This window comes from Desulfonauticus sp. (assembly GCF_055126295.1).
In genome coordinates this window covers 115,344-212,840 of sequence record NZ_JBSRHE010000001.1, presented here as the reverse complement: position 1 = coordinate 212,840, position 97,497 = coordinate 115,344, and the positions used below count along the sequence as shown (strand labels likewise).

At 37.7% G+C, this 97,497-nt stretch carries 103 protein-coding genes, 2 tRNA genes, 1 other RNA gene and 2 pseudogenes (1 of these 108 cut by a window edge); 63 read left to right on the top strand and 45 right to left on the bottom strand.

Annotated features, from left to right (window positions below; translation table 11 throughout):
* The 10 genes from ACTCIM_RS01095 to ACTCIM_RS01050 all read left to right on the top strand — a co-directional run.
* Nucleotides 1–556: SpoIID/LytB domain-containing protein (locus ACTCIM_RS01095; RefSeq protein ID WP_472313372.1), on the top strand; the 556-nt coding region annotated here is incomplete at its 5' end.
* Between the two features lie 4 nt (nucleotides 557–560).
* Complete coding sequence (locus ACTCIM_RS01090) at nucleotides 561–1,691, top strand: N-acetylmuramoyl-L-alanine amidase (RefSeq protein WP_472313370.1); 1,131 nt, start codon at nucleotides 561–563, stop codon at nucleotides 1,689–1,691.
* Between the two features lie 4 nt (nucleotides 1,692–1,695).
* Nucleotides 1,696–2,541, top strand: coding sequence for a tetratricopeptide repeat protein (locus ACTCIM_RS01085; RefSeq protein ID WP_472313368.1), 846 nt, complete (start codon nucleotides 1,696–1,698; stop codon nucleotides 2,539–2,541).
* 9 nt (nucleotides 2,542–2,550) lie between these two features.
* Nucleotides 2,551–3,513, top strand: coding sequence for an LPP20 family lipoprotein (locus ACTCIM_RS01080; RefSeq protein WP_472313367.1), 963 nt, complete (start codon nucleotides 2,551–2,553; stop codon nucleotides 3,511–3,513).
* A 20-nt stretch (nucleotides 3,514–3,533) separates the two neighbouring features.
* Nucleotides 3,534–4,706, top strand: coding sequence for a tetratricopeptide repeat protein (locus ACTCIM_RS01075; protein WP_472313365.1), 1,173 nt, complete (start codon nucleotides 3,534–3,536; stop codon nucleotides 4,704–4,706).
* Between the two features lie 79 nt (nucleotides 4,707–4,785).
* Nucleotides 4,786–5,238 carry a pyridoxamine 5'-phosphate oxidase family protein gene (locus tag ACTCIM_RS01070; RefSeq protein ID WP_472313364.1) on the top strand — a complete coding sequence of 151 codons (453 nt, stop codon included), beginning with the start codon at nucleotides 4,786–4,788 and terminating at the stop codon, nucleotides 5,236–5,238.
* A gap of 86 nt (nucleotides 5,239–5,324) precedes the next feature.
* Complete coding sequence (locus ACTCIM_RS01065; RefSeq protein ID WP_464279608.1) at nucleotides 5,325–6,209, top strand: hypothetical protein; 885 nt, start codon at nucleotides 5,325–5,327, stop codon at nucleotides 6,207–6,209.
* Nucleotides 6,210–6,211: 2 nt separating this feature from the next.
* Nucleotides 6,212–6,940, top strand: a complete 729-nt coding sequence (locus ACTCIM_RS01060) for a FecR family protein (protein WP_464279609.1) — start codon at nucleotides 6,212–6,214, stop codon at nucleotides 6,938–6,940.
* Nucleotides 6,940–7,521 (top strand): CDP-alcohol phosphatidyltransferase family protein, encoded by a 582-nt coding sequence (locus tag ACTCIM_RS01055; protein WP_472313361.1) that lies wholly within the window; start codon nucleotides 6,940–6,942, stop codon nucleotides 7,519–7,521. The genes ACTCIM_RS01060 and ACTCIM_RS01055 overlap by 1 nt, the downstream gene beginning before the upstream one ends.
* Nucleotides 7,505–8,185, top strand: a complete 681-nt coding sequence (locus ACTCIM_RS01050) for a Crp/Fnr family transcriptional regulator (protein WP_472313360.1) — start codon at nucleotides 7,505–7,507, stop codon at nucleotides 8,183–8,185. The genes ACTCIM_RS01055 and ACTCIM_RS01050 overlap by 17 nt, the downstream gene beginning before the upstream one ends.
* On the opposite strand, the gene ACTCIM_RS01045 is transcribed toward ACTCIM_RS01050, so the two are convergent.
* The 4 genes from ACTCIM_RS01045 to ACTCIM_RS01030 are packed head-to-tail and all read right to left on the bottom strand — an operon-like array spanning nucleotide 8,186 to nucleotide 11,776.
* Nucleotides 8,186–8,608 (bottom strand): PPC domain-containing DNA-binding protein, encoded by a 423-nt coding sequence (locus ACTCIM_RS01045; RefSeq protein WP_472313359.1) that lies wholly within the window; start codon nucleotides 8,606–8,608, stop codon nucleotides 8,186–8,188.
* The gene (locus ACTCIM_RS01040) at nucleotides 8,601–10,226 is read right to left on the bottom strand and encodes a B12-binding domain-containing radical SAM protein (RefSeq protein ID WP_472313358.1); all 1,626 of its coding nucleotides are present in this window, start codon (nucleotides 10,224–10,226) and stop codon (nucleotides 8,601–8,603) included. The genes ACTCIM_RS01045 and ACTCIM_RS01040 overlap by 8 nt, the downstream gene beginning before the upstream one ends.
* A complete protein-coding gene (locus ACTCIM_RS01035) occupies nucleotides 10,223–11,044 on the bottom strand; it encodes an SDH family Clp fold serine proteinase (RefSeq protein WP_472313356.1) in 822 nt (273 codons plus the stop codon). Before ACTCIM_RS01035 ends, ACTCIM_RS01040 begins: the two co-directional genes overlap by 4 nt.
* A gap of 3 nt (nucleotides 11,045–11,047) precedes the next feature.
* On the bottom strand, nucleotides 11,048–11,776 hold the full coding sequence (locus ACTCIM_RS01030) for a rhomboid family intramembrane serine protease (protein ID WP_472313354.1): 729 nt from the start codon (nucleotides 11,774–11,776) through the stop codon (nucleotides 11,048–11,050).
* Between the two features lie 161 nt (nucleotides 11,777–11,937).
* Between ACTCIM_RS01030 and ACTCIM_RS01025 the strand changes: the two genes are divergently transcribed.
* The 17 genes from ACTCIM_RS01025 (at nucleotide 11,938) to ACTCIM_RS00945 (ending at nucleotide 26,552) form a co-directional block, all read left to right on the top strand.
* On the top strand, nucleotides 11,938–12,804 hold the full coding sequence (locus ACTCIM_RS01025; protein WP_464279616.1) for a TIGR01777 family oxidoreductase: 867 nt from the start codon (nucleotides 11,938–11,940) through the stop codon (nucleotides 12,802–12,804).
* The gene (locus tag ACTCIM_RS01020) at nucleotides 12,801–13,163 is read left to right on the top strand and encodes a hypothetical protein (RefSeq protein ID WP_464279617.1); all 363 of its coding nucleotides are present in this window, start codon (nucleotides 12,801–12,803) and stop codon (nucleotides 13,161–13,163) included. The genes ACTCIM_RS01025 and ACTCIM_RS01020 overlap by 4 nt, the downstream gene beginning before the upstream one ends.
* An 84-nt stretch (nucleotides 13,164–13,247) precedes the next feature.
* Nucleotides 13,248–14,861, top strand: coding sequence for a methyl-accepting chemotaxis protein (locus ACTCIM_RS01015; RefSeq protein ID WP_472313353.1), 1,614 nt, complete (start codon nucleotides 13,248–13,250; stop codon nucleotides 14,859–14,861).
* 129 nt (nucleotides 14,862–14,990) lie between these two features.
* Nucleotides 14,991–15,323: an ArsR/SmtB family transcription factor gene (locus ACTCIM_RS01010; protein WP_029970072.1), complete on the top strand. Its 333-nt coding sequence runs from the start codon at nucleotides 14,991–14,993 to the stop codon at nucleotides 15,321–15,323.
* 13 nt (nucleotides 15,324–15,336) lie between these two features.
* The gene (locus tag ACTCIM_RS01005) at nucleotides 15,337–16,413 is read left to right on the top strand and encodes a permease (RefSeq protein ID WP_029970071.1); all 1,077 of its coding nucleotides are present in this window, start codon (nucleotides 15,337–15,339) and stop codon (nucleotides 16,411–16,413) included.
* Nucleotides 16,414–16,429: 16 nt separating this feature from the next.
* The gene (locus ACTCIM_RS01000; protein ID WP_029970070.1) at nucleotides 16,430–16,666 is read left to right on the top strand and encodes a thioredoxin family protein; all 237 of its coding nucleotides are present in this window, start codon (nucleotides 16,430–16,432) and stop codon (nucleotides 16,664–16,666) included.
* 1 nt (nucleotide 16,667) lies between these two features.
* Complete coding sequence (arsB, locus tag ACTCIM_RS00995; RefSeq protein WP_472313352.1) at nucleotides 16,668–17,756, top strand: ACR3 family arsenite efflux transporter; 1,089 nt, start codon at nucleotides 16,668–16,670, stop codon at nucleotides 17,754–17,756.
* Between the two features lie 9 nt (nucleotides 17,757–17,765).
* On the top strand, nucleotides 17,766–18,140 hold the full coding sequence (locus ACTCIM_RS00990; protein ID WP_464279619.1) for a rhodanese-like domain-containing protein: 375 nt from the start codon (nucleotides 17,766–17,768) through the stop codon (nucleotides 18,138–18,140).
* A 44-nt stretch (nucleotides 18,141–18,184) separates the two neighbouring features.
* Nucleotides 18,185–18,934 carry a sulfite exporter TauE/SafE family protein gene (locus ACTCIM_RS00985; RefSeq protein WP_472313351.1) on the top strand — a complete coding sequence of 250 codons (750 nt, stop codon included), beginning with the start codon at nucleotides 18,185–18,187 and terminating at the stop codon, nucleotides 18,932–18,934.
* A gap of 23 nt (nucleotides 18,935–18,957) precedes the next feature.
* On the top strand, nucleotides 18,958–19,383 hold the full coding sequence (locus ACTCIM_RS00980; RefSeq protein WP_029970065.1) for an arsenate reductase ArsC: 426 nt from the start codon (nucleotides 18,958–18,960) through the stop codon (nucleotides 19,381–19,383).
* Nucleotides 19,384–19,875: 492 nt separating this feature from the next.
* On the top strand, nucleotides 19,876–20,259 hold the full coding sequence (locus tag ACTCIM_RS00975; protein WP_464279621.1) for a hypothetical protein: 384 nt from the start codon (nucleotides 19,876–19,878) through the stop codon (nucleotides 20,257–20,259).
* A complete protein-coding gene (locus ACTCIM_RS00970) occupies nucleotides 20,249–23,929 on the top strand; it encodes a pilus assembly protein (protein ID WP_472313349.1) in 3,681 nt (1,226 codons plus the stop codon). The genes ACTCIM_RS00975 and ACTCIM_RS00970 overlap by 11 nt, the downstream gene beginning before the upstream one ends.
* Entirely contained in the window at nucleotides 23,914–24,405 is a 492-nt protein-coding gene (locus ACTCIM_RS00965; RefSeq protein ID WP_472313348.1) for a pilus assembly FimT family protein, read from the top strand. The genes ACTCIM_RS00970 and ACTCIM_RS00965 overlap by 16 nt, the downstream gene beginning before the upstream one ends.
* Nucleotides 24,386–24,766 (top strand): type IV pilus modification PilV family protein, encoded by a 381-nt coding sequence (locus ACTCIM_RS00960; RefSeq protein WP_472313346.1) that lies wholly within the window; start codon nucleotides 24,386–24,388, stop codon nucleotides 24,764–24,766. The genes ACTCIM_RS00965 and ACTCIM_RS00960 overlap by 20 nt, the downstream gene beginning before the upstream one ends.
* The gene (locus ACTCIM_RS00955; RefSeq protein ID WP_472313343.1) at nucleotides 24,763–25,689 is read left to right on the top strand and encodes a PilW family protein; all 927 of its coding nucleotides are present in this window, start codon (nucleotides 24,763–24,765) and stop codon (nucleotides 25,687–25,689) included. The genes ACTCIM_RS00960 and ACTCIM_RS00955 overlap by 4 nt, the downstream gene beginning before the upstream one ends.
* Nucleotides 25,686–26,204 carry a pilus assembly PilX N-terminal domain-containing protein gene (locus tag ACTCIM_RS00950; RefSeq protein ID WP_464279626.1) on the top strand — a complete coding sequence of 173 codons (519 nt, stop codon included), beginning with the start codon at nucleotides 25,686–25,688 and terminating at the stop codon, nucleotides 26,202–26,204. The genes ACTCIM_RS00955 and ACTCIM_RS00950 overlap by 4 nt, the downstream gene beginning before the upstream one ends.
* Before the next feature lie 135 nt (nucleotides 26,205–26,339).
* Nucleotides 26,340–26,552, top strand: a complete 213-nt coding sequence (locus tag ACTCIM_RS00945; protein WP_472313341.1) for a heavy-metal-associated domain-containing protein — start codon at nucleotides 26,340–26,342, stop codon at nucleotides 26,550–26,552.
* A 47-nt stretch (nucleotides 26,553–26,599) separates the two neighbouring features.
* On the opposite strand, the gene ACTCIM_RS00940 is transcribed toward ACTCIM_RS00945, so the two are convergent.
* From ACTCIM_RS00940 to ACTCIM_RS00900, 9 genes are all read right to left on the bottom strand, one after another.
* A complete protein-coding gene (locus ACTCIM_RS00940; RefSeq protein ID WP_472313340.1) occupies nucleotides 26,600–27,835 on the bottom strand; it encodes a uracil-xanthine permease family protein in 1,236 nt (411 codons plus the stop codon).
* A gap of 71 nt (nucleotides 27,836–27,906) precedes the next feature.
* Nucleotides 27,907–28,533 (bottom strand): uracil phosphoribosyltransferase, encoded by a 627-nt coding sequence (gene upp / locus ACTCIM_RS00935; RefSeq protein WP_472313337.1) that lies wholly within the window; start codon nucleotides 28,531–28,533, stop codon nucleotides 27,907–27,909.
* A gap of 198 nt (nucleotides 28,534–28,731) precedes the next feature.
* A complete protein-coding gene (locus tag ACTCIM_RS00930) occupies nucleotides 28,732–29,439 on the bottom strand; it encodes a DUF1722 domain-containing protein (protein ID WP_029965373.1) in 708 nt (235 codons plus the stop codon).
* A gap of 195 nt (nucleotides 29,440–29,634) precedes the next feature.
* A complete protein-coding gene (rpiB, locus tag ACTCIM_RS00925; RefSeq protein WP_029965374.1) occupies nucleotides 29,635–30,075 on the bottom strand; it encodes a ribose 5-phosphate isomerase B in 441 nt (146 codons plus the stop codon).
* Nucleotides 30,076–30,390 (bottom strand): hypothetical protein, encoded by a 315-nt coding sequence (locus tag ACTCIM_RS00920; RefSeq protein ID WP_029965375.1) that lies wholly within the window; start codon nucleotides 30,388–30,390, stop codon nucleotides 30,076–30,078.
* Between the two features lies 1 nt (nucleotide 30,391).
* On the bottom strand, nucleotides 30,392–31,105 hold the full coding sequence (locus ACTCIM_RS00915) for a lipoprotein insertase outer membrane protein LolB (RefSeq protein WP_464279631.1): 714 nt from the start codon (nucleotides 31,103–31,105) through the stop codon (nucleotides 30,392–30,394).
* Nucleotides 31,095–32,753: a tetratricopeptide repeat protein gene (locus tag ACTCIM_RS00910; RefSeq protein ID WP_472313335.1), complete on the bottom strand. Its 1,659-nt coding sequence runs from the start codon at nucleotides 32,751–32,753 to the stop codon at nucleotides 31,095–31,097. Before ACTCIM_RS00910 ends, ACTCIM_RS00915 begins: the two co-directional genes overlap by 11 nt.
* On the bottom strand, nucleotides 32,746–33,492 hold the full coding sequence (locus tag ACTCIM_RS00905; protein ID WP_029965379.1) for an HD domain-containing protein: 747 nt from the start codon (nucleotides 33,490–33,492) through the stop codon (nucleotides 32,746–32,748). Before ACTCIM_RS00905 ends, ACTCIM_RS00910 begins: the two co-directional genes overlap by 8 nt.
* A complete protein-coding gene (locus ACTCIM_RS00900; protein ID WP_472313333.1) occupies nucleotides 33,485–34,411 on the bottom strand; it encodes a sigma-70 family RNA polymerase sigma factor in 927 nt (308 codons plus the stop codon). Before ACTCIM_RS00900 ends, ACTCIM_RS00905 begins: the two co-directional genes overlap by 8 nt.
* Before the next feature lie 113 nt (nucleotides 34,412–34,524).
* Between ACTCIM_RS00900 and ACTCIM_RS00895 the strand changes: the two genes are divergently transcribed.
* From ACTCIM_RS00895 to radA, 6 genes are read left to right on the top strand one after another with little or no spacing between them, the layout of a single operon-like run.
* On the top strand, nucleotides 34,525–36,939 hold the full coding sequence (locus tag ACTCIM_RS00895) for a homocysteine S-methyltransferase family protein (RefSeq protein ID WP_472313331.1): 2,415 nt from the start codon (nucleotides 34,525–34,527) through the stop codon (nucleotides 36,937–36,939).
* A complete protein-coding gene (locus ACTCIM_RS00890; RefSeq protein ID WP_472313328.1) occupies nucleotides 36,927–37,391 on the top strand; it encodes a TlpA family protein disulfide reductase in 465 nt (154 codons plus the stop codon). Before ACTCIM_RS00895 ends, ACTCIM_RS00890 begins: the two co-directional genes overlap by 13 nt.
* Nucleotides 37,384–37,851: an N-acetyltransferase gene (locus ACTCIM_RS00885; protein ID WP_464279638.1), complete on the top strand. Its 468-nt coding sequence runs from the start codon at nucleotides 37,384–37,386 to the stop codon at nucleotides 37,849–37,851. Before ACTCIM_RS00890 ends, ACTCIM_RS00885 begins: the two co-directional genes overlap by 8 nt.
* A 38-nt stretch (nucleotides 37,852–37,889) precedes the next feature.
* Nucleotides 37,890–38,405, top strand: a complete 516-nt coding sequence (gene hpt, locus ACTCIM_RS00880; RefSeq protein WP_029965385.1) for a hypoxanthine phosphoribosyltransferase — start codon at nucleotides 37,890–37,892, stop codon at nucleotides 38,403–38,405.
* Between the two features lie 21 nt (nucleotides 38,406–38,426).
* Nucleotides 38,427–39,230, top strand: coding sequence for a DUF3426 domain-containing protein (locus ACTCIM_RS00875; protein ID WP_472313326.1), 804 nt, complete (start codon nucleotides 38,427–38,429; stop codon nucleotides 39,228–39,230).
* 2 nt (nucleotides 39,231–39,232) lie between these two features.
* On the top strand, nucleotides 39,233–40,543 hold the full coding sequence (radA, locus tag ACTCIM_RS00870) for a DNA repair protein RadA (RefSeq protein WP_472313323.1): 1,311 nt from the start codon (nucleotides 39,233–39,235) through the stop codon (nucleotides 40,541–40,543).
* Nucleotides 40,544–40,648: 105 nt separating this feature from the next.
* Here the strand turns inward: radA and ACTCIM_RS00865 are convergent, their stop codons facing one another.
* Genes ACTCIM_RS00865 through ACTCIM_RS00830 form a run of 8 tightly spaced genes read right to left on the bottom strand, consistent with a single transcriptional unit; the run spans nucleotide 40,649 to nucleotide 48,344 of the window.
* Nucleotides 40,649–41,875 (bottom strand): replication-associated recombination protein A, encoded by a 1,227-nt coding sequence (locus ACTCIM_RS00865; RefSeq protein ID WP_464279642.1) that lies wholly within the window; start codon nucleotides 41,873–41,875, stop codon nucleotides 40,649–40,651.
* Nucleotides 41,876–43,498 carry a citramalate synthase gene (gene cimA, locus ACTCIM_RS00860; RefSeq protein ID WP_472313321.1) on the bottom strand — a complete coding sequence of 541 codons (1,623 nt, stop codon included), beginning with the start codon at nucleotides 43,496–43,498 and terminating at the stop codon, nucleotides 41,876–41,878.
* A gap of 5 nt (nucleotides 43,499–43,503) precedes the next feature.
* Nucleotides 43,504–44,736, bottom strand: a complete 1,233-nt coding sequence (locus ACTCIM_RS00855) for an aspartate kinase (RefSeq protein WP_464279644.1) — start codon at nucleotides 44,734–44,736, stop codon at nucleotides 43,504–43,506.
* 3 nt (nucleotides 44,737–44,739) lie between these two features.
* Nucleotides 44,740–45,225, bottom strand: a complete 486-nt coding sequence (gene tsaE, locus ACTCIM_RS00850) for a tRNA (adenosine(37)-N6)-threonylcarbamoyltransferase complex ATPase subunit type 1 TsaE (protein ID WP_029965392.1) — start codon at nucleotides 45,223–45,225, stop codon at nucleotides 44,740–44,742.
* Nucleotides 45,209–45,673: a CBS domain-containing protein gene (locus ACTCIM_RS00845; protein WP_464279645.1), complete on the bottom strand. Its 465-nt coding sequence runs from the start codon at nucleotides 45,671–45,673 to the stop codon at nucleotides 45,209–45,211. The genes tsaE and ACTCIM_RS00845 overlap by 17 nt, the downstream gene beginning before the upstream one ends.
* Nucleotides 45,660–47,219, bottom strand: a complete 1,560-nt coding sequence (locus tag ACTCIM_RS00840) for an NAD(P)H-hydrate dehydratase (protein ID WP_472313318.1) — start codon at nucleotides 47,217–47,219, stop codon at nucleotides 45,660–45,662. Before ACTCIM_RS00840 ends, ACTCIM_RS00845 begins: the two co-directional genes overlap by 14 nt.
* A gap of 18 nt (nucleotides 47,220–47,237) precedes the next feature.
* A complete protein-coding gene (acpS, locus tag ACTCIM_RS00835; protein WP_029965397.1) occupies nucleotides 47,238–47,615 on the bottom strand; it encodes a holo-ACP synthase in 378 nt (125 codons plus the stop codon).
* Nucleotides 47,616–47,618: 3 nt separating this feature from the next.
* A complete protein-coding gene (locus tag ACTCIM_RS00830) occupies nucleotides 47,619–48,344 on the bottom strand; it encodes a pyridoxine 5'-phosphate synthase (protein ID WP_472313316.1) in 726 nt (241 codons plus the stop codon).
* Nucleotides 48,345–48,456: 112 nt separating this feature from the next.
* Here ACTCIM_RS00830 and ACTCIM_RS00825 point away from each other — a divergent pair, with 112 nt between their 5' ends.
* From ACTCIM_RS00825 to cysS, 11 genes are all read left to right on the top strand, one after another.
* A complete protein-coding gene (locus ACTCIM_RS00825) occupies nucleotides 48,457–49,107 on the top strand; it encodes a rhodanese-like domain-containing protein (protein WP_472313314.1) in 651 nt (216 codons plus the stop codon).
* Nucleotides 49,100–49,279 carry a ferritin family protein gene (locus tag ACTCIM_RS00820; RefSeq protein ID WP_472313312.1) on the top strand — a complete coding sequence of 60 codons (180 nt, stop codon included), beginning with the start codon at nucleotides 49,100–49,102 and terminating at the stop codon, nucleotides 49,277–49,279. Before ACTCIM_RS00825 ends, ACTCIM_RS00820 begins: the two co-directional genes overlap by 8 nt.
* Nucleotides 49,280–49,281: 2 nt before the next feature.
* Nucleotides 49,282–50,514, top strand: coding sequence for an ABC transporter substrate-binding protein (locus tag ACTCIM_RS00815; protein WP_472313310.1), 1,233 nt, complete (start codon nucleotides 49,282–49,284; stop codon nucleotides 50,512–50,514).
* Between the two features lie 2 nt (nucleotides 50,515–50,516).
* Nucleotides 50,517–50,936 (top strand): hypothetical protein, encoded by a 420-nt coding sequence (locus tag ACTCIM_RS00810; protein WP_472313308.1) that lies wholly within the window; start codon nucleotides 50,517–50,519, stop codon nucleotides 50,934–50,936.
* A complete protein-coding gene (locus ACTCIM_RS00805; protein ID WP_472313307.1) occupies nucleotides 50,866–53,253 on the top strand; it encodes a PAS domain-containing hybrid sensor histidine kinase/response regulator in 2,388 nt (795 codons plus the stop codon). The genes ACTCIM_RS00810 and ACTCIM_RS00805 overlap by 71 nt, the downstream gene beginning before the upstream one ends.
* 74 nt (nucleotides 53,254–53,327) lie before the next feature.
* Nucleotides 53,328–53,403, top strand: a tRNA-Ile gene (locus tag ACTCIM_RS00800).
* 117 nt (nucleotides 53,404–53,520) lie between these two features.
* On the top strand, nucleotides 53,521–54,507 hold the full coding sequence (locus tag ACTCIM_RS00795) for a Nif3-like dinuclear metal center hexameric protein (RefSeq protein ID WP_464279653.1): 987 nt from the start codon (nucleotides 53,521–53,523) through the stop codon (nucleotides 54,505–54,507).
* A gap of 17 nt (nucleotides 54,508–54,524) precedes the next feature.
* Nucleotides 54,525–55,244 carry a zinc ribbon domain-containing protein gene (locus ACTCIM_RS00790; protein WP_472313304.1) on the top strand — a complete coding sequence of 240 codons (720 nt, stop codon included), beginning with the start codon at nucleotides 54,525–54,527 and terminating at the stop codon, nucleotides 55,242–55,244.
* Between the two features lie 42 nt (nucleotides 55,245–55,286).
* Nucleotides 55,287–55,706: RNase P RNA component class A (gene rnpB / locus ACTCIM_RS00785), an RNA gene on the top strand.
* Nucleotides 55,707–55,713: 7 nt separating this feature from the next.
* Nucleotides 55,714–56,922, top strand: a complete 1,209-nt coding sequence (gene ispD / locus ACTCIM_RS00780) for a 2-C-methyl-D-erythritol 4-phosphate cytidylyltransferase (RefSeq protein WP_472313302.1) — start codon at nucleotides 55,714–55,716, stop codon at nucleotides 56,920–56,922.
* A complete protein-coding gene (gene cysS, locus ACTCIM_RS00775; protein WP_029965409.1) occupies nucleotides 56,909–58,369 on the top strand; it encodes a cysteine--tRNA ligase in 1,461 nt (486 codons plus the stop codon). The genes ispD and cysS overlap by 14 nt, the downstream gene beginning before the upstream one ends.
* A 47-nt stretch (nucleotides 58,370–58,416) precedes the next feature.
* Here cysS and ACTCIM_RS00770 read toward each other — a convergent pair whose 3' ends face one another.
* Genes ACTCIM_RS00770 through ACTCIM_RS00760 form a run of 3 tightly spaced genes read right to left on the bottom strand, consistent with a single transcriptional unit; the run spans nucleotide 58,417 to nucleotide 62,184 of the window.
* A complete protein-coding gene (locus tag ACTCIM_RS00770) occupies nucleotides 58,417–59,676 on the bottom strand; it encodes a phenylacetate--CoA ligase family protein (RefSeq protein WP_464279658.1) in 1,260 nt (419 codons plus the stop codon).
* Between the two features lie 18 nt (nucleotides 59,677–59,694).
* The gene (locus ACTCIM_RS00765) at nucleotides 59,695–61,398 is read right to left on the bottom strand and encodes an FAD-dependent oxidoreductase (protein ID WP_472313301.1); all 1,704 of its coding nucleotides are present in this window, start codon (nucleotides 61,396–61,398) and stop codon (nucleotides 59,695–59,697) included.
* An 18-nt stretch (nucleotides 61,399–61,416) separates the two neighbouring features.
* Nucleotides 61,417–62,184: an ABC transporter ATP-binding protein gene (locus ACTCIM_RS00760; protein ID WP_029965414.1), complete on the bottom strand. Its 768-nt coding sequence runs from the start codon at nucleotides 62,182–62,184 to the stop codon at nucleotides 61,417–61,419.
* Between the two features lie 157 nt (nucleotides 62,185–62,341).
* On the opposite strand from ACTCIM_RS00760, the gene ACTCIM_RS00755 reads away from it, so the two are divergent.
* The 6 genes from ACTCIM_RS00755 (at nucleotide 62,342) to ACTCIM_RS00730 (ending at nucleotide 68,543) form a co-directional block, all read left to right on the top strand.
* Complete coding sequence (locus ACTCIM_RS00755) at nucleotides 62,342–63,601, top strand: class II fructose-bisphosphate aldolase (RefSeq protein WP_464279661.1); 1,260 nt, start codon at nucleotides 62,342–62,344, stop codon at nucleotides 63,599–63,601.
* A 139-nt stretch (nucleotides 63,602–63,740) separates the two neighbouring features.
* Entirely contained in the window at nucleotides 63,741–64,424 is a 684-nt protein-coding gene (locus ACTCIM_RS00750) for an ATP-binding protein (protein WP_472313299.1), read from the top strand.
* Nucleotides 64,425–64,510: 86 nt separating this feature from the next.
* Entirely contained in the window at nucleotides 64,511–64,873 is a 363-nt protein-coding gene (yajC, locus tag ACTCIM_RS00745; protein ID WP_029965418.1) for a preprotein translocase subunit YajC, read from the top strand.
* Nucleotides 64,874–64,957: 84 nt separating this feature from the next.
* Nucleotides 64,958–66,556, top strand: coding sequence for a protein translocase subunit SecD (secD, locus tag ACTCIM_RS00740; protein ID WP_464279663.1), 1,599 nt, complete (start codon nucleotides 64,958–64,960; stop codon nucleotides 66,554–66,556).
* Nucleotides 66,557–66,566: 10 nt separating this feature from the next.
* The gene (gene secF, locus ACTCIM_RS00735; RefSeq protein WP_472313297.1) at nucleotides 66,567–67,604 is read left to right on the top strand and encodes a protein translocase subunit SecF; all 1,038 of its coding nucleotides are present in this window, start codon (nucleotides 66,567–66,569) and stop codon (nucleotides 67,602–67,604) included.
* A 72-nt stretch (nucleotides 67,605–67,676) separates the two neighbouring features.
* A complete protein-coding gene (locus tag ACTCIM_RS00730; protein WP_464279665.1) occupies nucleotides 67,677–68,543 on the top strand; it encodes a DMT family transporter in 867 nt (288 codons plus the stop codon).
* A 547-nt stretch (nucleotides 68,544–69,090) separates the two neighbouring features.
* Here the strand turns inward: ACTCIM_RS00730 and ACTCIM_RS00725 are convergent.
* The 3 genes from ACTCIM_RS00725 to ACTCIM_RS00715 form a co-directional block, all read right to left on the bottom strand.
* Complete coding sequence (locus ACTCIM_RS00725) at nucleotides 69,091–69,297, bottom strand: hypothetical protein (RefSeq protein ID WP_464279669.1); 207 nt, start codon at nucleotides 69,295–69,297, stop codon at nucleotides 69,091–69,093.
* Nucleotides 69,287–69,829 carry a zeta toxin family protein gene (locus ACTCIM_RS00720; RefSeq protein ID WP_464279670.1) on the bottom strand — a complete coding sequence of 181 codons (543 nt, stop codon included), beginning with the start codon at nucleotides 69,827–69,829 and terminating at the stop codon, nucleotides 69,287–69,289. The genes ACTCIM_RS00725 and ACTCIM_RS00720 overlap by 11 nt, the downstream gene beginning before the upstream one ends.
* Before the next feature lie 86 nt (nucleotides 69,830–69,915).
* Complete coding sequence (locus ACTCIM_RS00715; RefSeq protein ID WP_472313295.1) at nucleotides 69,916–70,119, bottom strand: GmrSD restriction endonuclease domain-containing protein; 204 nt, start codon at nucleotides 70,117–70,119, stop codon at nucleotides 69,916–69,918.
* A 136-nt stretch (nucleotides 70,120–70,255) separates the two neighbouring features.
* Here ACTCIM_RS00715 and ACTCIM_RS00710 point away from each other — a divergent pair, with 136 nt between their 5' ends.
* From ACTCIM_RS00710 to ACTCIM_RS00700, 3 genes and pseudogenes are all read left to right on the top strand, one after another.
* Complete coding sequence (locus tag ACTCIM_RS00710) at nucleotides 70,256–70,429, top strand: hypothetical protein (RefSeq protein ID WP_472313293.1); 174 nt, start codon at nucleotides 70,256–70,258, stop codon at nucleotides 70,427–70,429.
* 456 nt (nucleotides 70,430–70,885) lie between these two features.
* The gene (locus ACTCIM_RS00705) at nucleotides 70,886–71,134 is read left to right on the top strand and encodes a nucleotidyltransferase family protein (protein WP_472313381.1); all 249 of its coding nucleotides are present in this window, start codon (nucleotides 70,886–70,888) and stop codon (nucleotides 71,132–71,134) included.
* A 13-nt stretch (nucleotides 71,135–71,147) separates the two neighbouring features.
* Nucleotides 71,148–71,489 (top strand): annotated as a pseudogene (locus ACTCIM_RS00700) (HepT-like ribonuclease domain-containing protein).
* Between the two features lie 127 nt (nucleotides 71,490–71,616).
* Here ACTCIM_RS00700 and mutL read toward each other — a convergent pair.
* From mutL to ACTCIM_RS00610, 18 genes are all read right to left on the bottom strand, one after another.
* Nucleotides 71,617–73,317: a DNA mismatch repair endonuclease MutL gene (gene mutL, locus ACTCIM_RS00695; protein ID WP_472313291.1), complete on the bottom strand. Its 1,701-nt coding sequence runs from the start codon at nucleotides 73,315–73,317 to the stop codon at nucleotides 71,617–71,619.
* On the bottom strand, nucleotides 73,317–75,563 hold the full coding sequence (locus tag ACTCIM_RS00690; protein ID WP_472313290.1) for an LPS-assembly protein LptD: 2,247 nt from the start codon (nucleotides 75,561–75,563) through the stop codon (nucleotides 73,317–73,319). Before ACTCIM_RS00690 ends, mutL begins: the two co-directional genes overlap by 1 nt.
* Nucleotides 75,563–76,243 carry a DUF47 domain-containing protein gene (locus ACTCIM_RS00685; protein ID WP_029966216.1) on the bottom strand — a complete coding sequence of 227 codons (681 nt, stop codon included), beginning with the start codon at nucleotides 76,241–76,243 and terminating at the stop codon, nucleotides 75,563–75,565. The genes ACTCIM_RS00690 and ACTCIM_RS00685 overlap by 1 nt, the downstream gene beginning before the upstream one ends.
* A gap of 16 nt (nucleotides 76,244–76,259) precedes the next feature.
* A complete protein-coding gene (locus ACTCIM_RS00680) occupies nucleotides 76,260–77,495 on the bottom strand; it encodes an inorganic phosphate transporter (protein ID WP_472313288.1) in 1,236 nt (411 codons plus the stop codon).
* Nucleotides 77,496–77,515: 20 nt separating this feature from the next.
* Entirely contained in the window at nucleotides 77,516–77,788 is a 273-nt protein-coding gene (locus ACTCIM_RS00675) for a TMEM165/GDT1 family protein (protein ID WP_029966219.1), read from the bottom strand.
* A 102-nt stretch (nucleotides 77,789–77,890) separates the two neighbouring features.
* Entirely contained in the window at nucleotides 77,891–79,498 is a 1,608-nt protein-coding gene (locus tag ACTCIM_RS00670; RefSeq protein ID WP_472313286.1) for a glycosyltransferase family 4 protein, read from the bottom strand.
* A 92-nt stretch (nucleotides 79,499–79,590) separates the two neighbouring features.
* Nucleotides 79,591–80,475: an MBL fold metallo-hydrolase gene (locus ACTCIM_RS00665; RefSeq protein ID WP_464279676.1), complete on the bottom strand. Its 885-nt coding sequence runs from the start codon at nucleotides 80,473–80,475 to the stop codon at nucleotides 79,591–79,593.
* Nucleotides 80,463–80,801 (bottom strand): NifB/NifX family molybdenum-iron cluster-binding protein, encoded by a 339-nt coding sequence (locus ACTCIM_RS00660; RefSeq protein ID WP_472313284.1) that lies wholly within the window; start codon nucleotides 80,799–80,801, stop codon nucleotides 80,463–80,465. The genes ACTCIM_RS00665 and ACTCIM_RS00660 overlap by 13 nt, the downstream gene beginning before the upstream one ends.
* Nucleotides 80,802–80,816: 15 nt before the next feature.
* On the bottom strand, nucleotides 80,817–81,722 hold the full coding sequence (locus tag ACTCIM_RS00655) for an ATP-binding protein (RefSeq protein ID WP_464279678.1): 906 nt from the start codon (nucleotides 81,720–81,722) through the stop codon (nucleotides 80,817–80,819).
* Nucleotides 81,723–81,743: 21 nt separating this feature from the next.
* Nucleotides 81,744–82,601 (bottom strand): P-loop NTPase, encoded by an 858-nt coding sequence (locus ACTCIM_RS00650; RefSeq protein WP_472313281.1) that lies wholly within the window; start codon nucleotides 82,599–82,601, stop codon nucleotides 81,744–81,746.
* Entirely contained in the window at nucleotides 82,601–83,443 is an 843-nt protein-coding gene (locus ACTCIM_RS00645; RefSeq protein WP_472313278.1) for a nucleotide-binding protein, read from the bottom strand. The genes ACTCIM_RS00650 and ACTCIM_RS00645 overlap by 1 nt, the downstream gene beginning before the upstream one ends.
* The gene (locus ACTCIM_RS00640; RefSeq protein ID WP_472313276.1) at nucleotides 83,440–83,802 is read right to left on the bottom strand and encodes a NifB/NifX family molybdenum-iron cluster-binding protein; all 363 of its coding nucleotides are present in this window, start codon (nucleotides 83,800–83,802) and stop codon (nucleotides 83,440–83,442) included. Before ACTCIM_RS00640 ends, ACTCIM_RS00645 begins: the two co-directional genes overlap by 4 nt.
* 89 nt (nucleotides 83,803–83,891) lie before the next feature.
* On the bottom strand, nucleotides 83,892–84,221 hold the full coding sequence (locus tag ACTCIM_RS00635) for a DUF5320 domain-containing protein (protein ID WP_464279683.1): 330 nt from the start codon (nucleotides 84,219–84,221) through the stop codon (nucleotides 83,892–83,894).
* A gap of 18 nt (nucleotides 84,222–84,239) precedes the next feature.
* Nucleotides 84,240–84,809 carry a NifB/NifX family molybdenum-iron cluster-binding protein gene (locus ACTCIM_RS00630; protein ID WP_472313274.1) on the bottom strand — a complete coding sequence of 190 codons (570 nt, stop codon included), beginning with the start codon at nucleotides 84,807–84,809 and terminating at the stop codon, nucleotides 84,240–84,242.
* 138 nt (nucleotides 84,810–84,947) lie between these two features.
* Nucleotides 84,948–86,270: a sigma-54 interaction domain-containing protein gene (locus tag ACTCIM_RS00625; RefSeq protein WP_472313271.1), complete on the bottom strand. Its 1,323-nt coding sequence runs from the start codon at nucleotides 86,268–86,270 to the stop codon at nucleotides 84,948–84,950.
* A gap of 103 nt (nucleotides 86,271–86,373) precedes the next feature.
* A tRNA-Ser gene (locus ACTCIM_RS00620) sits at nucleotides 86,374–86,469 on the bottom strand.
* The gene (gene tadA, locus ACTCIM_RS00615; protein ID WP_472313269.1) at nucleotides 86,446–86,937 is read right to left on the bottom strand and encodes a tRNA adenosine(34) deaminase TadA; all 492 of its coding nucleotides are present in this window, start codon (nucleotides 86,935–86,937) and stop codon (nucleotides 86,446–86,448) included. The genes ACTCIM_RS00620 and tadA overlap by 24 nt, the downstream gene beginning before the upstream one ends.
* Complete coding sequence (locus ACTCIM_RS00610) at nucleotides 86,937–87,743, bottom strand: phosphoribosylformylglycinamidine synthase subunit PurQ (RefSeq protein WP_464279687.1); 807 nt, start codon at nucleotides 87,741–87,743, stop codon at nucleotides 86,937–86,939. The genes tadA and ACTCIM_RS00610 overlap by 1 nt, the downstream gene beginning before the upstream one ends.
* 228 nt (nucleotides 87,744–87,971) lie before the next feature.
* Here ACTCIM_RS00610 and ACTCIM_RS00605 point away from each other — a divergent pair.
* The 10 genes and pseudogenes from ACTCIM_RS00605 to ACTCIM_RS00560 all read left to right on the top strand — a co-directional run.
* A pseudogene (locus ACTCIM_RS00605) lies at nucleotides 87,972–88,259 on the top strand (STAS domain-containing protein); the annotation flags it as partial.
* Nucleotides 88,260–88,298: 39 nt separating this feature from the next.
* Complete coding sequence (locus tag ACTCIM_RS00600) at nucleotides 88,299–91,442, top strand: hybrid sensor histidine kinase/response regulator (protein WP_472313267.1); 3,144 nt, start codon at nucleotides 88,299–88,301, stop codon at nucleotides 91,440–91,442.
* Between the two features lie 19 nt (nucleotides 91,443–91,461).
* Nucleotides 91,462–93,330: a methyl-accepting chemotaxis protein gene (locus ACTCIM_RS00595; protein WP_472313264.1), complete on the top strand. Its 1,869-nt coding sequence runs from the start codon at nucleotides 91,462–91,464 to the stop codon at nucleotides 93,328–93,330.
* A 26-nt stretch (nucleotides 93,331–93,356) separates the two neighbouring features.
* Nucleotides 93,357–93,812 (top strand): chemotaxis protein CheW, encoded by a 456-nt coding sequence (locus ACTCIM_RS00590; protein ID WP_029966246.1) that lies wholly within the window; start codon nucleotides 93,357–93,359, stop codon nucleotides 93,810–93,812.
* The gene (locus tag ACTCIM_RS00585; protein ID WP_464279691.1) at nucleotides 93,812–94,921 is read left to right on the top strand and encodes a response regulator; all 1,110 of its coding nucleotides are present in this window, start codon (nucleotides 93,812–93,814) and stop codon (nucleotides 94,919–94,921) included. The genes ACTCIM_RS00590 and ACTCIM_RS00585 overlap by 1 nt, the downstream gene beginning before the upstream one ends.
* 4 nt (nucleotides 94,922–94,925) lie before the next feature.
* Nucleotides 94,926–95,342: an ATP-binding protein gene (locus ACTCIM_RS00580; protein ID WP_472313262.1), complete on the top strand. Its 417-nt coding sequence runs from the start codon at nucleotides 94,926–94,928 to the stop codon at nucleotides 95,340–95,342.
* 24 nt (nucleotides 95,343–95,366) lie between these two features.
* A complete protein-coding gene (locus ACTCIM_RS00575) occupies nucleotides 95,367–96,464 on the top strand; it encodes a protein-glutamate methylesterase/protein-glutamine glutaminase (RefSeq protein ID WP_029966252.1) in 1,098 nt (365 codons plus the stop codon).
* On the top strand, nucleotides 96,461–96,703 hold the full coding sequence (locus tag ACTCIM_RS00570; protein ID WP_472313260.1) for a hypothetical protein: 243 nt from the start codon (nucleotides 96,461–96,463) through the stop codon (nucleotides 96,701–96,703). The genes ACTCIM_RS00575 and ACTCIM_RS00570 overlap by 4 nt, the downstream gene beginning before the upstream one ends.
* Nucleotides 96,704–96,716: 13 nt before the next feature.
* A complete protein-coding gene (locus ACTCIM_RS00565; protein ID WP_472313378.1) occupies nucleotides 96,717–97,313 on the top strand; it encodes a CheR family methyltransferase in 597 nt (198 codons plus the stop codon).
* A gap of 105 nt (nucleotides 97,314–97,418) precedes the next feature.
* Nucleotides 97,419–97,497 carry the 5' portion of a pyruvate carboxylase gene (locus ACTCIM_RS00560; protein ID WP_464279694.1) on the top strand. 3,599 nt of this gene lie beyond the right edge of the window, so only the first 79 of its 3,678 coding nucleotides appear in the window; it begins with the start codon at nucleotides 97,419–97,421; its stop codon lies off the right edge, out of view.

Genomic DNA, 97,497 nt, shown 5'->3' with positions numbered 1-97,497 from the left:
AAAAGCCGTAAAAAGTACCAGGGGAGAAATTTTAACCTATGAGAATAAGCCTATTTTAGCCTATTTTCATGCTCATAGTGGGGGCATGCTGGAAAAATCCAGTAATGTCTGGAAAGTGGATTTTCCCTATTTTTTGATTAAAAAGGACCCTTTTTCTCCTGAAATTAAAAGGGAAGAATGGCAGCTAAAGATACAAAAAGAGAATATTGAAAAGGTGTTGCGGTCCAAAGGGTTTGCTTTGGGCTCTATTCAAGAAATTCAAGTGGGTGATATTTCACCTTCTGGCAGGATTATAAATTTAAAAATAGTTGCCTCAAAGGCTAAAGTAGTGTTAGCTAGTAATAGTTTTCGTCTCTGGTTAGGCCCTAGGGATATTAAATCCACTCTGGCTGAGATAAAGTGGCAGGGCGATGGACTCTGGATAAGAGGTAGAGGATATGGCCATGGAGTGGGCTTAAGCCAGTGGGGAGCCTATGCTTTGGCCAAAGAAGGTAAAAGTTATAGGGATATTCTGGCGTTTTATTATCCGCAAACCAGGTTAAAGGTTGTGTATTAGCATTATGGCAAAAATTAATAGAAGAAAGGCATTGGTAGCTTTGGCTACAGGTCTAGTTTCTTTAAATTCCAGGTTTTTATGGGCTGAAAGTGGTTTTGACCTGGGTTTAAAGGGACAGGAGCTTTTAGCGCAAGGAAAATATGACCAGGCCATAGAAGTTTTGCAAGCAGGAGTGAAGCTAGAGCCTGATAATGAGTGGCTTTGGGGGCTTCTGGGAAGGGCCTATTTTCAAAAAAAAGAACTAAGAAAGTCTTTGGATAGTTTCAGGCAGGTTTTGCGTTTAAATCCTGAGGATACCTATTCCAGAATGATGGTAGATATTATTTCCCAAAAGCCTTTGCCTCCAAAGATTGAACCTATTAAGCCTTTAACTCCTTTGGAAAAAAAGGCCCTGGAAGAAGAAAAGCAGATTTTAGATCGCCTGCAGGTGGAAAACACTCTTGGCTATCGTATCCAGAGGGTAGTTTTGGATCCTGGACATGGGGGCTTTGATTCTGGAGCAGTGGGGCTTAAGGGCTTGCAGGAAAAAGAGGTCAATCTGGACCTGGTCAAAAGGACTTCGCAAATACTGGCCCAGATGGATAAGGACTTAAAGGTATTTTTTACTCGTACAGAAGACTATTTTGTGCCTTTAAGTGCCAGAACTACTACAGCCAACCAGTATAGTGCAGATTTATTTGTTTCCTTTCATGTCAATGCCAATGAGAACAGAAAGCCCAGAGGAATGGAAACTTATTTTTGCTCAGAGCGAGCTTCCAGTAAGGAAGCAGCCAGGGTGGCAGAGTTTGAAAATTCTGTGCTTAAGTTGGAAAAAAACGAACTTATTCAAAAGGGGTATGTAAATATTGAAGAGATTTTGTTTTTATTTGAAAGAAAGCGCTACTGGGAGGCAGGGGGAGAGGTTGCTTCCCTTATTCAGAATAATTTAAAAAATCGTCTACCTCTAAAAAACAGGGGAGTGCATTCAGCCAATTTTTATGTTTTGCGTAGAGCCAAGATGCCTTCTATTTTGCTGGAGATGGGTTTTATTTCCAATCCAGAGGAAGAGAAGTTGTTGGCTCAAAGTGATTTTAGACACAAGCTGGCCTTATCCATTGCCTCTTCTATTGTCAGTTTAAAAAAGAGCAGGATATGAAAAAATGTTAAAAAAGATAGGGTTAGTTACAATCTTTTTTTTATTATTCAGTGTAGTTGCTTATGCAGAAGATATTAATGACCTTATTTTTCAGGCTTCAGACCTTCACTACCAGGGAAAGTTAAAAGAAGCTAAGGCCTTGTTTGAAAAGGTAATTAGGCTAGACCCCAACAATGAATTTGCCCTAAATCAGCTAGGGCTTTTAAGTGCCAAGCAAGAAGATTTTGCCAGGGCTTATAATTACTTTAGTAAAGTGGTAGCTATTTCTAAAGACAATACCTTTGCCAGAATCTGGCTGGGAGTGCTTTTGCTAAAAGATAACAAAATCAAAGAAGCTACCTCTCAATTTGAAGAAGTTTTAAAGTTAGACCCCTATAATGCCAATGCCTATTATTTTTTGGGAGTGGTTTATGCAGTGGAGCACAATTTAAAACAGAGTATTTTATATTTGCGTAAAGCCCAGGAGGTAGGTTCTGACGACCCAGAGACTCATTATCGCCTGGCCCTGGCTTTTTTGGGTTTGGACATGGTCTATAACGCTGAGTTGGAGCTAAAAAAAGCCCTGGAGTTAAATCCCAAATATGTAAAGGCCTTAAATGAACTGGGCTGGGTTTATTATAACCGAGGTGAAGTAGATAGAGCCATTGAGACCTGGGATAAATCTTTAAAGATAAATGCTAAAAACAACGAAGCCAGATATAATTTGGCTAAAGTTTATAATGAATTAGCTTTAAAGTTTTATCAAGAGAAAAATTTTAAAAAAGCTGGATTTTATTGGCAAAAAACTTTAACTTATGAGCCAAGAAATAAGTCAGCTTTATATTATTTGGGAAAAATAGAAAAAAAATAGGAGGAGCATATGCGAAGATTTTTATTTTTAGTTTGTTTTTTGGCTTTTGGCCTTGGGTTTTATGGAATGGCTTTAGCGCAACAACCAATAATGGACTATGCTTATGTCCAGACTTTTGAAAACGGAAAGGTGAATTGGCAGACAGGTTTGGTTACTGCGACAGGCATAGGTGCTCCACCGGCTACAGCAGTGAATATGGCTCAAGCCAGAGCAATGGCTGTAAGGGCTGCTACTGTAGTGGCTAGAAGAAATTTATTGGAAGTTTTAAAAGGGGTACAGATTGATTCTACTACCACGGTTCAAAATTATATGGTCACCAACGACATAATTATCTCTAGAGTACAGGGTTTTTTACAAAATTCCCAGGTCCTGGACATTGCTTACATGTCTGATGGTTCAGTAGAAGTGACCGTGGGAGTTAGTTTGAGAGGAGGCCTGGCTGATGTACTTTTACCTCCTACTATCCCCTTTGGGACAAAAATTCAAAAGCCAGAGCGCTTAACTCCTCCTACACCTCCGGTAGAACCCAGCCAACCTCAAGTAAATGTACCTCAGCCTCCAGTTGTTGCTCCTCAGCCTCCTCAAGTTCAGCCAGAACCTACACCTGCCATGCCTACTCCTCAGCCTGAAATGGTTTATACCGGTCTTATTGTAGATGCCAGAGGCCTTGGAGCCAGACCAGCTATGAGTCCCAAAATTTATGACGAAAATGGCCAGGAAGTTTATGGCTCTGCTTTTGTCAGCCGTGAATACGCCATTCAGCAGGGAATGGCTGGCTATGCCAAGGATTTGGAGAAAGCCAAATCCAATCCCAGAGTGGCGAATATGCCTTTTGTAGCTAAAGCTGTTCAGGTGAAGGGTAAAGGCAAGGCTGATTTGGTTATAGACAATGCCAGTGCCAACCAGTTAAGAGCTTTAAGTCAAAAACAGAGTTTCTTGGAAAAATGTAAAGTTATGATTATCCTGGATTAGCTTAAAAAGGAGATAGAAGGATGAAAGTATATAAAAGATTGAGTTTTGTCCTGGTGGTACTCTTTTTACTGGTGGTCAGTTGTACACCCAAAGGAAGGGCTCCCCAGGGAATGATGGATAATCCACTGCATCACTATAAGCAGGGAGTGGCCTATTTAGATGAAGATAAGCTGGACCTGGCTGAAGAGGAGTTTGAACAGGCCTTGAGTCTGGATCCAGACTATGGGCCTGCTCTGGCTGGAAAGGGACTTATTCAGGTTATAAAAGGGGATAGGGATGGTTTAAAACTTATAACCAAAGGCCAACAAAAGGCTAAAGGTAAGGAAGAAAAAATCTGGACCCTTGTCTCTGAGATAAGGGCTTATATTGCTTTGAAAAAACAGAAAAAACTTTCTGACTATCAGCTTATAACCAAAGCCAAGGAAGCCTTTAGCAGGGGCAATGTAATTAAACCCAATTCTCCTGAGCTTTATTTTTACTTAGGAGAAGCTTATCTTTATGGTTTAGATTTTTATAAGGCAGAAGAAATGTATGCCAGGGTAAAGTCCCTGGGAGATAAGGATTGGGAAGAAAGGGCTGATTTGTGCTGGCAGTTAGCTCAAAAGGCCAATAGAGCAGCCCCTGAGAGTCAGCTGGGCAAGGAAATTGTGCTGGTGGATAAACTAACCAGAGGTGATCTGGCTGGCCTTTTGATTGAAGAGTTAAATGTAAAGCGTTTTTATACTAAAACTCAAGAAGCAGAGAAAAAGACCTTTGAAGCCCCTCAAGGCGTGCAGATGAAGTTTGAAGATATTTACACTGAGAACAAGGTCAAGGACATTGCCGATCATCCTTTGAAAAACGACATTCTTATGGTTGTGGGTTTAGGAGTTAGAGGCTTGCAACCCTATCCAGATCACACCTTTAGACCCAATGAACCAGTATCTAAGGTGGAAATGGCTTTACTTTTTGAAGATATTTTAATTAGAGCCACTGGAAATAACAAACTGGCCACAGAATTTATTGGTCAGGAGAGCAATATTCCTGATATTCCAACCACTCATTATGCCTTTAATGCAGTTATGCTTTGTACCACTAGAGGGCTTTTGAGTACAGATATTCGAAGTGGAGAGTTTTATCCAGACCAAACTATTTCTGGTGTAGATGCGGTTTTAGCTATAAAAAAATTAAAAGATATGCTTAGATTATTCTAGTAAATGGTTTTGAGTAGAGTTTTAAATGCACTGGATGAAATTCATCCAGTGCATTTTTTTAATTTTAAAGGAAAGTACTATGCGTAGAAAAGATAAGCAGATTAGTCAAAGCGAAGCTCTTACTCTTTTGGAAAAGGGTGAATTTGGAGTTCTTTCCACTGTAGATGGAGAAAATAGGCCTTATGGAGTTCCAATAAATTATTGTCTTTTAGATGATAGTATTTATTTTCACTGTGCTTTAGAAGGGAAAAAAATAGATAATATTCAGTTTCAACCTGTTGTTTCTTTTTGTGTAGTTGGGCATACCTGTCTTATCCCAGAAAAATTTAGTACCAAATACGAAAGTGTTATTGTTTGTGGAGAAGTTGAAGAGGTTTTTGCAGAAGAAAAAATAAGGGCGTTAAAGGGATTAATAAAGAAATACGCTTCAGAATACGAGGATAAGAGCCAGAAATATATTGCTTCTTATCTGGATAAAACCAGAGTATTTAAGATAAAAATCAAAGAAATTAGTGGCAAAGCTAGAAGATAACTACTTAAACCTAAAAGAAGAGATTGACAGTTAAAGGCTTTTTTTTGCAGATTTGACCACAAAGGTTGAGGGAAGGAAATGAAAATATGCTGAAAATAATTAAATTGTTTGTGATATTGCTTTTTTTATGTGGGGTGCAAAGTGCTTACGCTGGAGTGGAAGTAGAAGTTATCTGGCCTAAAGATAGTGCAGAAACTTTGAAAGATATAAAACCCAAAATATACGAGCAGGCCTTTTTACAGGCTGTTTTAAAAGAAGCCAATAACTTGTTGGACCAAAAATTATCCAAGCAGAGACTGGAGATTTTAGGGGAGTTTTTATTACCCAGGATAGATAAGTTTATTTATGGTTATAGAGAGCTTTCCTGGGTGGAGCAGGAAGAGACTTTAGAGTTAAAGCTGGACTGTGAAGTAAATAAAAGCCTTTTACGGCAAGAGTTAAAAAAATATGGACTTCTATTTACTGCCAATAAAAAACTGGCCTATGACCTGACCTTAAAGGGAGTTAGTCCAGAAGAATTTTTGACCCTGAGTCGCTTGCAAACTTTAACCGGGGTAGAAGTAAAAGTGGACGCCCCTTTAAAAGTAACTATTTTAAAGGGACAGGAAAAGTGGTTTGGAGAGTTAGTGGTAAAAGAGCACAAATTGGAAATTCAGGCAGATGACTTGGAAAATTTATGGATAAAACTCTGGGCAGGTTATTTTGATTTACCAGAGGTAATGAATGAACTGGTAGAAAGTTTTACTTTAGTTAGTAGTGGCTGGGTCACCATAGATAGTTTAAAGGAATTTGATAAAGACCTGGGCACCTGGTCAAGATTTGTATTGAAGAAGAATTTGCTAACAGTGGAACTAAGTGGTCCTTCCATAAAAGCTAGCTGGAAAGTTTGGAGCTTAAACAAAGAAGAGCTTGCCTTAGAGCTTAAAAAAGTTTTACATCCCCAAAATATAGTTTTTAACCTGGAGGAGTAATTATGAAAAAATTTATTTTTTTATGGGGAATATTTTTTTTCTTTTCTTCTTTTGTCCTGGCTGCAGAAATAGAAGTAGAAGGTAAAGTAAAAGTAAACTATTTAGAAGGTAAGGCCTTTGTACAGGATAAGGAATTGCAAATAGGCCAGTTTCTCACTCCTCCTGTTGAAATAAAGGTAAAAGAGAAGAGCAAGTTGGAGCTTGTATTGCCAGATGGAAGTGTTTTACGCTTTAATGAAAATACCACTTTGACCCTGGTTAAGGCCCTGTATGATGAGAAAAATAGTAAACGGGAGATGAAAACTCAATTGATGTTAGGAGAATGCTGGGCTTCTGTAAAAAAGCTCATGGCCAAGGATAATAAATTTGAATTAGAAACCCCTACAGCTGTTGCTGGAGTTGCTGGCACCAAATATAGAGCAGTAGTTGCTGCTGAATATAATAGATTTTTGGTCTATGATGGTAAAATTCAGGTGGGTTATAGGCCAGTTTCAGAAGAATATAAACCTGGAAAATCCTTAATGGCTCAGAGGGTAAGTGGACCCAAGAAGGTAGAAGGACCTAAAAGAGTTAGTTTGCAGGAGTGGTTAGTTATTGTGGGGGCAGGATATGAATTTGTGCTTTATCCAGATGGACGCTTTGCTCCTCCTAAAAAATTTGCCTTAGAAGAAGATGAACAAAATCCCTGGGTGCGCTGGAATAAAGAAAGGGATAAATTGCTAGGCTTTTAATGAACAAAAACCTGACCATTCCCAATATCCTTACTGTCTTTAGAATCTTACTTACTCCTGTGTTTGTGATTTTCTTTTTGGATAAAGAATATGCCTGGTCTTTAGGAGTATTTTTCTTAGCAGGTTTTACTGATGGCTTAGATGGATTTATTGCTAGGTTTTTTAGACAAAAATCCAAACTGGGTGCCTTGCTGGACCCTCTGGCAGATAAGGTACTTTTAATAACCACTTATGTGTGTTTGGGTATTGCCAGGTGGGTACCAGGCTGGCTTGCTGTCCTGGTGGTAAGTAGGGATTTGCTTATTTTAGGAGGAGTTGGCTTACTTAGCTTTTTGGGTTTTGCCATTAAAGACAATATTCGCCCTTCTTTTGTGAGTAAAGTAAATACCTTACTTCAAATATTACTGGTAGTTTTAATTTTAGGTGCAAAAAGTAGTTTTTGGGTTTTAAAGATAGAACTTGGTTATTTTTACGCTTTGGTTGGACTGTTTACCCTTTTATCTGGGATAAACTATGTTTTCCAGGGAATAAATTACCTTTCTTTAGTAAACAACAATTCAAAAAATGAATACAATCGCTAAATTAAAGGAAATTTCTTTATTTTCTTTTTTGGATACAGAAGTTCTAGAAAAGTTAAAATCAATTTCTATTTTAAAAAATTATATTTCTGGTGAGCATGTTTTTCGGGAGGGAGAGCCTGGACAGGGGTTTTTTGGAATTATTTCAGGAAGAGTAAAAATATATAAGAACAATTTTGAAGGAAAGGAACAGATTTTACACCTATTGGGCCCGGGAGATATTTTTGCAGAAGTGGTTTTAGGGGGAGATTTTAATTATCCTGCCAATAGTTTGTGCCTGGAAGACAGTACTCTGGTCTTTATCCCCAAGGAAAAATTTAAAAAGCTTTTTCAAGCAGAGCCCGATTTGGCCCTGAAAATGATTTGGCTTTTTAGTTTGCGTCTGAAAGAACTGGTTCAGAAAGTGGAGGATTTGAGCTTAAAAGAGGTGCCTCAAAGGTTAGCCCTTTATCTTTACTCTCTGGCCCTGGATAAGCAGAAGAAAGTAGTGAGGCTGGAAACCACTAAAAGCGAGCTTGCTTATCTTTTGGGAACTATTCCAGAAACCTTATCTCGAGCCTTTAAAAGCTTAAAAGAACAGGGGTTGCTTTTAACTAGAGGTAAAGATATTGAAATCCTGGACCCAGAATCCCTAAAGGCCTTTGCTCAACTGGGAAAGCACTTTTAATTAGATATCCCAGAGAGGAAGTCCGGTTTGTTGGTCCAGTTTTCTTTCTAAACTTGGGCCAGTAAAAGGAATAATTAGAAATTCACAGGCAAAAACAATACTTTCAGAGGAAAGGTGTCCTCCCAAAAGATTGCCCTTGTTGTCTCCCAGAGTGATGTGGGCGTGCACAAAGGGAGTATTATCCTTTAAAGATACATTGCCTATAAGAGACACTATTTCTAAGTGTTGATTAAAGGTGATGAGTTCGTAATTTTGAGAGTCTTGATGGTAGTAGGCTATGGTGGCTTTTTGTAAGGCGCCTATGGCTTCCACTTTGCCCAAATTTATCTTTTCTTGTTTAACTATCTCATTTAATTCACTTAATAGGTCTTTTCCATAGCCTATTCTACCTATGATTACTCCCTCTTTAGTCTTTTTATACATTCTTTTCTCCTAAAAAAATTTTTTTGTTGTTTAAGGTAGTAAGATAACTAGACTCTTTTTTAAAAAAAGTCCACAGGTTAGAGGAAAAATGAGGAATAGGAAAGTAGTTTTTGCCGTCATAACCAGAAAGAAGGTTTTCTTTTTCCAATTTACTCAAAATAGTTAAGCCTAAATTCTGGCGTGGATTTTGACCTGGATAGTTTAAAAGCTCCTTAAGGTGTATATGCTGGACAAGTTTAAAGCCTTTTAAAAAGTTTATGATTCTGGCCAGGATAAACAAAGAATAGAGTTCATCTCTACTAATAAGAGCATCTTCTGTATCTAAAAAGGTAGACCTGGCCATAAAAAAATGGTCTTTATCTTTACGCCTGGGGTTAAAGAGGGCAGAGCCAGGTGCAGCATAGTAAAGAGAAGGACCTAGCAGTACTGGCTCTCTGGCAATAAAGGACATGGTTTTTACTATGGATTCCAGACTTTCCTTAGGTAAACCCAGAATTTGATAGACAATGAGCTTAAATCCCAGTTTAAATGCTGTGGTTATGACTTCTTGAAGCTTTTTTAAGTCCAGGGGCCTGGATAGGTCTTTGGCCAGATTTTTATTTAGGGTTACCAGGGAGAGATTTAGCTCTTTAAATTTAGCTTGTTGCATTAAAGAAAGCATTTTCAGGTCTAAATTAAAGTAGGCCAGGCCATTCATAGCTACGCATTCTATATCCTGCCCGGAAAAGGTTTTTGCTAGGGCTGAAAGTAAATGGGAAAAATATTTTGCGTTAAAGCTTAAATTATCGTCTTCAAAATCAAAGATTCTATATCCTTGCTGGTATCTTGTTTTTAGTTCAGCAATCACATCTTCAACTGGTCTTAGATTGTAATGGGGAAAGGTGTTTTTTACTGAACAGAATTTGCATTTATAAACACAGCCTCTACTGCAGGTAATAAAAGCAATAGGTTTTTTCCTTAAGGTGTAATTGGCAGGAGAAAAATCACTGAAATCTGGCCAGGGCAGGTCTTGAAGGGGAAAGTTGGGTTCAGGTGGGGTTAGAATGGGTTTGCCTTGTTCTTTAAAACCCAGGTTGGGGACCTGGGTAAAATTTTTATCTCCAAGATAAGCTTCTAAAAACCTGGTTAAAGGCCTTTCCCCTTCTCCATAAATGACAAAGTCAATATATTCTTCTTTTAAAACACTTAAAGGAGCACAAGAAACATGAGTGCCTCCAGCTAAAATGGGCACTTTTAAAATTTCTTTTATTTTTTGGGCACAGAGCAAAGCTTCTCTATAGTAAGGAGAAAATAAAATAGAAACTAAAACTAAATCTGGCCTTTCTTCCTTTACCTTGCTTACTATTTCTTCATAATCTGCTCCAAAGTGATAGTAGTGATGAAAAGTAGAAAAGGGACTTTTATCGGTGGGAAAGTAGTAGTTCTTTAAATAGGCCACTTCCTTTGGATAGGGTATGGTTTTGGCCGGGTAGCCCTGCTGAAAGTCCAAGATTTTGGTTTTTATTTGAGGAAAATATTTTTTTACTATGGCCTTAAGATAGGCCAGTCCCAGGGGTTGAAGCCTGATTTTGGTCTGGTAAAAGTCTTCAATAGGAGGCTTTAAAAAGACCAGCTTCATTTAGAAGTGTTTTTCCTGGGAATAGGCAAGTATTCCACTGAAGGGTTTTTTCTTACTGGTTGAGGGTATAGGCTTAGAAGTTGTAAAATTTCTGCTGGCATTTCTTTACTTACCTTTAGTCCCAGCTTACTGGCTTCAGAAAAGGTCAAAGGATAATCATGGGTCCACCTTCCTTCAGAAAGTATTTTAGCTAGTTCCCTGGCCTTTTCTTCCTCATAATTGCCCTGGAGCAGTTCATAAGCAGCTTCTTCTACCTGTTTGATGGCCATTTTGGCCATATCCCCCAGAATAAGAGTTTTATCTTCCAACTTGTCAATGGGTTTCTGGGCAATAGTCCTTAAAAGAGAAGCTGCCGGGTATTCTCCTAGCTGGGGGTCAATTGGTCCCAGGACAGAGGATTCGGTCATGACTATTTCATCTGCGGCCAGGGCAATGAGAGTACCTCCGCTCATGGCATAATGAGGCACAAACACAGTAACTTTGCCTTTGTGTTTTTTTAAAGCCCTGGCAATTTGCAGGGAAGCCAGCACCAATCCTCCTGGGGTATGTAAAACTATATCCAAGGGAATTTCTGGGTCAGTTAGGTGAATAGCCCTTAAGACTTCTTCTGAGTCATGAATGTCAATATAACGAAATACAGGAAATCCTAAAAAACTCATGGTTTCCTGGCGATGTATCAATAAAATAAGCCGAGAATTTCTCTTTTTTTCTATCCTGGCAATTAACTTTTGTCTGGCTGATTCTAACATTTTTTGCTTTAAAACAGGTTGCAAGGCAGAAAGGATAAAAAGTAGCCAGATTAAATCCAGGTATCCCATAGTTTACTCCTTAAAAAAATTGCTAAAATAATATTCATCTGCATACCAGGGACGATAGTTTTTATTCTTAAATAGTGGCAGAAGTAAGATTCCCACCACAAAACCTCCAATATGGGCAAAAAAGGCTATATTAGAACTAAATTGTTCAGAAGTAAGGGAAAACACTCCAGAAAATAGCTGGGAAATAAACCAGCCAGTTAGATAGAAAATAGCAGGTATTTCAATAAAATAAGGAATGAAAAAGAGAGGAATAAGAGTTATTATCCTGGAATGGGGAAAAAGAACTAAATAAGCTCCCATAATTCCTGCAATGGCTCCAGAGGCTCCTACTGTAGGTATGGTGGAATTGTAATTGAGATAAAAGTGACATAAATTGGCTCCCAGGCCGCACAGAAGATAAAAAATAAGGTATCTTAGATGTCCCATTCTATCTTCCACATTATCGCCAAAAATATAAAGGGCCCACATGTTGAAAATAAGGTGCAACCAGCTTCCATGGAGAAACATGTTGGTTAGAAAGGGTAGATAATTGTGCGGCGATAAACCCATATAAACCGCCCAAAAGGGATAGGTATATCTGGCAGGCACCAGGCCATACTCAAAGAAAAGGTGTTCCAGAACTAAGGGCGGAAGAGAGGCTTCATAGAAAAAGATAAGCACATTTAAGATAATGAGGAAATAATTCACAAAAGGAGTGGTTCTGTGGGGTATGGAATCTTTTAAGGGAAACATGTTATGTGTATTAAGAGAAGAAAACAGGTTAAGTCAAGATTTTTTAGACCTGGCTACAAGGTTAAAATGTTCTAAACAAGAACTCTTTAATATTTTTAACTTGCTTTTTTTCTTTTTTTCTTTTTAATAATGTTTAATAATAATTTTAGGAGTGGTAAAGTATGCAAGTAGCTATTTTGGGAGCCAGTGGTTTTGTAGGTAGTTTTTTAGCTGCTTATTTTCAGCAAAAAGGGCTGGAGATTGTTCCTTTAGGTAGAAAGGATTTGACTAATCTGGATGAGTTGGCTTTGAAACTAGATAAGGTGGATACCTTGATTAATTTAGCTGGTGCTCCCATTTCCAAAAGATGGACAGAAGAATATAAAAAGGTACTTTACTCCAGCAGGATAGAAAGTACTAAGATATTGGCCCAGGCCATTTTAAAGACCCAAAATAGGCCTTGTAATTATTTTTCTGCTTCAGCTGTAGGCATTTACGCTCCTTTAGAGGATAGGGTGCAGGATGAAGAAAATTTTGTTTATGGTGAAAATTTTTTAAGTAAAATTTGCCAGGACTGGGAAAAAGAAGCCTTACAGTTTACAAACTTTAATCTTCGAGTAGTTATATTTCGCTTTGGAGTGGTTTTGGGCAAAGGAGGAGCTCTGGCCAAACTGCTACCCTTTTTTAGATGGGGGATAGGTGGAAAAATTGCCTCTGGAAACCAGGGTTTTCCCTGGGTTCATTTAGAAGATTTAGCCAGGGCCTTTTATTGGGCTTTGAATAAAAAAGATGCCCGGGGGATTTACAACTTGTGTGCCCCTCAGCTTACCACCAATAAGGATTTTACCAGGACTTTAGCCAGGGTTTTAAAGCGTCCTGCTTTTTTCCCGGTACCCAGATTTATTTTAAAACTTGCTCTGGGTGAAGGAGAGATGGTTCTTACCCAGGGGGCAAAAGTCGTTCCTTCTAGGTTGCAAAAGGAAGGTTTTTCCTTTAAATATAATAAATTAGAAGAAGCTTTAAAAAATATTTGGGAGCATTGGTCATGAAAATAAGAATGCTACACAAAATGGTTTTGGCCTTTTTAGGTGCTACTTTGATTTTTAGTTTTGTAGCCATTTATGTTTTAAATAACATGAACAGGTTAAAATTGGGCATGGATAAGTTTATTTCCCTGCAAAAGGAAATAGATTATTTTAAAAATATAGATGGTTATTTAACAGAAGCGGAAAAGGTCATAAGTAATATTTACTTTAAAAAAGAAGATTTTAACCAGTTATTAGACCAATTTAAGAAGATAAAAGAGCAAGAGAAAAATATTTTAGTCTCTGATAATAAAGCCGTAAGTCAAAGTTTAGCTGATTTTTTTGCCTCCATGCAAGAAATTGCTTCTATAGAAAGAAGATGAGGAATAGATTTTATTCGGGCAAAAACTAGGTTTACCAATTCTAAAGAAAAGTTAGAGAACTTAATCACTAAAAATATTTTAGAATTGGAAAAGACAAAGACTAAAGAATATGTTTTTTTGCTGGAGCAAGAAGAAAAGGTTAAAACATTATCCTGGTATGGATTGAGTGGAGGGATTGTTTTTGCTTTAGGGATTGGAGTTTTGCTTTCCTGGTTTGAAACCAGAAGATTAAAAGCTGGTCTTAGTTTTGTCCAGGAAATAGAAAAGGGTAATTTTAAGGCAGAGATAGACTTAAAAGGCAGTGATGAGATAGTTGATCTGGTAGAAAAGATAAAAGACTTAAAGAGCAAGCTTATTTTTATCGAGGATTTAATACTCAAACAAAAAGATGAAGTGGCCAAGGGTAATATTTTGTTTAAAATGAATGATGAAGATCTGGAAGGGGATTTTAAAAATATTATTGTTGGAGTTAATAAGGTGGTAGAGGTTTTGGTGGGGCATTTAGACAATGCTCCTGTACCTGTGATGTGTGTAGATAAAAATTTTAATATTCTTTTCCTGAATAAAGTGGGGTTAGGTTTGCTGGGAAAAGACCTGGCAGAGGTAAAGATGCAAAAATGTTATAATTTTTTCCATACTGAAGATTGTCAAAGCGATAAATGCGCCTGTAAACAGGCAATGACCAAGGGGAAAAGTGCAGTGGAAGAAACCATTGCCAGGCCAACAGGAGAAGATATTTACATTCAGTACTATGGTAATCCTATTTTTGATGAAAAAGGAGATATTGTTGGAGCCTTTGAATATATTTTGGACATAAGTAATTTGAAGAGGGCTCAACTAAAACTAGCTAAGCTAGCCCAGGATGGCGAAGTGGTAAGCAGTCGTTTGTCTTCAGCTGCAGAAGAACTTTCTGCTCAGGTGGAGCAGGCCAGCCAGGGTAGTGAGGTTCAGAAAGATAGAGCCAGAGAAACTGCTACAGCCATGGAGCAAATGAATTCTACAGTTTTAGAAGTGGCTAAAAATGCTTCAGTAGCAGCAGAAAATGCCAATAGGGCCAGGGAAGTGGCTCAAGAAGGGGCAAAAGTAGTAGAAGAGACCATTACCAGTATTTTAGAAGTAAAAGAGCAAGCCCGATTTTTGGTAAAAAATATGCGTAATTTGGAAAGACAGGCTGAGGGAATTGGTAAAGTAGTGGGAGTAATTACAGATATTGCTGACCAGACCAACTTGCTGGCCTTAAATGCTGCCATAGAAGCTGCCAGGGCAGGTGAGGCCGGAAGAGGCTTTGCTGTGGTTGCTGATGAAGTGAGAAAGTTGGCAGAAAAGACCATGAATGCCACTAAAGAGGTGGAAGCTAGTGTCAGCTCTATTCAAAATGTATCCAAGGATAATGTATTGGCCATGGGTAAAATGGATGAAACTGTTTTAGCCTGTAGCCAGAAGGCAGAAGAGGCAGGCAAGGCTTTAAAGCGTATCGTAGAAATGTCTCAAAATACCCTGGCTCAAGTAGAGGCCATTGCCACAGCTTCAGAAGAACAGTCTTCTGCTTCTGAACAAATCACCAGAAGTACCGAAGAGATTAACCGCATTTCTGAAGAGACTTCTCAGGCCATGCGAGAAGCTTCCGCTGCTGTAAGTGAACTGGCCAAACTGGCTCAGGAACTGCGTAGAATCATAGAAGAAATGGTGGCGATTTAAAACCTGTACTAAGGAAAAGCTGCAGTACTAAAAAATCCCCTTTTAAAAGGGGATTTTTTAGTACTGGAAGTAAAAACTACTTGACTTCATATAGCTAAATAACTATATAGCTAAAAACGGGAGAGAGTAATGAAGAAAATTGTTAAAATATTTAAAGCCGTATCTGATGCCAACAGGTTAAAAATCCTGGGTTTATTGCTGAAAAAGAAAGAAGTGTGCGTGTGTGAATTTCAGCAGGTGCTGGAAGTGGCACAGCCCACTGTATCCAAGCATTTGAAGATACTGGAAGAAGCAGGATTTATAGAAAGCAGAAGGCAGGGTTCCTGGATGATTTATTTTTTGCCTTTAGAGATGGAAGCAAAGAACAAGCAACTTGTTGATTTGCTTGCCAGGTGGCTGGAAGAAGAAAAAGAAATTCAGGACCTGGCTAAACTTTTGCCCAATTTAAGAGAAAAGGAATAGGAGGAAAATAGAGATGGAAAATCTAGAGTGCGCTTGTGCGAGTGAGCAAAAGCTAAAAAGAGAAAATCCCAAAAGTAAGTTTTTTTATTGGTTTTGGGGGTTGGTGCTGCTGGGTATATGGACTTTACTTTATAAAAGTTTGCTTCCCTTTTCCCAGTGGTTTGCCTTTTCTTTGCTTGCTTTAAAACCAGGCTCTCATCTGGGAGAAGCAGTACAGTTTTTTGTTTATGATACTCCCAAGGTTATTTTATTGCTTACTCTGGTGGTTTTTTTAGTGGGTATTGTGCGTTCTTATTTTTCACCAGAAAGGACGAGAAAAATCTTAGCTGGTAAAAGGGAAAGCGTGGGTAATGTGCTGGCTGCTCTTTTAGGAATTGTAACTCCCTTTTGTTCTTGCTCAGCTGTTCCTCTTTTTATTGGTTTTGTTACTGCTGGCATTCCTTTAGGAGTTACCTTTTCTTTCTTAATATCTGCTCCTATGGTTAATGAAATAGCTTTAGTCTTATTGTATGGTTTACTGGGCTGGAAAATTGCAGCGCTATATCTTTTTACGGGCCTTTTTGTAGCTATAGTAGCTGGATTTGTTATAGGCAGGCTTAATCTGGAGCATTATATTGAAGATTGGGTCTTAAAAATTAGAACAGATGCCAATGTGGTAACAGAAGACAAGAAAAGTTTTGAGCAGAGGATAGAGTATGCCCTGCAGTCAGTAAAAGATATTGTGGGAAAAGTCTGGATTTATATTGTTATTGGTATTGCTGTAGGTGCTGGCATTCATGGTTATGTGCCAGAAGATTTTATGGCCTCTATTATGGGTAAGTCTTCCTGGTGGTCTGTGCCTTTAGCGGTAATTATTGGCGTACCTATGTATTCTAATGCTGCTGGGATTGTTCCTGTGGTAGAAGCTCTTTTGGGTAAAGGAGCTGCTCTGGGTACGGTTTTAGCTTTTATGATGAGTGTTATTGCCCTGTCCTTGCCTGAAATGCTTATTTTGCGCAAGGTCTTAAAAAAGAGACTTATAATTGTTTTTGCTTCTATTGTGGCTATGGGTATTTTGCTGGTTGGATATATTTTTAATCTGGTAATTTAAAAAAGGAGGTTTGGTTATGGAAGTAAAAGTTTTAGGCCCTGGTTGTCCCAATTGTGAAAAGACCATGAATGTGGTGATGGATGCCATTAGAGAGTCTGGCATTATGGCCAATGTCACTAAAGTAACTGACTATGCAGAAATTGCTAAGATGGGCGTGCTTTCCACTCCCGGGGTGGTGGTGGATGGTCAGGTAAAGTGTGCTGGTAAGGTGCCCACCAAAGAAGAGGTAATTTCCTGGCTAAAGGGAGAGTAGTATGTCTGAGGTAATTAAAAAACTTTCTTTTCTGGACCGTTTTCTCACTCTATGGATTTTTTTGGCCATGTTTGTGGGGGTGTTGGGGGGCTATTGGTTCCCCCAAATTAAAGATGTCCTAAATTATTTTCAGGTAGGTACCACCAATGTGCCCATTGCTATAGGACTTATTTTGATGATGTATCCCCCTCTGGCCAAAGTAAAATACGAACAATTAGGCGAGGTATTTAAAAACACGAAGGTCTTATTTTTGTCCCTGGTTCAAAACTGGATAGTTGGACCTATTTTGATGTTTTTATTGGCCATTGCTTTTCTTTCTGGCTATCAAGAGTATATGGTTGGCTTAATTATGATTGGGCTGGCCCGCTGTATTGCCATGGTGATTGTCTGGAATGATCTGGCAGAGGGAGATTGTGAATACTGTGCTGGTCTAGTTGCCTTTAATTCTATTTTTCAGGTGCTCTTTTATTCCCTGTATGCCTATATTTTTATTACCCTGCTTCCCCCTCTTCTGGGGTTAAAGGGTGTATTAGTAGATGTCTCTATGGCGGAAATAGCCAAGAGTGTTTTTATTTATCTAGGAATTCCTTTTATTGCTGGAGTACTGTCTAGAATAATTGGCCTTAAAACCAAAGGCAGGGAATGGTATGAAACAGTTTTTATTCCCAAAATCTCACCTATTACTTTGATAGCCTTACTCTTTACCATTGTGGTAATGTTTTCCTTAAAGGGTGAGTTTATTGTATCCTTGCCTCTGGATGTGGTAAGAATTGCCATTCCCCTGTGTGTTTATTTTGTAGTAATGTTTTTGGTTTCTTTTTATATGTCCTATAAGGCTGGAGCCAATTATGAACAAAGCGTAACTTTGAGCTTTACAGCTGCTTCTAACAACTTTGAATTGGCTATTGCAGTGGCAGTGGCTGTTTTTGGCCTTAATTCTGGACAGGCTTTTGCCGCAGTAATTGGTCCTCTGGTTGAAGTGCCTGTCTTGATTGGTTTGGTCAATGTGGCTTTGTGGATTAAAAAAAGGTTTTTCCCTGTAGCAGTAAAAACACCTACAGGAGTATGTCATTTTAGTTGTGAAAAATAAGGAGAAAAAATGAGATTAGACGAATTATTTTTAGAAATGGATCTGGAATTTTTTGGTAGTGGACAACATGGGATAGGAGTAGATTCAGCTGTAAAACTTATAGGAAAGGAAAACATCTTTTTTTTAGATGTAAGGACCAGGGAAGAAAATGAGCTTTTACAGTTTCCTTTTGCCGTGAATATTCCAGTAAATGAAATTCCTAAGCGTTTGGAAGAAATTCCTAAAAACAAACTGGTGATTATTTTTTGTTCTTCTCTGGTTAGGGCTGCAATGGTCTATGCCTATTTACTGGAAAAGGGATATGATGAATTAAAGATTTTATTGGCTTCTACAGAACAACTGGTTACTTTATTAAAGCCCAAACCCATTTATGCTAGAAAATAAAGTTTGTTAAATGCAAAATAGGGCTCTGATAGGAGAAAAATAAAGTGGAAATTTTTACTATTTCTTTAATTTCTTTTGGTCTTAGTTTTCTTTTTGCTTTAGGTGGAGTGGGTTCTGCCCTGGTCCTGGTTCCAGTTTTGGCCTGGCTGGGAATACCTTTGAGTGAGGCCAAGCCTACAGGACTTTTTGTTAACACCATCAGTATGGTGGGTGCTACCTATGACAATATCAAGAACAAGCGCCTGGATTTTGGCTTGGGTATTCCCATTATTCTCAGCTCTATTATTTTATCTCCTATTGGAGCCTATATTTCTAGCCTTATTTCCCAAAAAATAGTTTTGTTTATTTTTACCCTTTTTTTATTTTTTGCTGCCAGCATTTTGTTGTTTTTTAAAGGAAGTAAGTATAAAGGCAAGGATAAATACAAAGAAGATAAAAATTGGCTGTATATGAGCTTTGTGGGAGGAGTGGCTGGCTTTTTTTCTGGCCTTTTGGGTATTGGAGGCGGGCTTATTATTTCTCCTCTTTTAATCCTTTCTGGATATGATCCCAAAAAAGTTACTACTATTACTGCTTTTGTAGTACCTTTTTCCTCTTTAACAGGTTTTATTGCTTATGTTCTTTTGGGTAGCTTTAATTTGGGGCTTATGCTTCCTGTGGGTATTAGTGCTTATTTGGGAGGATATCTAGGGACCCAATTTATGCAAGCCAAGCTGAAAGCCAGTACAGTTAAAAAGTTTTTGGGTATTTTAGTTATTTTACTGGCCATTAAAATGCTCTTACGCTTTTTTTAAAGATATAAAGAGAGGTAATATTTATGTCTAAAAAAAAGATTTTATTTTTGTGTACAGGAAATTCTTGTCGGAGCCAGATGGCAGAAGGTCTGGCCAGAGCCTTAAAATCTGAGACAATTGAACCCTATTCTGCTGGCATACTCAAACATACCCTGGACCCAAGGGCAGTCAGGGTAATGCAAGAAATAGGAATAGATATTTCCAAACAGTATTCCAAGACCATTGACGAGCTAAAGGGTATAAAATTTGATTATGTAGTGACCCTTTGTGGCCATGCCCATGAAACTTGCCCTTACTTTCCGGGCAAGGTGATTCACCGAGGTTTTCCTGACCCACCCAGTATGGCTGTAAAGGCCAAAAGCGAAGAAGAAGCCTTAAATTTTTACCGGGAAGTAAGGGATAAAATAAAAGAATTTGTTTTATCCTTGCCAGAAAGTTTGGAAGAATAATTTCCCAGAATCCCTTATCTTTTTTTAGTCTTTACTTTTTTCTTAAAAAAATAGGTAAAAATTCCTATTTTTTTCTTGATTTTTTTCAAAAACATGATATAAACAAATTAAAACTTAAGTGTTGATGTAATTATTTGAATTTACTTGTTTTTACTTTAAGAAAGTTGTTATTTGTAAAATATATATAATAAAAACAATATTTTAAGTTTTAAAGAGTGCTTGTGGTTGAGACTTAGGAAACTAAAAGTATGTAATTAAGGGTTGCCAATATTTATTTATTGGTTTAAATAAACCTAAAAAATAATGTTTTTAGAGTTGGTTTTATGGTGCAAGATGAGGCAATTGGCTAAAAAGAATAAGATATATTTAGTTTTTTTAGGCTTTAGTTTTTTTGGCTAAATTTTCTAAATATAATAAAGATAACTTTTGGGTAACTTAAGTTTTTTAGTAAATTAACCAGTAAAGATATAAATAAAATAGGAAAAGTAAACTATGAAACAGAAAAGGGTAATCATCCAGATATGTTGTGTATTATTAATAGTAGTGTTTTCAACGACTGGTTTTACTAGAGATGTGAAAAATAAATTCAGTAGTTTTAAAACGTTAGAAGAACCATTAAAATTGGTAGTTGAGAAGTATTTAAAAAATGGATATAAAATATACGGTCCGTATAAGGTAGATAAAATTGTAAGTGGAAAGGCTTATCTGTATGTATTTTCAGGTGAGCATGTTAGTATAGACTTGTTTAGTTCAAAACAGATAAATGAAAAAGAAAAAACTATATTAATTTCTAAAGATGATAAAGTTTATTTGTTAAAAAAAGATAAAGAAATTGTTTTGTTAAAACTTAAAAAAGGGGTGAAAGATGACTATTAAAAGAGTTTTTTTAGCTCTTTTGTTTATATTTTGGGCGATACCTGTAATTGCTGGAATGGAACAATATTGTGCTTCTCCCCCATTTCTTACTCAGAGTATAGATCCAAATGTTGTGTTAGTAATGGATTATTCAGGCAGTATGCAATTTCCAGCCTATTATGCCTGTGCCAATTGGAGCGGATATTATGAATCACAGGTTGCAGAATGTTATTATGGAGATTATGCATATGAAAACTATAACACATCCTATGATTATTATGGAATATTTGATTCAAATAAATATTATAAATATGATTCTCATAATGGATATTTTGTTGATAATACAGACAATTGTTCTTATTCCAACAAAATAGGTTCAGCACCAGATTGTGTTTCTGGAAATCTACTTAATTTTGTAACTACAACCAGAATAGATGCAGCCTTGAAAGCACTAATTGGCGGAAAGGCTGATTGTGGTGATAATTATTGTTATATAAAGGCTCAGGGTAGTAGGAGAAGAGTAAGATCCAGTAATATAGACTGTGATTTTTATGTAAGGCCCGAAGATTATTCAAGTGGTAACTATGCAGATAAAGAAATTTTACTAAGTGTATATGATTATGATGGTACATGCCCAGTAAAAGGATTGTCAAGTGCAAGGGTAAAATTAAGAATCTCAAAAGAGGATAGGGGTGGTTTACTTCAATCCATATTTGATAGTGTTAGAATTACCTTTATGGTGTTTGGTGGTACAAGGGAAGGTGAAATAAGGTATGGGTTTAATGAAAATAATTTAGACTCATTATTGAATAAATTACAGAGTGAAGTTCCATATGGCGGTACTCCAAGTGGTGAAGCCTTGTGGGAGGCCTATGATTATCTAAAACAAAGAAATGGTCATAATTATGAGAGTAATTCTAATTATATCAACGATGACAGCGAGGTAGATCCATATTATCAGGTGTTGGAAGATGGGAGTTTGGTTTCAGCCTGGTGCAGGCAGTCCAATGTTGTACTCATATCTGATGGCGAGTGGAATGGCAATGTAGACCCTGTTATTTCTGCTTATCATTTAAGAACTGATGATTTGAGGTCTGACTTATCCAATAAACAAACAGCAAGGGTATATAGCTTATATGCTTTTGATGATTCTAATGATGGTAAAAGTTCTATGAAGACCATAAGTGCTTTTGGAGGATTTACTGATATTAGTGGTTGTAATAATAGTTATCCATATACTTTTTCTGAGGTGCCAGATGATTCTTTAGAGGTTGCCTGGCCTCGTTCCAGTTGCCCAGGTGGTAGTAGTAATGAACAATGTTGTAAGGAATGGGATGAGGATAACAACGGTGTACCAGACGGATATTTTGCAGCAGAAAATGGAGCAGAACTTGAAGAGGCATTAAGGGTGATTTTTGTTGATATTTTAAAAAGAACTGCTTCAGGTACCTCTGCATCACTTCCCATTAGTGAGACAAAGATTGGAAAAAATCTTGTTCAGGCACTTTTTTATCCAAAAAAACAATTTGATCAGATAGAGTTGGATTGGATTGGCTATCTTTATACATACTGGTTTTACTATTCTCCTACTGCTTCAAACATAAGAGAGGATACTATTGAAAATAAAGCATTAGATGTATGTACTAATGGAGAGACAGGAGGAGACTACATCGTTAATTTCTTACTAAATAATTCTACAGGAATTATGAATGTAAAGGCCTATAAAAGTACATGTAGTGGTACTAATTCTTCTGATTATACCTTGTATTCAACTTTAGATGATATACATCCAGTGTGGGAGGCAGGAGAGAAGTTAAAGAATACGAATGCAACACAAAGAAATATTTACACATATACAGGATATCTTCATCCAACCATACATCAAGATTTAACTAGTTTTCAGAATGTGACAGAAAATAAACTATTTGGAGATGAAGACAATGATGGAATAGTAGATGAAACAGATGAAACAACAAGATTAATAACAAAATCAATTTCGATCCAGGATCTTAAAGATTATATTTTAGGAAATGATATAGATGGTTATAGAAATAGATCCTATGATGGTATTTCCACCTGGAAATTAGGTGACATAATTTATTCTACACCCAAAATAGTGATATATGATGATTATTCAGTGGTTTATGTAGGAGCAAATGATGGAATGCTCCATGCATTTAGATTAGGTAAACCTCGCTATGACGGATTGGGACCATATCAAGATGTAAGGCTTTGTAATGACTCTTCTAAATATTGTTACAAAGATAAACTAGGTGAAGAAATGTGGGCATATATCCCTAAAAATAGCCTTCCTTATCTAAGGGCACTTACAGATCCCAAATATGGTGGTAATAATCACCTTTATTATGTGGATCTCATGCCTTATATAATTGAACTCAATTTAGATGATGATTCAGATATTGAAAAACGAATATTAATTGGTGGTATGAGGTTTGGGGGAGCAGTTGGATGCACAGATTCAGAGTGCATTAATCCTCCTGCTGATACTTGTGCTGATCCCTCACAATATAATTCTGCTACTAGTAATTGTGTGGGATTGTCTTCTTATTTTGCCCTTGATATAACCAATGCAACCAGTCCAAAGTTTTTATGGGAATTTACTGATAAAGATTTAGGTTTTACCTATACAGGACCTGCCTTTATCAAGGTAAAAAATGATGACAGCACCTATAGCTACTTTATTATGTTTGCATCAGGTCCAACTAATTATAGGGGAGAGTCCAAACAGGATTTGAAATTTTTTGTTCTCAAACTTGAGAGTACATGGGATGCTCAACCATCAGCATTTTTTACCATTAAACAAGTGACAAAACTCTCAGTTTCATCAGAAATGAAAAATGCCTTTGGTGGAAGGCTTTTTACTGAGGGTATAGATGTAGATAAAGATGGTGATACTGATTGGGTCTTTATTGGATCAACCAGGGGAGCAGGTAACACTTTACAGGGAGATGTGTGGGGAATTCATATTACAGGAAATATCCCTTCTGATTGGGAGATAGTAAATGTATTTAATAGCTCCCTGGAGCCAGTAACTGCAAAAGTAGAATATGCAAAATGCTTTGATATGAATTATATATTTTTTGGTACTGGTAGATATTTTTATCCTGGAGACGATCCAGGTAAAAATAATGAATTTAATAACCTCTATGCTGTAAGAATAGATGATTGTCTTGATGATGGAAATTGTAATATTAATGCAGCACACTCATCTAATGATCCTTGTAATGAACTCACTCAAGGTAACCCAAATAAACTATTTTCTTGGAAACAAGGACTAAATGAGAGAGAAGGAATTTATTTTAAAGAAAGAGTAATATCAGACCCAACTGTTACTGATTCCAATATAATCTATTTTACTACAACAGAGCCTTCTTCTGATTTTTGTAGTTTTGGTGGAAGATCCAGGGTATGGCAGCTAAATTGTGCAACAGGTGAAGATCTCAAAAATCAAAACTGTCCAGGATATCACGCAAGCAACCCAGGAGGAAAACTATTTTTACAACTATCCCGTGGTAATATAGAAGAAATAATTGTTGGTACAGATGAGACATCAACATTTAATGATGCTACTACTCCATGGTATACAGGAGTACCTCCAGAATCAGCTACCCCTTATGTAAATCCAGCAAAAAGTCCTAAGGGCAATATTTTATTATGGATAGAAAAGTAAAAGGCTTTACTTTAATCGAACTCTTGGTAATTTTATCTATTATAGCAATAGTTTTATCCATTACAATTCCACAATTTACAAAATGGAAGAAAAAATATGATGTTCAATACGATATAAAAAATATTTATACTCTAATTCAAGATGCCAGAATGAAAAGCTTTGTTGAAAAAAAAGTTTGTGGATTGTATTGGGGAACTACATCAGAATTTAAGAAGATATATGAAAGGTGTGATACAGATTATGATGGTGAGATTAATGATAGTGGTGGGTATGTTGATATAACAATTTTAAATCTAAAATCGAAATTTAAATCATCTAATTCAACTTATACATATATAAAATTTTCTAGAGGTGTGGTTGTTAATTTTGATAGTATTTATCTTACAGACCTAAACGAGGAAGAAGTTAATAATTGTGTAGCAGTTTCAGTAACAAGAGCAAAAATAGGATCATGGAATGGAACTGATTGTAATTAAAGAAAAAAAAGGATTTACTTTAATAGAGGTCCTTGTTAGCATGTTGATATTGACTTTGGTTCTTCTTACGCTAGTGCAGAGTCTTGCTACTTATATTCGTAGTAATGTAAATAATTTAGTTAGGGATGAAGCTGTAAAAATAGCTCAAGATTGTATAGAAAATATAAGAAGTGGTATTGAATGTGAAGATAATGCAACTAAAAAATTTAGAAATTTTTCTTTAACCTTTGCGATAGATTCTAATTCTACTCCTATAGATAGTGGTAACAGTCAAGTACAAGTTATAGTTACTTATAAATATCCACCTAACAGTAATTCGACAAAAACTTATACCATAAATACAGTAGTGCATGAGCCATGAAAAATAAAGGTGTAACCTTAATAGAATTGTTGGTGGTGTTAGTAATTTTATCAGTGGTTCTAGGTGCTGTATATCAATCATATTTAAATGTATTGAAAGCATACACACAGCAGACTACTACTGCTGTATCCAATATAGATAGGCTAATAGGGGCTGAAATAATTAGAAGAGATATTGAGCTGGCTGGTTTTGGAATACCCAATGATAAATTGCCTCTAGAATATGATGAAGCAAACAATACTCTTACAATAAGTTCAACAGTATCTTCTAGAAATGATTATACAAAGTGTTATGGTTATGCAGATTTTAATGGAAAGAGATTTTTTACCCTTGATGATGCAGAAATCTCTGCCGAGGATTGTAATGATACAAATATTTGTTATTTAGCACTTGATTTAGATTATACCCAAAAATATAATTGTTATAAAGTTGATTCATCTGATCCATCAAAGCTACTGCTTTTATTTGGTCTTAGTTCTAATTCTACAGATAATAAAATAACCTATGAATTAGACGACTACAATTCAGAAGATAAGCCATTAAGATGTGCGCAAAATACTAAAGTATTAAGAAGAGAAGATGCAAGTACTGGTGGTGCGCAACCAATACTGGACTGTGTAGAAAGGTTTAAAGTGGCATTTGGTCTTGATACTGACGATGATGACATTGTTGATACATGGTCAACTACATTACCCTCAGATCCGAAGGTTTTAAGGTCTCAGCTAAAACAGGTAAAAGTATTTATTGTTTACCACGAAGGTAGAAAAGACCCAGCCTTTAATTATTCTGGAGGCACAATTTATCTAAATACTTCTAATGGGACCATTGAACAATTTACTCCTACAGGGGATGATATACATTATAGATGGAAGCTATTTCAATTTTCAGTAAAACCCATGAATCTTAAGAGGGAAATTCGGTGATTTTCAAAAAGCAAGATGAGAGGGGTATAGCCCTTATAACTTCTCTAATTTTGAGCTTAATTGCTATAGTGCTTGCATCAGCTATAATGATTTTAGTGGTATCGAGTACCAAACAGTCAGGTATTGTAAAAAGGTATACATCAGCATTAGAAGCTGCAAAGGGAGGTGTGGAAGAATTTTTGATTGATATTAGAGATTCTACTTGGGATTCTAATTCATCAGGTTGGATACCTGGGCATGCCTGTAAATTAAAAAGAGATACAGATAACTGGACCACGGTATGTGATTTTTGTAATTCAACGAATGCATGTACCTCTAATTCAGAGCCATCAGATATCATTAATAATCCTGATTGGGAAGAAATTTATGGAGACTATATAGTGTATGGAAAGATAGTAGATACTAAGGGATACCTTGATGGTTATTTATACAATGTTGAAATTGTAGGTACAAATAACAGTACAAGTGAAATGGCTTGGATTAATGTATTGTACCAAATAAAATTAAATCCTTAATTTACTATAGCTTAGATTTATCTTTAAATTTATTTTTTTATTAAATTTAATTATTTTAAATAAATGGAAATATTTTTAAATTGGTTAATATTTTGATATAATTAATTTGAATCTATTAACTATCCAGGAGGTTTTATGTTTAAATTAAATATTGAAGGTATGAGTTGTCAGCATTGTGTAAATACTGTTACCAAGATTTTGGAGAGTATGGGTAATCTTAAAAATATAAAGGTAAGTTTAGAAGATAAAGCTGCCTATTTTGAGGCTGATAAAGGGGGGGATTTTGAGTTGATAAAAGCCAAGGTAGAAGAAAAGGGATACAAGGTTACTGGCTGGGAAGAAAAATAAGGTTTTGCTTATAGTTTAATAAAAAAAGGGGCTTTAAGCCCCTTTTTTTATTTTTTACCAGGTAAGAGAATATTTAATACCACTCCGGTTATACCAGCTAGCCCGATACCTTTTAAGGTGAATTCTCCAGCAGAAAAGGACATTCCTCCCACTCCAAAGATAACAATTATGGCCACAATAGCCATATTTCTGGCCTCCATCAGGTCCTGGCCAGCTCTAACTAAAGTGTTGATGCCCACGACCATGATAGCACCAAAGAGGAGAATGAGAATTCCACCCATAACAGGAGTAGGAATAGTTTGTAAAAAAGCGCCTAGTTTGCCCACAAAGGAAAGCAAAATGGCACAGATGGAAGCCCAGGTCATAATAGCAGGGTTGAAGACCTTAATCAGAGCTACAGCCCCGGTTACTTCTGAATAGGTGGTGTTAGGAGGACCACCTAAAAAGGACGCCAGAGAAGTGGCCAGACCATCGCCTAAGAGAGTTTTATGTACTCCAGGGCCTTTTAAATAGTCTTTTCCTGTCACAGAGCTAATGGCCAGAATATCTCCAAAATGTTCAATGGCTGGAGCAATAGCCACAGGAGCAATAAAAAGGATGGCCTGCAGGTTCCATTCAGGAAAGGTAAAATTGGGAAGGGCAAACCAGGGTGCCTGGGTTACAGGGGCAAAGTTGACCAAACCCACTGGGATGGAAATAAGATATCCTACAATAATTCCAGAAAGAATGGGAATGAGTTTTAACATGCCTTTGCCAAAGAGGGAGACTATAATGGTCACTGCCAGGGAAATCATGGCAATGGTGAGAGCTGTTTTTTCTGGCACTAAAACAGCACTGCCATCTCCTGTTTTACCCATGGCCATATTTACTGCTACAGGAGCTAGAATAAGACCAATTACCATGATAACTGGGCCGGTAACAATAGGAGGAAGCAAATTTTCCAGGACTTTTACTCCTCTTAAGGAAATGAGCAGGCTTAAGAGAATATAGATAACACCTGCTGCAGCCAGGCCACATAGGGTACCGGGAATGCCCCAGGTTTTTACTCCATAGATAATAGGTGCAATAAAGGCAAAAGAAGAAGCCAAAAAAACAGGAACTTTTCCTTTGGTGATAACTTGAAAAAGTAGCGTGCCACAGCCAGCAGTAAAAAGAGCCACATTGGGGTCAAGCCCGGTTAAAATGGGTACTAAAACCAAAGCCCCAAAAGCCACAAAGAGCATTTGCGCTCCCAGGAGGGAGTCTCTTAAACGAAAATCATACTTGGTTGGATCTTGTTGCATAGAACCTCCTTTACCGTGCACTGGTGTTTTTAAAGAACAAAAAAGACAAAAAAATAGGCACCAGGTGGTGCCTATTTAGTTCCAAAGATTTTATCTCCTGCATCCCCTAGGCCTGGCAGGATGTAGCCTTTATCGTTTAACCTCTTATCAATGGAGGCTACGTATATTTCCACATCTGGATGCTTTTCTGTAACTTTTTTTAATCCTTCTGGAGCAGCTACTAAAAATAATCCTTTGATTTTAGTACAACCTGCTTCCTTTAACAGGTCAATGGTAGCAATTAAATTACCTCCAGTAGCCAGCATGGGATCTAAAATTAGGGCAATGCGATCTTCTATGTTTTTGGCCAGTTTTACATAATAGCGAACAGGTTCCAGGGTTTCTTCATTGCGATACAAACCAACAATGCTTACCTTAGCCCCGGGAATAAGGTCCAGGACTCCATCTAGCATGCCCAGTCCAGCTCTAAGTATGGGCACTACCGTAATTTTTTTCCCTTTGATGGTCTCTATTTCCACAGGACCTGCCCATCCCTGAATAGTGCTTTTTTCAGTTTCCAGGTCCTTGGTGGCTTCATAGGTAAGTAGTCTGGCTATTTCCGAAGCCAGTTCTCTAAAATTTTTGGTGCTGATATCATGTTTGCGCATGATACCCAATTTATGTCGAATGAGAGGGTGGTCTACCAGGGTTACAGACATATTTTTCTCCTCCAGCTACTTTGATGCTTTTTCTCAATTTGGCCAAATCGCTTTTGCTTAATAAGAAAAGAATTGTTTGGTCAAGATGGTTTCTAAAACTAAATCTATTTTTTCTATAACTCTTTGAATTAAATTGGATTATTTTTTAAAAGAGAGGGCTTGAAAACTTAAAAGTTTGTTTCTTTTTAATTTGTTATTTCAATTTAAGTCCTTATTTTCTATCCACACGCTTAATTCACTCAAAGCTGTAGATAAAAGTAAATAAGGTTCTTTAAATTTAAGCGTACACTTCTGTATTTCTCTAAGTAGCTGGTCTAAAGGCATTTTATTTACCAGGTGTTTATCTATTGAAGAGTATTTGGCTATATGTCCCCACATGTGTTGAAGTGCATTTTTTATATTTTTTTCATCTGGTATGATTCTAAGATTTTCCACTAAAATTAACGCTAATTGCTCAAAGCCTATTTCTTTTTTAGCTACTAAGGGACCTATTTCTTTGTATAAATTGGGATTTCTAGCTAAAATTGAATACTTGTGCTGACTCCAGAGTTCTTGTTCATTTTTAGGAAGAGGTATTCTTCCCTCTTCTTTATTTTGATATTTTTGCTTAAGTAAGTTAAATTGGGCGCTGGGAGAATCAATATAAATTTCTGGCCATTTTTTAAAAGCAGAATTTACCTTAACATAAGACTTATGGTTAAAATTTCTTAAGCGCATTTCTGCTACTAAAAATTCATGTCTTATCTTTAAGGCCCAAAGAAAACCTGCCCAGCGCTTGGTTTCAGGATGTTTAGAATATCCCTTTTTCCCATGAATTAGAATCGAGAGGATTCCGTGTAATTCTCTGTGTTCGCCTAATAGACTTTGGCGATTTAAATAACCTGGATGGATATCCCAAATTCGCATGCTTTTTATATCTGCTAAAGAGGTTGTTTTTTTGATTGAGTGAGTAGACTTAGACCAGAAAAATAAAAGCAGGAATAGAAGACAAAAATCAGGTTATAAATCTTTAATTCTTTTTCCTCTTACCTGGCCTGATATTTTACCCTGTAAACCAAATTTAACCTGTTTTGTTTTTGAAAATTAAATTGTTAACAAAGTTTAAACCAGCTTTTCTATTAACTCGATTCTTTTCAGGTGTCTTTCTCCAGCAAAAGAAGTGTTTACAAAAGTGCTGGCAATACTTTTAGCCAGGTCCACTCCAATTACCCTCTCACCTAGGCAGAGTACATTGGCGTCATTGTGCTCTCTAGACATTCTGGCCATGTATTCGTTGGTACAAAGGGCAGCACGTATGCCCTTAAAGCGGTTGGCAGTGATAGACATGCCTATGCCTGTGCCACAGATAAGAATACCCAGAGTTTTTAATTCCAGTACCTTTACGCAAAGATTGCGGGCATAAAGGGGATAATCGCAGCTATTGGTATCCCTTGTGCCCACATCTATTATTTCAAATTGGGGATGAAAAAAATCCATTAGTATTCTTTTGAGGTTAATGCCTGCGTGGTCTGAACCAAAGATTAGAGCCTTTTTTTCTTCCATTTAAAAAACTCCTTTAAAAGATTTTAATCTTTGTTGGCGTTTGTGTAAAAAGAGGTTCTTAAAATTTTCAAGCTTTTCTTTTAGATATTCTACTTCTTCTTGTAAAAATTCTATTTGTTTGAGAGTTGTCTTTACTTCTTCAGAATCAATATCTTTTTTTTCGCAAATTAGCTGTCCTAAAAAACATTGTTCTTCTTTTATTTTTTGCTGAATTTGTTTTATTTCTGCAATTTTTAAGATTAGAGTAAGAGAAAATAACAATTCCGTATAAGCTGTATATATTCCACTTAAAACTGTGTGAATAAAGGTTCTCATTTTACTCTTGCTCCAAGAGATTAAATAAATTTACATCTTCTGGCAATTTTAGCTCTAAATTATTTAAGTTTAAATTTAATTTTATCTTTTTTTGATAAATAGTTATTTTTAAGCCTTCTTTTTCAATAATTATTTTTTTAGGTATGGAAAGGTTTATGTTAGTCTTTACATAGTTAAAGTAGGATATGGTGTATCCTTGATAGTTTATTCTTTTTATTTGACCTAAAGGATAAATTTCTAGTTGAGTCAAGAGGTTTTTAGAAAAATTTTCTGAAGAAGACAAGGGTAGGAGAAACTGGACTTCTCCCAGGAGCAGTTTGACACTTTGAGTCAAGGTAAAGGGAAGGGGAAAGTCTAAGGTAGTAATAGCAGTCCTGGGGTGGTTGCTTTGATAAGCTCTTCTTTCATAGGGAAAAAAGACCAGGAGGTTGTTTTGACTTTCTTGCCAGAGGGAAATCTTTTGACCCAAAGAAGAGGAAAAATCCACTCTGGTGAGCTTATTCTTTTGGCCAAAACAGGTGTAGAGCAAGCGGGAAGCCTGTTTTTGGTCTTTAAAACTAAGGCTGCCCTGTAAGTAGTAGGTGTTGATTTGCTTATATTTTTGTTGCTGTTGCCAGAATTGTTCCAGCTTTTGTTCTGGAGAAGGAAGCTTTGGGGGAGCACAACTGGCTAGAACAATTAGCCCCAACAAGAGAGTGATAAATTTAGTTTTCACTTAATTTCTGGAGTAGTTTTTTTAGTTCCAAATTATGGGGATTTAACTTTAAGGACTGCTTATAGCCCCTGATGGCTTCTTTTTTTAGGTTTAGACTCCTGGCAATGTCTCCATAATGTTGCCAAATAGTAGGGTCATCGGCAGTAAAACTTACAGCTTTTTGAATATATTCCCAGGCCTTATCTAGCTCTTTTAATTTAAAGTAAACCCAGGCTAGAGAATCAAGGTAATAGCCGTTGTTGGGGCTCATTTTTAAGGCAGTTTCAATTAAGAGCTTGGCTCTATTTAGGTCTTTTCCCTCTTCAGCCAAGACATAACCTACAAAATTTAAGGCAGGATCATAATCAGGATACAGGGAAATTATTTTTTCCATAAGTTCTAAAGATTTCTGGCGCTGGTTTTGGTTTTCCAGGATAATGGCTTTGCGATAAAGTATTTCTTTGTCTTTGGGCCATTTTTGTAGGGCCTGTTCTATCCAGGATAAGGCCTGGGTGTATTTTTTTTGTTGTTCAAAAGCGTATATCTGTAAAATATAAAATTCTTTGTGATTGGGATAGGCTTGTTTAACTTCATCTAGAGTTTTTTGAGCCAAGGCGTAATTTTTTTGTAAAAGCAAAATTTGAATTTTAAATTCTAGTGATTGAAGGTAAAAACTGCTTTTGGGTGTTATTTTATTTAAATATTGAAGAGCCTTATTGTAATCTTGGTATTTCTCATAGTAGAGAAGAGCAGAATAAAAATTTACCCTGTCTGTACCTTTTTCTTCTTTTTTTACATCTTCTAATATGTTTTCAGCATATTCATAATATTTATTTTCTAAAAATTTTAAGAATACTTTTAGTTTAAAATCTATATCTTTATCTTCTAAAAAAGTTTTAGCCTTTTTAGGGTTGTTTAATTTTAGGTTTAATTCAATTATTCTCAAAACCAAGTCTTCGTTATTTTCTTCTTGCTCTAATAATTTAGTGTAGATCTCTTCTGCTTCAGCATATTTTTTATTCATTTCATAGATATAAGCTAATTCTGCCCAGGCTTCAAAGAACTCTGGATCCAGTTTTAAAGTTTTTTGAAGCAAAGCTTCTGCTTTTTGGGTAAGACCTAGTTCAAAATTAGCCCTGGCTAAATAATAATAGGTTATTTTATTTTGCTTTTCAGGAGGTAGTTTTTTGAGTAAATCTATGGTTTTACTGTATTCTTTATTTTCCAGATAAATTGCTGCCAGTTCCTGGTACACAGAAAAGTCTTCTGGTTTAATGGCCAGATACTCTTCCAGGGTTGTTGCTGCGTCCTTGAGTCTTTTTTCAGCCAGATAGGATTTGGCTAGGGAAAGATAGAGGTTCTTGTTTTCTGGAAATTTTTTTAAACCCTGCTTTAAAATGTTTCTGGCTTGATTAAAATCCAGGTTGCGCCAGTAAAAGTTGGCTACTTCCAGATAAATATAGGGTTCTGGATTTAATTGAAGTAGTTGTTGGGCTTCCAGCTTGGCTTCTTCAATTTTCTTTTGGTTTTCCAGATCCAGAAAACGAAGAAAGGTATAAATTTTCTTGGCTTCAGGCGAAAGGGGAATACTAACAGGTCGGGGTTTGTGTAAGGGAGAACAACTAAGTAAGGCCAAAAGGATTAAAGTAAAACAAATTAAATTACGCATAATTTTCTATTTGTTGTAAGGTTTGGTAGAGATGTTTGCCTATAAGCAGACCACAATCCACAATTTCTGGGCCAAAGTTAATGCCTGTAGAAGTCCTAAAGGTATCTTTGATTTTTTGCATAAACTCTAAAGCCTGGGGCATTCTTTTTTTCAGTTCTTCTATTCCCCATTGGTTATAACTACAAATGGACCAAAGGGTAGTGGTAAAATTATCTGGCCCCCAGCGAAATTTGTCTCCATCATAAAGAGCAGCACTTACCAGTTGGGCCAGGTCGTCTTTGATTTCTATCCTGGGTCCAAAGGCTTCGTGGTTTTTTATGGCCAGGTAAATAATTTCTTTTTCCTCCTGGCTAAGAGGATAGTCTTCTAGGATTTCCTGGCTTAGTTCAGCCCCTTTTAAAGCATGGTCTTCTTCTGTGCGACAAGTATCGTGCAGCAAGCCCGCTATCTGGCTTAAAAGAAAAGCTTTTTTAAGTAAAGGATTGGGCAAGTGTTTTCCTTCAATTAAGACAATGGTACTGGCATCTAGGGCTACCTTTTTGGCGTGCTCTATGCCATGCCCAAAGGAGTCCAGGATAAAGGGTAGGACATCTTCGCGTAAACGATAAATAAGAGGGTGGTCAAAAAAGAAGTTTTTGGCCTGGTTTTGTTCCCGTGAAAAAATAGTATAAAAAGAAGGAAGGTTTTGTTGAGCTATTTTTTTGGCTTCTGCTTTGAGGAGGCTAAAGACTTTATTCATCTAAAATCCAATCCCTGGAAAAGTCTGTGATTTCTTCTTCTAAAAGTTTTTTTATCTTTTGCAGTAATCTAGCTTCGATTTGTCTTACTCTTTCTCTGGTAATACCATATTTTTCCCCTATCTCTCTTAAGGTAAGAGGAGAGTCATTGAGCAATCTGAGTTCCAGAATATCTTTTTCCTTGTCGTTTAATTGGGGAAGAATTGTTTTTAACTTTTCTCTTAACAGATTTACTGTTTCTTCCTGAAAAATTTTATCTTCCACACTGCCTTCTAAGGCAGGCAAGACATTTAAAGGCGTAAATTCCTCATCATCATTTAAAGGCATATCCAGAGAAAGGTCCTGCTGGCCCATGCGTTTGCCCATTTCAATAACATCTGCTTCTGAGACCTGTAAGTTGTTGGAAATGGTTTCTGCATCTGGATTTATACCCATGGCTTCTAGACGTTGTTTTTCTTTATTGAGATTGTAAAAGAGTTTTCTTTGGGCCTGAGTGGTACCTATCTTGACCATACGCCAGTTGTCCATGATAAATTTTAAAATATAGGCCTTAATCCAAAAGGAAGCATAATAGGAAAATTTTATTCCCTTGTCTGGATCAAACTTTTGTACAGCCTTCATCAGGCCAATATTTCCTTCCTGGATAAGGTCTAAAACATTTTGCATCCAGCGACGCTGAAAATCCATAGCTATTTTAACCACCAGTCTTAGATTGGAAGTTATGAGTTTAAAGGCTGCATCTTGGTCCTGGTATTCTTTATAACGTCTGGCCAGCTCTATTTCTTCTTCTGGACTCAAAACTGGAAATTTATTTACTTCTTGTAAATATAAGCTGAGATTGTCTTTTATTTGGGGATAAGTATTGGTTGGTTCAATAAGAGCCAATTCTTTACTTTCAGGAGACTGTTTTTTTTCTGGCATGCTATAGAACTCCTTTAATCCTTTTATTCCTATATTTTTTATTTGTCCTTTGCAAGGTTTTAAACTATGGCTTTAACTCAAGGTTAAGGTCCAGATGGGGAGGAAGGCAATAAATGAATTTTTTGACGCTACTAAAAGAAAATGAGTTTATCCTTTTTGATGGTGGATTGGGCACCTTATTGCAAGCCAAAGGTTTACCTGCCGGTGAAATGCCAGAAATTTTTGCCCTAAAAGAGGAGGACACGCTACTTAACTGTCATAGGGCTTATGTTCAGGCTGGCGCAAGGGTAATTACTACCAATACCTTTGGAGCCAACAGATTTAAATTGCCCGCAGGGATAAGTGCTTATGAAGTAAATAAAAAAATGGCTCTGGTAGCTAAAAGGGCAGCAGAAAACAGGGCCCTGGTAGCAGGTAGTGTTGGTCCCAGTGGCAAGATGGTAAGGCCTTTAGGGGATATAGACTTTTTAGACCTGGTAGATAGTTTTAGCGAGCAAATTCAGGGTTTAATAGATGGTGGAGTGGATTTGATTCTGGCGGAAACTCACTTTGACCTGGCTGAAGCCAGGGCTGTGGTACTTGCGGCCAGAAAAATAAATAGGCAAATCCCCATAGGAGTATCCATGACCTTTGAAGGTGGGGTGTCTCTTACAGGTACTTCTCCAGAAGTATTTGCGCTTACCATGTTCAATATGGGGATAGATCTGCTGGGAGTAAATTGTAGTTTAGGGCCTGTGGAGCTTTTGCCTCTGGTGGAAAAGTTGCTTCAATATTCTTCTTTGCCTCTTTTGGTACAACCCAATGCTGGTTTACCTGTTTTAGAAGAGGGCAAGACTGTATTTAAACTGGAGCCAGAGCCCTTTGCTAAAAATATGCTTACCTTTGCCAGAAAGGGAGTAAAGTGTTTGGGTGGCTGTTGTGGAACTACGCCTGAGCATATCCAGGCTCTGGCCCAGAAACTAACTCAAGAACAATTTGTCTCTCCTTCTCCTGCATCTCCTTCCCTTGCCCTTACTTCCCGTTCTAAATACGTGCTTCTGGGTAAAGAGGAAAAGACTGTTTTAATTGGAGAAAGAATCAATCCCACAGGAAAAAAAGACCTTACCCAGGAGTTGCAAGAGGGGAAATTGAGTAAAGCTTTAAACCTGGCTCAGGAGCAACTCCAGGCCGGAGCTAGGGTCTTGGATGTTAATGTGGGTGCTCCTTTGGTAGAAGAGGAAAAGGTTTTACCCAGGCTGGGATTGGAACTGGTGAAAAGATTTGATCCTGTGCTTTGTTTTGATTCCAGTAAGGTTAGTGCCATTGAGAGGAGTTTACAGATTTATCCTGGTTCTGCTTTAATTAACTCCATAAGTGGGGAAGAAGGCAAATTGGAAGTGCTGGGCCCCTTGTGTAGGGATTATGGCGCTCCTTTTATTTTACTTCCTTTAAAGGGGAAAAAGCTGCCTGTAAGTGCCAAAGAACGCATTGCCATTATAGAGGAAATGCTGAAAAAGTGCGCAGAGCTTTCCATTCCCAGGAGGTTGATTTTAGTAGATGCTCTGGCCCTTACTGTATCTTCTAAGCCAGAAGCAGCCAAAGCCTGTTTGGAAGTCATTGATTATTGTACAAAGTTAGGTTTGCCCACTACTCTGGGGCTTTCCAATATTTCCTTTGGGTTGCCTGCTAGAGAGCTTATCAATTCCACCTTCTTGGCTATGGCCATGGCTAAAGGTTTAAGTAGTTGTATTGTAAATCCCAATTCCTGGAAAATAAAAGAAGTTTTTTATGCCGGGCAGGTACTTTTAAATAAAGACCCCCAGGCAGAAGAGTTTATTGCTCATTTTTCCCATTGGCAGGCTGGAGAGCAAAAAATTACCCTGCAAACTAAAAGTAAGTCTCTAGCTTCTACACCTAAAGAAGCAGTTGTTTTAGGGGATAAAGAAAGGTTAATTGAACTTTTAGAGAAAGAAATAAAAGAGGGGAAAAAGGCCTTTGACCTGCTAAATGAGGAGCTTATCCCGGGTATAACTGCAGTGGGAGATAAATATGAGCGTAGGGAATATTATTTGCCTCAGCTTTTACTTAGTGCTGAGGCCATGCAGGAGGGAGTTAAGTTTTTAGAACCCTGGCTAAAGAAAGATAAGTCTGAAAAAGGTCCCAAGATAGTAATGGCTACTGTAGAGGGTGATATTCATGATATAGGCAAGAATATTGTCTGTTTGATGCTTAGAAACCATGGTTTTGAAGTGATTGACCTGGGTAAAGATGTTCCAGCTAAAAAAATTGTAGAAGTAGCCAAAAAGGAGCAGGCTCCTTTAATAGGCCTTTCTGCCTTGATGACCACCACCATGGTTAAAATGGAAGAAACCATAAAACTGGTTCAAAAGGAAAAATTGAAGTGCAAGGTAATGATAGGTGGGGCTGTGGTAACTCAGGCCTTTGCCGATAGGATTGGGGCAGATGGTTATTCAGAAAACGCAGTAGCTGCTGTAAAACTGGCCAAAAAATTATTGGCCAGTCTGGAGGAAAAGAAATGCGCAGATTAATTATTATTTTTCTTTTTTTAGCTGTTTTTGGGGGAACTGATTTAACCCTGGCCAAGGACATAAAGGTTGCCAAACCCAGGGATATTATTTCCTTTATTGCCAATAGCCAGAGTGAATTGGTCCTGGTCAATTTTTGGGCTAGCTGGTGTCCTCCCTGCAGGATGGAAATACCTTCTTTAATTAAGCTAAGGACCATTTTTCCCAGGCAGAAACTAAGTATACTGGGAGTGTCTGTGGATTATGACCCAGAAATGTTTTTTGCCTTTTATAAGGAAACCAACTTTAACTACCCTGTCTGGCTGGGCAAGGAAAGTGTTGGTGATTTTTTTCAGGTGGTAAATTTACCCAAATTAGAAATTTATCGCTCTTCTGGAGAAAAGGTCTTCATTCATGAAGGGTATATGGGCCTGGAAGAGTTAAAAATAAAGATAGAGGAGCTTTTAGGTGAGTGAGTTATACTTGCGCAAGGCAAAAATTTCAGATGTAAAGAGCATCCACCACTTACTTATGTATTATGCTAAAGAAGGACTTCTCTTGCCCCGTTCCTTTAGTGAACTCTATACTCATCTTAGGGATTTTTTTGTCTTGGCCCACCGCCAGACCCAGGAAGTTTTTGGGTGTTGCGCCTTGAGTATTATCTGGGAAGATTTAGCTGAGATTAAGTCCCTGGCTGTGGCTAAGGAAAAACAGGGCCAAAATTGGGGGAGAAGGTTGGTGGAGGCCTGTTTGAGTGAAGCCATTACTTTAGATGTTTACAAAGTTTTTGTCCTAACTTATCAGGACAGATTTTTTGAGCGCCTGGGATTTAAGGTGGTGGAAAAAGATGTTTTACCCCAAAAGGTATGGGCAGATTGTCTAAAATGCCCCAAGTTCCCGGAGTGCGATGAAATAGCCATGCTTATTGAAATGTAAGTAAATTTAGAGTATTGATTAAAATTTAGGAGGATTAAATGGGATTGGAAGTGGTATTTTCCCCTGAGATGATTGCCAGAAGAGTGCAGGAATTGGGAAAGGAAATAAGCAGAGACTATGCTGGCAAAGAACTGGTAGCAGTGTGTGTCTTAAAAGGTGCCTTTTTGTTTTTTGCTGATTTGGTTAGAGCCATTGATTTGAATTTAGAGGTTGATTTTGTCCGCTTATCTTCTTATGCCAATCAAAAATCCCGTACAGGCAAGGTGATTTTTTCCAAGGACATGGAATTGCCCATAGAGGGGAAACATTTACTTCTGGTGGAAGATATTGTGGATACAGGCCATTCCATGGCTTATTTAAAAAAAGTCCTGGAAGCCAGAAAGGCTGAAAGTGTAAAGATTTGTGCGCTTATTGATAAAAAAGAGCGTAGAGAAGTAGATGTAGAAGTGGATTATGCTGGCTTTGTCCTGGAAAAAGGTTTTATTGTGGGTTATGGTCTGGATTATGCGGAAAAATATAGAAATTTGAGCGGAGTGTTTGAACTTAAAGAGTGAGGCTAAAAGGGGGAATTTAGGATGCTGGTACAATGCCCCGAGTGTAAGGTAAAGTATAATCTTCCCGAGGAAAAGGTTAAACCTGGAGTTAAGCTAAAATGCACTAAATGTTCTCACATTTTCCCTTTAGAATTGGAAGAAGATAAGCTGGATTTAGATAGTCCCGAAGATATTGCCATTCCTGAAGTGGAAGAGCAGGCAGGAGTCAGTGTAAAGTCAGATAAAAAAATCAAAGTGGATCTGGAGGAGGAAGAAAAAGCTCCTAAAAGAAAAAAAAGCAAAAAAAAGCTGATTATCTGGCTGATAGTTTTATTATTGTTGTTGGGTCTGGGTTCTGCCGGTTATATTTTTTTTCCTCAAATAAAAGCCAAATTTTTCCTAGAGAAAAAGGGTGAGGTTGGACTCAGCCAAAAACAAATAGAAGAAAAGGTAAAAAATATTTCTCTGGAAAATGTAAAGCAATACTTTGTAAATAACTCCAAAATAGGAGAGCTTTTTGTTATTGAAGGAGAGGCAGTTAATAAATTTGAAGAGACCAAAGAATTGATAAAAATAAAGGCCAGGATTTTTGATGATAGCGGTAAGGTGGTAGCTGAAAAGGAATTTTTAGCTGGTAATACTGCGTCTTTGTTTCAACTACAGGTTTTAACTCAAGAAGAACTGGAAGGAGTTTTAAACTCTAAGATAGGTATTTTAACCAACAACACCTTTGTAAAGCCCCAGGGTAGAGTGCCTTTTATGGTTGTTTTTTATAATCCTCCTGAAAACGTACAGGAGTTTGCTTTAGAAGTTATTGATGTGAAAAATCCACCTGAAAAGAAATAGTTTTGGCTAAACAAAAACAGCTTTATATCTGTAATAAGTGTGGAAGCAATTTTGCGACCTGGTTTGGAAAGTGTCCCCAATGCGGGGAGTGGAACACCCTAGAGTTAAAATCAATTTCTACTAAAACCACTTCTTCCTCCAAGCAAGAGCAACTGTTTTCTCCTATACCCATTACTCAGTCCTTTTCCCAGCAAGAGGTGTATTTTTCCTGTGGAGAAAAAGAGGTAGATTTGTTTTTAGGTGGAGGACTGGTCAAGGGCGGGGTATATCTTTTGGGAGGAGAGCCTGGCATAGGCAAGTCCACCTGGCTGTTACAACTGGCAGGCTTGCTTGCCTCCAGAGGGTTAAAGACCCTTTATTTAAGCGGAGAAGAGTCTTTGCTACAGGTGCAAAGCAGGGGAAAACGTTTGGGGCTTGCTTCTGATAATCTCTATCTTTTTTATAGCACAAAGTTAGAAGAAGCTCTGGAAGTATTAGAAACAGGGTTTCAAATAGCAGTTATAGATTCAGTGCAAACCCTAACTTCCAGTAAACTGGAAGGAGTGGCAGGAACTCCTTCCCAGATAAGAGAGGTCGCCCTGGAGCTTATTGGCCTGGCTAAAGCCAGGGAAATTACTTTGTTTTTGGTGGGCCATGTGACCAAAGAAGGGCTTATTGCTGGACCCAAACTTTTAGAGCACATGGTGGATTGTGTTTTGTACCTAGAAGGGGATAGAGAGCATTTTTTTCGCTTGCTTCGAGTAAATAAAAACCGTTTTGGCCCCAGTAATGAGGTTCTGGTTTTAGAAATGTTAGAGCAAGGATTAAGGGTGGTAGCTGACCCTTCTACTTTTTTTCTGGAAGGAAGTAACAATTTAAGTGGCCAGGCCCTTACTTTGACTTTAGAAGGGCACAAGGTTTTGGCTGTAGAAATTCAAGCCCTGGTCAGTTCTTCCTTTTTGGCTGTGCCTAGAAGAGTAGCACAGGGTATAGATCAAAATAGGTTGAATTTATTGGTGGCAGTTTTAGAGAAAAGATTAAAAATAAGTTTAAAAGATAAGGATATTTACTTAAAAATAGGAGGAGGGCTTAGCTTAAAAGACCCGGCTCTGGATTTAGCTATTTGTGTAGCCTTGCTTTCTTCTTTTTATGACCAGCCCTTACCGGAAAATAGTATTTTTTGGGGAGAAGTGGACTTAAATGGCCAGATTCGAAGGGTGCTGGGGCATGATTTGAGGTTGAAACAGGCCAGGAAACTAGGCTATACTAATATTTTTGCTCCGCAAGAAAAATTGGTTTCTTTAGAAGATGTGTGTGAACAATTAAAGTTTTAAGCTAAAAGATTCCAGGTGAGCAGATGACGAGAGAGGGTCTCTTTTTAACGCAAGGTAAGTAAGAATAAAAAGGTATAATATAACTTTGGCCTTGGGAAAAAGTAACTATTTTTTAACTTTTGGAGATGTCTTTTTCTTGCTTTTTAACCACAAGTTGAGGCGGTTTTCCATACCTTCTGTTTTGGGAAAATAGAATTGTTTGTTTTTAAGTTCTTGGGGTAAATATTCTTGCTCTATATAAGAGCCTGGATAGGCGTGGGGATATTTATAGCCATGACCATAGCCCCATTGTTTTTGCAGCTTGGTGGAAGGATTGCGCAGGTGTAAAGGTACAGGCTTGGGGCCGTTTAGCCTTACTTCCTTTTGGGCGTTTAAATAGGCAGCATAAGTGGAGTTGGATTTGGGAGCAAGGGCTAGATAAACCACTGTTTCTGCCAGAGGGATAAATCCTTCAGGCATACCCACAAACTCAACTGCGTGTTGACAGGACACAGCCAGGGGCAGGGCCATGGGATCAGCAAGTCCCACATCTTCTGAAGCAGAAAGGATAAGCCTGCGGCAAATAAATCTGGGGTCTTCTCCACCTTCTAGCAAGCAGGCTAAATAATAAAGGGCAGCATCAGGGTCACTTCCTCTGATGGATTTAATGAGGGCAGAGATAAGTTCGTAATGAGCATCTCCCTGTCTATCCCCGCGAATTACTATCTCTGGTAGGTGGGTTTTGAGATTTTCTGGCCTTAACTCTTCTTCTTCCAAATTGGAGATGTATTCCAGAAGATTTAGAAGGGTCCTGGCATCGCCATTACTCAGGGAAACCAAAAGTTCTAAACTATCTGGAGAAATTTTTAGATTGAGATATTTAGCGCCTTTTTGGGCCAGGGTTAATAATTCTTCCAGGGTTAAACTGGCCAGTTTTAGTACATGCAGTCTGGAAAGTAGTTGTCTGGTTACGCTAAAGGAAGGATTTTCTGTAGTAGTTGCCAGAAGGGTTATTTCACCCACTTCTAGGAGAGGTAGAAAAAAGTCCTGCTGGGCCTTGGAAAAACGATGGATTTCATCCAGAATCAGAACATCTATTCCTTCTATTTTTTTGCGCAAACCAGCTAAACCTATTTCTGGCGCACTAAGCCTGATATACTTTTTATTCCAGGCTTTGGCTAAAAGCAGAGCAAGCGTGGATTTACCACAGCCAGGAGGACCAAAAAAGAGTAAACTTTGCGGCCTTTTACTTTTGATAAGCGCTCTTAATCGGCTTTTTAAATGGCTTTGTCCAATAAACTCATCTAAGGAATTGGGTCTTAGCTTTTCCGCTAAGGGAATGGGAACGCTCATTTACATATCTTTAGTAACTTCTTGCAAAGCTTTAGTTAGTTTTTCCTGATCTTCTTTAAATAACTTGTAATTTAAAGAATCTTCCAAAGCCTGCCTGCTGGCCTCAATAATATTATAGGAAACGCCCACGGTTACCCATCTTTGTTTGGCATCTCCAGATTCAATCAAGACCCTTACCCTGGAGGCAGTGCCTGATAGGTCCTTTTTAAAAGAGGAAAAGACTCTTACTTTAAAATCAATAAGGTGCATTTCTTTTAGGCAGGGATAAAACTTTTCCAGAGCCTTGCGAAGGGCGTTGTCCAGGGCATTTACTGGTCCTTTTCCACTGGCAGCAGTATGCTCCAGCATACCACCCACTCTGACCATAACTGTAGCTTCGGAAAGAGGGTCTTCGTCTTTACGTTTGCTTTCTAAGACCCTATAATTTTCCAGGGAAAAATAGGTTCTGGTTCTACCCAAGACCCTGTTTAACAAAAGTTCAAAGGAGGCTTCAGCTGCTGTGTATTCGTAGCCTTCACTTTCCAGGTGTTTTAGTTTGGCCAGAAGTTCCAGGACAAAGGGGTCATTTTTGTCCAGATAAAAGCCATATTGTTTGGCTTTAAATAAAATATTGGATTGTCCTGCTAAATCAGAAAGCAAGATACGCTGTTTATTACCCACACTTTCAGGTGGAATGTGTTCATAGGTTCTGGGGTTTTTGCGCACTGCACTTACGTGAATACCGCCCTTGTGAGCAAAAGCAGATTTCCCCACAAAGGGTTGGCGGTGAAAGGAAGGTAAATTGGCCACTTCTGAGACAAAGAGAGATACAGAGGTTAAAAGACGCAAGTTTTCTGCCGGGATACACTCATAACCCATTTTTAACTGCAAATTGGGGATAATGGAGCAGAGATTGGCATTGCCGCAGCGCTCTCCATAGCCATTTATGGTTCCCTGTACTTGCTCTACGCCAGCTTCTACAGCAATTAAAGAGTTGGCCACAGCAAGTTCTGAATCATTGTGCGTGTGGATTCCCAAGGTGGCTTGAGGAAAGCGTTTTTTTACTTCTTCCACAATGCCTTTGATTTCTAAAGGAGTGGTGCCACCATTGGTATCACAGAGGACTAAAACATCTGCCCCGCCTTCCAGGGCCTTTTGTAAACAAGCCAGGGCATAGTCCTTGTTTTCCTTAAAGCCATCAAAAAAGTGCTCTGTGTCAAAAAAGAGCTCTTCTACTTCTGGTTTTAATTTGGCCAAACTACCGGCTATAAGCTCTAAATTGTGCTCCAGAGTGGTTTTTAAGGCTTCCCTCACATGGATATCCCAGGTTTTGCCAAAGATGGTAATGACCTTTACCCCAGAGTTAATCAGGCTAGCCAGATTTTCATCAGTATCTGGGGTTTTATTTACGCCATGGGTGCTGCCAAAGGCTGTGATTTTGGCTCTTTTAAAGTGATAGTTTTGTATTTCCTGAAAAAAGCGCTGGTCTGTGGGATTGGAGGCAGGCCAGCCTCCTTCAATATAGTCTATTCCCAGTTCATCTAGCTTTTGGGCTACCCTTATTTTATCTTCTAGGGAAAAGTGGACATCTTCGGCCTGGGTACCATCTCGTAAGGTGGTGTCATATATTTTTATTTTTTTCATAGCTCTTAACAGGTTTTTTCTGGTTCTTTGTCTAAACCAAAGGCTTCATGTAAGGTCCTTACTGCCAGTTCTGTGTATTTTTCTTCAATAAGGCAGCTAATTTTAATTTCTGAAGTACTAATGATAAGGATATTTATGTTTTCATTTTTTAGGGCAGAAAAGGCAATGGCAGCTACTCCAGAGTGATTGCGCATGCCAACACCAATTACTGAGACCTTGGAAACATTTCTATCAGTGAGTACTTCTTTGGCTCCAATTTCTCCTTTGATTTTGGAGATAATTTCCACGGTCTTGTCTATATCTCCTTTGGGTACAGTAAAGGTCATGTCTGTGCGACCTTCTCTACTGGGGTTTTGGACAATCATATCCACTACAATACCGGCAGCAGCAATGGGCTCAAAGATTTTGGCTGCAATGCCTGGCTCATCATATACATCCACTAAAGTAACTCTGGCCTGGTCCTTGTCATAGGCAATGCCTGAAACCATAGCAGCTTCCATACTTTCATCCTCCTGAGTTACCAATGTCCCAGGTCCATCAGTAAAAGTGGAACGCACATACACTGGGACATTGTATTTTTTGGCAAATTCTACTGATCTTATTTGTAAAACCTTGGCTCCCATACTGGCCATTTCCAGCATTTCTTCATAGGCAATGCGTTCAATGCGTCTGGCCGAAGGGCAGATATTGGGGTCAGTGGTATATACTCCATCCACATCCGTATAAATCTCACAGAGGTCTGCTTTTAGGGCAGCAGCTAAAGCCACTGCACTGGTATCAGAACCTCCTCTTCCTAAAGTGGTAATCCTGCCTTCACAATCACAACCTTGAAAGCCAGCTACAACCAGTACATCATAGTTTTTGAAATAGGAACGAAGTCGGTCTTCATCTATATCTAAAATCCTGGCTCTTCCAAATTCTTTGTCCGTACGAATGGGGATTTGGTACCCCAAAAGAGACCTGGCCTTGATTCCTGCATCTTTTAGAAGCATGCTAAATAGGGCCACAGAGGTTTGCTCTCCTGTAGCCATAAGTACATCCATCTCTGCTGGGTCAGGTCTGGAAGACCAGGTTTTAGCTAACTCAATTAAACGATTGGTTTCTCCAGCCATGGCCGAGAGTACAACTGCCACTTTACTTCCTTGATTGAGGGCTCTTAAAACCTTTTCCTTTACCCTTTGCATACACTCAAGGTTGGCAACAGAAGTACCTCCAAACTTCTGAACAATAATTTTCATTTTTCACTTCACCTCTTTCCCTGAAATTAGCTTTTTAAAAGAAGACAAGATATTAGTCATACTTCCTTTGGCTGTAAACTCCAAAATGCGCTCTTTTTCTTGCAAGTGAAAACTTATCTTGAGCCAGTCTGCAAAATTTAAATAAGCAGGAAGGTGTTCGCTCCATTCTACCAAACGAATAAACTTAGAAGAAAGTAAAACCTCCTCTAAATCAGTATCCAGTTCTTCCCCTTGCAGTCTATAAAGGTCAAAATGGGCAATCTCTGGTTGGGTAGGGTAAATATTGAGCAGATTAAAACTCGGGCTACTTACTTCTGCCTGTTTACCCTGGGGAAAGGCGTGTACAAAAAAGCGAATAAAGGTGGTTTTCCCTGCACCTAAATTGCCTTCAAAGAGAATAAGAGGTTTTTGTTGTTGTTCTAAAAGAAGATTTGCTAAAGTGATAGCTAAATTTTGAGTTTCCTCTAGTTCTCTAACTACTACTTTCATTTACCAGGGCCTTTAAAATGTCTGCTTTGCCAATGATACCTATGAGTTTTTGTTCTTCATCTACCACAGGTAAGGTGTGATATTTTTTCTCAGCCATAATCTGTGCGATTTCTTCCAGGGTATGCTCTGGTGATAGGCAAAGAGGATTGGGAGTCATGGCCTCTTTTACTCTAACTGCACTCATTTTTTTTATTTCTTCTTCCAGTTTGTTTAAGGAAGATAGAGGCAGGAAACCATCTAACAGGGTAAAAAAAGAAGGCAGGTCCACTTTTTTTTGGGTCAGAATAAGGTCGCTTTGGGTAATAATTCCTATTACTTTATTTTCCTTATTCACTACTGGAAGGCCATTTATTTGATTGCCTAGCATTAGTTTGGCTGCCTGAATAATGGTTTCTTGGGGTTCAATGGTGATTACCTTGGTCTGCATGATGTCTTTAGCTTTTAGCATGCTTGTATTCTCCTATAACTAAAGGTAAATGATGGGCAATTTCTTGAGTCAGGTTTCCACGATAAGGATAAATTTGAGCCAGTTTTTCGCCTGTAAGTCCATGAACAAAAACCCCCAAACAAGAGGCTTCCACTAAGGAATAGTTTTGAGCTAAAAGGCCACCTATAATACCGGCTAAAATATCTCCTGAACCTCCCAGCGCCAGATTGGGTGTGGCAAAGGGAGAGATATAAAGGGGACGATTGGGATGAGCTATGATAGTGGCTGCTCCTTTTAAAATCAGGCTTACCTGGTATTTATTCACAAATTGGCTGGCAAACTGGGCTCTGGCCTGGTTTATTTCTTCTGCTGTAGTGTTAAAAAAACGAGCCATTTCTCCGGGGTGAGGAGTAAATAAGATTTTATCCTTTTGTTTACTTAAGTTTATTAAGGAAGGGTCTGTGGCAAAAAAGTAGAGGGAGTCAGCATCAAAAACAGTTGGCGGATGTTCTAGTTGCAAGTATTTTTTTAGCAATTCTAAGGTCCTGGAATCTCTACCCATGCCCGGACCAAAAACTACAGCTTTAAAGCGAGAAAGGTGTTTTTCCAGAAGCTCAAAATCCTTGGAGGTTAAAAACTCTTCTTCACCTTGCAAGGGTAAGAGCATTATTTCAGGGAAAATTCCTTTTACCTGAGAAGCCAGTGGTTTGGGACAGGCTATTGTGACCAATCCTGCTCCTATGCGCAGGGCTCCAAGGGCAGCTAATTGGGGCGCACCAGTAAGTCCTGTGGAACCTCCTACAACCAAGACATGTCCAGCTTGACCTTTGTGTAAGGTAGCAGGAGGAGGAGAAATGAGGTCTAAAATTTTGGAGGTAAGGGCATAGTGGGTACAGGGATTTTCCTGTTTTATTTTTTTAGGAATACCAATTTTTCCCACCTTTAACTGCCCAATATAGGGCTTGGCTGGAGGTAAAAACAGTCCCAGTTTGGCCTCTTCAAAGGTAATGGTTACATCTGCGACCACTGCAATGGGAGAGGGCCTTCCGGTTTCACCATCCAGGCCTGAGGGAATATCCAGGGCAAGCACAAAGGCCTGTTTGCCCAGTTTGTTTATCTTTTTTATCCAGGAAATATACTCTTTGCGCAGAGTTCCTTTAAAACCAGTACCCAAAAGGCCATCCACCACAATGTCCACCTGAGGTAGAAAGTCCATATTGTACTCAGGTAGATGCATAAGGGGAATATCCATTTTTTTAGCCAGGTTGAGGTAATAGCCAGCAGTGGTATTGAGGTATTCCTTTTGCCATTTGGAGTGCAGGACCATTACTTTTACTTCCTGATTGGCTAAGTGCCTGGCCAGAGAAAAGGCATCTCCACCATTATTCCCTGAGCCAGCAAAGATAAGGGCGCTTTTGCCTTTTAAAGAAGAAAACCTTTCTTTTAATACATAAAGAGCTTCCCGGCTGGCATTTTCCATAAGTACCTCTGGAAGCAAGCCGAATTTTTCAATGGTAAGCTCGTCCCACCTAGCCATTTCCTGTGGCGTTGGTAAAGGTTGAAACATTTTTCTCCCCTTTTTAGTTTATCCTTCTAAGATGACCACTGCTCCTGCTACTAAAGTGTTATGCGTAAGAGATAGCCAGCTGTGTTTGGCTCCTAATTTTTGAAACCAGATTTTAGCTTCACCCGAAAGAGAGAGATAGGGTTTTCCTTGCGGAGTGTTTAGAGTCTCAATGTCTTTAAAGTTTATGCCTTGAGTAAAACCAGTGCCCAGAGCCTTTACAGTGGCTTCTTTTACGGCAAAACGAGAAGCTAAAAACTCAATTTTATTTTTTTTTTCCTGAAAATGAGCAAGCTCTTTGGTGCCTAATATTTTCTGGGCAAATCTATTTCCATAGCGCTGGTAAATTTTTTTTATTCTTTCCAGCTCTACTAAGTCCAGACCTACCCCTAAAACCATAACTTAATCTACAAAGGTGTTTATGATATTAACCATTTGCTCTACAGCTTTACTTATGCCCACATAAATAGCTCTGGAGATAATGCTGTGCCCAATAGAGTATTCTTTAATGCCAGGTACTTTAGCAAAGGCCCAAATGTTTTGATAATCCAAACCATGCCCCAGATTTACCTGTAAACCTATTTTTTGAGCATATTCAATGGCTTTTAAAATTTTTTTTAGTTCCTGTTCTTTTTCCTGTTCATTTTTAGCATCTGCATAATGACCAGTATGAATTTCAATAAATTCTGCACCGATTTCCTGGGCTGCTTTAACTTGTTCTAAATCAGCATCTATAAATAAGCTAGTCAAAATCTTTTTTTCTTTAAAGGGAGCGATAAATTCCCTTAATTCCTGTTCTCTGCCTTTGCAAATAAGCCCACCTTCAGTGGTTAATTCCTGTCTTTTTTCTGGAACCAGGCAAATCATATGTGGCTCTACCTGCAAAGCTATTTTTTGCATCTCAGCAGTAGCAGCCATTTCCAGGTGCAAATTGGCCTTTAAATGGGTTTTTAGATTAAATACATCTTTATCCTGAATATGTCTTCGGTCTTCTCTTAGGTGAACGATAATCCCTCTGGCTCCTGCCAGGATAGCTAATTGAGCAGCAGTTAAAGGATCTGGCTCTAAACCCAGGCGAGCTTGTCTTACTGTAGCTACATGATCTACATTTACGCATAATTTGGGCATAAAGAAAAAACTCCCATTTTTTTTATTTTTAGAGTAATTTTTTCTATCCTCAATTGACATCAAGGTCAAGAAAGGAGATAATGCCTTTCAAAGTAAGAATGGAGTTACTTATATGTCTTATTTAGAAAAACCAATAAAGGATATTGATGCTCAGGAATTAAAAAAAATTCAGGCTGAGGAAAAAGAAGATAGTTATGTGTTAGTGGATGTAAGACAGCCAGAGGAATATACAGAAAAACACCTTCCAGGAGCCTTGCTTGCCCCTTTGCCAGATCTGGAGAGTAAATTATTTAGTTTTGATGCCAGAAAAAATTATATTTTTTATTGTCGTAGTGGCAATCGTTCCCGGGCAGCTGCTAGATTGGCCAGAGACAGTGGAATGTTTGAAAAGGAAATTTATAACTTAAAAGGTGGGATTCTGGCCTATGAAGGAGAAACTCTTTCCAATTGGCCCAATTTTAGAGTTTTTGCCCATTTAAATAAGCTGGAAGAAGTGGTAAAACAGGCCATTGAACTGGAAAAAGGAGCCTATCTTTTTTACAAGCGGATAAATGAAGAATTTGCCCATGTTATAGGCAGGGAGTTTGCCAGCTTTGAAGAATTGGAAAAAAAACATGCCCATGTGATTTATAAGTGGGCAAAGGGAAAGCAAGTTTCCTTAGAAGGTTTTGAACTTTTATTTGAAAGGGCTTCAGGAGAAATTTTAGAAGGTGGAAAAAGTTTAGAAGACTGGTTAGAGGAAGTAAAAAAAACAGGTGGATAGAAATTATTTATTAGAAGTAGCTCTGCAGATTGAAATAATGGCTTATGATTTGTATAAAAATCTGGTTTTTCAAAGTTTTGAAGAAGACATTAAAAGTTTGTTTTTAATTTTAGCTGAGCAGGAAAAAGTACACATGCGAGTAATTGCCCAAAAATTTTCCAAAGAAATCTAATGATGTTAAAAAGGATACTTTTTCTCTTTATATTTTTAGGTTTAACTTTACCTTCCTGGGCTGCTTCTCAGAAAGATACCATTTACTTAGGAATGTCAGCTGCTTTTACTGGACCCAATGCAGTGTTGGGAATAGAACTTTACCGTGGTTCCTTTGCTTATCTGGAAAAGATAAATCAAGAACAAAAGGGACTTTATGGTAAAAAGATAAAAATCTTAACCTATGACGATAAGTACGAGCCCGAACTTACCCTGCAAAATACCTTTGAATTGGTGGACGAGAAAAAAATTATCTGGCTTTTTGATTATGTGGGCACTCCTACAGTAAATAGGATTCTTCCCTATTTAAGCATTGATAACCAGCATGGAGCTTTTTTATTTTTTCCTTTAACTGGAGGGCTTAGCCTAAGAAAAGATCCCTATAAAAGGTATGTACTCAATCTTAGGCCTTCTTATACGAGGGAAATACAGGCTTTGTTAACCAGGTTTTTGGAGATAGGGAAAAGACGCATAGGTATTTTTTATCAATTAGATGCCTTTGGTAGAAGTGGCTGGCAAAGTGCAAGGGATTTTTTAAAACAAAAAGGGTTAGAAATAGTTGCTGATGCCAGCTATATACGAGGCTGTGGATTAAAAGATAGTTATAGGCAACAGGTGGAGGTTTTTAAAAAAAATAAAGTAGATGTTATTCTCTCTATAGCCAGCACAAGTGCAGCTACTGGCTTTATTCGGGATTTAAGAGATGCTCAAATAAAAGTTCCTGTGGCCAACTTATCTTTTGTAGATGCTCAGGCAATGTTTTTAAATTTAAGCAAGCTGGAAAACGAAAATAATCGTTCCTATTCCTTTGGGCTTGTAAATAGTGTAGTGGTTCCTTTTTTTGAATTGAAACATTATAAAATATATGAAGAATATCTGGCTACTCTTCTTAAATATAAAGCTGATATAAAAAAATATGCCCCTGCAGACTACAATCATCCCTTTTATGGACCTATTTCCTTTGAGGGTTTTTTAAATGCTAAGTTGATAGTGGAAATTTTAAAAAGATTGGGTCCTTCTCTGGATAGAAGTAAACTGGAAGAAGTTATTTATAATCCTAAGGGCTTTGAAATTGGCCTTGAAGATCCAGTAGTTTTTACTAGAGATAACCAGGGAGCTTTGAAAGAGGTTTACTTTGCTACCATAAAAGATGGCATGCTTCATCCTTTAAAAGACTTCAGGACATTATTTTATTAGATATGTTTAAATCTAAATTACTTAGAAAAGTTATAGGTATTATTCTGTTATTTTTTTCTATTTATGCTATAGTTGTTACTTTTTACCTTTCCTTTTTTATTAGAGAAAAGTTCATCAACAATTATTTACAAAAAGCAGACTCTATTATATCCTCTATTTCCTATTCTTTACCAGAAATTTTATCTTCTGGAGATTTATCCAGGATTCAGGCACTTGTAAATCAATTTTTACAGGTACAGGGTATAGGTTATGTCCTGGTTATGGATAAACAAGGGGAGGTTATAGCTCATACTTTTGTCCCAGCTCCTCCTTTAACTGTTATTACTCAAAGTAAAATAGAAAAAAACAAAGTTGAGCCCATATTATATTCAGATAGACGGAAAAAAATATATTCAAATAAAGAAAAGCGTACTTTTAGGTGAAGCTGGATATATTGTAATTGGAATAAAATATGCAGAGATTCAGAAAGAAATAATGAATTTTATTTTTAAGGTAAATATTTTTAACCTTTTAGGCCTAGTGATTATTGTTTTAATTACAATTTTCTTTATGAGAAAAATTATTTATCCTCTCAAAGAACTTACAGATTTTGCTTATAAAGTAAAAAAAGGAGAATTTAACGCAATCTTCTCCAAGAAAAGTGATGATGAGATAGGATATCTAGCTATAGTTTTTGAAGATATGGCCCAGGAATTGGGAAGATTTTTTGACAAATTAAAGATAAGTATTAGCAATGCAACAGAAGAACTAGAAGATGTTATAAATTATTTAACTGTTATTATGGATACTATGGCTGATGGTTTGGTTGTAACTGATTATAATTTAAATATATCTCAATACAATAATTCTTTTAAAGAGATATTTAAGATTAAAGAAAATAATCTTATAACTAAAAATTTAAAAAATATACTTGGGTTTGATTTAATTCAAAACCTTGATTTAGAGAGTTTAAAAGAACAGTCTATGATAGAATTTGGTTATAATGTTGAGAAAGAGGATAAGTATATAGAGTGTATTTTAACTTCTGTTGAATTAAAGTGTGAAAACAGTCTGGTTTTTATTTTTAGGGATATAACGGAAAGAAAAAGGGCAGAAGAAGATTTGCAACTTTTAAACCAGAACTTAGAACATTTGATACTGGAAAGAACCAAGAGGTTACAGGAAATAAATCTAAGATTAAATCAAGAAATAGAAGCGAAATCCAGGATAGAAAAGGATTTAAAAGCAGAAAAGGACCTTTTCCAGTTGACCTTAGCTGGGATAGGAGATGCTGTTATTACCACAGATATCAAGGGAAACATTTTGTTTATGAATAAGACAGGGGAAGAGATGATTGGTATTGAGCTGGAAAAGGTAAAGAATTCTTTTTTTACTGATTATATTTATCTTTATGAGCAGGAAGAAAATTTACTCTGTCCGGTTAAACAGGTTTTAACTAAAGAAAAGAACTGGGAAAGTGATAAATTGTATTTAGTAAATCACAAAGATAAAAAGATTCCTGTGGAAGTGAAAGTTTTTCCTGTAAGGGGATTTTCTGCTGAAATGGTGGGGACAGTAGTAGTAATTAAAGATATTTCTGAGAAAATTCAGTTAGAGCAGGAAAGGTTGCGTAAAGAAAAGTTAGAAGCTCTGGGCGTGGTAGCTGGTGGCATTGCCCATGACTTTAACAATTTACTTACCATAATTTTAAATCATCTTAATTTTTTGCGCTTAACCAGGCCAGAGGAAAAGGAAAAGCTTGTTGAGCAAATAGAAAAAGTGGAAAAGATTATTCTAAGAGCCAAGCAGCTTACTTCCCAGTTCCTCACTTTTGCTAAGGGTGGAGAGCCAGTAAAAGAAGCTGTAAAAGTGGATAAGATAATAAAGGAAACAGCCCATTTTTTACTTAAAGGTAGTGCAGTAAAAGTGAGCTTTGATTTTCCCAAGGAAGTGCCACCTGTAAATGTGGATGCCAGTCAATTTGCCCAGGTAATAGAAAATCTGGTTATCAACTCTTTACAGGCCATGGAGGGCAAAGGTCGTATTCAGATAGGTATGCGAGTAGAAGTCCTGGAGGAAGACAACTTCTGGGAGCTTAAAGCTGGCAAGTATGTGTTGATTTATTTTCAAGATACAGGGCCTGGCGTGCCCAAGGAAGTTGAAGCTAAAATTTTCGAACCCTATTTCACTACTAAAGCCAAAGGTTCTGGGCTGGGCTTAGCTTCTTGTTATTCTATTTTAAAAAGACATGGAGGAAGAATAGTATATAATGCCACTTATTCTCAAGGGGCAGAATTTATTTTGATTTTACCTGTAAGTAAAACCAATAATGTTTTGGCTAAAAAAGAAAAGCAAGATGCGCATACCCCGGAAGTATTTTCTGTAAATAAGAGGGTTTTGATTATGGATGATGAAGAGGAAATCCTGGAGATATCCAGAGATGTCTTTTCCCTGTTTGGCTTTGACTGTACCTGTGTAAGAAGTGGAGAAGAGGCTTTGGAAAAGTATAAACAATCTTTGCAAAATAACAAATACGACCTGGTTGTTTTGGACTTAACTGTCCCGGGTAAGATGGGAGGAAAGGAAACTATCAAGGAGTTGTTGAAAATAGATCCAGAGGTGGTGGCTGTAGTGTCCAGTGGGTATTCTCAAGACCCGGTTATGGCCAGGTATAAGGAGTATGGATTTAAAGGGGTTTTATCCAAACCCTACTCTTTGGAAGAACTAAAGAAAATGATTCAGGAACTTCTTTTTCTTTAGAAAAGAAAAATTTCTCTGTTTGCAAAGAGTTGACAATCCCTTTATTTGAGAGTAAATGCCTTTGTTTACCTTTTGGGCCTATAGCTCAGTTGGCAGAGCTCCCGGCTCATAACCGGATGGTCCCAGGTTCGAATCCTGGTAGGCCCACCATTTGAGGAGAAACCTTGGATAGCAGTTCTAAAGTAGATAAAATAAGCAAACAATTAAAGGTAAAGGAAAAGGGTGCTTCCTTAAGCGTAAGAGGGAAGCACCCTTTTTTTATGCTTTATGCTAGTAGATGAACTAATTGAAATTATTGAAGAAGTTGCCCCTCTTGACCTGGCTCTTGGTTGGGATCAAAGTGGAGTCCTGGTTGCCAGTCCTCTTCGAGAAATCAAAAAAATTGCCTTGGCCTTAGACCCTACCTTTAAGACTTTAAATAAGGCCTTAGAACTGGGGGTGGATTTTCTTTTAACCCACCATCCTCTAGCTTTAAAACCCAGGTTTCCCAATAAAATTGATGGGTACTATCACCTATTACAGGGATTACTGGAAGCCAAAATGTGGTTGTATGCTGCGCATACTTCTCTGGACGCCAATATTAAAGGGCCTGCTGGTTGGTTGGCCAGGTCTTTGGGTTTGACTAATATTTCTTCTTTGCAACCTGGAAAATCAGAGCAGATATGGAGAATACACTTTTCTCCTCCTTTACCTCTTAAAAGGGCTGGTTTTTTAAAGGAATTAAAAGGAGTTTTGGCAAGTTCTGAAGACGAAAGGGGAGTTCATTATTTAGATATTTATGCTCCAGCCAGGGATTTTGTCCTGGAGCAAATTAATCTCTGGGAAGATTTTAAAGGTCTTGTAAGTTTATATCCTCTTTCTTCAAGGGAGAAAGGTGGGCTTGGACTTATAGGGGATTTACCCCTTCCCTTTTCACCTGCTGAATTTCTAAATAGGCTCAAGGATATTTTAGAAATAACCAGTTTAAGAGAGGTGGGAGGCCTTCCCAGGGTAGTAGAAAGGGTGGCTTATTGTCCTGGTTCTGGAGCAGATCTGGGGTTTTCTGCCTTTAAACAGGGGGCTGATGTCTATATTACTGGAGATGTTAAATACCATCAGGCCCAGGAACTGGCTGAGCGTGGCTGGGTTTTGGATGTTGGGCATTTTATTCTGGAAGAAAAAATGATGTTCTCTTTCTATAAATATCTTAAACAAAATTTAGATGAAGTTGAAGTCTTTTTTATAGAAGGAGAAGATCCTTTTGGGTTTATATAAATTTAGGAGGAGGTATAATGTATATTGAACAGATTAAAAAGCTAGTTGTCCTTCAAGATATTGACAACAAACTAATAGCTTATAGGGAAAAGATAGAATCTATTCCCCAAGCCTTAAATAGCTTGAAAGAAGAACTGGAAGAAGTTGAAAAAAAGAAAGCAGAGATACAGGAAAGGTTTGATTTTTTAAATGACCAAAAGATGAAAATGCAAACCGAGATAGAAGATAATAATAATAAAATTAAAAAAGTTAAAAATAAATTGATGCTTATTTCTAATTCAAAAGAATATCAAGCAATGATGAGAGAGCTTGATAATTTTGAGCGATTAAATAGGACCAAAGAAGAAGAATTGACTACTATTTTAGAAGATATAAGTTTACATAAAAAAGAATTGGATGAACTGGAAAGCAAAGAAGAAGAGTTAAAAACTAAAATAGAGGCCCTGGAAGAAGAGAATATTACTGCTCTGGATGAAGTAAAACAGGAAATAGAAAAACTGGAAAAAGAAAGAGAAGAATCTTGTGCTTTAATACCTCCTCCTATTCTTGCCAGGTATAATTTTATCAGGGAAAGGCTCAGTCAGCCTGTGGTAGTGGCTGTGAGCAATGGTGTATGTACGGGCTGTTATATTAGTGTTCCACCGCAAACTTATGTAGAGCTCCAAAAAGGAGAGCAAATTTTAAATTGTCCCAATTGTCAACGCTTGATTTACTGGGAAGAACACTATTCCAAGTAATTACTTGTCAAAATAATTTGTTGTTTTAAAATATAAAACAGGGGAGTTGGGCGGACTGCCGCTTCTTAAGTTTTTTAAGAAGAGGAAAGTCCGGGCTCCACAGGGCAGAGCGCTGGGTAACACCCAGTGGAGGCGACTCCAGGAAAGTGCCACAGAAAACAGACCGCCCAGCACCCACTTTGAAGATGGTAAGTTTTGAATTTTTAAACTACTATTTACCGCCTTCAAAGTGGGTGCTGGGTAAGGGTGAAACGGTGGGGTAAGAGCCCACCAGCTACCATGGTGACATGGTAGGCTAGGTAAACCCCGCTCGGAGCAAGGCCAAATAGGAAGGCGTTTGAGGCTGGCCCGGCTGAAGCCTTCGGGTAGGCCGCTGGAGGTCAAGGGTAACCTTGATCCTAGATTAATGGCAGTCACCTCTTTTTAGAGGTACAGAACCCGGCTTATAGCCCAACTCCCTTTTATTACTATGAAAAATTATTGGGCCATAATTTTAGCAGCAGGTCAAAGTTCCCGTCTTCAAGAGCAGGGTTTAAAGACCAAGAAACAATTTCTCACCTGGAAGGGATTGCCTTTATTTTTTCACTCCCTGGTAAAACTAGCTAATTTTCCTAAGATAAGGGGAGTTGTTCTGGTTTTTTCTGAAAGTGAACTTTCTCTTTGGCAGGAAAGAGCTTTGAACTTGGCTTTTGAGCAGGGACTTAATCTTGCTTTGCGCTTTGCTGCAGGAGGCAGGTTGCGGCAGGATTCAGTATTTAATGGCTTGCAACAATTGCCTGAAGAGTGTGATTGGGTTTTAGTACATGATGGCGCCAGGCCTTTTTTTTCTCTTCAGCTGGTTTCCAGGCTTTTTGATCGGGCAGAAAGTCAGCCTGAGTTAGCTGGAGTTATTCCTGCTCTTAAAAGCAAAGACACTTTAAAAGAAGTGGAAGCCAACAAGGTAAAAAAGACTCTGGATAGAGATAAAATATTACGCATTCAAACTCCGCAACTATTTTCTTTTTCTATTTTAAAACAAGCTCATTTAAAGGCCAGGGAAGAGGGACTGGTGGGCACAGACGATTCTGCTCTGGTTGAGGCTTTGGGCAGGGAAGTGGGCGTAGTGGAAGGTGAAGAGGAAAATTTAAAGATTACCACCCAAGATGATTTGAAAATGTTAAAAAAAGAAAAAAAAGTAATTTATAAAAATGGCTTTGGCTATGATGTGCATCGTTATGGAGGCGATAAGCCCCTTATCTTAGGGGGAATTCCCATTTCTGAAAAGATTAAAGTGGCAGCTCATTCGGATGGAGATGTGTTATTTCACGCCCTGACAGATGCCCTTTTAGGTGCCCTGGGAGAAGAGGATATTGGCACCTTTTTCCCAGATACAGAAGATGTTTATGCCAATATGCCCAGTAGTATTTTTTTTCGGGAAGCTTTGCTTCTGGCCCTGAAAAAGAATTTTCAACTGGTCCACCTGGATTTGACTATTGTGGCTCAGATACCTAAAATTGCTCCTTTTAAAAGGCAGATTAAGAAAAATTTAATGGGGCTTACAGGACTTGGAGAAGAAGATATTGCCCTTAAGGCTACTACAGAAGAAGGGCTGGGATTTACTGGAGCTAAAGAAGGTATTAAGGTTTACGCTCTGGTGACAGTGAAAAAAGAAGAAGAGGTGGAAAATGAAGATTTATAATTCATTAAAGAGGGAAAAAGAGGAGTTTGTTCCTCTTAGAGATAATGAAGTTAGAATGTATGTTTGTGGTATTACTGCTTATGATTACTGTCACATTGGACATGCTCGCTCTGCTGTTGTTTTTGATGTTTTGGTTAGATATCTAAGGGATAAAGGTTATAAAGTCATTTTTGTACGTAATTTTACAGATATAGATGACAAAATAATCAATAGAGCCCATAAGGAAAATTTACCCTGGGATGAAGTAGCCAGAAAATATATTGAGGCTTTTTATGAAGATATGGATAGGTTAAATATCTTGCGGGCAGATATTGAACCCAAGGCTACAGAGCATATTGAGGAAATGATAGAGCTGACTCAAAAGCTAATAGATAAAGGATTTGCTTATGTCACTTCTAGGGGAGATGTGTACTTTCGAGTGCGTAAATTTAAAACCTATGGAGAGCTTTCAGGTAGAAATATAGAAGAATTGCAAGCAGGCGCCAGAATAGAACCTGGAGAGGAAAAAGAGGACCCTCTGGATTTTGCCTTGTGGAAAAGTGCCAAACCTGGTGAGCCTAAGTGGCCAAGTCCCTGGGGAGAGGGTCGTCCTGGTTGGCATCTGGAATGTTCTGCCATGAGTGAAAAATATTTAGGACTTCCCTTTGATATCCATGGGGGAGGGCAGGACCTGATTTTCCCACATCATGAAAATGAAAAGGCCCAAAGTGAGGCAGCTTATTCTACTTCCTTTGTGCGCTATTGGGTGCATAATGGTTTTGTGCAGGTAAATTCAGAAAAGATGTCCAAATCCCTGGGCAATTTTGTTACCATAAGAGATATTTTAAACAATTACCATCCAGAGGTGCTGAGGTTTTTTCTCTTAACCAAACATTATCGTAGCCCCTTAGATTACAATTTGGAAAGTGTAGAAGAAGCTGAAAAGGGATTAAAGCGAATTTATCAAGCAGTAGAAGAACTGGAAGCTATTTTAAGCAATAAAAAGTGGAAAAAGGTAAAAGTTGATAGTAGTTTAATAGAAGAGATAAAAGAACAACAAGATAAATTTTTTCTTTCTTTAGAAGATGATTTAAATACAGCTAAAGCTATTGGTTATCTTTTTAATACAGTTAGAATTGTAAATCGTATAGCTACGGATAAGAATTTGCGTAAGGCTGAGCCAATGAAAGATGTTCTGGTTGAAATTAGAGAGTTTTTGACCAGAGCAGGCAAGATTTTGGGTGTACTCAATTTAGCTCCAGCAGTATTTTTAGAAGAATTAAAAGACATTCAGCTGAAGAGAAAGAATATTGCCAGGGAAGAAGTAGAAGCCCTAATTGCCAAAAGGCAAGACGCTAGAAAAAATAAAGATTTTGCCCTGGCTGATTCCCTAAGGGAGCAGTTGGTTGCTTTGGGTATAGAAGTAAAAGACACTCCTGCAGGCCCGGTCTGGGAGGTGGTTTCCTAAGGGATGATTGGAATAAATAGTTTTCAGATTAAGAATTGAAAATTATTTTATTCTTTTTTTAAGCTTTCCGGCTCCACTAAGACTACTCTGGGAGTTACCCCTAGCCAGAGAGAAATGGAGTGTCTCAAGTTATCTACCAGGCCTCTTTGCCTTTTCATCTGGTCATAAAAGAGTTCTTCTGTAATCCCTATTTTTAGGACCAGTTCATCTTTTTCCTCAGTTCTTATTACTTCCATTTTCCAGGCAACCTGGGTTTGCAAAATGGAATCCAGGATACTGGCTATGCGCTTGGGAGAGATGTTTATTCCTTTTACTATGAGTACATCATCTACCCGTTCTTTTATGGGCTCTATGATTTTAAAAGTCCTGCCACAGGAACACTTCTTGGGTATAATTATGGTTTTATCCCCGGTACGGTAGCGTAAAAGGGGAAAGCCTTCACTGACCAAAGTGGTAAGTACCAATTCTCCATACTCCCCAGGAGGAAGAGGTTTTAAGGTGTTGGGGTCAATGATTTCTGCTAAAATTACGTCTTCTGCTAGGTGTAAGTGTCTGTTTTGAGGACATTGATAGGCAATACCTGGCCCTAAGACTGCACTAAGCCCGTAAATATCATAGACCTGGGCTTGAAAAAACTCCTCAATGTCTTTTTTTAAAGAATCTTCCAGAGGCTCTCCAGTGCTTAAAATGGTTTTTAGGCGCAGTTTGGCCAAGGGATAGATATTCTGGCTCAGTCTATTTTTTAGAATTTTGAGATAACTGGGAGTGGCAATAAGGCAGGTGGTGCCAAAATCAAGCATCATTTTGATTTGTTTTTCAGTGCGCCCTGCTGAAGCTGGAATGGTAGAAGCTTTGAGTAAGTGGGCTCCTTCGTGAAAGGAAAAGGCAGCTGTACCCAGACCATAGTTTAAGGTTATTTGGAAAACATCTTCGCTACTTAAATTAAAGTTCTGATAGGTCCTTAAGACCAGGCTGGCGATTGCTTTCAGGTCGTTTTCTGTAAAGCCAATAACAATGGGATCCTTGTCTTTACCTGTGGTGGAATGGATGCGCACAATGTGTCGCAGGTTAATGGCAAACATATCATAGGGATAGGCTCTGGATAGGTCTTCTTCTGTGGTAAAGGGAAGTTTTTCCAGGTCCTTAAGAGAAGAAAATTCATCTGGGTCAAAGTTTATTTCTTTAAACCTTCTCTGGTAAAAGGCCACATTTCTTTGAATCCTTTGTAAGGTGCTTTGCAGCCTTTCCAGTTGAATTTGTCTTAATTCTGCTTCCTCTAAGAATTGATTTTCATAGGTGCAGAGCATAATGATTCATCCTTAAGGTTAAAGGTTAAGGCCATATTTGAGTAAGAACCCCATTCCTCCCAGGACATTTTTGGTTTGCTTAAAACCAGCTTTGTTTAAAATTAGTTGGGCTTCATAAGACCTTGCCCCAGTATTACATACAAGCAAAATTTCCTTATCTCTGGGAATTTTATCCAGATTGGCCCTTAAGTTTTCAGCTGGAATATTAAGCCAGAGGTCTCCGTACTTTTCTATCCAGGGTTTGGCGTTGTCTTCTCCTCTACAGTCAAGCACTATTCCTTGCTTATCCTGTAAGGATTTTTCTAAAAAGGCTTTTACTTCTTCTGGTAAGGCTCCCCTGTTTCTGTTTTCCAGAATATTTTCTGTGACATTAGCTACCACATTGACTATATCCATGGCAGCAGCATAGGGGGGAGAATAGGCCACTTCTAAGTTGCTTATGTGCTTTAGGGTGGGGTAAAAAGGCAAAAGACTGGCTACCGCATCTATGCGTGCTTTGAGGCTATCACCATTGGAGCTTATGCCCTGAATGCCCAAAACCCTTTCGTTCTTTTCTTCAACTACCAGTTCCAAAAGGATAAGGTCTTTTTCTGGATAAAAATGAGCCTTGTCAAACTGCAGAGCCAGACCGCTTTGGGCCTTAAAGCCACTTTTTTTCGCCCTTTCCAGGCTTAAACCACTTCCAGCAATGGTCAGGTCAAAGAGTTTTAAAATAAAGGTTCCACAGGCTCCAGCAAAGGTCTGTTGGTAGCCAGCTAAATTGCTTCCTATAACCCTTCCCTGGCGATTGGCCAGAGAGCCTAAGGGAAAGTGGGCGTATTCTTGAGTAATCAGATGTTTTAAGGCAACAACATCTCCACCCGCATAAATATTGGGGTCAGAGGTTTGCAGATATTCATTTACTATCACTCCACCCCAGGAAGTAGTTTTCAGGCCTGCTTCTTTGGCCAGTCTGGAATCTGGAATTACTCCTGTAGCTAAAATAACCAGGTCTGCAGACAGGGTCCTTTTGTTGGTTATAACTTCTTTTACTGAATTTTCTCCTTTAAATTCAAGTACCTGTTCAGATAAATAGAGGTTTACCCCTTGATCTTGCAGATGTTTTTGAGCTACCTGGGCCAGTTCTGGGCTGATAAAACCAGGTAGAATTTGTTGGCTTATTTCTACAATAGAAGTTTCAATTCCCCAGAGGTCAGTTAAAGCATAGGCGATTTCCAGGCCAATAAAACCAGCACCAATAACCACGGCCTTTTCCACGCCCTGGGTTATTTTTTCCCTGATTTTAAGGGCCTGGCCTAAACTTTTTACTGCGTAAATGTTTTCTAAGTCTATTCCAGGTAAATTCAATTTTCTGGGAAAGGCTCCAGTGGCCAGGACCAGCTTATCATAGGGAAATATCTTTTCCTCTTGGTTTTTATGGTCAAAGGCCAAAACTTTTTTGGAGTTGCGGTCTATTTTTTGAGCTTCTACCTGGGTTAGGACCTTGACTCCTTTGGCCTGTTCAAAAAAGTTTTCATCTCTTAGTACATGATAGGAAGTGCTTTGGAGTTCCTTAATATCACTTACTTCACCAGAGAGATAAAAGGGAATTCCACATCCTCCATAGGAGATGAACCTGTCCTTTTCCAGGATAATCACTTCACTTTCAGGTTCCAGCCTTTTAAAACGGCAGGCTGCTTTGGGCCCTAAGGCCACTCCTCCAATAATAACTACTCGTTGCATCTTTTACCTCTTTTGTTTTTAAGCAATATCTGCAAAGATATCTTCCTCACCCAGGTATGCCTTAATTACTTCTGGATTTTTTTGAACATTTTTGGGTGTATCCTGGATAAAGGGTTTGCCTTCTATAAGTACCAGTATCTCATCTGATATGGACATGATTATATCCATATCGTGCTCTATTATAAGTAGAGTCAGGTTAAGTTCTTTTTTGAGAAAAGCAAGTAAATTGGCCAGTTCGTGAGATTCCTGGTTGTTAAGGCCTGCTGCTGGTTCATCTAACAGAAGGAGCCGGGGTTTGCTCATCAAACATCTGGCAATTTCCAGTTTCCTCTGATGGCCATAAGACAGTTGACTGGGAGAAAGCTTTTCTTTTTCTTTCAAGCCAACCAAATCCAGAAATTCCCTGGCTTGTTTTTGGAGTTGTTTATATTCCCTGGAATTAAAAACAAATAAATCTTTTAGCTTGGGCCTTATCCAGGAAGCAGCACCCAGAAGTACATTTTCCAGGCAGGTAAGGTCTGGATACAGGCTTAAGTTTTGAAAGGTCCTGGTTATACCCAAACGGCTGCGTTTATAGGCAGGGAGGTGGGTTATATCCTGGTTTTGAAAATAGATTTTTCCTTTACTGACTTTTAAGGTGCCTGAAATGAGGTTAAATAAAGTGGTTTTGCCTGCACCATTGGGGCCAATAAGCCCAAAGATAGTATTGGCTTGTAATTCAAAGGATACTTTTTGAATGGCTTTTACTCCGCCAAAGTGTTTACTTACCTCTTGCAGTTTAAGCATATGTAGTCCTTTAAATAATAAACAATGAGCTTTAACTTGCCCAAGTTTTAGGTCTTTGGCAAGTCTTCTAAACCTTGCCAAAAGCTTTTTTTTCAGGCAGAAAAGTAGGGTTTAAGGGACAAAAAATAAAGAACCAGCAAACCAAGGAGGTAGTCATATGAGTGATAGCTATGCCAGACTTTTGGAAATTGGTAGACCTGAAAATATAAAAAAGCTTTTTCCCCATAGCAAAGCCCTTTTGGTAAGTGGCAAGGTCATTGATAGGGCCATGTTAAAAAAAGGTAAGGCCATGACCATTGCGGCTAATTGCCGTAATTACTTTGTTTTAAGAGGGGTTTTATTGGCTGCCCAAAGGGCCAATGCAGCTATTATTGTGGAAATTGCCAAGTCTGAAAGCAATTATTGCCACATCAATATGTGGAATCTGGCCAGGTTTGTAGATACTGTGGCCAATGAACTGGGAGTTACCATACCTATAGCTATCCATGCTGATCATTTTACCATCAAAAATGACAAAGACATAGAATTGGCCAGAAAACAAATTCCTTCTCTTTTTGATTTTGGCATCACTTCTATTGCCATTGATGCTTCACATTTGCCTGATACAGAAAATCTTTTGGCCAACATAGAATTGGCCAAATATGTACCAGAATGGGCAGGTTATGAAACAGAAGTAGGTGAAATTAAAGGTAAAGAAGGCCTTTCCACTCCTGAGGAAGCCCTATTTTTAATCAAGGGTTTAAATGCCCATGGTATTTTTCCTGATTGGATTGCTTTAAACAATGGTACCACCCATGGTATTCAGGATAGTGATGCTGGAATTCAGGTGGATTTAACTGCCAGGATACATAAGGCCCTGGAGCCTTATAAAATTTCTGGGGCCCAACACGGTACTTCTGGAAACAATTCTGATAGGTTAAGGGAGATTGCAGCCAAAACTGCTACCACCAAAGCCAATGTAGCTACAGCCTTACAGATGCTAGCCTGGGGAGTTAAAGTGGATGAATATGGCAATGCCGTGCTGGACGAAAACAAGGAATTGATTAAGGAAGAAGGTAAAGGTTTAAGCGAGGAGCTTTGGCAGGAAATGGTGGCTTATGCCAAAGAAAAGGGCTGGGCTCCTAAAAATTACAAGTGGTTGAATTTACCCTTTGAAATGAAGTTTTTAAGCGAACCCAGAGAGATAAGGGAGCGTATGACCAAAGCAGTGGAAGAGTTTACCTATGACCTTCTGGTGAATGTATTTAATGCCCAGGATACAGCAGATATTGCCAAGGAGCTTCTTTTAGAGGCTGGAAGTGCCAATTTAGGCCCCAAAGCTACTCAAATTGAAAATCCAGCAGATTGGACCGTAGAAAAAATAAAGACAATGGAGAATCTGCGCACCCATGCGGGTGATGGAGATTATGACGATTAAAAAAATTAGCCTATAAGCTAGTTTGATGAGGGCAAAGTATTATTACTTTGCCCTTTTTTATTTTTTTTTGATTTAGGTCAAAGCTAAGTTATATTTTTTTACTTAAAAAGAGGCCAACCCAAAAGGAGGAGGCCTTAAAATGAAGAGAAAAATTATTTTTATTGACGAAGAGCTATGTACAGGTTGTGGGGAATGTATCCCTTCCTGTGCAGAAGGAGCTTTGCAAATAATAAATGGTAAGGCAAAGGTTATTGCCGATCGCCTGTGCGATGGCCTGGGTGCTTGTCTAGGGCATTGTCCCACAGGGGCGTTAAAACTAATAGAAAGGGAAGCTGAACCCTTTTCCGAAGAGGAAGTAAAGAAAAGGCTTGCAACTAAGTCCTGTCCTTCTACCAAACAGGTATCTGTCAGTAGTGAAGAGTCCTTTCTTCCCCATTGGCCCATTCAAATCCCCCTGGTTCCCAGCCAGGCTCCTTTTTTTAAATCTGGAGAAGTTTATATTTTTGCTGATTGTGTTCCCCCGGCCTGGCCAGATTTTTTTAAATTAAATTTAAAAAATAAGGCAGTGCTTTTGGGGTGCCCTAAGCTTAGCAATACAGTTCAGTATCTGGAAAAGTTTCAGGAGATTATAAGGCACAATGAATTACGCAAAATTACCCTTTTCCAGATGGAAGTTCCCTGTTGTGCTGGCTTACTTGCCTTATTAAAGGAAGCCTTAAAAAGAGAAAATAAAGAGGTGGAGATAGAAGTAAAAATTATTTCCAGAACAGGCAAAGAAGTACAAACTCCCCTTGAAAAAAAACTCGGACCTACTCCTCTCTAAATTTTTAACTGAAAAGGAGTTGACTTTCTGCTTTTAATAGCCCTAAGTAAAAAGACTTTAACTTAGGAAAAAATTTAGGAGGAGTTATGGATTTGGTAAGTATTGCTTATGCCATGGGCCAAAGTGGGGCTCAAGGTCAACAGGGTAGTCCTTTAGGGGCCTTTTTGCCCTTAATCTTAATGTTTGCTATTTTTTACTTTTTGCTTATTCGTCCTCAACAAAAAAAGGCCAAACAACATAGAGAGATGCTGGCTAGTTTGCGCAAGGGTGACAGAGTGATGACTGGTGGTGGCCTGTATGGTAGGATTGTGGATATTGATGGAGATGTTATTACGATTCAGGTGGCAGATGGAGTGGAATTGCAGGTAAATAGAGGATATATCGCAGGCCTGGCCAATCCGGAAAGAAAGGAAGAAAAAGCGCAAAAAAAAGGCAAAGAGAAAAAGTAGCCAAAATAAAGTTTTTTGGTTAAGAAAGCCTGGTTTTAAAGCCAGGCTTTTTTTGTTTAAAAACGTTAAAAGGGGTAGAAGTCTATGAGCATGGGGATTAGATGGCGTTTTTTGTTGATTTTAGTAGTACTTTTATTTGGTATTATTTATACTCTTCCTTCTCTTCCTGGAGTAAAAAATTCTTCTTTGGCCCAATTTTTACCTTCCAACCAGATAAACCTGGGACTGGATTTAAAAGGTGGCATCCATCTTACTCTGGGCGTGGATGTGGAAACTGCCCTGAAAAATTCTTTGATTCAACTGGGAGAAGATATTCGAGAAGAGGCAAGAGATAAAGAAATTTTTATTTTAAAACCTCTTTTAACCAAGGAAGGGTTTTTAAGTTTCTCTCTACTTAAGAGCTCTGACCAGGAAAAGTTAGATGATTTATTGCAAAAATACTTTCCCATGGTGCGAGTAATTAAAAAGGAAAGGTCAGGGGAGCAATTGGTTTATGTTCTGGCCTTTAAAGAAAAGTATAAAGAACAACAAAGCAAAATGATTCTGGATCAGGCAGTAAAGACCATTCGTAACCGTATAGATCAATTTGGCGTTGCTGAGCCTGATATTAGAAAACAAGCTGACAATAGAATTCAGATTCAACTTCCTGGTTTAGAAGATCCAGATAGGGCCATCAGGGTGATAGGCAAGACTGCCCATCTGGAGTTCATGCTGGTAGATGACAGTGTGGGCTTAGAACAGGTCAAGCAAAACATTTTGCCTCCAGGTAGAAAAATTTATTACTTATATAAAACCTTACCCTCTGGAGAGGAAAGTAAGCAACCCATTGTTTTGATAGATACTCCTTTGCTAACAGGAGAATACATTACCACTGCCAATGTGGCTTTTGATTCTTTTGGACGTCCTTATGTTTCCCTTTCCTTTAATGCTAGAGGAGCTAAAATCTTTGAACGCATTACAGGTGAAAATGTAAACAAGAGATTGGCTATTGTTTTAGATGGCAAGGTTTATTCTGCTCCTGTAATTCAAGAAAAAATTATTGGGGGTAGGGCGAGCATTACAGGTAATTTTAGCACTGATGAAGCTCACGACCTGGCCATTGTCTTAAGAGCTGGCTCTTTGCCTGCTCCAGTCAAGATTTTAGAAGAAAGAAGTGTTGGGCCTTCTTTGGGACAGGAATCCATTCAAAAAGGTGTCTTTTCTGCCTTGCTGGGTGGTGCTCTGGTGGTAATTTTTATGTTGATTTATTATGGCTTTGCAGGATTGATTGCAGATACTGCTCTCATTTTTAACCTGATCTTGATTTTGGCTGGTCTGGCTGCTTTTGGTGCTACCTTAACCCTGCCTGGTATCGCTGGTATTATTTTAACCATTGGTATGGCTGTAGATGCCAATGTTTTGATTTTTGAGAGGATTAGGGAAGAATTAAGGCAGGGGCTTACTCCCCGCAAGGCCATAGCAGAAGGGTTTTCCAGAGCAACTCTGACTATTTTAGATGCCAATGTTACCACTGTAATTGCAGCTATTATTCTTTACCAGTTTGGAACAGGACCCATTAGAGGTTTTGCTGTAACTCTTACTCTGGGTATTTTGGCATCCATGTTTACTGCAATTTTTGTGTCCAGGGCTATTTTTGATTGGTGGCTCTCCAGCAAAGAAGAAGTTAAGACTCTAAATATCTAAGGGGGCAGAAATGGGGTTACAAATTATTAAGCCAAATACTAACTTTGATTTTATAGGGCTCAGAAAAATTGCCTTTTTACTTTCAGGAATTTTAATCTTGATTGGTATTATTTCCCTGCTGGTTCAGGGTGGACCCAAGTATGGAATAGATTTTGCCGGTGGAGTAATTGTTCAGGTAAAATTTTCTAAGAACATAGAAGTAAAAGAAGTCAAAAAGGCTTTAGCCCAGGCCAAACTGCCAGGACTTGTGGTGCAGCGTTTTGGTTCAGAAGCTGACAATGAATACTTGCTAAGGCTTTCTCTGGGCAAACAAAGTGGTGAAGAGATAAGAAAAGAAGTAAGTGCAGCTTTACAAAAAAATCTTCCTCAGGATGTATCCTTTGAGATTCAGCGTTTGGAAATGGTTGGACCAAAGGTGGGCTCTGATTTGCGCAACAAGGCTCTGGAAGCTTTGTTCTTTGCTGTTTTGCTAATTGCCATTTATATTTCTGGCCGTTTTGAGCATAAGTGGGCAATTGCTGTCCTTATGGCTGGAGCTTTGGGATTGGGGGTTTATATTTTAAAATTATTATCTGTCCCCATAAGCTGGCTTATTGTGGCTGCCATGCTTATAACCTTGTTTTTATGCTGGTATTTAAAACTAAAATACGCATTAGGAGCAGTAGTAGCTCTAATTCACGATATAACTATTACTGTAGGAATATTTTCTTTACTGGGCAAGGAATTTGATTTAACTATTGTAGCTGCCTTGCTTACAATTGTTGGTTATTCTTTAAATGATACTATAATTGTTTTTGATAGGATTAGAGAAAATTTAAAAGATAAAAAAGTTTCATCTTTTGCAGAAACTATCAACAAAAGTATTAACCAGACCTTAAGCAGAACTATTTTAACCTCTGGTACCACTTTAGTTGCTGTTTTAAGTTTGCTTATTTTTGGTGGTGGAGTAATTCATGATTTTGCTTTTGCTCTGTTTATTGGTATTCTGGTTGGTACCTATTCTTCTATTTATGTGGCCAGTCCTATTTTATTGGCCTTTAAAGAGTAATGAAGAAAAGATATAGATGAATTTTAAAAGTCTCCTCATTCAGAATGGGGAGACTTTTTTTATAAATAAAATATGATTGCAAGCAAAACTTTTAGTAAATTTCAGGGTTATTTTTTTATTTTATTAGCTGCTACTTTGTGGGGAAGCATTGGACCTCTGGCTAAACTGGCCTTTGCCCAAGGAGTTACCCCCTTAGAAGCTGCTTTTTATCGGGCCATGTTTGGCTGGTGTTTTTTCTTTGTCCATGCTTTGGTTAAGAGAAGTATTAAGATTGAACTTAGAGAACTACCTTTATTTTTTGTTTTTAGTTTTTTTTGTGTAACCCTGTTTTTCCTTTCTTATCAACTGGCTGTAGCCAGGGTAGGAGCAAGTCTTGCTTCTGTGTTGCTTTATACTGCGCCAGCCTGGGTAATTGTGTTAGCCAGAGTTTTTTTAGGTGAAAAAATTAGTCCTTTAAAATTAATCGCTCTGGCTTTAACTTTGGTAGGAGTATATCTGATTTCCTTTTCGGGAAAAGATGTTCAGGTTAAAATTAACTACTTAGGAATTTTTTTTGGGCTTCTTTCTGGATTTACCTATGCTTTATATTATATTTTGGGCAAAAAAATATTAACCCACTATAACTCTTTTACTATTTTTACCTATATTTTGCCTTTAGGCTGCTTGCCTTTATTCTTTTTCCTTCCTAGCACACTTCCTTCTAATCAAGCCTTACTTACTTTATTTGGGTTGGGATTTGCTACTACTTATCTGGCTTATTTAAGTTATTATCAGGGGCTTAAATATCTAGAAGCCTCTAAAGCTTCCATGGTAGCCACTATAGAGCCCGTAGTAGCTTCTTTACTGGCATTTTTCTTCTGGGGAGAGGTATTAAGCTTTACGGGGTATATGGGAGCTGTATTGATTTTAGTGGCTGTAGTACTGACCATTAGACTGTAGGGTAGATGAAATTTATTTAGGAGATAAGTAGAGGCAAAAGAAGTATTTAATCGCAAAAAATAATTTTTTTTGTTAGTGTCATATAATTTTATCACTTAACTTATATTTCATTAACTTACTTAATTTCCAAATTATCCCAAGAAAAATTGTGTGTCAATAAATGTTGAAAAATTATTTATACAAAATTTTTAACTTTTTAATTGTTTTATTTTATTAATATTTATTACAGGTTGCTATCTAGATTTCAACATATTTCTAATATATTAGAGCAATTTTTTGGGGTATATCCAAGAATAAAGCAGTATAAAAATTATAATAAGTTTTTTATTTTACTGATAAATAAATTAAAGAAATATATTTTAAATAGTTATAGAATAGACAATAGCAAATACTACAAAAGAAGATATTGAAAATTTTCACAGGACAAAATTACTATTTTACCTGAAAAATTAAAAGATGGTATGATCAATTGAAAATATTCGTGAAATTTATTATTTTAAATATCCTCCAGAAATAATGTTACAGGGTCACAAATTCCGCCCCAAGTTCACCTGTCGCTATGGAGCGCAGCAGATTGATGGTCAACTGGAGCATTTTGTGTGGTGTCTATTTCAGGACTTATGTATTCAATTTTACCGTCTTTCCAAATTGGCACTTTTAAATTTCTCTTTTTTGCTTCTTCTATAGCCTTAAATGCGGCTCTCTTTAATGCCTTTAGTCCTAACAAGACATGGTCATCAAATTTATTTTCCATTATATCCCCCCGATTTATCAACAATAATTGGTTTAGGTCCAGATGTATCATACACTACCCAACCATCACACAAAGGTTTATAAATCTCCTGAAAATTCTTCCAACTTCGGTGAAAACGACGCCTGATGTCTTCTACGGGCACATCATGGCCCCCTTCAGCTACACGTAATTTCACACGCTCTATTGCCAGATCCACCGAAGCCAATTTTAAAAAATAAATGAATACCCTGTAACCTTTCGCCTTCATATATTTGATTTTCTTGGTATAAGTTCTTCCAGATAATGTGGTTTCAAAAGCAAATGATTCTCCTTTTTGAATGCATCGGTCTATCAGTTCAAGCATCAATTTGCCAGCCCTTATTGCTGCTACTTCAGGTCGAAATGGAGATAATCCTGTTGCTATCAAATCGGCATTTATAAAATTTAAACATTTAGCATCCTTTGGCAAAAATTCTTCTGCAAACGTAGTTTTACCAGCTCCGTTTGGTCCAGCTATGATATAGCAAGTTTTAATCATCTCTCTGTTTTTCACTTAACCTCATTATTCACTTGCCATTATGAAACAAAACCAAATACCTTAGCTGATTGGGAGCCTACGTGCACCCGATTGTTGCGTTTTTAAAATGGACATATACTTTTTATAAAATTAGCTAATATATTAGTCCTATTGTCAATGTCGGTCTTAGTAAAAGATCCTCTTCTGCTAATTTGAGACGATACCTCATTACTCATTTTAAAAATACTTCTATCATAAATAGATGTTTTGTCCATTGGCGTTTTATCTCTTGCAGAACTATTTAAACTTTTTTCTAAAATAGTCAAATTTCCAAGGCCCAATATATCAGAAAAGATGTCACCTAGTCTGGCTGAGATGAGGGGTGTATTATTCCTATTATCTTGTTAAACTGACTCCTCGGGGAAAGGGAAAATTTCAATCTGGCCGGTAAGAGATTTTTTTATGGTTTACTCTTCTGATAACATTAAAGAAAGTGTATTTAACCAGTTTTTTGTATCCTCAAAATATCCAGAGTGCTGGTTTGAAAATGTTTGCAATCCAGATTCAGTCTTTACAGTAGACTTTAATTTAGTTGATGACCACCACTACAAACTGGTTGTTTGCTGGATAAAATGACATAGTCTTTGGCGAAATCTTTATTGACAAGTTTTTGTTATCAAAATAATAAACTTAGATAATAAAAGTAAAATGAGGTTATAAGAAATATTAGCCAGCTTTGTTGCCTTAAGTTTTTACCAATCTGAAATAGCAATTAATCTCTTTGAATTCTTAGCTGTAAACCGTGAATAGTGAATTAGTAGTTTAAAAATGTATATAGTTTTTTGATTGTTTAATGATAGATGTTGTAAAGTATATATCTCTAATACCACAATGTTATATTTATTTTTTTGAGCTAAAATTAATTTTATAATTAGGTATAAAAAAATTGTAAAGTAAGTTATAATAATATGTTAACAAATTTTAAAAAATTTGGTTATAAATATATTTAATACTCTTTAAAGGGTTAGATTAAAATATTAATAATAGAATAGATGTAAACATAATAGAGACAAAATTAAGAGAGAATAAAGAATATATAAAAAAGTTTTTTATGTTAAAGAAATAGGGATACTTGGGTTATTTGTTAGAGGAGAGCAGTCTTCAATTAGTTATGTAGATATTCTTGTGGAATTTAAAAAAGGTCATAAAGATTTTTTTAATTATATTAAACTAAAATGCTATCTTGAAAAACTTTTGGAGAGGAAAGTAGATCTTGTTATAAAAAATGCTCTTAAATCTAGACTGCGGAAAATGATTCTTAGTGAGGTTGAGTATGTCTAAATAAAGGGAGTGTATATTTTTTATAGAAGATATTTTAATTTGCATTGAAAAGATAGAAAGGTATACAAACAACATTTCTTTTGATGAGTTTTGCAAAAATGAGATGGTGGTTGATGCAGTCATAAGAAATTTTGAAGTAATTGGTGAAGTAGTAAAAAGAATTCCTTTATAAATAAAAATAAAATATTCAGATGTGGAATGGAAAGAAGCTGCAGGTTTTCAAGATGTTTTGATCTATGATTATTTTGGTATTGATATAGAATCTATCTGGGATACCCTAAAAAATAATATTCTTTCCTTCAAAAAACAGATCGCAAAAGCTTTAGAATCTGAAAAGGCCCTAGCTACAAAATAAAGAAATTGATTTTTCCATCATTAAGTTTATTTGGATCATTTTTTTACTTTTAAACTCTTGATTAGAAAAAATTTGCTTTATATCTATTAATGTTTTTTGATATTAAAAATAACTACATTTTATAAACTTAAGTTCTTTTAAAAAGGGCATGAAACATTTCTGCCCTGAGGGGGAGAGAGGTAGGTCTTCCGTGGGGGCAAAAGGAGTTGTTGGGGCATCTTTGCCATTTTAAAATAAGACCCAGGGCTTCATCTGTAGTTAAAGTGGCTTTGGCCTTTATACTTCCTTTACAGGCCATAATCTTTAATAGCTCTTCGTATTTATCTATTTTTTTCACCAATATTTCTTTGAGAAAAGAGGTGCTTTGTTCTGGGGTAAGCAAGCCTGGTATGGTTTTTAAGTGCAGGATATTTTCTTTTAATTCGCCACTAAATCCAAGTTCACTTAAATAGCCAAAAAGTTCTTGAAAGCATTCCTGCTCAGATAGAGAGAGTTTTATAGTTAGAGGTAAAAGCAAATGTTTTTTTTCAATTTTTTTGTTTTTTAACTCTTCAAACAAAATGCGTTCATGTACAGCATGTTGATCTAAGAGTAAAAAATTTTCCCTATCTTTTAGGAGTAAATAGGTGGAATCTATTTGTCCCAGATAAATTAAATTATCTTTTTGGGCAGGTTCAGAGTATTTTTCTTCCAAACTGGTTGGAGTGTAGGGAGCTTTATTTTCAGCAACTTCTTTTACTTCAGAAATATCTTTTTCTGTTAAAGGTAAAGAAAATTCTTTTTTATCCATTAGAGCTGGCTTTATCTCTTCTTTTACTTCAAAAGAATAGGTTATTTTAGGACTTAAAACCTGTTCTAAAGCTTTTTTGACCAGGCTAAAAATTAGACCTTCTTCTGTAAAACGCACTTCTGTTTTTGCTGGGTGTACATTTACATCCACCAATTCTGGAGGAATGTGGATAAATAGAAGGGTTTGGGGAAATTCATTGCGTAAAATTTTTCCTGCATAAGCTTCTCTAATGGCTTTTAAAATAATTTTATCCTGCACAGGCCTATTGTTAACATATACAAATATTCTATTTGCTCTAGCCTGGATGGATTCTGGCTTACTGGTATATCCAGAAATGGTTATATCTTCTTTTTTCAGATTAAATTCTAAGAGATTTTGGGTTATGGATTCAGGCCAGATTTTTTGAAGGCGCAATAAGGGCTTTTCCTGCTTGTAAAAGTGTAAATGCTCTTTTCCCTCAACAAATAAAAGAAATTCCACCTGGGTGTGCGGCAAGGCTTCCCGAATAAAGGCCTGGATACATTTATTTTTCTCAGTAGCAGGAGTTTTTAAGAATTTTAGCCTGGCAGGTACATTTAAAAAAAGGTTTTCCACTTTGACTCTGGTTCCAGGAGGATGGCTTAAGGGGTATTTTTTTAAAAGCTGTCCAAAATGGACCTCTACAGCCATGCCACTTTCCTGCTCTAGAGTTTTAGAGCTTAAACTAAGCTGAGATACTGAGGCAATGGAAGGAAGGGCTTCCCCTCTAAAACCATAGGTAGAGATGGAAAGCAGGTCGGGGAAAAAGGAGATTTTGCTGGTAGCATGTCTGGTAAGGGCTAATTCCAGTTCTTCCTCCGGGATGCCCACTCCATTATCTTCTACCTGGATGAGCTCTAACCCACCTCTTTGGAGATAGACTTTTACGGAAGTGGCCAGGGCATCTAAACTGTTTTCCAGGAGTTCTTTTAAGACACTAGCTGGCCTTTCTACTACTTCTCCTGCTGCAATTTGGTTTTGTACTTCTGGAGGCAGGATTTTTATGGAGGGACGGAGCATTATTTTCCCCCAAAGGAGCCAAGATTGAGCAGATTGACCATAACCTGGAAACGGTCTTCATAATCGGTTCTGGAGAAAGTGAACTCCAGACTAAAGCATTGATGCAGGTAAGTAAGGATTAAGGTTTTTTCCAGGTCTCTATCTGCTACCAAATCGTGTCTAAAGAAGAGGGAGATTTTCCAGCGAGGAATAAAGAGAATATCTCCTCCCCATTTAAGAATTTTTACTTCTTCAGTGCGTTTACGGGTATATTCATCTATTTCCCTTTCAAAATCCAGACTAAAAAAGCCACTTAATTTTTCTGGATAAGTAAGTCTTAGGGTATGTTCGTGTTCAGTGATTTTTTTTAAATAAAAGGAATAATAGGTGTTACCTGTATAACTAAAGTAAGAGTTAAAATTTAGATTGGCTTCCAGGAGAAGGTCAGAAAAAGGACGCCTGGGATACTCCTCAAGGTCATTATTTCTTCTGGCTTCTCTAAAGTTATAGCTTTGCTCCAGCTTTAAGCGCAAAAAATCAAGATATTCTTTTTGCAAGGTGCCATTACTCAAGGTGTCTTTACGCAGGGTAAAAAGATTGGTCAGGGAATAGGTAAGTTCTTCTTCTGGCCCCAGCCTATCCACAGAGTCAAAATAGGGGAGTTCTCTCTGGTCTTTTTCTGGTCTAAAACTATAGATAATTTCTGGCTTTAAATTGTGTTTGAGTTTGCTATAATGGCTTTCTCCTTCGGTTAAAGGCGAGTCCTGCAGGTCGTAGACTTTAAAGAGTTCTGTGTAGGTATCAAGATTAAAGTCATAGATGTTTCTGGCTTGAATATGACTGTTTTGATCTATGAGAGTACTTTCATTTTCAAATCTATCGATGAGATAAAGGGTTTCTCTAAAACCCAGTTTGGGGATAATAGTAGTGTGCCAGAGTTTAAAAGTCTTACTTATTTTGGGATAGATATCTATCCTTTCTCCTTTGGTTCCATATTCCCGCCAGAAATAAACCGTATCCAAATTTCCTTCTACATCCAGACCTAAATAGGGAAGAGGAGTTTTGTAAAAACTTAAATCCAGCTCTGGCAGGCGCTGTACTGTGGGGTCTTTACTGGCCGGGAGGTTGTGATTTTTGTAGTTTAAGTTTTCGATATAAACAACTTTACCTGTAAGAGAAAAATTTTCAAAAGAATGGAATAAGCTTAAGGTATTGGTCCTGGTCAAATCATCTGTTTCTTCTATATCGCGTCCAAATTCATTTAAAAAATTAGTCCTGCTTTGATTGAAACCAGAAAGTCCTGTTTTAAATTCCCTTAAATAATTTTGATCTGAGACATAATCCAGATCCAGTTTGAGTTTCCACTCTGGATCAAAGAGAAAAGAATCTATTTTACCCCGCAACCAATAACGGTCGTGGTTAGGCCTGATAAGGCCATCGTCTTGAAATTCAGATTCTTCGTCGTTTTCAGTGGTAGCTATTTTGGAGTCGTACAAATAATCTCCTCTAAGCAAACCCTTGGTTTGGACATTGGGGGTAAACCTGTATTCCAGGCCGTGCATGATTCCCTTCAGGGAATAGTAGTTTTCAAAAAGGGTTAGGTCTTGCTCAGCATTGATGACTTGGTAATAGGGCTGGTTATAATTAAATCCCTTTTTGGAAGAAGAGCCTATTTCAGGGATGAGTAGGCCGCTTTGTCTTTTGGTCTTGGCTGGAACTAGTAAAAAGGGAGAGTAAAGTACTGGTGTGTTTTTAACCCTGAACTTTGGATGCCAGAGTTTGGCATAACCTTCTAAGGTAATTTCTCCAGACTTGGTGCTTAAAGACCAGGCAGGGTGTGTGCCATCACAACTGGTAAGCGTAGCTTCTTCAAACTTATAAATATTTTGACCTTTTTTTTCTAAATAATCTCCATAGATATAAATATGTTCAGGAGAGATAAAAATTTTCCCCTTTTTTACCCAGCCCACTTTATCTTTTAGATTAAACTCTGCCTCTTCTCCTTCCAGATAATCATCTTGCCATTTGATTTTTATTTTACCCTTTAAATAGGCCCAGTTGGTGTCTTTGTAATAGCGAATATAGTCTGCAAAAAGATAGTCTTTTCCTCTGGTGAGCATTACCTGCCCAAAACCTTCTATATAACCTCCTTTTTCGCTGGCATAGAGTTTGTCTGCTTCTAAATGCCAGGGAAGTTCTTCTCCATTGGCTGTAGCCAGGTAACTAAAAAAAATTAAAAGTAAAAGGCCAAGACAACGTCTAAACATTATCTAGCAATCATTGCCCTTAGAATATCTGCACAATTTTCACAGTTATGAGCCATGTCATCTATACATTGAACAAAGTGAATGAGCTGGTAAATATCTTTAAAATCCAAATCAGAGTTGTAAATTTTCATGGTCAGTTCTCTTTTGGTCCTTTGAATATTGTGGCGCTCCCTTCTTACTTTACGATAGTGCTCTTTTGTCCCTTCTCTATCCAAATTTTCTCCATGAACTAAATCAATAGTTGCCTTTAAAGCTGGTCCTAAAAGTTCAGTAATGGTTGCTACTTCATCAATTAAAAAGATAAGGTCTTTTTGAAATTCTTCACTTATTTTTACCTGACGCATTCCAAGCCATTGTAAGGCATCTTGAGCAGAGTCTAAAATATTGTCTTGAGATTTTGTATAGTTTAAAAATAGAGTTTTATCTACAGCCATAAACATACTTCTGGGCAAATGATTGCGAATATTACGTTTTATTTTATCAGCATGATTTTCAATTTCATCTATTTCTTTAGTAAGTTCAACAAATTCTCGACAAGCTCCTCCACCAGATACATAGCACTCTAAAGATTCTTTAATAATTTTTATACAACCTGCTATTTTATCGTAGTGTTCTATTAACTTTTCCATAGGAGACTTGGGAGCCAAAAGACCAAATAGGGGAAGTTTTAATAGTTTCATAATATATACCTCCTGATTAATATACTATCCATTTTAAAATTTGAAAAAATATAATAGTGGTTAAGGCTGCAAAAGGTACTGTTAAAATCCAGTATAAGAAAATTTTCCAGAGTATTTTAAAGTTTACCGCTGAAAATCCTCTGGCCAAACCTACTCCAATTACTGAACCCACTGCTGAGTGGGTAGTGGAGACAGGAAGGCCCAGGTTGGAAGCCAGAAGAACGGTAGTGGCTGCCCCAAAATCCACGGCAAAACCTCTGGTATTGGTTAAAGTGGTTATTTTTTTACCCACAGTAGCAATTACTTTACGCCCCAATAAATAAATACCTGTGGCAATACCTACCCCTCCTAAAAGTAAAAAGGATATTGGAACCTGGGCAGTTGGAGAAAAGGTGTGGAGTTTGGCTATGAGATATACTGCTGCTACTGGTCCAACAGCATTGGCTACATCATTGGCTCCGTGAGATAGGGCCATATAACAGGAAGTTAGGATTTGGAGGCGTCTAAATATTTCTTCTACACTTTCTGCACTTTTTATGGTTTCAGCAAAAAGTTTTCTGATTATAAACCTACCTATTATCCAGAAGATAAGTCCTGTAAAAATAATAACTAAAAGAGATTGGTACCAGACAAGATGTAGGTTTTTACCTGCAGGTGTTTTGTACAAAAAGGAACCACAGATAAGGGCAAAGGTTATGCCTATCCAGCGTGGTGCCCAGATCTTGGCTTTTTCTAAGTAGTCTCTTTGAAAAAGTATGTATTTTCGAATATGAGAAAAGACAAAAAATCCAATTAGAGCAGCAAAAAAAGGAGAAATAATCCAGGATAAAACTACTCCTCCCATTTTTCCCCAGTTGACCACGTTGGGCCCGCCTACCACCAGTCCAAAACCAAAAATACCACCTACAATGGAATGAGTAGAAGAAACAGGCAATCCTCCTAAAGTAGAAAGTAAGACCCAAAAACCTGCAGAAAGAAGGGCAGCAAACATGCCCAGCATGATGAGCTTGGGATCGCTAATATTACTAGGATTGATAATACCTTTACTTATGGTAGCTGTTACCTGAGCGCCAAAAAAAACCGCTCCTACTACATTTAAAATACCAGCAATAAACAGGGCCTGTTTCACAGTAATAGCCCTGGCTCCCACTGCTGAAGCCATGGAGTTGGCTACGTCATTGGCTCCAAGGTTAAAGGCCATTAAAAAGCCTGCCACCATTGATAAATAAAAAAACACATCAAAAACATTCATGGGTTACACTTACCTCTTTTCTAGATTTTTTCAAAAAACATAAGAAGACCCACTACTATAAAGCCAAGTGAAGCCACTTTTTTGATTGTGGCTGTGGGTAAAAAATTACAAATAAAATCAGCCAAAAGCACCCCTAAAAGACTTACTGAAACCAGGGCCAGGGATGAGCCCAAAAAAACAGTCCAGGGCTTTCTGCTTTGGGCTGTGAGTAAAACGCAAGCTAGCTGAGTTTTATCTCCCAGCTCAGCCAGGAATAAAGTGGCAAAAGTGGACAGAAAAAGTTTAAAATCCATTTTAGTCCCCTAAAGGAAAGGTTAGGATAAGTTCAAAACCTGGCCTTCCTTAAACAAAAAAGTCTTCTTAATCCAGAAAAAAATAGGCCCATTTATCAAAGCTTAATAAATTTTCTCTATAAGCCCCTGTTTTAAACACCAAAAAATCAAAAAGGAACCCTCTTCCTGGTGCAGGGCAAACTGGCTTTTTAAAATCTGAATAAGATGGTGCAAACTTTTGGGTTTGCTTAAATTCTGTAAAAGGAAATTTACCTGTTCCAGGCTTATAAAGTCTTCTAAAAACAAGTAAAGAGAAGGAGTATCTTCTTGAGCCAGAACCTTATGCCCAAAGCTAGATAACCGCAAAATTTGTTCAGATTTTAAAGTGGTAGTGGGATAGTGGTCAAAAAGCTTAAAGGTAGAAAAGCTTAAAGGATGAACTTCCTTGTTTATGACTTTTTGTTCATTTAGCTCTTCCCAAAGTTTAATATATTTTAGAATTATCTTAGACCATAAATATTTTTGGGCATTTTTCTGGGCCTTATTACCTATTGTTCTTCTAAGTTCTTTGTTTTTTATGACTAAAAGTAGGGTATCCATGAAATTTTTATAATCAAAACCCACATTTTGAGATAATAGGAGATCATTTTGATTGTCAGATAAAAGATGGGAATAGGATTGTAAAAATAGATTGTTTTCAGGCGCATAGGTAGAAATCAAAAAACCATCTTCTTCATTTTTTATTAATTCTTTATAGCCATCAAAATCAGAGGCTAGCACACATAGAGAAGAAGCTTTTGCTTCCAGAATACTTAAGCCAAAGGTCTCCTGGTAGTTATCTACTAAAGATAAAAATATGTCAGCAGCATTTAATAGATTTATTTTTTCTTCTTCAGATATATTGGTAAATATGTAAATATCTAAGTTTAAAAAATTAGCTATTTTTTGATAGGTTTCTAAAACCTTTTCTTCAAAATTTACCTGTCCAGCCAGAACTAAAGGTATTTTTTCTTTTAATTTGTCTTGAGCTTGTTTTAAAGCCCTAAGCAGGGGTATTATATCCATTTTAGAAGAATGTGATAGTCTTCCTAAGTAAAGCAGTAAGGTAGAAGTAAGAGGAAGACCTAACTTCTGGCGTATGTTCAGTTTATTTTCCTTATAGGTAAAAAATTTTTCTTCCACTCCCAGAGGAATGACTTTGATTTTAGGAGGAGATAGCTCTGGCTTTATTCCTAAATGTTGCTGTAGATGACGGTAAAAGTTTTTTAAGACTTTTTTGCCAGAATAAGAGGTGGAGATAATGACATCTTGAGGAGACCAGGAGGATGTTAGATGGGAAAGATAGCTGTAAATAAAGTTATTATAATTTAGGCTATGGGTTATAGAGGTTATGGGAAAGTCCTTTTGCCAGAAATTTCTAAAAGAAGATAGGTATTGAGGGTAATTTATACAGTCAGAAAGGTGAAAACAAAAATAAGAATTAGTTTTTATTTGGTGGTGTAATTGGGTTTTTAAAAATAACTTTACTTTTTTTACAATGGAAAGAGGAAAATTTTCTTCTAAAAAGTTCTGTACATAATCTTTGATATTAGGAGAGGGTAGGAAAAAATGATATTCATCAAAATAGTCGTGGAGAAGTAAGAATTTTAAAAAATTGCCATTAGCTACTTTTCTACCTAGGATGGGCCCAGGTTCAAAAAAAGGATCTAAAGTTCCCCAGATTTTTTTCATATTTTATCCACCTGGTTAAGGTGATGAAAAGTATTTTAGAGTAAAAAAAATACTTCTGGCAAGGATAAATTGCTAAACCCGGGGAAAAGAGGTTAAAGGGTAAGTTTTAGGCCAGTTTGTCCTGGATAAACTTTATGGGGAAACACTTCCTTTAAGTAAGAGATAGCTTGCTTGCCCGTACAATGGCAGGGAACTAGAAGTTTAAAATTATATTTCTTTAATTTTTCTGAAAGAGTTTTTAATTCTTCTTCATTATGACCATAGAGGTGAAGTCCACCAATTAAAATTATTTCTTTTTTCTGGGCCTTAGTTAAGGATTGTATATATTCCAGGGTGTTGATAATCCCTGCATGGCAACATCCAGTAAGGATAATCAATGTATCTTCTTTGTGAATAAACAGGGATTGCTCATCAGGAATAATATCTTTTCTCTTTAATTCTAAATCTTCAAAAAAATTCTTGTTGGCTGTGGATTCATACTCTCTGGGTATAAATCCGGTTATACCCAGGTAAGGAGACAAGAAAAGAGGGCTTGAATTCCAGATGATTTGTTCATCATCTATATTTAGCAAGGCTTTTTTACTATTTATATTAATTCCTATAAATTTGACTTCCTTTTTCCCATCTACACTATATCTAGGAATTACAGCATTGGGGTGAAGGATTATTTTGGCTTTAGGGGCAATATTCAAAGCCCTGGCTAGACCTCCTGTATGGTCATAATGGCCATGACTTAAAATTATATGAGTGGTTTGACTTAAATCTACTTTGAGTTGGTTGGCATTCAAGCTAAAATTAGCTGAACTTCCTGTATCAAAAAGTATTTTTTTCTCTTCTACTTCCACATAGATACTCAAACCATGCTCAGACAAAAAATTATTGGACGCAGTATTTTCAATAAGAAAGGTAAGCTGTACTGGAGAAGTGTTGGGTAAACACCCTGAAGATTTCAGGGTGTTTGTTACTAGTGATCGCATAGGTTTTGTCCTGTAGTCAGGGTGTTGTTTAAATACTTTTGGACAATATTTTCTGGTTTATCTGGAGAAGCACCTACTATTACCTTTATGTCCAGTTGTTCAAAAAGCCCCATAGCTCTAGCTCCCATTCCACCAGCAATAATTAAATCCACATTCCTTTCTTTCATCCAGGGGGGTAAAAAACCAGGTTGATGGGGTGGAGCTTCCACATATTCAATGCTTAAAATTTCTTTGGTTTGTTCATTTACCTCTAACATAGCGAATTGTTCGCAGTGGCCAAAATGAGGGCAAAGTTGTCCTTGGGCCATGGGAATTGCAATTTTCATAATACCTCCTTGTTCTTAATTATACTTTTTTATTACTTTATTTATGTTTTCCCAGATAATTTCCATTTTATCTTTTAAAGCTTTGTTAACTTCTATTACAGGTTGAGTTTTTAGCTGAGCCTTAGTAAAACTTTCATCATAAGGAATAGTACCTATGATAGAACAATCATTTAGATGCGCCATTTCTTCTATACTGGCTGCTATCTGGGGATTTAAATCCCATTTATTGATAATAAGGGCAGAAGGAGTTTTAAAATGCTTAGTAAGTTTTAATATTCGTTCAAAATCATGTTGTCCTGATAAGGTTGGCTCTGTGATTATTAGAGCAAAAGAACTACCAGTAAGAGAGGCTATTACCGGGCAACCAAGTCCTGGAGGTCCATCTACCAATACATATTCTAGATTTTTCTTTTCAGCCAGTTCGTAAGCCTCTTTTCTTACCAGAGACACCAATTTCCCTGAATTTTCTGCTCCTATATGCAGTTTAGCATGAATCATGGGACCATATTTAGTGGTAGAACGCATCCAAAGTCCGCATTCCTGTTCTTTAAACGCAATGGCTTGTTCTGGGCAAAAATAGGCGCACACTCCGCATCCTTCACATTCAATGGGGTCTACCTGGTAAAAAAAATGGTTGTTGGTTTTTTGTTTGTAGATAGCTTCAAATCTACAATCTTCCAGGCATAACCCACATTTTGAGCATTTATCAGGTATAATTTGAGCTAGTTTTCCTGCAATAAAAGGATGACTTTCTTTTATTTTGGGCTTTAAAAGTAGATGTAAATTGGCTGCATCCACATCACAGTCAGCCAGGACTAATTTTCCTTTTAGTAAAGAAGCTAAAGAAGCCACCAGGCTGGTTTTACCAGTACCGCCTTTACCACTTAAAACAACAATTTCTTTAATTTTAGGCTTAGACATTATTTACCTCAAATTTATGCATTATGCATCTAATTTTAAAGCTTCCTTTACAATGTTGTTTACTTCCTTAGCTGGTTCACTTTCTGGATGGGTTTTTATATAAATATATCCTTCTTCTCCTGCTCTTACTATTTCTGGGTCTAAAGGCACTTTAGCCAGTAAGGGGAGATTAAATTCTTTTGCCAGTTTTTCTCCTCCTCCACTTAGGAAGATGTCTGTTCTCTCTTTACACTTGGGACAAATAAACCCACTCATATTTTCCACAATTCCTAGAATGGGATTTTCCAGCTCTTTACAAAAAGTAATAGATCTACGTACATCATCTATAGCCACTTCCTGAGGAGTGGTGACTATAATTCCATAGGCTTTTTTACCTAGAAGCTGCATAACACTTAAAGGTTCATCTCCTGTTCCTGGAGGACAATCTACTACCAGGTAATCCAGTTCTCCCCAGGCTACATCTCTTAAAAATTGTTTGATTAGCCCCATTTTTACAGGACCTCTCCAGATAACCGCTTCTTTTTCTGAAGGAAGTAGAAAACCTAGGGACATAACTGCCAGGTTTTTGCTCCAAAATACGGGCTCCATATAGTCCTTTTCCACATGAGGAAGAGTATTTTTTAGGCTAAGTAATCTGGGGACAGAGGGGCCATGTACATCTACATCCAGGAGCCCAACTTTTTTACCCTGTAAAGCCAAACCTACAGCAAGATTTACGGCTAAAGTACTTTTTCCAACCCCACCTTTTCCAGATAAAATTACCAATTTATGTTTTATCTTATTAATATTTTTTTCTAACTTTTTTTCTTCTTCAAGTTTACAACTATCCTGGTTACAACTATTTTTTTGATCACAACTGGAACATTCTTTTTCAGCCATTATTTACCTCCTGTAAGCTTTTTTATCTCATTCATCAGATCTACAAATTTCTGTTTAAAAAGGGGAATTTCTTCTATTAAGATTTTTCCTTGAGAATAAATCTTAGCTATTTCTTGATTATTGGGTATTCTTAAGAGAACAGGAATAGATTCTTGTTCACAGTAATCAGTTATCAAATTGCTTTCAGCTAAATCCTTATTGATTATTACTCCATAAGGTATTTGTAATTCTCTTATGGTTTCTACTGCTAATTGTAGGTCATTTAAGCCAAAAGGAGTTGGTTCAGTTACTAAAAGTACAAAGTCTGCTTTTTTTACAGTAGTAATAAAAGGACAGGAAGTACCTGGAGGAGCATCTATAAGAGTTAATCTTGAACTGGAAATATTCTTTTTTAGTCTTTTAATTAAAGGTGGGGCCATGGGGTGGCCTATATTTAGTTTTCCTTCTAGCAAAGTAATATGTTCTTTTTGATAAGTAGTTATAACGCCTAGAGGATACTCTTTTTCCTGCAGGGCCTGAGTGGGACAGATTTTTATACAGCCACCACAACTATGGCACAACTCAGGAAAAATTAAGGGAATAGTGTTAAAGGACACTATAGCGTTAAACTGACAGATATGAGAACACTTAGCGCATTCAGAGCAAAGTTCTTCTTGAACCCAGGGAATAGGGACACTAACTTCTTCCTCTTTTATTTTTTTACCCTGAATAAATATTTGCGCATTGGGTTCTTCTACATCACAATCCAGTAAAGTTATTTTTTCTTCTAGGGATTTAGCTAAATTTACAGCTATAGTGGTTTTACCTGTACCACCTTTTCCTGAACCAATAGCTATAATCATGCCCAATGTCCTTCTACATTTGCTTGATTAAGTATTTCTACTTGATTGGATAAAAATTTATCTATTGCTTCTTGAACTGTTTTGGCCTCAACTTTATATACTTTTATTTTGGCATGAGATAGGGCAGTAAAGGCCTTGGGACCACAGTTGGAAGTTAGAAGTGCATCTACTTTTTCTTTAGCAATATTTTGAGCTGTTTGTGTACCTGCTCCTTGAAGGGCATTTAAATTTTGAGTATTATTAATAACTTTGTATTCTTTTTTTTCTGTATCATAAATAATAAACTTAGCTGCTCTTCCAAATCTAGGGTCAAAACCTGCTTCTAAATTTTCTCCCTGGGTAGGTATAACGATTTTCATTTTTTTCTCCTTTTTAAAATATTTTTTTAAGTTTAAGGGAAGTCTTGATAGAACTTCCCTTAAACTTAAAGTAAATGGAAGAAGGGATTTTACTTGGCTTGAAGCTCTTCTAGACGTTTTTTAATAGCCTCAGATTCTTTTTCTAGATAAGCCAGCCTGTCTTCTAAAAGTTCTTTTTCTTGTGCTAAATTTTCTCCTTGAAAATTGGGATATTGCCAATTTCTAAATCCTCTAAATCCAAAAAAGCCACATCTTCCTCCTCGTCTTCGACCTCCACGGCCAAAGCCAAAATTTCCCGACCCCAAAAATCCTCCTGGGCTTTTGTAAAAACCAGGAGTATTGTATCCTGAACAAAGGCCCAGACCTCTGCCCGTTCTTGGTCCTTCTCCCAAAGGTCCAGTTCTGTCTCCTCTAGGCATAATCCACCTCCTTTATTTTTATCCCCTGGTTAAAGGGGTATTACACCTGGGGCATCTTTTTTCAAAACAAGGAACACCTCTTTCATGCACTTCTTGATAATTACACTCAGGACAAACACATATTCCCGGTCCTTTTCCACCACCCTGGCCTCTTCCGCCCTGGCGTCCTCCTCCCTGTCCTTGTCCGCAACCTTTTCTTCCTGAGTTTTTAGGGTTGTTCCCTTGACCAAACATAAGTTTTCTCCTTTTTTGTAAGCAGCAACCTGGCATTACAAACTTTTGTTGATAAAGTTTTTTATTTAAAAAAGCAGTTAAAACTTCTTTTATTTCACCAGCAACAAAGGGAACTACTTCTATATTCTCTTGGAGTAAGTAATTCCATAGTTCTTTAGATAAGGCTCCACAAATAAGAATTGAAATCCCTGTTCTTTTTACTTCTCTGGCCTTAGACCAGGGTAACGTTGCTTTTAGCTTGATTTCTTCTTGTTTTAGAATTGCTTCCTCTTTTAATTGAAAGATTTCTAAAGTGGTGGCTACATCTAAAACTGGAGCAACTCTTTTTTGCCAGCTTACAATCCCAATTTTCATGCGGACCATATTGCATTGAAGATGCCAGATAACATTTGTTAATTATTTAAGAAGGTTATCTTGTAAGATGGTGGGCGTTAAAGGGATTTAGTAGCAAAACTGCTACTTATTTAAGGGGAGGGAGTAGCCTTTTGGCTACTAGTGGTTGATTCCCAGTTTTTTTAATTTGCGAAAGAGGGTGGTTTTATGGATGCCTAAATCTTTGGCTGTAGCTGTTTTGTTATAATTGTTTTTGGCCAGGGCCTTAAGGATTATTTCTTTTTCCAGTTCTGCTTTGTTTTGTTTGAAGTTGGTAGGTGAGAGGGTAGGTTTTAGGGAAAAGATTTCCTCAGGTAGGTGAGCAGGGGTGATTTCTCCCTGGGAACAGAGGATATAAGCCCTTTCCATAGTGTTTTCCAATTCTCGAATATTTCCTGGCCAGTTATAGCTCATAAGCAGGGAAAGGGCTTCAGCATTAAGACCAGTAATGGGTTTGGGTTCTATTTTTTTTAGTTTTTTTAAAAAGTAGTTTGCCAAAAGAGGAATGTCTTCTTTTCTTTCCCTTAAGGGCGGAAGTTCCAGGCGCAGTACATTTAAGCGATAATAAAGGTCTTCTCGAAAACGACCTTTTTTAAGCATTTCTTTTAGATTGCGATTGGTGGCTGCTAGAATGCGCACATCTACTTTTTGAGAAGTGGTGGCACCCAGAGGTTCAAAGCATTTTTCCTGGAGTACGCGTAAAAGTTTTATTTGCAGAGAAAGGGGCATCTCTCCTATTTCATCCAAAAATAAAGTCCCCTTATTGGCCAGTAAAAATTTTCCTGGTTTGTCCTTGTAAGCGCCAGTAAAGGCTCCTTTTTTGTAGCCAAAAAGCTCAGACTCCAGAAGATTTTCAGGTAAGGCCCCACAATTTAGGGCTATAAAAGGCTTGTCCTTGCGAGCACTTAGTTGATGAATGGTTTGGGCAATAAGTTCTTTGCCTGTGCCTGTTTCTCCTAAGATGAGTACAGTGCTGGAACTTTCTGCAATAGTGGGTAAAATGCCAAAAATTTGTTGCATTTTGGGGGAGCGACTGATGAGTTTTCCCAGCTGGTAGCGTTTTTGCAACTCCTGGCGTAACTCTTCCACTTCACTTAAGTCTCTAAAGGTTTCTGCTCCTCCAATAATTTTCCCTTGTTTATCTTTGAGTACCGCAGTGGAGATGCTAATGGGGATTTTCTGGCCTTCAGAGTTTATAATATAGCCTGTTTTTCCTATAATGGGCTTACCAGTGCGCAGGGTTTTTTTTAGGGCACATTCCTGTTCGCACATATTGGAACGAAACACTTCAGCGCACCTTTTCCCCAGGGCCTGGCTTCTTTTTATACCGGTTATTTCTTCAGCAGCCCGGTTAAAATAAGTGATGCGCCACTCTAAATCTATGGTAAATACACCATCTGAAATGCTTTCTAAAATACTTTCTGTGCCAATCAAACTTTTCATAACCTAAAAATTATATTCCCTTTAAAGGGCTTTGACAAGGAGAGGGTGAGGGAGAAGAGAGATATCTAGCTAGGACTTAGGGAGGAAATGTATTTTTTACAATTGGCGGAGAGGGTGGGATTCGAACCCACGTGCCCTGCTCTGCACAGGACAAGGCGATTTCGAGTCGCCCCCGTTACGACCACTTCGGTACCTCTCCTTTGCGTTTGCGCAGGAAAAAAGCCTTAAGCAGTCCACCTGCTTCTTGGGATAGTACTCCTTCTATAACCCAGAATTTATGATTTAGCCACTTAAGGCTTGGGTAGTCAAGGCGAGAATAAATAGCCCCTGCTTTGGGGTCTCTGGCCCCAAAAATAAGTCCGCTTACTCTAGCTTGCACCAAAGCACCCAGGCACATGATACAGGGTTCCAGGGTCACCACCATTACACTATTTAATAGCCGATAGTTGTTTATTTTTTCTCCAGCCTGGCGCAAAGCAAGTATTTCTGCATGAGCTGAAGGGTCCTTTAAGGCAATGCTTTGGTTATGGGCTTTGGCTAAAATTTGGTGGTGTTTTAAATCCCAGAGCACAGCCCCTATGGGCACTTCTCCTTTTTTCGCTCCCAAACCAGCTTCTTTTAGCGCCAGGTTCATGAGATATCTGGCTTTTTCTAAGGGAAAATCCATTATTGCCTTAGATATTCTACCCCGTTGGCAAAAATAAGAGTACCTAAAGGAGAGGTGACTCCTCTGGTCCATTTAGGGTGATTGGTGGGGTGATTATAGGCCTCTGGATGGGGCATAAGCCCTAGAATCCTGCCACTGGGGTCTGTTAGACCTGCAATGCCCAGGGGTGAACCATTGGGGTTATAGGGATATTCAAGGGTTGGCTGTTTGTTTTGAGGCGAGATATACTGCAAAGCAATGAGGTTATTTTCTTCTAATTGAGTTAGAATCTGGGAGCTAAAAGGAATGACCTTGCCTTCTCCATGTCTTACGGGCAGGTATAGGTAATCTAAATTTTTAGTAAAGATACAGGGACTGCTGGTATTGATTTTTAACCAGACCCAGCGGTCTTCAAACCTGGCAGAGTCATTATAACTCAGACTTACCTGTCTTTCAAAATAGTTGTTTTCTAAAGCCGGGAGTAAACCCAGTTTGGTAAGGAGTTGAAAACCATTACAGATGCCTAAAATGATTTTATTTTCCTTTAAAAAGTTTTCTAATTCCTGGCGCAGGGAAGTGCCTGATATGGTTTTGGCATATTTCCAGCGAATAGCTGCGGCCTGAGCGCCTCCTAAGTCGTCTCCATCTAAAAAGCCACCCGGGAACACGAGAAAGTTGTAGTCCTTTAAAAAGACCTTTTCCTGGATTAAATCAGAGAAAAAGCAAATATCTACTTTGTCTGCTCCAGCTTGCCTGGCAGCATAAGCACTTTCTCTTTCACAATTGGTTCCAAAACCAGTAATTACCAAAACTTTTACTTTAGCCATTTTTTTTTCCTTTTCTGAATTAAGATGGGATTTTTTTAGAAAATTTCTAAAGGAAAAGCAACAAGTAGACGAAGCTAAGATTTGAGTGAAAAATAAATTTATGATTGTCAAAATTTTGAGAAATTGTTAGTTTTAGATAAAAGGTCTTATCTTTGCTAGGAATAGCTTGTGTTTTAAGCTAAAAATTTTTATAGGTACTAGAAATTAGGGGAAAATTTTAACCAGGAGGCAGCAATGGCAGAACAAGAAATAACTTTGGTTATGGACGGTGATATAGTGGCTTCTAGAGCACAGGAAGTAAAAGATTTGATTGCAGAGAAGATAGCAGAAGGAGTTGATTTGACTTTAGATTTAAGCAATGTTTCTTATGTTGATTCTATAGGAATAGGTATTATTATTGCTACTCATAATTCATTAAAATCTAGTGGAGGAAAGTTGAAAATTATTAATGCCTCTGAAGATATTCAAAATTTGTTTAAGACCATGAGGCTGGATAAACATATAGATATCTCCTAACTTTTAATTAAAAGTTAAAACAATTAAAAGGGGTTTAAGATGACTATGTTAGATGATGAAACCTTACAAATGTATGTGGAAGAATCTAGAGAGCATTTAGAAAGTATAGAAGCAGATCTTTTGGCTATTGAGCAAATGGGAGAAGACATTGATGAAGAACTGGTAAATAAGGTCTTCAGGGCTGCTCATTCCATGAAAGGTGGTGCTGGCTTTCTAGGGCTTAATACGATTAAAGAACTGGCTCATAAAATAGAAAATGTTCTGGACATGATTCGCAATAGAGAGCTGGTGCCCAATCCTGAAATTGTAAATATTTTACTTTTGGCCTTTGACCGTCTGGCAGAGCTTATTGATAATATTCAGGAAAGCAATGAGATGGATATCTCTGAGCATGTTACTGCACTTATGAGCATAACTTCTGGAAGCCTTCCTGAGCTAGAAAAAGAAAGTGTAATTAATGAGGTAGAAATAAAAGATAGGCAAGATAGAGTTGTTTTTACGGTTAAAGAATTTGATTTAAATCAAGCTAAAAAAGGTGGAAAGTTTATCTATCTTTTAGAGTTTGATTTAATACATGACATTCATAAGAAAGACAAGCAGCCCTATGAGGTGATTAAAGATATTCAATCTACTGGAGAAATTGTTGACATTAAGCTTGATTTAGATGCGGTAGGTACACTAGAAGACGGTAAATTTAGTAATAAGATACCTCTATATGTGCTTTATGCTTCTATTATTGAACCAGATATTATTAATACCCTTTTAAACCTACCTGAAGAGCAAATAAAACTTATTGAAATAGATGAATCTAAATCTATAGTAGAAAGTAAAGAAGCAGATTTTGGGCAAAGGGAAGACACTGGGGAAACAGAAGAAGTAATGGATATAGAGGAGGAAGAGCAAGGGCATTTAATAGAAGAAGAAATTGAGTCACGAGTAAGAGAACAGGCTGTAGAGTCTGGGCCTAAAGAGCAAGTTCAAGCAACCAGGCCGGTTGCTTCTTCCCCTAAAGTTAAACCTGCTTCCCTGGCTAAAAAAGTTTCTCCTTCTAAGTCTACGGTTCATACAGATGCCCAACCTGCAGCTTCAATGCATGCAGAAACTTTACGTGTACATGTAAGTTTGCTGGAAAATTTAATGAATTTAGCTGGAGAGCTGGTACTAAGTCGTAACCAGCTTATGCAGGCCATTAGTCAGGGAGACGAACATGAGGTTTTAAATGCAGGCCAGAGAATAGATCTGGTGACCTCTGAGTTGCAAGAAGCCATTATGCTTACCAGGATGCAACCTGTGGGCAATATTTTTAATAAATTTCCAAGGGTAGTTAGGGATCTGGCCAGGGATTTAGGTAAGGAAATAGAATTAATCTTAGAAGGAAAAGAGGTTGAACTGGACAAAACCATTATTGAAGGACTTTCTGACCCCTTAACCCATCTGGTTCGAAATTCTGCTGACCATGGCATAGAAAGTCCAGAAGAGCGTATTGCCAAGGGCAAAAATCCCACAGGTAAAATTATTTTAAAAGCCTATCATGCGGCTGGACAGGTAAACATTGAAATCAAAGATGACGGTAGAGGAATAGATGCAGAGAAGATAGTAAATAAGGCCATAGCAAAGGGGCTTATTACTGAAGAGCAAGCCAAGGGTATGAATGAAAAAGAAAAGTTGAACCTCATCTTTTTGCCCGGTCTTTCCACAGCCGAAAAGATTTCTGATGTTTCTGGTCGGGGAGTGGGCATGGATGTGGTTAAAAGCAACCTGGATAAACTGGGCGGGCAGGTAGATATTGAAACTGAAAAGGATAAGGGGACCACTATTAGAATCAAGTTGCCCCTTACTCTGGCTATTATTCCCAGTTTACTGGTTTCTGTGGGCGAAGAGCGTTTTGCCATTCCGCAGGTAAATGTGGATGAACTGATAGAAGTGCCTGCCAGTCAAGTAGAAGAGCGCATTGAAAAGGTAGGTGATGCCGATGTCTTGATTTTAAGAGGTGAGCTTATTCCCTTACTTAGCTTGGCTGAAATTCTGGGGTTAAAAGAATATAAAGAAGAAAGCAGTTTTGCTGATAAGTATAAGTCCAAAGGTGGTTCAGTAAAAGTAGTTATCGCTCAAGCTGGCTCATTTAAGTATGGATTGGTGGTAGACCAATTACATGATTCAGTAGAAATTGTAGTAAAACCTCTGGGCAGGCATTTTAAAAATTGTCAGGGTTATGCTGGGGCTACCATTATGGGTGATGGAAAGGTAGCCCTTATTTTAGATGTGGTTGGTTTGGCCAGATTGGCAGAGCTTTCAGCAATAAATGTGGAAGACAAGGTAGAGGATAGAGATAAAGTGGAACAAACAGGAGAAGAATATCATACCCTGTTTTTATTCAACAATGCCCCAGGGGAATATTGTGCTGTGCCTCTGGATCTGGTGGCCAGGGTTGAGCTTATTAAGGCCAGTGATATTGAAGTAGTGGGTGGTAAGAAAGTAATTCAGTATAGAGGTGGGAGTTTGCCCATTTTTGCCCTGGAAGAGGTGGCCAATGTGGGGCATCTGGAACTGGAAGGAGATCTGGTGGTTATTGTTTTTGTGATGAGTGGACACGAAGTGGGCTTGTTGGCCAATCCCCCTGTGGATGCCATGGAAACCAACGTAAAAATAGATGATTTTGCCCTCAAACAACCAGGAATTGCCGGCTCTACCATTATAAATGACCGAACCACTTTGGTGGTGGATATCTTTGAATTTTTTGAAACCTTAAATCCTGAGTGGTTTAAAGAGCGTAAAGAGGCTGTAGAAGAGATTAAAAAAGAAGGTGAACGCAAGGTGCTTTTGGTAGAGGATTCTGACTTCTTTAGAAATCAGGTGAAAAAATTTATCGAAGCTGAAGGTTATAAAGTGGTGGCTGCAGAAGATGGTCAGGTGGCCTGGGATTATCTTAATGAGCATCCTGACGAGATAAGTGTTGTAGTAACAGATATTGAAATGCCCAATATGGATGGTTTTGAATTGACCAAGCTTATTAAGGAAAGTCCTAACTTTTCTCACTTACCCGTTATTGCCCTTACCTCTTTAGCTGGAGAAGAGGATGTGGAAAAGGGTAGGCAGGTAGGTATTGATGACTATCAAATTAAGCTGGATAAGGAAAAATTATTACAAAGCATATATAATTTTTTAACCAAAAAGGCTGCCTAACAGGTAAAGGGGGTGCAAGATGAAGATAGGCTATAAGGTGATGAGCCTTACTACTTTTTTGCTGGTTATGATAGTGGGAATTGTCCTGGCTGTAGTTATATACAACATGCGCTCCATTGGTACCTTTACTCAAGAAAAGGTAAATTTATTTGGTGACTCTATTGTTAAAATGGTTAATGAAAACGGAAATGACATTGAAAATAAATTTGAAGAAATTTTTTACAAAGAAAAAGAGACTTTTTTAAAAAGTGAAGTGGATTCTATTGTTTCAGGCATAAGAGCTATAGTTGCTCAGGCCAAAGAAGAGGGTAGATCCCAGACAGAAATTGAAGAATTGGTAAAGATTTTTATCAATCATGTGCGTTATGGAGAAAATAAGGACGGATATTTTTGGGTAAATGACTTAAAGGCAGTGATTGTGGTTCATCCTGTAAAACCTTCTTTGAATGGCAAAGACCTTTCTGATTTAAAGGATAAAAAGGGGACTTTTATTTTTAGGGAATTTGTTCGGGTGTGTAAGGAAAAAGGTTCAGGCTTTGTAAAATACTATTGGCCCAAGCCAGGCAAGGATGAGCCTCAACTCAAGCTTTCCTATGTCTATCTTATCCCTGAGCTAGGCTGGATTGTAGGTACGGGTGTTTATATTGATGATATTCAGGAAAAGATAACTGAAGTAGCCAAAATGGTTGTTGCCCAGGAAAAAGAGGTCCAGGAAAAAACAGCTAAAGAAAGTCAAAGCATGTATTCTAATATAAGTGATAAGATAGATAGCTTGGTTATGATAATCTCTGGAGTAGGAGTAGGAGTTGTTGTTTTGGGCTTGATTTTGGGATTTCTCTTTACTCAATTTAGCATCACCAAACCCTTGCAAAGAGCAATTGCTTTTGCCCAGGAACTTAGTTCCGGCAACTTAACCGTAAAGCTTGATTTAAAATCCAGGGATGAGATTGGTATTCTGGCTGCAGCCTTAAATGGAATGGGAGATAAGTTAAAAGAATTGTTTAGAATAGACGAGCTTAGACAGTTAGGAGATGTCCTGGCTCGGGCTTCTTCTCAAATGGATAGTATGTCTAATGAGTTTACTGCCAGGGCTGAAGGTATGGCTGGCAGGGCCAATACTGTAGCTACTGCAGCTGAAGAAATGAGTGTAAACATGAGTAATGTGGCCCAGGCTATGGAAGGAGTGCAAGAAGCTGCCAATACTGTAGCCACTGCAGCTGAAGAAATGAGTGCTACTATTTCAGAGATAGCTCAAAATTCAGAAAAGGCCAAAGAGATTACTAACCAGGCAGTGGAAAAGGGCTCTCAGACCTCAGAAAGAGTGCACCAGTTGGGTTTAGCTGCTGCTGAAATTACCAAGGTAACCGAAACCATTACAGCTATATCTTCTCAAACCAACTTGCTGGCTTTAAATGCCACCATAGAAGCTGCCAGGGCTGGAGAGGCAGGTAAAGGGTTTGCAGTAGTGGCCAATGAGATTAAAGAACTTGCTCAACAAACAGCCAAGGCCACAGAAGAGATTAAGGGGAAAATTGCAGATATTCAAAAGGCTACAGATGTAACAGTAGAGGATATTAAGTCCATAACAGAAGTTATTAATGATATAGATTCTATTATTTCTACCATAGCAGCTGCAGTAGAGGAACAATCTGTAACCACTAGAGATATTGCTCAAAATATAGGCAATATTTCTCAAAATATTGCTGAAGCTGGAGAAAATGTAAATCAAAGTTCTGAAGTTGCCCAGGATATTGCTAAGGATATTGCAGAAGTTAATGTAGAAGTTAATGAAATGGCCAATAGTAGTTCTCAACTCAAACAAAGTGCAGAGGAGCTTATTGAATTATCTAAAAAGTTAAAGCATATAACTGATAGTTTTAAGGTTTAAAGTAAATAAAAAGGGGTTTAGTTGCTATGGCAGAGATCGTAAAAAGAAGTGGCTCTTTTCAGGCATCTTGTTTTTATCTGGGAGAAGCTCTTTGTGGAATTGATATTAATCTTATTCAGGAGATTAACAAACAAATAAATTATACAGCTGTTCCTCATGCTCCAGATTATGTTCTGGGTATTATGAATTTAAGAGGAAGAATTGTTACTATTATTGATTTTGGGAAAAAACTTGGTTTGGGAAGTACAAAAGTTACAGATTCAACCAGGATTATTATTGTTAATTCACAAGAAGAACAAATTGGCTTGATGGTAGATAAGATTACAGATGTGATTACAGGTAAGTGGGAAGAAGTGTCCCCTCCACCAGCCAATATAAAAGGTATTCAGGGTAGATACTTTTTGGGAGTGTGTAAGTCCAAGGATAGGAAATTGGTAGCCTTATTAAATGTGGAGGAAGCATTGGCTGATGAGGGGAATTAATGGGCAAAAAACAGACCCCATTAATTTTGATTGCTGATGACTCTGTTTTAAATAGGGCCATATTAGCTTCTTTATTAAAAGATGCAGGTTATCATACAATAGAGGCCAACTCTGGGCTAGAAGCAAGGGAGTTGGCCCTTAAGTTAAAACCTGATCTTATTTTACTGGATATTATGATGCCAGAAGAGGATGGGTTGACTACCTGTCTAAAACTCAAAAGTCATCCTCTTACTCAAGACATTCCCATTATCTTTGTTTCTGCTCTAAATGAAAGCAGTTATGTGGTTCAGGCCTTAGAGATGGGAGGAGTGGACTATATTGTCAAACCCTTTTCCCATCCAGAAATTTTAGCTCGCATTAAGGTTCATCTGGGTCTTAAATTTGCCAGAGAACAACTAGTAGAAGCCCAAAGTGATAAGTTGAACCGGGTAAAAGAGATGCAAACTTCTCTTTTAATTTCTCCTAAGGATTTACCTCAAGCTCAATTTGACTTTGTCTATTATCCCTTGGAAGAAGCTGGAGGAGATTTTTTAGAGGTGATGGAATTGGGTGAGAAACATTTTTTGTATCTTTTAGGAGATATTAGCGGGCATGATATTAGTATTGCTTATTATCTTTCAGCTTTAAAGGCTTTATGCCAGCAAAATTTTGCCCTTTATACTTCAGTAAAAGATAGCCTGCAAATGATAAATAAGATTTGTAAGAGTATTTTTAAAGAAGATCAATATTTTACTGCTAATGTTATTTTGCTAAATAAAAATAATAATATTTTACAATTTTATAATTGTGCTCATTTTCCTATTCTGTTGTTTAGAGAGGGGGAAGTAAAGGAAATTTACGGCCAAGGCGATGTTTTAGGGGCCTTTGAAGAATTTTTTATTGAAGAAACTATTATAGAAGTTGATAGGAAGGATAGAATATTTTTATTTACTGATGGCCTGGTTCCCAATGATAAAAATTTTAGAAAGTATTTAGATAGATTGAAAAATATCATTTTAAAGCATAAAGGAGAAGATTTAAAAGGAATATGTAAAAAGATATTTAGTGATTTTTGGGGAAGAGGGGATAGATTAAAAGATGATGTTTCTTTGATGTGTATAGAAATTTAGATTAATGATTGTGAAAGTTGTAAAAAGAAATCAGTTTTTAAAGGTTATTTTTAAAGCCACTCTCAAGGCTGTAGATGCTTTATTAAAGGAAGTAAATGTTTTTTTACATAAATATAAAATAGTTGGTTCTAAATTTGGACTGGATCTTTGCTTGCGAGAAGCCCTGAATAATGCTATTGTCCATGGTGCCGGAGAGGATGAAGAAGAGTTAATTTTATTCTGGCTGAAAAAGGAAAAAAATAGGCTCTGTTTTTTTGTGCGTGACCCTGGAAGCGGATTTAATTATCTCAGATATGGCCAAAAACCCAACGAACTAACGCCTAGTGGTTGGGGGTTATTTTTGCTGGCCAATTATACTTCAGGGTATAAATTTTTCCCGCCAGGAAATAAGTTGCTTTTTTGGTTTGATTTAGAAGAGTAGAGTAAGAGGTCAAAAGGAGGAAGGATGGCTTTAAGGGTTTTGGTAGTGGATGATACTATTGTTTATCGCAAAATTCTCACAGATGTGCTTGGAAATATCCCGGATGTAGAAGTTGTAGGTACTGCCAACAATGGTAAGATTGCTTTAACCAGAATTGAGAGTTTAAAGCCGGATTTGGTTACCTTGGATGTGGAAATGCCCATTATGGATGGGTTGAGCACTTTGGAGGAAATAAAAAAACGCAACCTGGATATTGGAGTAATCATGGTCAGTACCCTGACCAAAAGGGGAAGCCAGGTTACCATGCGAGCTCTGGAACTAGGTGCTTTTGACTTTATCACTAAACCTGAACATGAAAAGCAGGAAGATAACTTCCAGGAATTGACCAGAACTTTAACTCCTAAAATCAAGGCCTATTTAAGAAGGATAGAGATTAAAAAAGCCTTAAAAAAAGGAGATAAAACTTCTGTTTCTGGTCAGTTGGATGCTTTTGAGTCCAAAGATAAAATCTATCGCAAACCAGAGGTTATTAGAAGAATAGAAAAATCTCAAATAGTAGCCATAGGAGTTTCTACAGGCGGACCCAATGCCCTGGCCACCATGCTTCCCATGCTTCCTGGGAATTTGGGGGTACCTGTTGTTTTGGTACAGCATATGCCTCCGGTCTTTACCAAGTCTTTGGCTGAAAGCCTGGATGCCAAGTGTAAGCTTAAAGTCAAAGAGGCAGAAGAGGGAGAAGTTATAGAGCCCAATGTGGTGTATATTGCCCCTGGGGGTAAGCAGATGAAGATTGTAAAAGGAGCAGGGGAAAATAGGGTGATAAAAATCACAGATGACCCTCCAGAAAACAACTGTAAACCTTCAGTGGACTATCTTTTTCGTTCTGTAGCCAAAGAGTATAAGTCCAAAGCTACAGGAGTGATTATGACTGGTATGGGCAATGACGGCACCTTGGGTTTAAAGGTAATGAAGTCTTTTGGGGCAGTTACCATTGCCCAGGATGCTGAGACTTGCGTGGTCTATGGGATGCCCAAGATTGCTATTGAGGCAGGAGTAGTGGATATCATTGCTCCTCTGGATAAAATCGCTGAAGAAATCGTAAAAACCGTTCGTTTTGTATGAAAATAAAACCAGACGAATTTAAGATTTTAACCCAGTATATTTACAATATATCGGGTATTCACTTAGATGCTTCCAAGACCTATCTTTTGGAGACCAGGTTAAAACCTCTTCTGGAACAGGAGAAGGTTGGTTCCTATGCTGATCTTTATCGTAAAGCCAAAGCTGATGCGACCAAAAGAATAGAAAAGGCCATTATTGATGCCATAACTACCAAGGAAACTCTTTTTTTTTCGGGATAAAGGCCCTTTTGACCTGCTTAAATTTAAAATTTTACCTGACTTAATTGACCGTCGGTCTAAAACTACTTCCAAGTTTTTGCCCCTAAAGATAAAAATCTGGAGTGCAGCTTGCTCTACTGGTCAGGAAGTCTATAGTATTGCCATAGCCTTAAAAGAAACTATTCCTGACCTGGATAAATACAATATTACCATTTTGGGTACAGATATTTCAGATGAAGCCATAGCCAAGGCAAGTTATGGTAAATATAATAAATTTGAAATTGAGAGAGGTCTTCCTGCAGATAAGCTCAGGCGTTATTTTGACCCTACTCCAGATGGCAACTGGCGGGTAAAAGACGAAATCAGATTTATGGCCAATTTTAGAAAAATAAATTTAATGCAACCTTTTTCGGTGTTGGGCAAATTTGATATTATTTTTTGTAGAAATGTAGCCATTTATTTTACTCCTCAAGATAAGAAAAAGCTTTTTGAAAGATTGGCTCAGGTGCTCCAGCCAGATGGTTATTTAATTATTGGCGCAACTGAGTCTCTGGCAGGAGTTACAGACCTTTTTGTTCCCAAGCGATATTTGCGAGCAATTTTTTATCAATTAAAAAGTTTTACAGGTTAAACAGGAAAAGGATTTGTTTGACTTCTTTAAAGCTTTTAGAAAAAAAAGAAGTCAAAGGGTTTGTTTTATCTTTTTCAGGTAAATAGATTTTTAGGGGAGAGCTAGATGAAGAGTTTTGAAGAGGTAAAAAAAGAACTTAAGGGTAAAAAAATTTTGGTGGCCAATAGAGGTATTCCAGCCAGAA

Excerpts from the sequence above, each read along its gene's own strand:
- ACTCIM_RS01040 (WP_472313358.1), bottom strand. The coding sequence starts at position 10,226 with ATGAAGCTGGTCTTTTTAAAGCCTCCTATTGAAGACTTTTACCAGACC.
- ACTCIM_RS00975 (WP_464279621.1), top strand. The coding sequence starts at position 19,876 with ATGAAACAGAAAAGGGTAATCATCCAGATATGTTGTGTATTATTAATA.
- ACTCIM_RS00830 (WP_472313316.1), bottom strand. The coding sequence starts at position 48,344 with ATGCCCAAATTATGCGTAAATGTAGATCATGTAGCTACAGTAAGACAA.
- ACTCIM_RS01080 (WP_472313367.1), top strand. The coding sequence starts at position 2,551 with ATGCGAAGATTTTTATTTTTAGTTTGTTTTTTGGCTTTTGGCCTTGGG.
- ACTCIM_RS00570 (WP_472313260.1), top strand. The coding sequence starts at position 96,461 with ATGAAAATAAAACCAGACGAATTTAAGATTTTAACCCAGTATATTTAC.
- ACTCIM_RS00730 (WP_464279665.1), top strand. The coding sequence starts at position 67,677 with ATGATTGCAAGCAAAACTTTTAGTAAATTTCAGGGTTATTTTTTTATT.
- ACTCIM_RS00575 (WP_029966252.1), top strand. The coding sequence starts at position 95,367 with ATGGCTTTAAGGGTTTTGGTAGTGGATGATACTATTGTTTATCGCAAA.
- ACTCIM_RS00840 (WP_472313318.1), bottom strand. The coding sequence starts at position 47,219 with ATGTTTCAACCTTTACCAACGCCACAGGAAATGGCTAGGTGGGACGAG.
- ACTCIM_RS00580 (WP_472313262.1), top strand. The coding sequence starts at position 94,926 with ATGATTGTGAAAGTTGTAAAAAGAAATCAGTTTTTAAAGGTTATTTTT.
- ACTCIM_RS01030 (WP_472313354.1), bottom strand. The coding sequence starts at position 11,776 with ATGTTTCCCTTAAAAGATTCCATACCCCACAGAACCACTCCTTTTGTG.
- ACTCIM_RS00940 (WP_472313340.1), bottom strand. The coding sequence starts at position 27,835 with ATGCAACAAGATCCAACCAAGTATGATTTTCGTTTAAGAGACTCCCTC.
- ACTCIM_RS00790 (WP_472313304.1), top strand. The coding sequence starts at position 54,525 with ATGTATATTGAACAGATTAAAAAGCTAGTTGTCCTTCAAGATATTGAC.
- ACTCIM_RS00970 (WP_472313349.1), top strand. The coding sequence starts at position 20,249 with ATGACTATTAAAAGAGTTTTTTTAGCTCTTTTGTTTATATTTTGGGCG.
- yajC (WP_029965418.1), top strand. The coding sequence starts at position 64,511 with ATGGATTTGGTAAGTATTGCTTATGCCATGGGCCAAAGTGGGGCTCAA.
- ACTCIM_RS00930 (WP_029965373.1), bottom strand. The coding sequence starts at position 29,439 with ATGCGAATTTGGGATATCCATCCAGGTTATTTAAATCGCCAAAGTCTA.
- ACTCIM_RS00625 (WP_472313271.1), bottom strand. The coding sequence starts at position 86,270 with ATGAAAAGTTTGATTGGCACAGAAAGTATTTTAGAAAGCATTTCAGAT.
- ACTCIM_RS00690 (WP_472313290.1), bottom strand. The coding sequence starts at position 75,563 with ATGTTTAGACGTTGTCTTGGCCTTTTACTTTTAATTTTTTTTAGTTAC.
- ACTCIM_RS00630 (WP_472313274.1), bottom strand. The coding sequence starts at position 84,809 with ATGAAAATTGGGATTGTAAGCTGGCAAAAAAGAGTTGCTCCAGTTTTA.
- ACTCIM_RS01090 (WP_472313370.1), top strand. The coding sequence starts at position 561 with ATGGCAAAAATTAATAGAAGAAAGGCATTGGTAGCTTTGGCTACAGGT.
- ACTCIM_RS00590 (WP_029966246.1), top strand. The coding sequence starts at position 93,357 with ATGGCAGAGATCGTAAAAAGAAGTGGCTCTTTTCAGGCATCTTGTTTT.
- arsB (WP_472313352.1), top strand. The coding sequence starts at position 16,668 with ATGTCTGAGGTAATTAAAAAACTTTCTTTTCTGGACCGTTTTCTCACT.
- ACTCIM_RS00875 (WP_472313326.1), top strand. The coding sequence starts at position 38,427 with ATGCTGGTACAATGCCCCGAGTGTAAGGTAAAGTATAATCTTCCCGAG.
- hpt (WP_029965385.1), top strand. The coding sequence starts at position 37,890 with ATGGGATTGGAAGTGGTATTTTCCCCTGAGATGATTGCCAGAAGAGTG.
- ACTCIM_RS00990 (WP_464279619.1), top strand. The coding sequence starts at position 17,766 with ATGAGATTAGACGAATTATTTTTAGAAATGGATCTGGAATTTTTTGGT.
- ACTCIM_RS00960 (WP_472313346.1), top strand. The coding sequence starts at position 24,386 with ATGGAACTGATTGTAATTAAAGAAAAAAAAGGATTTACTTTAATAGAG.
- ACTCIM_RS00635 (WP_464279683.1), bottom strand. The coding sequence starts at position 84,221 with ATGCCTAGAGGAGACAGAACTGGACCTTTGGGAGAAGGACCAAGAACG.
- upp (WP_472313337.1), bottom strand. The coding sequence starts at position 28,533 with ATGTCTGTAACCCTGGTAGACCACCCTCTCATTCGACATAAATTGGGT.
- ACTCIM_RS00685 (WP_029966216.1), bottom strand. The coding sequence starts at position 76,243 with ATGAAACTATTAAAACTTCCCCTATTTGGTCTTTTGGCTCCCAAGTCT.
- ACTCIM_RS01055 (WP_472313361.1), top strand. The coding sequence starts at position 6,940 with ATGAACAAAAACCTGACCATTCCCAATATCCTTACTGTCTTTAGAATC.
- tadA (WP_472313269.1), bottom strand. The coding sequence starts at position 86,937 with ATGGATTTTCCCTTAGAAAAAGCCAGATATCTCATGAACCTGGCGCTA.
- acpS (WP_029965397.1), bottom strand. The coding sequence starts at position 47,615 with ATGGTTTTAGGGGTAGGTCTGGACTTAGTAGAGCTGGAAAGAATAAAA.
- ACTCIM_RS00965 (WP_472313348.1), top strand. The coding sequence starts at position 23,914 with ATGGATAGAAAAGTAAAAGGCTTTACTTTAATCGAACTCTTGGTAATT.
- ACTCIM_RS00755 (WP_464279661.1), top strand. The coding sequence starts at position 62,342 with ATGAGTGATAGCTATGCCAGACTTTTGGAAATTGGTAGACCTGAAAAT.
- ACTCIM_RS00650 (WP_472313281.1), bottom strand. The coding sequence starts at position 82,601 with ATGGCTGAAAAAGAATGTTCCAGTTGTGATCAAAAAAATAGTTGTAAC.
- ACTCIM_RS01035 (WP_472313356.1), bottom strand. The coding sequence starts at position 11,044 with ATGGGATACCTGGATTTAATCTGGCTACTTTTTATCCTTTCTGCCTTG.
- ACTCIM_RS00585 (WP_464279691.1), top strand. The coding sequence starts at position 93,812 with ATGGGCAAAAAACAGACCCCATTAATTTTGATTGCTGATGACTCTGTT.
- ACTCIM_RS00910 (WP_472313335.1), bottom strand. The coding sequence starts at position 32,753 with ATGCGTAATTTAATTTGTTTTACTTTAATCCTTTTGGCCTTACTTAGT.
- secD (WP_464279663.1), top strand. The coding sequence starts at position 64,958 with ATGAGCATGGGGATTAGATGGCGTTTTTTGTTGATTTTAGTAGTACTT.
- ACTCIM_RS00855 (WP_464279644.1), bottom strand. The coding sequence starts at position 44,736 with ATGAAAATTATTGTTCAGAAGTTTGGAGGTACTTCTGTTGCCAACCTT.
- ACTCIM_RS00905 (WP_029965379.1), bottom strand. The coding sequence starts at position 33,492 with ATGAATAAAGTCTTTAGCCTCCTCAAAGCAGAAGCCAAAAAAATAGCT.
- ACTCIM_RS00895 (WP_472313331.1), top strand. The coding sequence starts at position 34,525 with ATGAATTTTTTGACGCTACTAAAAGAAAATGAGTTTATCCTTTTTGAT.
- ACTCIM_RS01075 (WP_472313365.1), top strand. The coding sequence starts at position 3,534 with ATGAAAGTATATAAAAGATTGAGTTTTGTCCTGGTGGTACTCTTTTTA.
- ACTCIM_RS00675 (WP_029966219.1), bottom strand. The coding sequence starts at position 77,788 with ATGGATTTTAAACTTTTTCTGTCCACTTTTGCCACTTTATTCCTGGCT.
- ACTCIM_RS00825 (WP_472313314.1), top strand. The coding sequence starts at position 48,457 with ATGTCTTATTTAGAAAAACCAATAAAGGATATTGATGCTCAGGAATTA.
- ACTCIM_RS00845 (WP_464279645.1), bottom strand. The coding sequence starts at position 45,673 with ATGCTAAAAGCTAAAGACATCATGCAGACCAAGGTAATCACCATTGAA.
- ACTCIM_RS00595 (WP_472313264.1), top strand. The coding sequence starts at position 91,462 with ATGAAGATAGGCTATAAGGTGATGAGCCTTACTACTTTTTTGCTGGTT.
- ACTCIM_RS01005 (WP_029970071.1), top strand. The coding sequence starts at position 15,337 with ATGGAAAATCTAGAGTGCGCTTGTGCGAGTGAGCAAAAGCTAAAAAGA.
- secF (WP_472313297.1), top strand. The coding sequence starts at position 66,567 with ATGGGGTTACAAATTATTAAGCCAAATACTAACTTTGATTTTATAGGG.
- ACTCIM_RS00810 (WP_472313308.1), top strand. The coding sequence starts at position 50,517 with ATGTTTAAATCTAAATTACTTAGAAAAGTTATAGGTATTATTCTGTTA.
- ACTCIM_RS00670 (WP_472313286.1), bottom strand. The coding sequence starts at position 79,498 with ATGAAAAAAATCTGGGGAACTTTAGATCCTTTTTTTGAACCTGGGCCC.
- ACTCIM_RS00600 (WP_472313267.1), top strand. The coding sequence starts at position 88,299 with ATGACTATGTTAGATGATGAAACCTTACAAATGTATGTGGAAGAATCT.
- ACTCIM_RS00945 (WP_472313341.1), top strand. The coding sequence starts at position 26,340 with ATGTTTAAATTAAATATTGAAGGTATGAGTTGTCAGCATTGTGTAAAT.
- ACTCIM_RS00760 (WP_029965414.1), bottom strand. The coding sequence starts at position 62,184 with ATGCTTAAACTGCAAGAGGTAAGTAAACACTTTGGCGGAGTAAAAGCC.
- cimA (WP_472313321.1), bottom strand. The coding sequence starts at position 43,498 with ATGAAAAAAATAAAAATATATGACACCACCTTACGAGATGGTACCCAG.
- ACTCIM_RS00955 (WP_472313343.1), top strand. The coding sequence starts at position 24,763 with ATGAAAAATAAAGGTGTAACCTTAATAGAATTGTTGGTGGTGTTAGTA.
- ACTCIM_RS00610 (WP_464279687.1), bottom strand. The coding sequence starts at position 87,743 with ATGGCTAAAGTAAAAGTTTTGGTAATTACTGGTTTTGGAACCAATTGT.
- ACTCIM_RS00765 (WP_472313301.1), bottom strand. The coding sequence starts at position 61,398 with ATGCAACGAGTAGTTATTATTGGAGGAGTGGCCTTAGGGCCCAAAGCA.
- ACTCIM_RS00900 (WP_472313333.1), bottom strand. The coding sequence starts at position 34,411 with ATGCCAGAAAAAAAACAGTCTCCTGAAAGTAAAGAATTGGCTCTTATT.
- ACTCIM_RS01045 (WP_472313359.1), bottom strand. The coding sequence starts at position 8,608 with ATGTATAAAAAGACTAAAGAGGGAGTAATCATAGGTAGAATAGGCTAT.
- ACTCIM_RS00680 (WP_472313288.1), bottom strand. The coding sequence starts at position 77,495 with ATGAATGTTTTTGATGTGTTTTTTTATTTATCAATGGTGGCAGGCTTT.
- ACTCIM_RS01050 (WP_472313360.1), top strand. The coding sequence starts at position 7,505 with ATGAATACAATCGCTAAATTAAAGGAAATTTCTTTATTTTCTTTTTTG.
- ACTCIM_RS01085 (WP_472313368.1), top strand. The coding sequence starts at position 1,696 with ATGTTAAAAAAGATAGGGTTAGTTACAATCTTTTTTTTATTATTCAGT.
- ACTCIM_RS00710 (WP_472313293.1), top strand. The coding sequence starts at position 70,256 with ATGGTTTACTCTTCTGATAACATTAAAGAAAGTGTATTTAACCAGTTT.
- mutL (WP_472313291.1), bottom strand. The coding sequence starts at position 73,317 with ATGCTCCGTCCCTCCATAAAAATCCTGCCTCCAGAAGTACAAAACCAA.
- ACTCIM_RS00640 (WP_472313276.1), bottom strand. The coding sequence starts at position 83,802 with ATGAAAATCGTTATACCTACCCAGGGAGAAAATTTAGAAGCAGGTTTT.
- ACTCIM_RS00725 (WP_464279669.1), bottom strand. The coding sequence starts at position 69,297 with ATGGAAAATAAATTTGATGACCATGTCTTGTTAGGACTAAAGGCATTA.
- rpiB (WP_029965374.1), bottom strand. The coding sequence starts at position 30,075 with ATGGAAGAAAAAAAGGCTCTAATCTTTGGTTCAGACCACGCAGGCATT.
- ACTCIM_RS00770 (WP_464279658.1), bottom strand. The coding sequence starts at position 59,676 with ATGCTCTGCACCTATGAAAATCAATTCTTAGAGGAAGCAGAATTAAGA.
- ACTCIM_RS01000 (WP_029970070.1), top strand. The coding sequence starts at position 16,430 with ATGGAAGTAAAAGTTTTAGGCCCTGGTTGTCCCAATTGTGAAAAGACC.
- ACTCIM_RS00980 (WP_029970065.1), top strand. The coding sequence starts at position 18,958 with ATGTCTAAAAAAAAGATTTTATTTTTGTGTACAGGAAATTCTTGTCGG.
- ACTCIM_RS01065 (WP_464279608.1), top strand. The coding sequence starts at position 5,325 with ATGCTGAAAATAATTAAATTGTTTGTGATATTGCTTTTTTTATGTGGG.
- ACTCIM_RS01025 (WP_464279616.1), top strand. The coding sequence starts at position 11,938 with ATGCAAGTAGCTATTTTGGGAGCCAGTGGTTTTGTAGGTAGTTTTTTA.
- ACTCIM_RS00920 (WP_029965375.1), bottom strand. The coding sequence starts at position 30,390 with ATGAGAACCTTTATTCACACAGTTTTAAGTGGAATATATACAGCTTAT.
- ACTCIM_RS01070 (WP_472313364.1), top strand. The coding sequence starts at position 4,786 with ATGCGTAGAAAAGATAAGCAGATTAGTCAAAGCGAAGCTCTTACTCTT.
- ACTCIM_RS00750 (WP_472313299.1), top strand. The coding sequence starts at position 63,741 with ATGAAGAGAAAAATTATTTTTATTGACGAAGAGCTATGTACAGGTTGT.
- ACTCIM_RS00645 (WP_472313278.1), bottom strand. The coding sequence starts at position 83,443 with ATGATTATAGCTATTGGTTCAGGAAAAGGTGGTACAGGTAAAACCACT.
- ACTCIM_RS01010 (WP_029970072.1), top strand. The coding sequence starts at position 14,991 with ATGAAGAAAATTGTTAAAATATTTAAAGCCGTATCTGATGCCAACAGG.
- ACTCIM_RS00655 (WP_464279678.1), bottom strand. The coding sequence starts at position 81,722 with ATGTCTAAGCCTAAAATTAAAGAAATTGTTGTTTTAAGTGGTAAAGGC.
- ACTCIM_RS00665 (WP_464279676.1), bottom strand. The coding sequence starts at position 80,475 with ATGCGATCACTAGTAACAAACACCCTGAAATCTTCAGGGTGTTTACCC.
- cysS (WP_029965409.1), top strand. The coding sequence starts at position 56,909 with ATGAAGATTTATAATTCATTAAAGAGGGAAAAAGAGGAGTTTGTTCCT.
- tsaE (WP_029965392.1), bottom strand. The coding sequence starts at position 45,225 with ATGAAAGTAGTAGTTAGAGAACTAGAGGAAACTCAAAATTTAGCTATC.
- ACTCIM_RS00865 (WP_464279642.1), bottom strand. The coding sequence starts at position 41,875 with ATGAGCGTTCCCATTCCCTTAGCGGAAAAGCTAAGACCCAATTCCTTA.
- ACTCIM_RS01020 (WP_464279617.1), top strand. The coding sequence starts at position 12,801 with ATGAAAATAAGAATGCTACACAAAATGGTTTTGGCCTTTTTAGGTGCT.
- ACTCIM_RS01060 (WP_464279609.1), top strand. The coding sequence starts at position 6,212 with ATGAAAAAATTTATTTTTTTATGGGGAATATTTTTTTTCTTTTCTTCT.
- ispD (WP_472313302.1), top strand. The coding sequence starts at position 55,714 with ATGAAAAATTATTGGGCCATAATTTTAGCAGCAGGTCAAAGTTCCCGT.
- ACTCIM_RS00660 (WP_472313284.1), bottom strand. The coding sequence starts at position 80,801 with ATGAAAATTGCAATTCCCATGGCCCAAGGACAACTTTGCCCTCATTTT.
- ACTCIM_RS00795 (WP_464279653.1), top strand. The coding sequence starts at position 53,521 with ATGCTAGTAGATGAACTAATTGAAATTATTGAAGAAGTTGCCCCTCTT.
- ACTCIM_RS00890 (WP_472313328.1), top strand. The coding sequence starts at position 36,927 with ATGCGCAGATTAATTATTATTTTTCTTTTTTTAGCTGTTTTTGGGGGA.
- ACTCIM_RS00815 (WP_472313310.1), top strand. The coding sequence starts at position 49,282 with ATGTTAAAAAGGATACTTTTTCTCTTTATATTTTTAGGTTTAACTTTA.